General features: G+C 72.0%; 92 protein-coding genes, 4 pseudogenes and 1 riboswitch. Of the genes and pseudogenes, 72 read left to right on the plus strand and 24 right to left on the minus strand.

Annotation, left to right across the window (positions count from 1 at the left end; translation table 11 throughout):
• Positions 1 to 91 (minus strand): annotated as a pseudogene (locus AB0I16_RS24000) (bifunctional methylenetetrahydrofolate dehydrogenase/methenyltetrahydrofolate cyclohydrolase); the annotation flags it as partial.
• A 102-nt stretch (positions 92 to 193) separates the two neighbouring features.
• Between AB0I16_RS24000 and rsmD the strand changes: the two are divergent.
• The 7 genes from rsmD (at position 194) to mutM (ending at position 5339) form a co-directional block, all read left to right on the plus strand.
• The gene (rsmD, locus tag AB0I16_RS24005) at positions 194 to 787 is read left to right on the plus strand and encodes a 16S rRNA (guanine(966)-N(2))-methyltransferase RsmD (RefSeq protein ID WP_363251570.1); all 594 of its coding nucleotides are present in this window, start codon (positions 194 to 196) and stop codon (positions 785 to 787) included.
• 26 nt (positions 788 to 813) lie between these two features.
• A complete protein-coding gene (coaD, locus tag AB0I16_RS24010; protein ID WP_363251658.1) occupies positions 814 to 1293 on the plus strand; it encodes a pantetheine-phosphate adenylyltransferase in 480 nt (159 codons plus the stop codon).
• Between the two features lie 111 nt (positions 1294 to 1404).
• Positions 1405 to 2541, plus strand: coding sequence for a cell division initiation protein (locus AB0I16_RS24015; protein ID WP_363251571.1), 1137 nt, complete (start codon positions 1405 to 1407; stop codon positions 2539 to 2541).
• A gap of 115 nt (positions 2542 to 2656) precedes the next feature.
• Positions 2657 to 3358: a DUF177 domain-containing protein gene (locus tag AB0I16_RS24020; protein ID WP_363251572.1), complete on the plus strand. Its 702-nt coding sequence runs from the start codon at positions 2657 to 2659 to the stop codon at positions 3356 to 3358.
• Positions 3359 to 3360: 2 nt separating this feature from the next.
• The gene (rpmF, locus tag AB0I16_RS24025; protein WP_003965982.1) at positions 3361 to 3534 is read left to right on the plus strand and encodes a 50S ribosomal protein L32; all 174 of its coding nucleotides are present in this window, start codon (positions 3361 to 3363) and stop codon (positions 3532 to 3534) included.
• Between the two features lie 7 nt (positions 3535 to 3541).
• Positions 3542 to 4366 carry a ribonuclease III gene (rnc, locus tag AB0I16_RS24030; protein ID WP_363251574.1) on the plus strand — a complete coding sequence of 275 codons (825 nt, stop codon included), beginning with the start codon at positions 3542 to 3544 and terminating at the stop codon, positions 4364 to 4366.
• A 112-nt stretch (positions 4367 to 4478) separates the two neighbouring features.
• Positions 4479 to 5339, plus strand: coding sequence for a bifunctional DNA-formamidopyrimidine glycosylase/DNA-(apurinic or apyrimidinic site) lyase (gene mutM, locus AB0I16_RS24035; protein WP_363251575.1), 861 nt, complete (start codon positions 4479 to 4481; stop codon positions 5337 to 5339).
• On the opposite strand, the gene AB0I16_RS24040 is transcribed toward mutM, so the two are convergent.
• Together AB0I16_RS24040 and AB0I16_RS24045 are read right to left on the minus strand one after the other, a co-directional pair.
• A complete protein-coding gene (locus AB0I16_RS24040) occupies positions 5312 to 5695 on the minus strand; it encodes a helix-turn-helix domain-containing protein (protein ID WP_363251576.1) in 384 nt (127 codons plus the stop codon). The two genes, mutM and AB0I16_RS24040, sit on opposite strands and share 28 nt — an antisense overlap.
• Before the next feature lie 117 nt (positions 5696 to 5812).
• Positions 5813 to 6694 carry a CAP domain-containing protein gene (locus AB0I16_RS24045; protein WP_363251578.1) on the minus strand — a complete coding sequence of 294 codons (882 nt, stop codon included), beginning with the start codon at positions 6692 to 6694 and terminating at the stop codon, positions 5813 to 5815.
• A gap of 129 nt (positions 6695 to 6823) precedes the next feature.
• Here AB0I16_RS24045 and AB0I16_RS24050 point away from each other — a divergent pair, with 129 nt between their 5' ends.
• The 4 genes from AB0I16_RS24050 to AB0I16_RS24065 all read left to right on the plus strand — a co-directional run bounded on the left by AB0I16_RS24050 (position 6824) and on the right by AB0I16_RS24065 (position 13139).
• Positions 6824 to 7105, plus strand: a complete 282-nt coding sequence (locus tag AB0I16_RS24050; RefSeq protein WP_363251580.1) for an acylphosphatase — start codon at positions 6824 to 6826, stop codon at positions 7103 to 7105.
• 403 nt (positions 7106 to 7508) lie between these two features.
• A complete protein-coding gene (locus tag AB0I16_RS24055; RefSeq protein WP_030787543.1) occupies positions 7509 to 7712 on the plus strand; it encodes a hypothetical protein in 204 nt (67 codons plus the stop codon).
• A 232-nt stretch (positions 7713 to 7944) separates the two neighbouring features.
• Positions 7945 to 11496, plus strand: coding sequence for a chromosome segregation protein SMC (gene smc, locus AB0I16_RS24060; protein ID WP_363251581.1), 3552 nt, complete (start codon positions 7945 to 7947; stop codon positions 11494 to 11496).
• A gap of 218 nt (positions 11497 to 11714) precedes the next feature.
• Positions 11715 to 13139, plus strand: a complete 1425-nt coding sequence (locus AB0I16_RS24065; protein ID WP_363251582.1) for a sugar porter family MFS transporter — start codon at positions 11715 to 11717, stop codon at positions 13137 to 13139.
• A gap of 52 nt (positions 13140 to 13191) precedes the next feature.
• Here the strand turns inward: AB0I16_RS24065 and AB0I16_RS24070 are convergent, their stop codons facing one another.
• Together AB0I16_RS24070 and AB0I16_RS24075 are read right to left on the minus strand one after the other, a co-directional pair.
• A complete protein-coding gene (locus tag AB0I16_RS24070; protein ID WP_363251583.1) occupies positions 13192 to 14175 on the minus strand; it encodes an LLM class flavin-dependent oxidoreductase in 984 nt (327 codons plus the stop codon).
• Between the two features lie 178 nt (positions 14176 to 14353).
• Positions 14354 to 15811: a cytosine permease gene (locus AB0I16_RS24075; protein WP_363251585.1), complete on the minus strand. Its 1458-nt coding sequence runs from the start codon at positions 15809 to 15811 to the stop codon at positions 14354 to 14356.
• Positions 15812 to 16008: 197 nt separating this feature from the next.
• Here AB0I16_RS24075 and ftsY point away from each other — a divergent pair, with 197 nt between their 5' ends.
• Positions 16009 to 17229 (plus strand): signal recognition particle-docking protein FtsY, encoded by a 1221-nt coding sequence (gene ftsY, locus AB0I16_RS24080; protein WP_363251586.1) that lies wholly within the window; start codon positions 16009 to 16011, stop codon positions 17227 to 17229.
• A 236-nt stretch (positions 17230 to 17465) separates the two neighbouring features.
• Here the strand turns inward: ftsY and AB0I16_RS24085 are convergent, their stop codons facing one another.
• Positions 17466 to 18128, minus strand: coding sequence for a bifunctional DNA primase/polymerase (locus AB0I16_RS24085; RefSeq protein WP_363251587.1), 663 nt, complete (start codon positions 18126 to 18128; stop codon positions 17466 to 17468).
• 432 nt (positions 18129 to 18560) lie between these two features.
• Between AB0I16_RS24085 and AB0I16_RS24090 the strand changes: the two genes are divergently transcribed.
• From AB0I16_RS24090 to ftsH, 6 genes are all read left to right on the plus strand, one after another.
• Positions 18561 to 20033: a hypothetical protein gene (locus tag AB0I16_RS24090; protein ID WP_363251588.1), complete on the plus strand. Its 1473-nt coding sequence runs from the start codon at positions 18561 to 18563 to the stop codon at positions 20031 to 20033.
• 304 nt (positions 20034 to 20337) lie between these two features.
• Positions 20338 to 21717 (plus strand): ammonium transporter, encoded by a 1380-nt coding sequence (locus AB0I16_RS24095; RefSeq protein WP_363251589.1) that lies wholly within the window; start codon positions 20338 to 20340, stop codon positions 21715 to 21717.
• Positions 21714 to 22052, plus strand: coding sequence for a P-II family nitrogen regulator (locus AB0I16_RS24100; RefSeq protein ID WP_062779349.1), 339 nt, complete (start codon positions 21714 to 21716; stop codon positions 22050 to 22052). The genes AB0I16_RS24095 and AB0I16_RS24100 overlap by 4 nt, the downstream gene beginning before the upstream one ends.
• A 52-nt stretch (positions 22053 to 22104) precedes the next feature.
• Complete coding sequence (locus AB0I16_RS24105) at positions 22105 to 24576, plus strand: [protein-PII] uridylyltransferase (protein ID WP_363251590.1); 2472 nt, start codon at positions 22105 to 22107, stop codon at positions 24574 to 24576.
• A gap of 156 nt (positions 24577 to 24732) precedes the next feature.
• Positions 24733 to 26286, plus strand: coding sequence for a signal recognition particle protein (ffh, locus tag AB0I16_RS24110; protein ID WP_363251591.1), 1554 nt, complete (start codon positions 24733 to 24735; stop codon positions 26284 to 26286).
• 137 nt (positions 26287 to 26423) lie between these two features.
• On the plus strand, positions 26424 to 28358 hold the full coding sequence (gene ftsH / locus AB0I16_RS24115; protein ID WP_363251592.1) for an ATP-dependent zinc metalloprotease FtsH: 1935 nt from the start codon (positions 26424 to 26426) through the stop codon (positions 28356 to 28358).
• Positions 28359 to 28394: 36 nt separating this feature from the next.
• Here the strand turns inward: ftsH and AB0I16_RS24120 are convergent, their stop codons facing one another.
• A complete protein-coding gene (locus AB0I16_RS24120) occupies positions 28395 to 29282 on the minus strand; it encodes an SAM-dependent methyltransferase (RefSeq protein ID WP_363251593.1) in 888 nt (295 codons plus the stop codon).
• A 513-nt stretch (positions 29283 to 29795) separates the two neighbouring features.
• Here AB0I16_RS24120 and AB0I16_RS24125 point away from each other — a divergent pair.
• The 17 genes from AB0I16_RS24125 to AB0I16_RS24205 all read left to right on the plus strand — a co-directional run bounded on the left by AB0I16_RS24125 (position 29796) and on the right by AB0I16_RS24205 (position 42777).
• Positions 29796 to 30428, plus strand: coding sequence for a hypothetical protein (locus tag AB0I16_RS24125; RefSeq protein WP_363251594.1), 633 nt, complete (start codon positions 29796 to 29798; stop codon positions 30426 to 30428).
• Between the two features lie 189 nt (positions 30429 to 30617).
• Entirely contained in the window at positions 30618 to 31064 is a 447-nt protein-coding gene (gene rpsP, locus AB0I16_RS24130) for a 30S ribosomal protein S16 (protein WP_363251595.1), read from the plus strand.
• Positions 31065 to 31066: 2 nt separating this feature from the next.
• Complete coding sequence (locus tag AB0I16_RS24135; RefSeq protein ID WP_014176063.1) at positions 31067 to 31306, plus strand: RNA-binding protein; 240 nt, start codon at positions 31067 to 31069, stop codon at positions 31304 to 31306.
• Between the two features lie 92 nt (positions 31307 to 31398).
• Positions 31399 to 31971: a ribosome maturation factor RimM gene (gene rimM, locus AB0I16_RS24140; RefSeq protein WP_363251597.1), complete on the plus strand. Its 573-nt coding sequence runs from the start codon at positions 31399 to 31401 to the stop codon at positions 31969 to 31971.
• On the plus strand, positions 31971 to 32792 hold the full coding sequence (gene trmD / locus AB0I16_RS24145; RefSeq protein ID WP_363251599.1) for a tRNA (guanosine(37)-N1)-methyltransferase TrmD: 822 nt from the start codon (positions 31971 to 31973) through the stop codon (positions 32790 to 32792). Before rimM ends, trmD begins: the two co-directional genes overlap by 1 nt.
• 131 nt (positions 32793 to 32923) lie before the next feature.
• Positions 32924 to 33274 (plus strand): 50S ribosomal protein L19, encoded by a 351-nt coding sequence (gene rplS, locus AB0I16_RS24150; RefSeq protein WP_062783686.1) that lies wholly within the window; start codon positions 32924 to 32926, stop codon positions 33272 to 33274.
• 45 nt (positions 33275 to 33319) lie between these two features.
• Positions 33320 to 34036, plus strand: coding sequence for a signal peptidase I (gene lepB / locus AB0I16_RS24155; RefSeq protein ID WP_363251600.1), 717 nt, complete (start codon positions 33320 to 33322; stop codon positions 34034 to 34036).
• The gene (lepB, locus tag AB0I16_RS24160; RefSeq protein WP_363251601.1) at positions 34029 to 35114 is read left to right on the plus strand and encodes a signal peptidase I; all 1086 of its coding nucleotides are present in this window, start codon (positions 34029 to 34031) and stop codon (positions 35112 to 35114) included. The genes lepB (AB0I16_RS24155) and lepB (AB0I16_RS24160) overlap by 8 nt, the downstream gene beginning before the upstream one ends.
• Entirely contained in the window at positions 34999 to 35961 is a 963-nt protein-coding gene (gene lepB, locus AB0I16_RS24165; protein ID WP_363251602.1) for a signal peptidase I, read from the plus strand. The genes lepB (AB0I16_RS24160) and lepB (AB0I16_RS24165) overlap by 116 nt, the downstream gene beginning before the upstream one ends.
• 81 nt (positions 35962 to 36042) lie before the next feature.
• Positions 36043 to 36792 (plus strand): signal peptidase I, encoded by a 750-nt coding sequence (gene lepB / locus AB0I16_RS24170; RefSeq protein WP_363251603.1) that lies wholly within the window; start codon positions 36043 to 36045, stop codon positions 36790 to 36792.
• Positions 36782 to 37291 (plus strand): NUDIX hydrolase, encoded by a 510-nt coding sequence (locus AB0I16_RS24175; protein WP_363251604.1) that lies wholly within the window; start codon positions 36782 to 36784, stop codon positions 37289 to 37291. Before lepB (AB0I16_RS24170) ends, AB0I16_RS24175 begins: the two co-directional genes overlap by 11 nt.
• 55 nt (positions 37292 to 37346) lie before the next feature.
• Entirely contained in the window at positions 37347 to 37655 is a 309-nt protein-coding gene (locus tag AB0I16_RS24180; RefSeq protein WP_003965949.1) for a DUF2469 domain-containing protein, read from the plus strand.
• A gap of 86 nt (positions 37656 to 37741) precedes the next feature.
• On the plus strand, positions 37742 to 38149 hold the full coding sequence (locus AB0I16_RS24185) for a YraN family protein (protein ID WP_363251605.1): 408 nt from the start codon (positions 37742 to 37744) through the stop codon (positions 38147 to 38149).
• Positions 38149 to 39768, plus strand: coding sequence for a YifB family Mg chelatase-like AAA ATPase (locus tag AB0I16_RS24190; RefSeq protein ID WP_363251606.1), 1620 nt, complete (start codon positions 38149 to 38151; stop codon positions 39766 to 39768). Before AB0I16_RS24185 ends, AB0I16_RS24190 begins: the two co-directional genes overlap by 1 nt.
• On the plus strand, positions 39765 to 40925 hold the full coding sequence (dprA, locus tag AB0I16_RS24195; protein ID WP_363251607.1) for a DNA-processing protein DprA: 1161 nt from the start codon (positions 39765 to 39767) through the stop codon (positions 40923 to 40925). Before AB0I16_RS24190 ends, dprA begins: the two co-directional genes overlap by 4 nt.
• 345 nt (positions 40926 to 41270) lie before the next feature.
• Positions 41271 to 42113 (plus strand): RNA polymerase sigma factor WhiG, encoded by an 843-nt coding sequence (gene whiG / locus AB0I16_RS24200; protein ID WP_363251608.1) that lies wholly within the window; start codon positions 41271 to 41273, stop codon positions 42111 to 42113.
• Between the two features lie 106 nt (positions 42114 to 42219).
• On the plus strand, positions 42220 to 42777 hold the full coding sequence (locus tag AB0I16_RS24205; RefSeq protein WP_363251659.1) for a helix-turn-helix domain-containing protein: 558 nt from the start codon (positions 42220 to 42222) through the stop codon (positions 42775 to 42777).
• Positions 42778 to 42929: 152 nt separating this feature from the next.
• Here the strand turns inward: AB0I16_RS24205 and AB0I16_RS24210 are convergent, their stop codons facing one another.
• Entirely contained in the window at positions 42930 to 43478 is a 549-nt protein-coding gene (locus AB0I16_RS24210; protein WP_363251609.1) for a M23 family metallopeptidase, read from the minus strand.
• A gap of 389 nt (positions 43479 to 43867) precedes the next feature.
• On the opposite strand from AB0I16_RS24210, the gene rpsB reads away from it, so the two are divergent.
• From rpsB to AB0I16_RS24260, 10 genes are all read left to right on the plus strand, one after another.
• Complete coding sequence (gene rpsB, locus AB0I16_RS24215) at positions 43868 to 44782, plus strand: 30S ribosomal protein S2 (protein WP_363251610.1); 915 nt, start codon at positions 43868 to 43870, stop codon at positions 44780 to 44782.
• Between the two features lie 101 nt (positions 44783 to 44883).
• Entirely contained in the window at positions 44884 to 45720 is an 837-nt protein-coding gene (gene tsf, locus AB0I16_RS24220) for a translation elongation factor Ts (RefSeq protein WP_363251611.1), read from the plus strand.
• Positions 45721 to 45923: 203 nt separating this feature from the next.
• Positions 45924 to 46688, plus strand: coding sequence for a UMP kinase (gene pyrH, locus AB0I16_RS24225; RefSeq protein WP_363251612.1), 765 nt, complete (start codon positions 45924 to 45926; stop codon positions 46686 to 46688).
• Between the two features lie 156 nt (positions 46689 to 46844).
• Positions 46845 to 47402, plus strand: coding sequence for a ribosome recycling factor (gene frr / locus AB0I16_RS24230; protein ID WP_363251613.1), 558 nt, complete (start codon positions 46845 to 46847; stop codon positions 47400 to 47402).
• A gap of 51 nt (positions 47403 to 47453) precedes the next feature.
• Entirely contained in the window at positions 47454 to 48566 is a 1113-nt protein-coding gene (locus AB0I16_RS24235) for a phosphatidate cytidylyltransferase (protein WP_363251614.1), read from the plus strand.
• A 95-nt stretch (positions 48567 to 48661) separates the two neighbouring features.
• Complete coding sequence (gene rlmN, locus AB0I16_RS24240) at positions 48662 to 49768, plus strand: 23S rRNA (adenine(2503)-C(2))-methyltransferase RlmN (RefSeq protein WP_363251615.1); 1107 nt, start codon at positions 48662 to 48664, stop codon at positions 49766 to 49768.
• Between the two features lie 34 nt (positions 49769 to 49802).
• Positions 49803 to 49919: riboswitch (TPP riboswitch) on the plus strand.
• A 122-nt stretch (positions 49920 to 50041) separates the two neighbouring features.
• The gene (locus AB0I16_RS24245; RefSeq protein ID WP_363251660.1) at positions 50042 to 51118 is read left to right on the plus strand and encodes a thiamine ABC transporter substrate-binding protein; all 1077 of its coding nucleotides are present in this window, start codon (positions 50042 to 50044) and stop codon (positions 51116 to 51118) included.
• Between the two features lie 74 nt (positions 51119 to 51192).
• Positions 51193 to 52803, plus strand: coding sequence for an iron ABC transporter permease (locus tag AB0I16_RS24250; RefSeq protein ID WP_363251661.1), 1611 nt, complete (start codon positions 51193 to 51195; stop codon positions 52801 to 52803).
• Positions 52803 to 53831: an ABC transporter ATP-binding protein gene (locus AB0I16_RS24255; protein ID WP_363251616.1), complete on the plus strand. Its 1029-nt coding sequence runs from the start codon at positions 52803 to 52805 to the stop codon at positions 53829 to 53831. Before AB0I16_RS24250 ends, AB0I16_RS24255 begins: the two co-directional genes overlap by 1 nt.
• Before the next feature lie 92 nt (positions 53832 to 53923).
• Positions 53924 to 54727 (plus strand): maleylpyruvate isomerase family mycothiol-dependent enzyme, encoded by an 804-nt coding sequence (locus AB0I16_RS24260; RefSeq protein WP_363251617.1) that lies wholly within the window; start codon positions 53924 to 53926, stop codon positions 54725 to 54727.
• Positions 54728 to 54764: 37 nt separating this feature from the next.
• On the opposite strand, the gene AB0I16_RS24265 is transcribed toward AB0I16_RS24260, so the two are convergent.
• From AB0I16_RS24265 to AB0I16_RS24290, 6 genes and pseudogenes are all read right to left on the minus strand, one after another.
• Positions 54765 to 55916, minus strand: coding sequence for a Rossmann fold nucleotide-binding protein (locus AB0I16_RS24265; protein WP_363251619.1), 1152 nt, complete (start codon positions 55914 to 55916; stop codon positions 54765 to 54767).
• Positions 55917 to 55954: 38 nt separating this feature from the next.
• Entirely contained in the window at positions 55955 to 56359 is a 405-nt protein-coding gene (locus tag AB0I16_RS24270; RefSeq protein ID WP_363251620.1) for a VOC family protein, read from the minus strand.
• A gap of 121 nt (positions 56360 to 56480) precedes the next feature.
• Positions 56481 to 57650 carry a hypothetical protein gene (locus AB0I16_RS24275; protein WP_363251621.1) on the minus strand — a complete coding sequence of 390 codons (1170 nt, stop codon included), beginning with the start codon at positions 57648 to 57650 and terminating at the stop codon, positions 56481 to 56483.
• A 1037-nt stretch (positions 57651 to 58687) separates the two neighbouring features.
• Positions 58688 to 59359, minus strand: a pseudogene (locus AB0I16_RS24280) (ATP-binding cassette domain-containing protein); the annotation flags it as partial.
• Positions 59360 to 59637: 278 nt separating this feature from the next.
• A complete protein-coding gene (locus tag AB0I16_RS24285; protein WP_363251622.1) occupies positions 59638 to 61017 on the minus strand; it encodes an aspartate aminotransferase family protein in 1380 nt (459 codons plus the stop codon).
• Positions 61002 to 61550 (minus strand): Lrp/AsnC family transcriptional regulator, encoded by a 549-nt coding sequence (locus tag AB0I16_RS24290; protein ID WP_363251623.1) that lies wholly within the window; start codon positions 61548 to 61550, stop codon positions 61002 to 61004. The genes AB0I16_RS24285 and AB0I16_RS24290 overlap by 16 nt, the downstream gene beginning before the upstream one ends.
• A 163-nt stretch (positions 61551 to 61713) precedes the next feature.
• Here AB0I16_RS24290 and AB0I16_RS24295 point away from each other — a divergent pair, with 163 nt between their 5' ends.
• From AB0I16_RS24295 to AB0I16_RS24310, 4 genes are all read left to right on the plus strand, one after another.
• Positions 61714 to 63153, plus strand: coding sequence for a gamma-aminobutyraldehyde dehydrogenase (locus AB0I16_RS24295; protein ID WP_363251624.1), 1440 nt, complete (start codon positions 61714 to 61716; stop codon positions 63151 to 63153).
• Between the two features lie 220 nt (positions 63154 to 63373).
• Complete coding sequence (locus tag AB0I16_RS24300) at positions 63374 to 63541, plus strand: hypothetical protein (protein WP_363251664.1); 168 nt, start codon at positions 63374 to 63376, stop codon at positions 63539 to 63541.
• Positions 63542 to 63591: 50 nt separating this feature from the next.
• The gene (locus tag AB0I16_RS24305) at positions 63592 to 66000 is read left to right on the plus strand and encodes an MXAN_6230/SCO0854 family RING domain-containing protein (RefSeq protein WP_363251662.1); all 2409 of its coding nucleotides are present in this window, start codon (positions 63592 to 63594) and stop codon (positions 65998 to 66000) included.
• Positions 66001 to 66082: 82 nt separating this feature from the next.
• Complete coding sequence (locus AB0I16_RS24310) at positions 66083 to 67273, plus strand: spermidine/putrescine ABC transporter substrate-binding protein (RefSeq protein ID WP_363251625.1); 1191 nt, start codon at positions 66083 to 66085, stop codon at positions 67271 to 67273.
• A 15-nt stretch (positions 67274 to 67288) separates the two neighbouring features.
• Here the strand turns inward: AB0I16_RS24310 and AB0I16_RS24315 are convergent, their stop codons facing one another.
• The 4 genes from AB0I16_RS24315 to AB0I16_RS24330 all read right to left on the minus strand — a co-directional run bounded on the left by AB0I16_RS24315 (position 67289) and on the right by AB0I16_RS24330 (position 71269).
• Positions 67289 to 68491: a serine hydrolase domain-containing protein gene (locus AB0I16_RS24315; protein ID WP_363251627.1), complete on the minus strand. Its 1203-nt coding sequence runs from the start codon at positions 68489 to 68491 to the stop codon at positions 67289 to 67291.
• Between the two features lie 104 nt (positions 68492 to 68595).
• Positions 68596 to 69489 carry a DUF72 domain-containing protein gene (locus tag AB0I16_RS24320; protein WP_363251628.1) on the minus strand — a complete coding sequence of 298 codons (894 nt, stop codon included), beginning with the start codon at positions 69487 to 69489 and terminating at the stop codon, positions 68596 to 68598.
• 22 nt (positions 69490 to 69511) lie between these two features.
• Positions 69512 to 70192 (minus strand): glycerophosphodiester phosphodiesterase, encoded by a 681-nt coding sequence (locus tag AB0I16_RS24325; protein ID WP_363251629.1) that lies wholly within the window; start codon positions 70190 to 70192, stop codon positions 69512 to 69514.
• Between the two features lie 21 nt (positions 70193 to 70213).
• Positions 70214 to 71269 carry an adenosine deaminase gene (locus AB0I16_RS24330; protein WP_363251663.1) on the minus strand — a complete coding sequence of 352 codons (1056 nt, stop codon included), beginning with the start codon at positions 71267 to 71269 and terminating at the stop codon, positions 70214 to 70216.
• A 419-nt stretch (positions 71270 to 71688) separates the two neighbouring features.
• On the opposite strand from AB0I16_RS24330, the gene AB0I16_RS24335 reads away from it, so the two are divergent.
• Positions 71689 to 72222: a DUF4190 domain-containing protein gene (locus AB0I16_RS24335; protein ID WP_363251631.1), complete on the plus strand. Its 534-nt coding sequence runs from the start codon at positions 71689 to 71691 to the stop codon at positions 72220 to 72222.
• 37 nt (positions 72223 to 72259) lie between these two features.
• Here the strand turns inward: AB0I16_RS24335 and AB0I16_RS24340 are convergent, their stop codons facing one another.
• Entirely contained in the window at positions 72260 to 72835 is a 576-nt protein-coding gene (locus tag AB0I16_RS24340; protein ID WP_363251632.1) for an NADAR family protein, read from the minus strand.
• Between the two features lie 207 nt (positions 72836 to 73042).
• On the opposite strand from AB0I16_RS24340, the gene AB0I16_RS24345 reads away from it, so the two are divergent.
• The 8 genes and pseudogenes from AB0I16_RS24345 to AB0I16_RS24380 all read left to right on the plus strand — a co-directional run.
• Positions 73043 to 74545 (plus strand): gamma-aminobutyraldehyde dehydrogenase, encoded by a 1503-nt coding sequence (locus AB0I16_RS24345; protein ID WP_363251633.1) that lies wholly within the window; start codon positions 73043 to 73045, stop codon positions 74543 to 74545.
• 66 nt (positions 74546 to 74611) lie between these two features.
• Positions 74612 to 75862 carry a spermidine/putrescine ABC transporter substrate-binding protein gene (locus AB0I16_RS24350; RefSeq protein WP_363251634.1) on the plus strand — a complete coding sequence of 417 codons (1251 nt, stop codon included), beginning with the start codon at positions 74612 to 74614 and terminating at the stop codon, positions 75860 to 75862.
• A 120-nt stretch (positions 75863 to 75982) separates the two neighbouring features.
• On the plus strand, positions 75983 to 77161 hold the full coding sequence (locus AB0I16_RS24355) for an ABC transporter ATP-binding protein (protein WP_363251635.1): 1179 nt from the start codon (positions 75983 to 75985) through the stop codon (positions 77159 to 77161).
• Entirely contained in the window at positions 77158 to 78093 is a 936-nt protein-coding gene (locus AB0I16_RS24360; protein ID WP_363251636.1) for an ABC transporter permease, read from the plus strand. Before AB0I16_RS24355 ends, AB0I16_RS24360 begins: the two co-directional genes overlap by 4 nt.
• A complete protein-coding gene (locus AB0I16_RS24365) occupies positions 78093 to 78896 on the plus strand; it encodes an ABC transporter permease (RefSeq protein ID WP_363251637.1) in 804 nt (267 codons plus the stop codon). The genes AB0I16_RS24360 and AB0I16_RS24365 overlap by 1 nt, the downstream gene beginning before the upstream one ends.
• Positions 78897 to 78943: 47 nt before the next feature.
• Complete coding sequence (locus tag AB0I16_RS24370) at positions 78944 to 80362, plus strand: FAD-dependent oxidoreductase (protein ID WP_363251638.1); 1419 nt, start codon at positions 78944 to 78946, stop codon at positions 80360 to 80362.
• A 102-nt stretch (positions 80363 to 80464) separates the two neighbouring features.
• Positions 80465 to 80956, plus strand: a complete 492-nt coding sequence (locus tag AB0I16_RS24375; RefSeq protein ID WP_363251639.1) for a hypothetical protein — start codon at positions 80465 to 80467, stop codon at positions 80954 to 80956.
• A gap of 295 nt (positions 80957 to 81251) precedes the next feature.
• Positions 81252 to 82250, plus strand: a pseudogene (locus tag AB0I16_RS24380) (chitinase); the annotation flags it as partial.
• Here AB0I16_RS24380 and AB0I16_RS24385 read toward each other — a convergent pair.
• Both AB0I16_RS24385 and gabT read right to left on the minus strand, forming a co-directional pair.
• Positions 82238 to 83119 (minus strand): phosphatase PAP2 family protein, encoded by an 882-nt coding sequence (locus AB0I16_RS24385; protein ID WP_363251640.1) that lies wholly within the window; start codon positions 83117 to 83119, stop codon positions 82238 to 82240. The pseudogene AB0I16_RS24380 and the gene AB0I16_RS24385 sit on opposite strands and share 13 nt — an antisense overlap.
• A 260-nt stretch (positions 83120 to 83379) precedes the next feature.
• Positions 83380 to 84714: a 4-aminobutyrate--2-oxoglutarate transaminase gene (gene gabT / locus AB0I16_RS24390; RefSeq protein ID WP_363251641.1), complete on the minus strand. Its 1335-nt coding sequence runs from the start codon at positions 84712 to 84714 to the stop codon at positions 83380 to 83382.
• Between the two features lie 343 nt (positions 84715 to 85057).
• Between gabT and AB0I16_RS24395 the strand changes: the two genes are divergently transcribed.
• The 10 genes from AB0I16_RS24395 to AB0I16_RS24440 all read left to right on the plus strand — a co-directional run bounded on the left by AB0I16_RS24395 (position 85058) and on the right by AB0I16_RS24440 (position 100735).
• Positions 85058 to 87433, plus strand: a complete 2376-nt coding sequence (locus AB0I16_RS24395) for an ATP/GTP-binding protein (RefSeq protein ID WP_363251642.1) — start codon at positions 85058 to 85060, stop codon at positions 87431 to 87433.
• Between the two features lie 148 nt (positions 87434 to 87581).
• Positions 87582 to 89288 (plus strand): PucR family transcriptional regulator, encoded by a 1707-nt coding sequence (locus AB0I16_RS24400; protein WP_363251643.1) that lies wholly within the window; start codon positions 87582 to 87584, stop codon positions 89286 to 89288.
• 213 nt (positions 89289 to 89501) lie between these two features.
• A complete protein-coding gene (locus AB0I16_RS24405; protein ID WP_363251644.1) occupies positions 89502 to 90947 on the plus strand; it encodes an aldehyde dehydrogenase family protein in 1446 nt (481 codons plus the stop codon).
• 341 nt (positions 90948 to 91288) lie between these two features.
• Positions 91289 to 93226, plus strand: coding sequence for an acyl-CoA dehydrogenase family protein (locus AB0I16_RS24410; protein WP_363251645.1), 1938 nt, complete (start codon positions 91289 to 91291; stop codon positions 93224 to 93226).
• A 94-nt stretch (positions 93227 to 93320) separates the two neighbouring features.
• Entirely contained in the window at positions 93321 to 94580 is a 1260-nt protein-coding gene (gene dxr, locus AB0I16_RS24415; protein WP_363251647.1) for a 1-deoxy-D-xylulose-5-phosphate reductoisomerase, read from the plus strand.
• Complete coding sequence (locus AB0I16_RS24420; protein WP_363251648.1) at positions 94577 to 95878, plus strand: site-2 protease family protein; 1302 nt, start codon at positions 94577 to 94579, stop codon at positions 95876 to 95878. Before dxr ends, AB0I16_RS24420 begins: the two co-directional genes overlap by 4 nt.
• 209 nt (positions 95879 to 96087) lie before the next feature.
• The gene (gene ispG / locus AB0I16_RS24425; RefSeq protein ID WP_076684255.1) at positions 96088 to 97245 is read left to right on the plus strand and encodes a flavodoxin-dependent (E)-4-hydroxy-3-methylbut-2-enyl-diphosphate synthase; all 1158 of its coding nucleotides are present in this window, start codon (positions 96088 to 96090) and stop codon (positions 97243 to 97245) included.
• Between the two features lie 261 nt (positions 97246 to 97506).
• On the plus strand, positions 97507 to 98355 hold the full coding sequence (locus tag AB0I16_RS24430) for a GNAT family N-acetyltransferase (RefSeq protein ID WP_363251649.1): 849 nt from the start codon (positions 97507 to 97509) through the stop codon (positions 98353 to 98355).
• 51 nt (positions 98356 to 98406) lie between these two features.
• The gene (locus AB0I16_RS24435) at positions 98407 to 98949 is read left to right on the plus strand and encodes a GNAT family N-acetyltransferase (RefSeq protein WP_363251650.1); all 543 of its coding nucleotides are present in this window, start codon (positions 98407 to 98409) and stop codon (positions 98947 to 98949) included.
• A 91-nt stretch (positions 98950 to 99040) separates the two neighbouring features.
• On the plus strand, positions 99041 to 100735 hold the full coding sequence (locus AB0I16_RS24440; protein WP_363251651.1) for a proline--tRNA ligase: 1695 nt from the start codon (positions 99041 to 99043) through the stop codon (positions 100733 to 100735).
• A gap of 74 nt (positions 100736 to 100809) precedes the next feature.
• Here the strand turns inward: AB0I16_RS24440 and AB0I16_RS24445 are convergent, their stop codons facing one another.
• The 3 genes from AB0I16_RS24445 to AB0I16_RS24455 are packed head-to-tail and all read right to left on the minus strand — an operon-like array spanning position 100810 to position 102792.
• The gene (locus AB0I16_RS24445) at positions 100810 to 101709 is read right to left on the minus strand and encodes an aminoglycoside phosphotransferase family protein (RefSeq protein ID WP_363251652.1); all 900 of its coding nucleotides are present in this window, start codon (positions 101707 to 101709) and stop codon (positions 100810 to 100812) included.
• A gap of 28 nt (positions 101710 to 101737) precedes the next feature.
• Positions 101738 to 102235 (minus strand): ferritin-like domain-containing protein, encoded by a 498-nt coding sequence (locus AB0I16_RS24450; RefSeq protein ID WP_363251653.1) that lies wholly within the window; start codon positions 102233 to 102235, stop codon positions 101738 to 101740.
• Positions 102232 to 102792, minus strand: coding sequence for a hypothetical protein (locus AB0I16_RS24455; RefSeq protein WP_363251654.1), 561 nt, complete (start codon positions 102790 to 102792; stop codon positions 102232 to 102234). The genes AB0I16_RS24450 and AB0I16_RS24455 overlap by 4 nt, the downstream gene beginning before the upstream one ends.
• 218 nt (positions 102793 to 103010) lie before the next feature.
• Here AB0I16_RS24455 and rimP point away from each other — a divergent pair, with 218 nt between their 5' ends.
• From rimP to AB0I16_RS24475, 4 genes and pseudogenes are all read left to right on the plus strand, one after another.
• The gene (gene rimP / locus AB0I16_RS24460) at positions 103011 to 103508 is read left to right on the plus strand and encodes a ribosome maturation factor RimP (RefSeq protein ID WP_363251656.1); all 498 of its coding nucleotides are present in this window, start codon (positions 103011 to 103013) and stop codon (positions 103506 to 103508) included.
• Positions 103509 to 103510: 2 nt separating this feature from the next.
• Complete coding sequence (gene nusA / locus AB0I16_RS24465) at positions 103511 to 104500, plus strand: transcription termination factor NusA (RefSeq protein WP_062782815.1); 990 nt, start codon at positions 103511 to 103513, stop codon at positions 104498 to 104500.
• Positions 104501 to 104656: 156 nt separating this feature from the next.
• The gene (locus AB0I16_RS24470; RefSeq protein ID WP_076684251.1) at positions 104657 to 104947 is read left to right on the plus strand and encodes a YlxR family protein; all 291 of its coding nucleotides are present in this window, start codon (positions 104657 to 104659) and stop codon (positions 104945 to 104947) included.
• Positions 104948 to 105092: 145 nt separating this feature from the next.
• Positions 105093 to 105818 (plus strand): annotated as a pseudogene (locus tag AB0I16_RS24475) (translation initiation factor IF-2 N-terminal domain-containing protein); the annotation flags it as partial.
• Between the last annotated feature and the right edge of the window lie 62 nt (positions 105819 to 105880).

Genomic DNA, 105880 nt, shown 5'->3' on the forward strand with positions numbered 1-105880 from the left:
GTTCGCGCTGGATGGAGGCGATCCCCACCTGCGCGCAGTCGCGGTGCTTGCCCGCGACGTACTTCTGGCTGCCCGGGTCGTCGCCGACCACCGGGGGCGCGGCAGGGGGCCTCGGCAGGGGGCGGCGCCCGCCCACGCCATATCGTGGAGGGACCACGGCCCAGCAGGCCACAGCCGAGCCAGAAGGACTCAGATGACCCGCGTGATCGCCGGTACGGCCGGCGGACGCCGCCTCGCCGTACCGCCGGGGAACGGCACCCGCCCCACGTCCGACCGTGCGCGCGAGGGCCTCTTCTCCACCTGGCAGGCGCTCCAGGGCACGCTCGACGGCACCCGCGTGCTCGATCTGTACGCGGGCTCGGGAGCCGTCGGCCTCGAAGCCCTGTCCCGGGGCTCCGCGCACACGCTGCTGGTCGAGGCGGACGCGAGGGCGGCCCGCACGATCCGGGAGAACGTGAAGGCGGTCGGTCTGCCCGGCGCCGAGGTAAGAGCGGGCAAAGCCGCCCAGATCATCCGGCAGGGGCGGCCCACCACCCCGTATGACCTGGTCTTCCTCGATCCGCCGTATGCGGTCGGCGATGACGATCTTCGGGAGATACTGCTCACACTCCGCTCGGAGGGGTGGCTCACGGACGCAGCGCTCGTCACCGTTGAACGCAGTACAAGAGGCGGTGAATTCGGCTGGCCGGAGGGTTTCGAACCCCTCAGGTCCCGTCGCTACGGCGAAGGGACGTTTTGGTACGGTCGCGCCGCCTCTACGTGCGACGACTCAGAGATCGCGCCATGACCGGACCGGAGAGCGAGGGACTCACGTTGCGCCGCGCCGTCTGTCCGGGGTCGTTCGACCCCATCACCAATGGACACCTCGACATCATCGCCCGCGCCTCCAAGCTGTACGACGTCGTGCACGTGGCGGTGATGATCAACCAGTCGAAGAAGGGCCTGTTCGGGATCGAGGAGCGGATAGAACTGATCCGCCAGGTCACGGCCGACTTCGGCAACGTCGAGGTGGAGTCCTTCCACGGCCTCCTCGTCGACTTCTGCAAGCAGCGCGACATCCCGGCCATCGTCAAGGGCCTGCGCGCGGTCAGCGACTTCGACTACGAACTCCAGATGGCCCAGATGAACAACGGCCTCTCGGGCGTCGAGACCCTGTTCGTCCCGACCAACCCCACCTACAGCTTCCTCTCCTCCTCGCTGGTCAAGGAGGTCGCGGCCTGGGGCGGCGACGTCGCGCACCTGCTGCCCCCGGTGGTCCACGAGGCCCTGGTCGCACGCCTGGGCGAGAAGTGACGCCCGAGCCCGCGCGCTGACCCTTCGCCACCCGGTGTCGGGCGGGCGACCACTGGCCTTACAGTCGTCCCGTCCGTCTCCCAACCAGCTGTAGAGAGTGGCGAGCACACGGTGGACGTGCAGAAGAAGATCGACGAGATCGTCCGGGCGGTCGGCAGCGCCCGGTCCATGCCCATGTCGGCCTCGTGCGTGGTCAACCGCGCCGATCTGCTCTCGATGCTCGAAGAGGTGCGCCAGGCCCTGCCGGGCTCCCTCGCCCAGGCCCAGGAGCTGATCGGCGGGCGCGAGCAGCTCGTCGAGCAGGCCCGCCAGGAGGCCGAGCGCATCATCGAGGGCGCGCACGCCGAGCGCGGCTCGCTGATCTCCGACACCGAGGTCGCCCGCCGCTCCCAGGGCGAGGCCGAGCGCATCCTCGCCGAGGCGCGCCAGGCCGCCGAGGACGTCCGCGCCGAGGCCGACGACTACGTGGACAGCAAGCTCGCCAACTTCGAGGTCGTCCTCACCAAGACCCTCGGCTCCGTCGGCCGCGGCCGCGAGAAGCTCCTCGGCACCGGACCCGGCCTCGACGAGAACGGGTACGAGGACGAGGACGCCCCCGAGCGCAGCCACGACCCCGAGACCCTGCGCCGCAACGCCGACGCGTACGTCGACGCCAAGCTCGGCGCCTTCGAGGCGGTCCTCGCCAAGACCCTGGAGGCGGTCGGCCGCGGCCGCCAGACCCTGCACGGCCGGGCCCCCGCCGACGAGCTGGGCGCCCTCGGCGAGGGGACGGGGCCCCAGGGCCACACCACCGACGCCGAGTACCTCGCCGACCTCGCGGCGACTGCGGACGCGCCCGCGCGGCAGCAGGCCCCCGCGCCCCGGCAGCCCTCGGCACCGCAGCCGCCCCAGGCCCCGCCGGCCCCGCCGGCCCCGCCGCAGGAGCCGTACGCGCAGCCGCAGCAGCAGCCGGACCCGTACGGGTACCAGCACCAGGACCCGTACGCGTACCAGCAGCAGCCCTACGGCCAGCAGGACCCGTACGCGTACCAGCACCAGGACCAGCACCAGGGCCTGCATCAGCAGCACCAGTACGGCTACCCGCAGCAGTCCTACGAGCAGTCCTACGACCAGCACCAGCAGCCACACCAGCCCCACCAGCCCCACCAGCCCCAGTACGAGGCCGCGGGGACGCTGGAGGAGACCAGTCTCTTCGACACGACCATGATCAGCGCCGAGCAGCTCCGCCAGTACGAGCAGGGGCGCTAGCGAGGCCGTTCCGACCGGATTGGGCCGAGAGCGAAAGGTCAAGTATCCTGGCTCTTCGGTCGCGCATACGTCCGCGACTCGGGCTGCCCACACAAGCGGCGAATGAGCCGCAGCAGTGCGACGGCCCCCCTTCGAACTCCCGGATCCGAAAGCAGGAGAAGCCCTGAGCACGCGCCTCGACCACCGCAACCCACTCGTGTTCGACACGCACGAACTGGGTCGGCGTCCTGGTGCCATGCAGCGGGTGACCCGCGAGGTCGAAGCGCCCGGTCCGCCCGGCGTCTTCGGCATCGAAGGGGTCATCGGGGTGCCGCAGGGCGCCCCGGTCCAGCTGGACGTCCGTCTCGAATCGGTCATGGAAGGGGTGCTTGTCACAGGCACCGCCCGTGCATCGGCCGAGGGGGAGTGCGTAAGGTGTCTGGAGCCGCTTGAGCTGGAGCTCGCAGCGGACTTCCAGGAGATGTTCTCGTACCCTGACGCCGACGACCGGGGCCGCGCAGCGGAACCGGCCGACGACGCCGAGGACGATGAGGACAGGCTCTTTCTCGAGGACGGCATGTTCGACCTCGAACCCGTGCTGCGTGACGCGGTAGTGCTCGCACTGCCGATGCAGCCGGTGTGCCAGGACGACTGCCCGGGTCTGTGCTCCCAGTGCGGAGTGCGGCTCGCGGACGACCCGGACCACCACCATGACGCCGTCGACATTCGTTGGGCGGCACTGCAGGGACTCGCCGGCACCATCCAGGACGGCGAGAAGGACGAGATGAGCGGCGACGCGCCTCGATCAGCGCACGTCGACGAGAAGCAGGAGAAGTAGCCGTGGCTGTTCCGAAGCGGAAGATGTCGCGCAGCAACACGCGCCACCGCCGGTCGCAGTGGAAGGCTGCGGTCCCCACCTTGGTTTCGTGTGAGCGTTGCCAGGAGCCCAAGCTGCAGCACATCGCGTGCCCGAGCTGCGGCACCTACAACAAGCGCCAGGTCCTCGAGGTCTGAGCGGCTGGTGAGAGGCACCGTGTCTAGCCCCAAGAAGGCGGAAGACGCCAGGAAACTGGCGGAGACAACGGCCTCGTCCCACACGCTTCTGGAAGGGCGGCTCGGGTACAAGCTCGAGTCCGCCCTTCTGGTGCGTGCGCTGACCCACCGTTCGTACGCGTACGAGAACGGCGGCCTGCCGACGAACGAGCGTCTGGAGTTCCTCGGGGACTCCGTGCTCGGTCTCGTCGTCACGGACACGCTGTACCGCACCCACCCCGACCTGCCCGAAGGCCAGCTGGCCAAGTTGCGGGCCGCGGTGGTCAACTCGCGTGCGCTTGCGGAGGTCGGCCGCGGCCTCGAACTCGGCTCCTTCATCCGGCTCGGCCGGGGCGAAGAGGGCACGGGAGGCCGGGACAAGGCATCCATCCTCGCCGACACCCTCGAAGCGGTGATCGGCGCGGTCTATCTGGACCAGGGCCTGGACGCGGCGGGTGAGCTGGTGCACCGGCTCTTCGACCCGCTGATCGAGAAGTCCTCGAACCTGGGAGCGGGCCTGGACTGGAAGACCAGTCTCCAGGAGCTCACCGCGACGGAGAGCCTCGGCGTGCCCGAGTACCTCGTCACGGAGAGCGGACCCGACCACGAGAAGACCTTTACTGCTGCCGCCCGCGTCGGAGGCGTCTCGTACGGCACCGGCACCGGCCGCAGCAAGAAGGAAGCGGAGCAGCAGGCCGCCGAGTCCGCGTGGCGCGCGATTCGCGCGGCTGCGGATGAGCGCGTGAAGGCGGCGGAGGCTGCCACTGCCGCCACCGCGAAGGTCGACGGGGGCGCCGAAGCCCCGTCGGCCTGAGCGCCGCTTCGCCGCTTGGTGCCGGCCGCCCTGTTGGGTGGTCGGCACCAAGTCTTTTCGCCGCTTCGCGGCGGGTTTCTCACCCACCCCCCCGTTACTCCGGAGTGTTCACGTGCCCGAGCTGCCCGAAGTCGAAGTCGTCCGGCGCGGTCTTGAGCGCTGGGTCAGCGGGCGCGTCGTCGGTGATGTGCAGGTCATGCACCCGCGTGCCGTGCGGCGGCACGTCGCGGGGGGTGAGGACTTCGGGTCCCGGCTGACGGGACACCGCGTCGGGCTCGCCCAGCGGCGCGGCAAGTACCTGTGGCTGCCGCTCGCCGACTCCGCCCAGTCGGTCCTCGCGCACCTCGGGATGAGCGGTCAGCTCCTGGTGCAGCCGCATGACGCCCCGGACGAGAAGCACCTGCGCATCCGCGTGCGGTTCGCCGACGACCAGGGCACCGAGCTGCGCTTCGTCGACCAGCGGACCTTCGGCGGGCTCTCGCTGCACGACAACACCCCCGACGGGCTGCCCGACGTCATCGCGCACATCGCGCGCGACCCCCTCGACCCCGCCTTCGACGACGACGCCTTCCACCTCGCGCTGCGCCGCCGCCGTACGACGATCAAGCGGGCGCTGCTCGACCAGTCGCTGATCAGCGGCGTCGGCAACATCTACGCCGACGAGGCCCTGTGGCGCGCGCGTCTGCACTACGAGCGCCCCACCGCCACCCTCACACGCCCGCGCACGGCGGAACTCCTCGGCCACGTGCGGGACGTGATGAACGCGGCCCTCGCCGTCGGCGGCACCAGCTTCGACAGCCTCTACGTCAACGTGAACGGCGAGTCCGGCTACTTCGAGCGCTCCCTCGACGCCTACGGCCGCGAGGAGATGCCCTGCCGCCGCTGCGGCACGGCGATCCGCCGCCGCCCCTGGATGAACCGCTCCAGCTACTTCTGCCCGCGCTGTCAGCGGCCGCCGCGCGTGGCGTCGTAACGCTCCTGTGCCTCCAGGACGTCGTTCTGGCTGCCCTCGACGAAGTGGATCAGTGCGAGCAGGCGCTCGGCGACCTGCCGGCCGAGCGCTGTGAGTTCGTAGTCCACGCGTGGCGGGTTGGTCGGCTGCGCGTCACGCCGCACCAGGCCGTCGCGCTCCAGCGCCTGCAGGGTCTGGGAGAGCATCTTCTCGCTCACGCCGTCGACGCGCCGGCGCAGTTCGTTGAAGCGGAACGTGCCGTCGTGCAGCGCCCCGAGCGTGAGAGCTCCCCAGCGCCCCGTGACGTGCTCCAGCGTGCTCCGGGACGGGCACTGCCGGGAGAACACGTCGAAGGCCATGTCCGTGGAATCCACCATGCGGACACGGTACTCCTGGTGAGCGCTCGCCGAGAGGTGGCGCTCACCGAGAGATAGCGCTGACCAGGAGACGGCTCACGGAGGCCGTGGGAGCGGGCCGGGAGACGGAACGGCTGGTCAGAAGCCGAAGTCCTGCGTCCACCACGGACCGCCGGGTGCGAAGTGCACGCCCACGCCCAGGGTCTTGTAGTCGCAGTTCAGTATGTTGGCGCGGTGGCCCGAGCTGTTCATCCAGGCGTCCATCACGGACCGGGCGTTCGCCTGGCCGCGGGCGATGTTCTCGCCGCCGAGGTCGGTTATGCCGGCCTTCTCCGCCCGGTCCCACGGCGTCGCGCCGTCCGGGTCGGTGTGGTCGAAGAAGTCGCGCTCCGCCATGTCCGAGCTGAACTCCCCGGCCAGCGAGGCGAGCCCGCTGTCCGCGGTCACGGGACGGCACCCCGCCTTGGCCCGCTCTTCGTTGACCAGCGTCAGGACGGCGGCCTCCGCCGCGCTCTCGGCGGTCGGTGAGGGCGCGCTCTTCCGGGGCGCCTCCGGCTCGCGCTCCGGCGTACGGGACGGGCTCGGCGCCGTCTTCTTGTCCGCGTCGGGCTTCGGAGCCCGCGTCGAGGGCTTCTCGGACACCGTCTTCGACGGCTGGGGCGAGGCCTTGGAAGGAGTGGGCGACGGCGCCTGCGCGCGCCCGGAGCCACGGCTCGGCGCCGGCTCCCCGCGCTCGACCCCGGCACCGGAGCCGCCCTGGGTGTCGACCTCGGCGGGAGCGGTCGCGGCGCGGACCTGGCCGGACCCGGTCTCGTCGCCGAGCCGGAAGCCGTCACCGCCCGGCAGCACGCCCGTGCCGACCGCCACGGCGCCCATGGCGACGGCGGCGGAGACGCCGAGCAGACCCGTCCGCACCGGGGCGGAGGCCCGGCTCCCGCGGCGGTGGCGCGTCGTCCTGCCCGGATGGTTATCGGGGGTGGCGGCGGCCCGCACACCGCCTGAGCGTCGGTGGCGTCCCATCTCCTGGCCTTTCGTTCCCGCGGTCAACGTGACTCACCCATACGGGTGAGGCTCATCGAGTCGGGACTGTACGCGATGACGGATGGGGACGAAGTGCTCCCGGAGCAATTGGCCGGTTAGCGTGCAGCCATGAACGATGACGTACGACTCGTGGCGTGGGTGCGCGGACGGGTGCAGGCCGTGGGATTCCGCTGGTTCACCCGTGCCAAGGCGCTGGAGATCGGCGGCCTGTGTGGTTTTGCCCTCAATCTGGAGGACGGCCGCGTGCAGGTGGTCGCCGAGGGGCCGCGCGAGGGGTGCCAGGAGTTGCTCGACTGGCTCCGGGAGGGCGACACACCCGGGCGGGTCGACGGCGTCACGGAGATGTGGGACACACCACGTGGCATATACGAGACCTTCGCCATCCGCTGACCCGGGCTCGGGCCGACCCGTCCTCAGGGGTCCCGAGGAGCGCCCCGCCGGGTGTCCCGGGCGGCTGCCCGAGGCAGAAAGAGCCTGGTGGTTGCCAAGAAGCCCCTTGCGGTGGCAGGCTCCGCGAGTAAGGATGATCTCCACGCCCCCAGGGCCCCGCAGGAGAAGCAGCGCCGTCCGTTCCGAGACCGCGCGCCCCCGGGACGCCCGCCGGTACGGGGCGTGATCGTGTTGACCGTCAAACTTTTTGGTGAGACTCTGGAAGCCCCGCGCACCTTAGCTGTTTGGCATGTGAGAACGGCCCGGCAAGACCCGCAGAACAACCAGTGCCAAGCACCGCGGGTGCGATTCCCTCACGACCCACACCGCTTCGGTCGGTCACCAGTGTGGAGGACCATCCATCATGGCAAAGGCGCTTCTCGGTTACGTCGGCGGCAGCGACCCGCGACTTCTCGCTGAGATGCGAAGGCTCCAGCAGCGTGTACAAGACCTGGAATCCGAGCTCGTACGGATTCAGCAGGAGAACGACGCTCTCGCGGCTGCCGCTTCTCACGAATCTCTCATGGAGAGCATCGACGTACCCCAGGCGGAGCCTGCGCTCACCTGACCCCAAATTGAGCACGCTCACACAGGGCCTTCGCGGATGAAGGAAGGCGCCCGGTAAGCATGTGGTCAGGCCGGCCTGTCAGCCGCCTGCTTCCAGATCTGCAAGGGACGCTTCGGCGTCCCTTCTTTCTTGCCCCAAGAAGCTCGTCCCCCCGTACGCCGCCTTCGTTACCGTCTGATGTGCCCTGCACCTTCATCGGTGAAACGGTCGGCGAAAGGTAGAGTCCGACGGCGTGCATCTCAAGGCCCTGACCCTGCGTGGCTTCAAGTCGTTCGCGTCGGCGACGACACTGAAGTTCGAGCCGGGCATCACCTGCGTCGTCGGACCCAACGGCTCCGGCAAGTCCAACGTCGTGGACGCGCTGAGCTGGGTCATGGGCGAGCAGGGCGCCAAGTCGCTGCGCGGCGGCAAGATGGAGGACGTCATCTTCGCCGGCACCACCGGGCGGCCCCCGCTCGGCCGCGCCGAGGTCTCTCTCACCATCGACAACTCCGACGGCGCGCTGCCCATCGAGTACGCCGAGGTCACCATCACGCGGATCATGTTCCGCAACGGCGGCAGCGAGTACCAGATCAACGGCGACACCTGCCGCCTCCTCGACATCCAGGAACTCCTCTCCGACTCCGGCATCGGCCGCGAGATGCACGTCATCGTCGGCCAGGGGCAGCTCGACGGCGTCCTGCACGCCGACCCCATGGGCCGCAGGGCCTTCATCGAGGAGGCCGCGGGCGTCCTCAAGCACCGCAAGCGCAAGGAGAAGGCCCTGCGCAAGCTCGACGCGATGAAGGCCAACCTCGCGCGCGTGCAGGACCTCACCGACGAACTGCGGCGCCAGCTCAAGCCCCTCGGCCGCCAGGCGGCCGTGGCCCGCCGCGCCGCCGTCATCCAGGCCGACCTGCGCGACGCCCGCCTGCGCCTGCTCGCCGACGACCTGGTGAAGCTGCGCCGGGCCCTGAACGCGGAGATCGCCGACGAAGCCGCTCTCAAGGAGCGCAAGGACAGCGCCGAGGCCGAGCTGAAGGCGGCCCTCCAGCGCGAGGCACGCCTTGAGGAGGAGGTGCGGCGCCTCACCCCGCGCCTGCGGCGGGCCCAGCAGACCTGGTACGAGCTGTCGCAGCTCGCCGAGCGCGTACGCGGCACCGTTTCGCTGGCCGACGCCCGGGTCAGGAGCGCCACCGCGGCGCCCCCGGAGGAGCGGCGCGGCCGTGACCCCGAGGACATGGAGCGCGAGGCCGCCCGCATCCGCGAGCAGGAGGCCGAGCTGACGGCGGCCCTCGAAGCCGCCGAGCACGCCCTCGACGACACGGTGGCCCACCGGGCCGACCTCGAACAGCGCCTCGCGGTCGAGGAGCGCAGGCTCAAGGACGTGGCGCGGGCCATCGCCGACCGCAGGGAGGGCCTCGCCCGGCTCGGCGGACAGGTCAACGCGGCGCGTTCACGGGCCGCATCGGCGCAGGCCGAGATCGACCGCCTCGCCGAGGCGCGCGACGCGGCGGCCGAGCGCGCGGTCACCGCCCAGGAGGAGTACGAGCAGCTCAAGGCCGAGGTCGACGGCCTCGACGCGGACGACGCGCAGCTCGGGGAACGGCACGACGCGGCCCGGCGGGACCTCGCGGGGGCCGAGGCCGCCCTCACCGCGGCACGGGAGGCGGTGACCGCGGCCGAGCGCAAGCGGGCCGCCGTCGCCGCCCGGCACGAGGCGCTCGCGCTCGGCCTGCGGCGCAAGGACGGCACCGGGGCCCTGCTCTCGGCCAGGGACCAGCTCACCGGAGTGCTCGGCCAGGCCGCCGAGCTGCTGAGCGTCACGCCCGGCCACGAGGTGCAGGTCGCCGCGGCTCTCGGCGTGGCGGCCGACGCCCTCGCCGTGAGCGGTCCCGGCACCGCCGCCGACGCCATCCGGCTGCTGCGGAAGCAGGACGCGGGGCGCGCGGCGCTGCTGCTCGGGGGCGCGCCGGACGGTGTGCGCCAGGAGCGGCGCGAGGGCCCGCCCCACGTCGCCGACCTCGTACGCGGGCCGGAGGAGCTGCTGCCGGCCGTGCGGCGGCTGCTGCGCGGGATGGTCGCCGTGGGCACCCTGGAGGACGCGGAGGACCTCGTCCACGCCCACCCCGAGCTGACCGCCGTCACCGCGGAGGGCGACCTGCTCGGGGCGCACTTCGCGCACGGCGGTTCCGCGGGGGCGCCGAGCCTGCTCGAAGTGCAGGCGTCGGTGGACGAGGCCGCCGCCGAGCTGGAACGGCTCGCCGTGCGGTGCGAGGAGCTGGCCGAGGCCCAGCGCGGCGCGGCCGTGCGGCGCGAGGAAGCCGCCGCCCTCGTCGAGGAGCTGGGGGAGCGGCGCAGGGCCGCCGACCGTGAGAAGTCGTCCTTCGCCCAGCGGCTCGGGGCGCTCGCCGGGCAGGCGCGGGGCGCGGCGGGTGAGGCCGAGCGCAGCGCTGCGGCGGCGGCCAGGGCGCAGGAGGCGCTCGACCGGGCCGTGGCGGAGGCCGAGGAGCTTGCCGAGCGGCTGGCCGTCGCCGAGGAGGCACCGGCCGACGAGGAGCCCGACACCTCCGTACGCGACCGCCTGGCCGCCGACGGCGCGAACGCCCGGCAGACCGAGATGGAGGCCCGGCTCCAGGCCCGTACGCACGAGGAGCGGGTGAAGGGCCTGGCGGGGCGCGCCGACTCCCTGGACCGGGCCGCGCGCGCCGAACGCGAGGCACGCGCGCGTGCCGAGCGGCGCAAGGCACGGCTGCGCCACGAGGCCGCCGTGGCGGCGGCCGTCGCCGCCGGCGGGCGGCAGCTCCTCGCGCACGTCGAGGTCTCCCTGCTCAGGGCCGAGCAGGAACGTACCGCCGCCGAGCGCGCCAAGGAGGTGCGGGAGCGGGAGCTGGTCGCCGAGCGCAACCAGGGGCGCGATCTCAAGGCCGAGCTGGACAAGCTGACTGATTCAGTTCACCGCGGCGAGGTACTAGGTGCTGAGAAGCGGCTGCGGATCGAGCAGCTGGAGACCAGGGCACTGGAGGAACTCGGTGTGGAACCGGCGGGGCTCGTCGCCGACTACGGCCCGGACCAGCCCGTGCCGCCCTCGCCCGCCGCCGAGGGCGAGGAGCTGCCGGAGGACCCCGAGCACCCGCGCAACAGGCCGGTGCCCTTCGTCCGTGCCGAGCAGGAGAAGCGGCTCACGTCAGCCGAACGGGCGTATCAGCAGCTCGGAAAAGTGAACCCGCTGGCCCTTGAGGAGTTCGCGGCACTGGAGGAACGGCACAAGTTCCTCAGCGAGCAGCTCGAAGACCTGAAGAAGACGAGGGCCGACCTCCTCCAAGTGATCAAGGAGGTCGACGTACGCGTCGAGCAGGTCTTCACCGAGGCCTACCGGGACACGGCCAGGGAGTTCGAGGGTGTCTTCTCGCGGCTCTTCCCCGGCGGCGAGGGGCGGCTGGTCCTGACCGACCCCGACAACATGCTCACCACGGGCGTGGACGTCGAGGCGCGGCCCCCGGGCAAGAAGGTGAAGCGGCTCTCGCTCCTGTCGGGCGGCGAACGGTCGCTCACGGCCGTGGCGCTGCTCGTGTCGATCTTCAAGGCGCGGCCGAGCCCGTTCTACGTGATGGACGAGGTCGAGGCGGCGCTCGACGACACCAACCTCCAGCGGCTGATCCGCATCATGCAGGAGCTGCAGGAGGCCTCGCAGCTCATCGTGATCACGCACCAGAAGCGCACGATGGAGATCGCGGACGCCCTGTACGGCGTCTCGATGCAGGGCGACGGCGTCTCCAAGGTGATCAGCCAGCGGCTCCGCTAGCAGGCCCGGGACACCGGCACCTGACTTCAAGACTTGAATACACTCCCTCTCAAGTTGCCTGCAAATTCACAACAGCCGCCCTATTGACTTCGTAACTTGAAGGCATAGTCTCTGCAACGTTGCTTTTACCTTCAGGTGGTGGGCGGCGTGAAGTTGTGCGCCACTTGAATGACTCGCCCCCACCCCCGGCAGCGCTGCCGGTGGCCCGAGGAGTACACGTGACCAGCACATCGCAGGCGCCCCAGTCCGGAGCCAGAGAGGCCCACCCGGACCATCTCGGCCATGTCATCTTCATTACGGCGGCAGCCGCGATGGGTGGCTTCCTCTTCGGCTACGACAGCTCGGTGATCAACGGCGCGACCGTCGCCATCCAGCACCGCTTCGACGTCGACGCCGACACGCTCGGCTGGATCATCGCCACCGCGCTCCTCGGCTGCGCCGTGGGCGCCGCCGTCGCCGGACGCATCGCCGACCGGATCGGCCGCATCCGCTGCATGCAGATCGCCGCGGTGCTCTTCGCGGCGAGCGCCGTGGGCTCGGCCCTGCCCTTCGCCGCCTGGGACCTCACGATGTGGCGCCTCATCGGCGGCATCGGCATCGGCATGGCCTCGGTGATCGGCCCGGCCTACATCGCCGAGGTCGCGCCGCCCGCCTACCGCGGCCGGCTCGCCTCGTTCCAGCAGGCCGCCATCGTCATCGGCATCGCGGTCTCGCAGCTGGTCAACTGGGGCATCCTGAACATGGCCGACGGCGACCAGCGCGGCAAGCTGGCGGGCCTTGAGGCCTGGCAGTGGATGCTCGGCGTCATGGTCATCCCGGCGCTCCTCTACGGGCTGCTGTCCTTCATCATCCCGGAGTCCCCGCGCTTCCTGATCTCCGCGGGCCGGCACACCGAGGCCAAGAAGGTGCTCGGCGAGGTCGAGGGCACCACCATCGACCTGGACGAGCGCGTCGACGAGATCGAGCGCGGCCTGCACAGGGAGCACAAGCCGTCCTTCAAGGACCTGCTCGGCAAGGTCGGCTTCCTGCCGATCGTCTGGATCGGCATCGGGCTCTCGGTCTTCCAGCAGCTCGTCGGCATCAACGTGATCTTCTACTACTCGAACCAGCTGTGGCAGTCGATCGGCAAGGACCCCTCCAGCTCGTTCCTGTACTCGTTCGAGACGTCGATCGTGAACATCATCGGCACGGTCATCGCGATGATCTTCGTCGACCGCATCGGCCGCAAGCCCCTCGCCATCATCGGCTCCGCGGGCATGGCGGCCGCCCTGTTCACCATGGCGTGGGCCTTCTCGTACAAGACCGGCTCTGGTGACACGGTCTCGCTGCCCAACGCGCAGGGCCTGACCGCGATCATCGCCGCCAATGCCTTCGTGCTCTTCTTCGCCCTGTCCTGGGGCGTGGTCGTCTGGGTGCTGCTCGGCGAGATCTTCCCGAACCGCATCCGCGCCGCCGCGCTCGGCGTGGCCGCCTCCGCCCAGTGGCTCGCCAACTTCGCGATCACCAAGACCTTCCCGAGCATGTCCGAGTGGTCCCTGACCGGCTCGTACATCATCTACGGCGCCTTCGCCGCGATCTCGATCCCCTTCGTCATGAAGTTCGTCAAGGAGACGAAGGGCAAGGCCCTGGAGGAGATGGGCTAAACCCCGCTGCCCCCTCCTCTTCAGGAAGCTGCCCCGGCCGAAGGACGCGTGCTCACTTGTCCTTCAGCCGGGGCAGTACGTTTTCGCAGAAGTGGTGCAGACTGCGCCAGCCCTCGTCGACGGGCATCCCGCCGGAGAGCGGATGCAGGACGAGGCTGCCGGTGTCGCCCTTCGCGTACGTCACGCACTCCTCGGGCGTGAGCACCCGGTACACGCCCTCCGCGCGCAGCTCCTCGACCGTCGTGGCCGCCGACCGCACCGCCGAGCGGATCTCCCCCGTCTGCCAGGAGGCGTAGGTGCGGGCCTCGTGCAGGAAGTGCTCGCCGTGCTCCGCCCAGGTCCGCTCGGGGTCGTCGGCGATGTGCAGCAGCGGGGTCTCGGCGGCGGGCATCATCGTCCAGCCCTCGGTGCCGTGCTCCGCGAGCTGCTCGGTGTAGTACGCCTCCAGGTCCGGGAGGTGGGCGCTGGGGAAGAACGGCAGACCGAGCCGGGCCGCGCGCCGTGCCGCGGCCTTCGACGAGCCGCCGACGAGGAGCTGGGGGTGCGGCTGCGTCAGGGGGCGCGGGGTGACGCGGACCGTGCGGCCGCGGAAGGTGAAGGGGTCGCCGGTCCAGGCCTTGAGCAGCGTTTCCAGCAGCTCGTCCTGGAGCTTGCCGCGCCGCGTGTAGTCGACGCCGGCCTGCTCGTACTCCTCGGGCCGGTAGCCGATGCCCGCCACGGTGACCAGGCGGCCGCCGCTCAGCAGGTCGAGTACGGCGATGTCCTCGGCGAGCCGCAGCGGGTCGTGCAGCGGGCCGATGATCGCGGAGACCGTCACGGAGATCCGCCGGGTGGCCCCGAACACCGCTCCCGCGAAGGTGAAGGGGGAGGGCAGCCAGTTGTTCTCGGTGCCGTGGTGCTCCTCGGTCTGAATGGTGGTGATGCCGCGGTCGTCCGCGTAGGCGGACATCTCCAGGGCGGTCTTGTAGCGGTCACTCAGCGCGGCGGGTGTGGCCGCGGGGTCGACGAGGTTGAAGCGTACGACTGTGACGGGCATGGGAACGTCCCCCTTCACCGTGCGTGGGCGGCGAAGGGGGACGCTAGTTGACGTCACATCAGTTGGGTAGCCTCGTGGGGAAGTTGGCGCGGATCAGGCGCCTCCGCGAGGGCCGGGCGGGCGCCCTCGGACCCGGGCGAGTGCCCCCTCGGGTCCGGGCGGGCGCCCAGCGGCCGGGTCAGGCGGAGATCAGCTCGGTCTCGCCGTCGCCCTTGTCGCCGGGCGCCGCCGCGTCCTTCTCCACCAGCGGCGTCTTCGGCAGGACCGCGTACAGCACCGCCGAGACGACGATCGTGGCGAGCCAGCCGAGGCCGTGGCGGCCGATCCAGGAGGTGGCGAGCGGGCCGCTGAACCAGTCGACCTTGGTGAAGAGCAGCCCCACCACGAGCGCCAGCGCCCACGCGGTCATGGCCTGCCAGGCGAAGCCCGCCTTGTACCAGTAGGCGCTGGTGCGCCCGGTGTCCATCAGGGCCTCGCCGTCGTACGTCCCGCGGCGCGGCATGTCGACGCCGAAGACGCCGATCCAGGCCGAGAACGCGACCGCGAGCAGGGTGAGGAAGGAGATGAACGAACCCATGAAGCTCGTCGCCACGTTCATCAGGATGTAGCCGAAGATCAGGCTGATGACCGCGTTCACACTGACGGCCCACGCGCGCGGGACCTTGATGCCGAGCGTCATGGCGGTGAAGCCCGCGGAGTACATCGACATCGAGTTGATCAGGAGCATGCCGAGCAGCGCCATGATCAGGTACGGCACCGCGATCCAGGTCGGGAGCAGCGAGCCGAGGAAGGAGACCGGGTCCGCCGCGGTGGAGAGCTTCGGCGCGGAGACCGCCATGACGGCGCCCATCAGGACCATCGGCACGACGACGATGCCGGCGCCGCCGACGGCGTGGCCGACCAGCGGCTTGTTCGAGGCCGTGCGCGGCAGGTAGCGGGTGAAGTCCGGGCCCGTCGGGACCCAGCTGATGCCGCCCGCGGCGATCGTGCCGACGCCGGCGACCATCATCGCGGTGGAGCCCGCGGGCTTGTCGAAGACGGCGGACCAGTCGGTCTCGGCGAGGAGGTAGACCAGCACGAGCACGCTGAAGGCGCCGAAGGCGTACGTCGACCACGTGCTGCAGATGTGCAGGATCTTCCTGCCGAGGCCGCTGATCAGGAACGTGCAGGTGACGAAGGCCACCAGCGTCACGACCGTCAGCCAGGTGGTGGACTCGACGCCGAAGCAGATGTTCAGGACGGTGATGATCGCGTACGCGCCCGTGACCGCGTTGATCGTCTCCCAGCCCCAGCGGGCGACCCAGATCAGCGCGCCGGGGAAGAGGTTGCCGCGCTGGCCGAAGACGGCGCGGGAGAGCGTCATGCCCGGTGAGCCGCCGCGCTTGCCCGCGATGGAGATCAGCCCGACCAGGCCGTAGCTCAGCAGGGGCGAGACGAGCGCGACGACGAGGACCTGCCAGAAGTTCAGGCCGTTGGAGACGATCAGGCCCGCGCCCATGGTGAGCAGCAGGACGCTGATGTTGGCCGCCACCCAGGTGGGGAACAGTTCGCGGGTCCGGCCCGTGCGCTCGGCGTCGGGGACCGGCTCAAGGCCGCGTGTCTCGAGGGCGCCTTCGGATTCGGCGGTGGTGCTCATGGGGGTGGGTCCGTGCCTCTCGCTCGGCTCGCAACGTCGCGATCCGTCGGTGGGGGTGATCGCGATGGACTCTACGCGCGTTGATGCGGCAGCTCCATCGTACTTTAGTCCGAGTAGTACCTTCAAACGGCTTATGTTCTTTGGAGGAAGACACAATCTGGGCCCCGGCGGTACCCATGGCCGATACTGGACGGGTTATGGAAATCGTCATCCTTGCTGTAGTCATCGCCGTGGTCGTGATCGGCGCGCTCGGCGGGCTCGTGGTCGGCAGCCGCAAGAAGAAGCGGCTGCCCCCGAAGGCCCCGTCGAGCACGCCCACCATCACCGCCCCTCCCGCCGAACCCAAGGTCGGCGACGAGGCCGAGACGCCGCGCGACGAAACGCGCCGAACGATCGAGGAGGTGAAGCTCCCGCTCGTCGAGCCGACGGCCTCGGCCCCGGTCGTCGACGAGGCGGTCGTCACCGAGCCGGCCGCGCCGGAGATCGAGACCCCCGAGCCGACCGCGGGACGACTGGTCCGACTGCGCACCCGGCTCTCCCGCTCGCAGAACGCGCTCGGCAAGGGGCTGCTCACGCTGCTGTCCCGCGAGCACCTGGACGAGGACACCTGGGAGGAGATCGAGGACACGCTGCTGACCGCCGACGTCGGCGTGGCGCCCACGCAGGAGCTCGTGGAGCGGCTGCGCGAGCGCGTCAGGGTCCTCGGCACCCGTACGCCCGAGGAGCTGCGCACGCTGCTGCGCGAGGAGCTGCTCACCCTCGTCGGCACGGACCTCGACCGTGCCGTGAAGACCGAGTCGGGCCTGGAGACGCCCGGCATCGTGATGGTCGTCGGGGTCAACGGCACCGGCAAGACCACCACCACGGGCAAGCTCGCGCGCGTCCTCGTCGCCGACGGCCGCTCCGTCGTCCTCGGCGCCGCCGACACCTTCCGCGCCGCCGCCGCCGACCAGCTCCAGACCTGGGGCGAGCGCGTCGGCGCCCGTACGGTGCGGGGCCCCGAGGGCGGCGACCCCGCCTCGATCGCGTTCGACGCGGTCAAGGAGGGCATCGCGGAGGGCGCGGACGTCGTCCTCATCGACACCGCGGGCCGGCTGCACACCAAGACGGGCCTCATGGACGAGCTCGGCAAGGTCAAGCGCGTCGTCGAGAAGCATGCGCCGCTCGACGAGGTCCTGCTCGTCCTGGACGCCACGACCGGCCAGAACGGCCTGGTGCAGGCGCGGGTCTTCGCCGAGGTCGTCAACATCACGGGCATCGTCCTGACCAAGCTGGACGGCACCGCCCGTGGCGGCATCGTCGTCGCCGTCCAGCGCGAACTGGGCGTCCCGGTCAAGCTCATCGGCCTGGGCGAGGGCGCGGACGACCTGGCGCCGTTCGAGCCCGAGGCGTTCGTGGACGCGCTGATCGGCGACTGAGGGCCTGCGTCACGACCCCGGCCGGGCGCGCGACGCCCGGCACGGGGTGCGGGGTACCCCCCGTCAAGGACACAGCCTCCCGCGTCTCGTACGCCTCGTACGCCTCCCGCGTCCGTAGGGCGCGCGCGAAGAAGGGCCCCCTCGCATGGTGCAGATGCGAGGGGGCCCTCGTGTGTGTGCCGGGCCGCGCGGGTCGGCCCCGGGGAGCCGCGGGCCCGCCCCGGGGAGCGGTGGGCCTACCCGGGGGAGCGGTGCACCACGTACGCCAGGGTGCCGAGGACGACGCGGGCCTGCGGCGGTTCCGTCGCCGAGTCCAGGGCGGGGGAGCGCAGCCAGCGCACCGGGCCGAGGCCGCCGCGGTCGGACGGGGGCGCCGTGATGTGCTCGCCGGGGCCCAGGCCGTGCAGGTCGAGCCCGGCGTCGTCCCAGCCCATGCGGTAGAGCAGCCTGGGGAGTTCGGCCGCGGCGCCCGGGGCGACGAAGAACTGCGCGCGGCCCTCGGGCGTGACGGCCACGGGCCCGAGCGGCAGGCCCATGCGCTCCAGGCGGACCAGCGCGCGCCGCCCCGCGGACTCCGCCACTTCGAGGACGTCGAAGGCCCGGCCCACGGGCAGCAGCACGGCGGCTCCGGGGAACTCGGCCCAGGCCGCGGCCGCTTCGTCCAGCGTGGCCCCGGCGGGGACCGCCCGCGCGAAGCCGAGGGGGTGGGCGCCGGGTGCGGCGCAGGCGGGGGTGCCGCAGGAGCAGACGCCGTCCAGGGCGCGGGCGCCGGGGACCACGTCCCAGCCCCACAGGCCCGTGTACTCCGCCACCACCGTGCAGTCCGACGTGCGGCCGCGCCGCCGTGCTCCTGCCCGGGGCCTGTCGGTCCCCCGGGTGCCGCCGATCGTGAAGCCCATGCCCCCTCCAACGGGTCGAGCGTGCCACGGTTACGTATAGGAATCGGATCGTGACGCTGCGCTCTATAGGCGGCGCTCGAAGGATTCAGGGGTGGTGTGCACGGCGGCACGCGCCCCGGCGCACTCCGCTCCACCAACTTTCGGCCGCCCTCTGTCAAGTGAATCGCTTGTAGCGGCCGGGGAGTTCATTCGAAGGGGTGGCGAATGGTGGCGTTTCCGCGACTGCCCTCGCCGGAGGCGTGATCGTGGGATTACTGTCGGTACACGGCCCTTGAGGTCCGAGCGCCCGTGGGTATGCCGGAGGCAAGTCGGCTTCCTGTTCGACGGGTGACATTCTCCGGACGGGCCGCCGTGACAGGCGGCATTCTGTTAGGGCTTGGCGTGACAGTGCGTGGACGGCGCGCAGGTGTCTCAAGGGATGGGGGCGTTCCAGTGGGCGGCAGTGGCGGAAGCGGTGCGAACGCTGAGAAGCGCCCCAACGAGATGCTCACGTCCTGGTTCGTGCGCAGCGGCTGGTCGAAGGGCGAGCTGGCCCGCCAAGTGAACCGCAGGGCGCGGCAGTTGGGTGCCCACCACATCTCCACCGACACGTCCCGCGTGCGCCGCTGGCTGGACGGCGAGAATCCCCGCGAGCCCATTCCGCGCATCCTGTCCGAGCTGTTCTCCGAGCGCTTCGGCTGCGTCGTCGCCGTCGAGGACCTGGGGCTGCGCGCCACCCACCGCACGCCCGCCTCCTCCGGCGTCGACCTGCCCTGGACCGGACCGCAGACCGTCGCGCTGATGAGCGAGTTCTCGCGCAGCGACCTGATGCTCGCCCGCCGCGGCTTCCTCGGCGCCTCGCTCGTGCTCTCCGCGGGCCCGGCCCTGATCGAGCCCATGCAGCGCTGGCTCGTGCCCTCGCCCTCGGCACCGCAGGAGGAGCCGGAGCCCGTCGCCTCGCGCCGCCCGGCCAGGCTCTCCAAGCCGGAGCTGGACCTCCTGGAGTCCACCACGGTGATGTTCCGCCAGTGGGACGCCCAGTGCGGCGGCGGGCTGCGGCGCAAGGCCGTGGTCGGGCAGCTCCACGAGGTGACGGACCTGCTGCAGGAGCCCCAGTCCGGCGCCACCGCCAAGCGCCTGTTCAAGGTCGCGGGCGAGCTGGCCGAGCTGGCGGGTTGGATGAGCTATGACGTGGGGCTCCAGCCCACCGCCCAGAAGTACTTCGTCCTGGCCCTGCACGCCGCGAAGGAGGCGGGCGAGAAGGCCCTCGGGTCGTACATCCTCTCCAGCATGAGCCGCCAGATGATCCACCTCGGCCGGCCCGACGACGCGCTGGAACTGATCCACCTCGCGCAGTACGGCAGCCGGGACTGCGCCGGACCGCGCACCCAGGCCATGCTGTACGCGATGGAGGCACGGGCGTACGCCAGCATGGGCCAGCCCGGCAAGTGCAAGCGGGCCGTGCGCATGGCCGAGGACACCTTCGCCGACGCGGAGGACTTCGGCGAGCCCGAGCCGGACTGGATCCGCTTCTTCTCCGAGGCCGAGCTGAACGGGGAGAACGCCCACTCCTTCCGCGACCTGGCCTATGTGGCGGGCCGCAGCCCGGCCTACGCCTCACTGGCCGAGCCCGTCATGGACCGCGCCGTGGAGCTCTTCGAGAAGGACCAGGAGCACCAGCGTTCGTACGCCCTGAACCTCATCGGCAAGGCCACCGTCCACCTGCTCCAGCGCGAGCCCGAGCAGAGCACGGTCCTCGCCGGCCGGGCCCTGGACATCGCCAAGAAGGTCCGCTCCGAGCGGGTCAACACCCGGCTGCGCAAGACCGTCGACACCGCCGTGCGGGACTTCGGCGACGTCGCCGAAGTCGTGGAGATCACGGAGCGGCTGGCCATCGAGATGCCGGAGACCGCGGAGGCGGTCTGAGGACCGGCGAGACCGCTCCGGCCGCGGCGGGACCATCCCTCACAGCCCGACTCGGCTCCCCCATGCCAGGTCAGCCGGGTGGCCGCCGCGGCCGGTCCTCGCGTTCCGCGCAGGGTATGCGGGCGTACCCCGCCCGACCCGGCAGTTCATGGCCGCGTAACACGCACGACCTCTTCGTCACCGCGGTGAAACACCGGGGGGCGCCCGTCGAAACCGCGCCGCGCCAGTGTTCTGGGGCACGACAGGCCACGCCCCACCCCACGGGTCTCGCCGCACCGCCGCATACGACGACGAGGAGACGCCGATGCCCCCAGGCATCACGATCGCCGCAGACGCCCCCGAGCTGTCCGCCGCGAACACCGGGTTCATGCTCATCTGTTCCGCCCTGGTGATGCTCATGACCCCGGGCCTCGCCTTCTTCTACGGAGGCATGGTCCGCGTCAAGAGCACCCTGAACATGCTGATGATGAGCTTCATCAGCCTCGGCATCGTCACCGTCCTGTGGGTCCTCTACGGCTTCTCCGTCGCCTTCGGCACCGACCACGGCGGCCTCATCGGCTGGGACGGCGGCTACGTGGGCCTCAGCGGCATCGGCGTCGACCAGCTCTGGGACGGCTACACCATCCCGGTGTACGTCTTCGCCGTCTTCCAGCTGATGTTCGCCGTCATCACGCCCGCCCTGATCAGCGGCGCCCTCGCGGACCGCGTGAAGTTCACGGCCTGGGCGCTCTTCGTCGTCCTGTGGGCCACGATCGTGTACTTCCCCGTCGCGCACTGGGTGTGGGGCGCCGGCGGCTGGGCCTTCGAACTCGGCGTCATCGACTTCGCGGGCGGCACGGCCGTGCACATCAACGCCGGAGCCGCGGCGCTCGGCGTCATCCTGGTCATCGGCAAGCGCGTCGGCTTCAAGAAGGACCCGATGCGGCCCCACTCGCTGCCGCTGGTGATGCTCGGCGCGGCCCTGCTCTGGTTCGGCTGGTTCGGCTTCAACGCCGGGTCGTGGCTGGGCAACGACGACGGCGTCGGCGCGCTCATGTTCCTCAACACGCAGGTCGCCACCGCCGCCGCCATGCTCGCCTGGCTCATCTACGAGAAGATCCGCCACGGAGCCTTCACCACGCTCGGCGCGGCATCGGGCGCGGTCGCGGGACTCGTCGCCATCACCCCGTCCGGCGGCTCCTGCTCCCCGCTCGGCGCCATCGCCATCGGCGCCATCGCCGGTCTGCTCTGCGCCATGGCGGTCGGCCTGAAGTTCCGGTTCGGCTACGACGACTCCCTCGACGTCATCGGCGTCCACCTCGTCGGCGGTGTCGTCGGCTCCGTCCTCGTCGGCTTCTTCGCCACCGGTGGCGGCCAGTCCGACGCCACGGGCCTCTTCTACGGAGACCACTCCCTCACCCAGCTGTGGAAGCAGCTCGCGGGCGTCGGAGCGGTCCTCGCCTACTCCCTGGTCGCCTCCGCGGTCCTCGCCCTCCTGATCGACAGGACCATCGGGATGCGGGTCGGCGAGGATGTCGAGGTCGCGGGCATCGACCAGGTCGAACACGCCGAGACGGCATACGACTTCAGCGGCGCCGGCGGCGGCACCGCCCCGCGCACGGCGGCGGCACCCGCCCCGGCCACGGACACGCCCCAGGCACAGGCACAGGCACAGGCACAGCGGAACAAGAAGGTGGACGCATGAAGCTCATCACCGCGGTCGTCAAGCCGCACCGGCTCGACGAGATCAAAGAGGCGCTCCAGGCCTTCGGCGTCCACGGCCTGACCGTCACCGAGGCCAGCGGATACGGCCGCCAGCGCGGGCACACCGAGGTCTACCGGGGCGCCGAGTACACGGTGGACCTCGTGCCGAAGATCCGTATCGAGGTGCTCGTCGAGGACGACGACGCCGAACAGCTCATCGAAGTCGTGGTCAAGGCCGCCCGTACCGGCAAGATCGGAGACGGCAAGGTCTGGTGCGTCCCCGTCGACACGGCCGTCCGGGTGCGCACCGGCGAGCGCGGACCCGACGCGCTCTGACCGGCCGCACACCACGAAGCGGAACCGAGCGGGACTGGACAGGAGCTGCCGGGTGAGGGGCATGGACGTCACGACAGAAGCGGAAGAACCCGGACCCGGCGGCTACGCGGCGGCCCGGCTGCGGCTCCTCCACGAGGAGTCGCGGTCCGGGCCGCCGCGCCGTTCCGCCCTCTCCGGCCTCACCGACGACTGGCTCGCCGGGCTCTTCCGGGCCGGGGGCGGCAGGGACGGCGTCCCCCGGGGCACCGCGCTCGTCGCGGTCGGCGGCTACGGGCGCGGCGAACTCTCCCCGCGCAGCGACCTCGACCTGCTCCTGCTGCACGACGGCAGCGCCGACGCCGGGCGGGTGGCCGCCCTCGCCGACCGCCTCTGGTACCCCGTGTGGGACCTCGGCATCGCCCTCGACCACTCCGTGCGCACGCCGTCCGAGGCGCGCGGGACCGCCGCCGACGACCTCAAGGCCCACCTCGGGCTGCTCGACGCGCGGCACATCGCGGGCGACGCCGTACTGACCACCGGGCTGCGGGCCGCCGTCTTCGCCGACTGGCGCAACCAGGCCCCCAAGCGGCTGCCCGAGCTGCGGGAGCTGTGCGAGGAGCGGGCCGAGCGCCACGGCGAGCTGGGCCATCTGCTCGAACCCGACCTCAAGGAGGCCAGGGGCGGGCTGCGGGACCTCACCGCGCTGCGCGCCGTCGCCGCCTCCTGGCTCGCCGACGCCCCGCGCGAGGGCCTCGCCGACGCCCGGCGGCGGCTCCTCGACGTCCGCGACGCCCTGCACCTCGCCACCGGCCGGGCCACCGACCGGCTCGCCCTCCAGGAGCAGGACCAGGTCGCCGCCGGACTCGGCCTGCTGGACGCCGACGCGCTCCTGCGCCAGGTGTACGAGGCGGCCCGCGTCGTCTCCTACGCCGGTGACGTCACCTGGCGCGAGGTCGGCCGCGTGCTGCGCGCCAGGGCCGTGCGGCCACGGCTGCGCGCCGTCCTCGGCGGTGGCCGGGCCGCCGCCGAGCGGTCGCCGCTGGCCGAGGGCGTCGTGGAACAGGACAGGGAGGCCGTGCTCGCCCGCGCCGCGCGGCCCGAACGCGATCCCGTCCTGCCGCTGCGGGCCGCCGCTGCCGCCGCCCAGGCCGGGCTGCCGCTGTCCCGGCACGCCGTACGCCGCCTCGCCGCCACGGCGCGGCCCCTGCCCGCGCCGTGGCCCGCGGAGGCGCGTGAACAGCTCGTGACGCTCCTCGGCGCGGGGCGGCCGACCGTACAGGTGTGGGAGGCGCTGGAGGCCGAGGGGTTCATCACCCGGCTGCTCCCCGACTGGGAGCGCGTGCGGTGCAGGCCGCAGCGCAACGCCGTCCACACCTGGACGGTCGACCGGCACCTCGTGGAGACGGCGGTACGGGCCGCCGGTCTCACCCGGCGGGTCGGCCGGCCCGACCTGCTTCTCGTGGCGGCTCTGCTGCACGACATCGGCAAGGGCTGGCCGGGGGACCACTGTGTGGCGGGGGAGACCATCGCGAAGGACGCCGCGGCCAGGTTCGGCTTCGACGGCGCCGACACGGCGGTCCTCGCCCGTCTCGTCCGCCACCACCTGCTGCTCGTCGAGACGGCGACGCGGCGCGACCTCGACGATCCGGCGACGGTACGGGGCGTCGCCGACGCCGTCGGGACCGCGGGGACCCTTGAGCTGCTGCACGCGCTGACGGAGGCGGACGCCCTGGCCACCGGGCCCGCCGCCTGGTCCGCGTGGCGCGGCGCGCTCGTCGCCGACCTGGTGAAGCGGGTGGACGCGGTGCTCTCGGGCGACGGGCCCGACGGTACGCCGGCGGACGGGGCCGCGCCCTCGACCGCGCCCTCGACCGCGCCCTCGGCCGAGCCCTCCGCCGAGCAGGAGCGGCTCGCCGTGGAGGCGCACCGCACGGGCGGCCCGGTGCTCGCGCTGCGGCCCGCCGACGACGAGGCGCTCGGCGTGGAGCTCGTGGTGGCCGTGCCCGAGCGGCCGGGGGTGCTGCCCGCCGTGGCCGGGGTGCTAGCGCTGCACCGGCTCGCGGTGCGGACGGCGGAGCTGCGCGAGGTGGCGCTGCCGTCCGGCATCGACACCTCCGTCCTGCTGCTGAGCTGGCGGGTCGCCGCGGAGTACGGGTCCTTGCCGCAGGCGTCGCGGCTCCGGGCCGATCTGGTGCGCGCCCTCGAAGGATCGCTCGACATCGAGAGCCGCCTCGCGGAACGGGACGCCGCCTACCCCCGCCGCCGCGGCACGGTCGCGCCGCCGCCCCGCGTCACGGTGGCCCCGGCCGCCTCCCGTCTCGCCACGGTCATCGAGGTCAGGGCCCAGGACGCGCCCGGCCTGCTGCACCGCATCGGGCGGGCCCTTGAGGACGCGGGGGTGCGGGTGCGCAGCGCCCACGTCTCGACGCTGGGGGCGAACGCGGTCGACGCCTTCTACGTGACGGGGCTCGACGGGCTGCCGCTGGCGGGGGAGGGCGCGGCGGGGGTCGCGCGGGGCGTGGAGGGGGTTCTGCGGGGCACGTGACCCCTGAGAGGACCGGCCGCCGGGGCAAGAGCCGCCCAGCGCCCCGGGCACCGACCGGCGACCGATACCCTGGAAGGCGACCTGTCAGCCCTCCCCTCAGCTCTGGACACCGCCGGAGCGCGGGGCGCCCCTTCGACCCGAGGATTCGCGACCGCCGTGTTCGATACTCTCTCCGACCGCCTCGCAGCGACATTCAAGAACCTCCGGGGCAAGGGCCGCCTGTCCGAGGCGGACATCGACGCCACGGCGCGCGAGATCCGCATCGCCCTCCTTGAGGCGGACGTGGCCCTGCCCGTCGTCCGCGCCTTCATCAAGCAGATCAAGGAGCGCGCGGCCGGCGCCGAGGTCTCCCAGGCCCTCAACCCCGCCCAGCAGGTCATCAAGATCGTCAACGAGGAGCTCGTCGGCATCCTCGGCGGCGAGACGCGGCGCCTGCGGTTCGCGAAGACCGGCCCGACGGTCATCATGCTCGCGGGCCTCCAGGGCGCCGGCAAGACGACCCTCGCGGGCAAGCTCGGCCTCTGGCTGAAGGGCCAGGGCCACAGCCCGCTCCTGGTCGCCTGCGACCTTCAGCGCCCCAACGCCGTCAACCAGCTCAGCGTCGTCGCCGAGCGCGCCGGCGTCGGCGTGTACGCCCCGGAGCCGGGCAACGGCGTCGGTGACCCGGTGCGGGTCGCCGAGGACTCCGTCGAGTTCGCCAAGACCAAGCAGTACGACGTGGTCATCGTCGACACCGCGGGCCGCCTCGGCATCGACCAGGAGCTGATGCGGCAGGCCGCGGACATCCGTGACGCGGTCCGCCCCGACGAGGTCCTCTTCGTCGTCGACGCCATGATCGGCCAGGACGCGGTCAACACGGCCGAGGCGTTCCGCGACGGCGTCGGCTTCGACGGCGTGGTGCTCTCCAAGCTGGACGGCGACGCGCGCGGTGGTGCCGCCCTGTCGATCGCGCAGGTCACGGGCCGCCAGATCATGTTCGCCTCCAACGGCGAGAAGCTGGACGACTTCGACGCGTTCCACCCGGACCGCATGGCGTCCCGCATCCTCGGCATGGGCGACATGCTCACGCTCATCGAGAAGGCCGAGCAGACCTTCTCCCAGCAAGAGGCCGAGAAGATGGCCTCCAAGCTGGCGAGCAGCAAGGGCAAGGACTTCACGCTCGACGACTTCCTGGCCCAGATGGAGCAGGTCAGGAAGATGGGCAGCATCAGCAAGCTGCTCGGGATGATGCCCGGCATGGGGCAGATCAAGGACCAGATCGCCAACCTCGACGAGCGCGACGTCGACCGCACCGCCGCCATCATCAAGTCGATGACGCCCGCGGAGCGCCACGAGCCGACCATCATCAACGGCTCCCGGCGCGCCCGTATCGCCAAGGGTTCCGGCGTCGAGGTCAGCGCCGTGAAGAACCTCGTCGAGCGGTTCTTCGAGGCGCGCAAGATGATGTCCCGCATGGCCCAGGGCGGCGGCATGCCGGGCATGCCCGGGATGCCGGGCATGGGCGGTGGCGCCGGCAAGCAGAAGAAGAAGCAGAAGCAGGCCAAGGGCAAGCGGAAGTCGGGCAACCCGATGAAGCGCAAGCAGGAGGAGCAGGAGGCCGCGGCGCGCCGCGAGGCCGCGGGCCAGGCGGGCGCCGCGCTCGGCCTGCCGGGCGCCCCGGCGGGCAAGGACTTCGAGCTGCCGGACGAGTTCAAGAAGTTCATGGGCTGACCGCGCGTCCGCGTCGTTCCAGGGCGCTCCCCGGTTCCGGGGGGCGCCCCCCGAGGTTCCCGGGCCTTGCCGCGCGCCCGCCGAGCAGAGTCCCCGCCAAGAGTGCTGACGTGCTGTTTGTGTCGTAACGTCCGGATATGAGCAACCCCGTGCCGCCGGACCGGGCGCCCGACAAGCCGTGGCGCTCCGAGGGCGCGCCCTCACCCGAGCCGGCGCCGCCGAAGCGGAGGATGCCGGGCGGCTGGGGCGGCCTCGTCCTGACGGCCCTGATCGTCTACCTCATCGCCAACATCGTGCTGAGCTTCTTCAGCGACGGCGACGAGCCGACCATCTCGTACACGGAGTTCAGCAAGCAGGTCGACGCCGGCAACGTCACGAAGATCTACTCCAAGGGCGACGCGATCCAGGGCCAGCTCAAGAAGGAGCAGGACAAGCCGGGCGACGCCAAGGGCACGTACACCAAGTTCACCACCCAGCGGCCGGCCTTCGCCGACGACAAGCTCTGGGACGACCTGACCGAGCACGGCGTCACCGTCACCGCCGAGCCCGTGGTGCGGGAGCGCAGCTTCCTCTCGAACCTGCTGATCTCCCTCGCCCCCATGCTGCTGCTCGTCCTCCTGTGGATCTTCATCGCGCGGCGTATGAGCGCGGGCATGGGCGGCGGAGGCGGCATGCTCGGGCGCAAGACCCCGCCCAAGCCGGTCGAGATCGAGCCCGGCGCCAAGCGGACGACCTTCGAGGACGTCGCGGGCATCGACGAGGTCGAGGGCGAGCTGAACGACGTCGTCGACTTCCTCAAGCACCCGGACGACTACCGTGCCATGGGCGCCAAGATGCCGCGGGGCGTACTGCTCGCCGGGCCGCCGGGTACGGGAAAGACGCTCCTCGCCCGTGCCGTCGCGGGCGAGGCGGGCGTGCCGTTCTTCTCGGCGTCCGCGTCGGAGTTCATCGAGATGATCGTGGGTGTGGGTGCCTCACGCGTGCGTGAACTCTTCTCCGAGGCCCGCAAGGTCGCGCCGTCGATCATCTTCATCGACGAGATCGACACGATCGGCCGCGCGCGGGGCGGTGGCGGTGCCATGGGCGGTCACGACGAACGCGAGCAGACCCTGAACCAGATCCTCACCGAGATGGACGGCTTCTCGGGAGCCGAGGGCGTCATCGTGCTCGCCGCCACCAACCGCGCCGACGTCCTCGACCCCGCGCTCACCCGCCCCGGCAGGTTCGACCGCGTCGTCAACGTCTCACCCCCCGACCGCGGGGGACGCGAGGCCATCCTCCGCATCCATACGAGGGCCATCCCGCTGGCCGACGACGTCGACCTCGCCCAGGTCGCCCGTACGACCCCCGGCATGACCGGCGCCGAGCTGGCCAACCTCGCCAACGAGGCCGCCCTCATCGCGGTCAAGCGCAAGCAGCGCGCGGTCACGCAGTCCGACCTCTCCGAAGCCATGGAGAAGGTGCAGCTCGGCGCGGAGCGGCCGCTGGTCATGCCGGAGGAGGAGCGCAGACGCACGGCGTACCACGAGAGCGGCCACGCCCTGCTCGGCATGCTGCAGCCCGGCGCCGACCCGGTCCGCAAGATCACGATCGTCCCGCGCGGGCGCGCGCTGGGCGTCACGCTGTCCACCCCCGACTCCGACAAGTACGCGTACACGGAGGAGTACCTCCGTGGTCGCATCATCGGTGCCCTCGGGGGCATGGCCGCCGAACACGTCGTCTACGGAGTCGTCACCACGGGTGCCGAGAACGACCTGGAGCAGGTCAGCGCCATCGCCCGCGGCATGGTCGGCCGCTGGGGCATGAGCGGGCGCGTGGGCCGCCTCTCCGCGCTCCCGGGCGACGCCCAGCAGGCGTACGGGCTCGCGGCCGCCCCGGAGACCCTGGACACGATCGACGCGGAGATGCGGCGGATCGTCGACGAGTGCTACGAGAACGCCTGCCGCCAGCTGCGCGACCACCGCGACAGGCTCGACGCGCTGGCCGCGGCACTGCTGGAGAACGAGACCCTGGAGGAGGCGGACGCCTACCGGGTCGCGGGGATCACGAGGGTGACCAAGGGCGGTGCCTAGGACCCGTATGCCGTACTGCCGCCCGTAGTCGCGCGGTCAGGACCCGGGGCGTCCGGGTGCCCGGGCGATCAGGTACCGGAAGACGTTCGACATCCACACGGTCCCGTCGCTCCTGCGGTGCGGGTGCAGGGCCTCCGTCAGCTCCTTGTCGACCTGCACCTGGTCCGTGGCGCCCACCGCCGCGTCGAACAGACCGGTCGAGAGCAGCCCGCGGACCGCGCTGTCGACGTCCGCGTAGCCGAAGGGGCACGCGACCCGACCCGAACCGTCCGGCTTGAGCCCCGCCCGCTGGGCGACCTCCTCCAGGTCGTCCCTGAGCGCCGGGCGCCAGCTGCCCGCACCGCGCATCGGGTCGGCGAGCTTGGCCGCCACCCGCAGGACGCCGGAGGTCGCGCAGCGCTCCGGCGGGCCCCAGCCGACGAGCACCACGGCCGCGCCGCGCACCGCCAGCGGAGCCGCCCCCTCCAAGAGGGTGGACAGCCCTTCGGAGTCACCCGCCAGGCACCCGATCGGGTGAAACGCGGTAATGAGGTCGTACGCCGGCGCCGCCGGGTCCGCCGCGTCCGCGGGACCGCCCTCGACGAGGGTCGCCCCGGCACGCGCGCGTGCCCCCGGTTTCGCGTCCGCCGCGGCGTCCGGCAGCAGCCGGGTCCGCGCGAGGGCCAGTCGCTCGGGCGCCGACGCCTCGACGCCGGTGACCGTGGCGCCCCGTGCCGCGGCCATCAAGAGGGCGAGCCCGGAGCCGCAGCCGAGGCCGAGCAGCCGGGTCCCCCGGCCCACTTCGAGCCGTTCGTACACCGCTTCATAGAGCGGGACCAGCATCCGTTCCTGAATCTCCGCCCAGTCACGCGCGCGTGCGCACAGGTCCACACGGGGCGCTGGGCCCGCGTGGGGGAGGTGCGACTGCGCGAGTGTTGGTGTCATCGAAAGCGCCCCAATCCGCTGAGAGTCATGGCCGTCCGGTGGCCAACGGTTCGTCCGCCCCCGTGCAGTGCGCCCGCACTCCCCCCGTATGCCAGAGAACTCCGCATCGGTCCCGGCGTCCAGTGGTTGTCGGGGACTGCTTGTGTGCCCCCTTCGTGCGCCCCCCGGAGGGCGATGTTCCGCGCCGGCGCCGGGAGTTGACCGGCGGGGGTGAGCCCGTGGACGCCGGGGCGGTGCCCGGGGCGGACGGGGCACCGGGTAACGTCGCGGTCGTGGCCGCTCCTTCCGAGCAGGGCCCCTTCCGGTGGCGAGGCGCCCGTCCCGGCCCAGCAGCCCCGCCGGGCACCCCGGGCCCCGGCGCGAGGAATCGCTCTACGCGCCGGGGCGTACGCGCCACTACGTACCGGCTTGGTGCGAGCTGTGAGGCTTCTCCGCAGATCAGCGCACCCGCCCTCGTCCGGACGCATCAACGGCAACTGACGGGTACGTGCAAATTATTTGAGATGCCCCGGAATGGAACCCCCGGGGCACCCGGCTCGTTGTCACGACGTGAGCACGACACCACCTGTTCTCGCCGCAGAGCTGGCACAGGCGTGGGCCGACATTCAGCGGCACCACCCCGAGCTGCCCGACCTTGCCGCGCCCGAATCCCTGATCGGAGAGTCGTCGTCCGCCTGCGGCGCCGAACTCTCCTTCGAGCGACTGCTCCATGAGGCAGTCCATGGCATCGCCGCATCGCGCGGCGTACGCGACACTTCACGAGCCGGCCGCTATCACAACCGCAGATTCCTCGCGATCGCCGAGGAGCTGGGCCTCGACCATCCGGAGGAGCCGCACCCGAGCAGCGGCTTCTCCCTGGTCACGCTGAATCCCGAGGCCCGCAAGCGGTATCGCCCGACGATGGAGCGCCTCCAGCGTGCCCTGAAGGCGCACACCGCGGCGACGACCGCGGACACGGCGCGCAGCTTCCGCGGGCCCGCCGCCCGGCACGGTTCCTCGGGGGGAGGCGTGCGCGTGAAGGCCGTCTGCGACTGCGGCCGCAATGTGCGCGTGGTCCCCTCCGTGCTCGCCCAGGCACCCATCGTGTGCGGCGGCTGCGGCAAGCCGTTCCGCATCCCGGAAGCGGTCGGCGCGGGCGTCGGCTGAGCTGGTCAGGGGCGCCCGGACCGGGTGTGGGCGCCCCGCCGACGTATGGCACAATGGCTAGCTGTACTCGACAGTCGCACAGGACCCCTCTCTCCTCCGGCTGACGCGTCCATCGGGCACTCGAGTACCGCAACCCCACGCGGCATCACGTTGTGCCCACCCACGTCAAGACCAGGAGACACCACTCCCGTGGCAGTCAAGATCAAGCTGAAGCGTCTGGGCAAGATCCGTTCGCCTCACTACCGCATCGTCGTCGCCGACTCCCGTACCCGCCGTGACGGCCGGGCCATCGAGGAGATCGGTCTGTACCACCCGGTGCAGAACCCCTCGCGCATCGAGGTCGACTCGGAGCGCGCCCAGTACTGGCTCTCCGTCGGCGCCCAGCCGACCGAGCCGGTCATGGCCATCCTGAAGCTCACCGGCGACTGGCAGAAGCACAAGGGCCTGCCCGCCCCGGAGCCGCTGAAGGTCGCCGAGCCCAAGGACAAGCGCGCTGCGTTCGAGGCCTTCACCAAGGGTCTTGAGGGCGACGACGCCAAGGGCGAGGCCATCACCCAGAAGGCCAAGAAGTCGGACAAGAAGGCGGACGAGGCTGACACTGCCTCGTCGGCGTCCGCCGAGTCCACCGAGGCCTGAGCATGCTCGAGGAGGCTCTCGAGCACCTCGTGAAGGGCATCGTGGACAACCCCGACGACGTGCAGGTCGCCTCGCGCAACCTGCGTCGCGGGCGCGTTCTCGAGGTCCGGGTCCACCCCGACGACCTCGGCAAGGTGATCGGCCGCAACGGCCGCACCGCGCGCGCTCTGCGCACCGTCGTGGGCGCCATCGGTGGCCGCGGTGTCCGCGTCGACCTCGTCGACGTGGACCAGGTTCGCTGAACCGGGTTCGCAGAACCACAGCAGCACCGGCTCGGGCCGGGGAGGGCTTCAGGGCCTTCCCCGGCCCGTAGTCGTGGATGAGGAGAAACGCAGTGCAGTTGGTAGTCGCCCGTATCGGCCGTGCCCACGGCATCAAGGGTGAGGTCACCGTCGAGGTCCGCACCGACGAGCCGGAGCTGCGGCTCGGCCCCGGCGCCGTGCTCGCCACCGACCCCGCCGCCACGGGGCCGCTGACCATCGAGAGCGGCAGGGTGCACAGCGGCCGCCTCCTGCTGCGCTTCGAGGGCGTGCGCGACCGCAGCGGCGCCGAGGCCCTGCGCAACACCCTCCTGATCGCCGAGGTCGACCCGGAGGAACTCCCGGAGGACCCCGACGAGTACTACGACCACCAGCTGATGGACCTGGACGTGGTCACCGCGGACGGCACCGAGGTCGGCCGCATCACGGAGATCTCGCACCTGCCCTCGCAGGACCTGTTCATCGTGGAGCGCCCCGACGGCAGCGAGGTCATGATCCCCTTCGTCGAGGAGATCGTCACCGAGATCGACCTCGAAGAGCAGCGCGCGGTCATCGACCCGCCGCCCGGCCTCATCGACGACCGCGCGGAGACCGCCTCCGCCAGGGACGCCGCCGAGGAAGCGGCCGCCCAGGAGGGCGGCGCCTGATGCGGCTCGACGTCGTCACGATCTTCCCCGAGTACCTGGAACCCCTGAACGTCTCCCTCGTCGGCAAGGCACGCGCGCGTGGCCGGCTCGACGTGAACGTGCACGACCTCAGGGAGTGGACGTACGACCGCCACAACACGGTCGACGACACCCCCTACGGCGGCGGCCCCGGCATGGTCATGAAGACCGACCCCTGGGGCGCCGCCCTCGACGACGTGCTCGCCGAGGGGTACGAGGCGGGGGCCCACGGCCCCGTCCTCGTCGTCCCCACGCCGAGCGGCCGCCGCTTCACCCAGGAGCTGGCCGTCGAACTCTCCGAGCGCCCCTGGCTCGTCTTCACACCGGCGCGCTACGAAGGCATCGACCGCCGCGTCATGGACGAGTACGCGACCCGGATGCCCGTCTACGAGGTGTCCATCGGCGACTACGTCCTCGCGGGCGGGGAAGCCGCCGTCCTGGTCGTCACCGAGGCGGTGGCCCGGCTCCTGCCCGGCGTCCTCGGCAACGCCGAATCCCACCGGGACGACTCCTTCGCGCCCGGCGCCATGGCCAACCTCCTCGAAGGGCCCGTCTACACCAAGCCCCCCGAGTGGCGCGGGCACGGCATCCCCGAGGTCCTGCTCAGCGGCCACCACGGCAAGATCGCGCGCTGGCGCAGGGACGAGGCGCTGCGCCGCACCACCCGCAACAGACCCGACCTCATCGAGCGCTGCGACCCCGCGGCCTTCGACAAGAAGGACCGCGAGATGCTCTCGATCCTGGGGTGGCGACCGGGGCCCGACGGCCGATTTGGGCGAGACCCGGAAGCCGTGGAAGAATAGGCCGCTGCTGTACGTCCAGCGTGCGCCCCTGCCACAGGGGGAATGACGCCCGCCCGACGCGATCAGCTACCGAATCCTCATCACCACGTACCGCTGATGACCTGTGGCATCAGTGAAGAAAGCAGACGATCATGGCTAACCTGCTCGACTCCGTCGACAGCGCGTCGCTGCGCAGCGACATCCCGGCCTTCCGCCCGGGTGACACCGTCAACGTCCACGTCCGCGTCATCGAGGGCAACCGCTCCCGTGTGCAGCAGTTCAAGGGCGTAGTCATCCGTCGCCAGGGTGCCGGCGTGCGCGAGACCTTCACGGTCCGCAAGGTCTCCTTCTCCGTCGGCGTCGAGCGCACCTTCCCGGTGCACACGCCGATCGTCGAGAAGATCGAGCTCGTGACCCGTGGCGACGTGCGCCGCGCCAAGCTGTACTACCTCCGTGAGCTGCGCGGCAAGGCCGCGAAGATCAAGGAGAAGCGCGACAACTGAGCTTTCGCGCGGGTCCACGGCGGGGCCGGATAGCATCTGGCCCCGATGGACAGCGAAGCACAGCACACGGAGCGCGACCGCTCCTCCACACCCTCCGGTTCCGGAGACGTCCCCGACGTCACCGAAGTGCCCGAGGAGACGGAGGAGCGGTCGCGCTCCGTTTTCTCGTCCCTGCTCTCCCGGCTGCCGGGCGGCGGGTACACCGCGACCTTCCTGCTGTGCGTGGGGGCGCTGCTCCTCGTCAGCGCCTTCGTGGTGCAGCCCTTCCAGATCCCGAGCGGTTCCATGGAACCCGCGTTCCGGGCCGGGGACCGGGTACTCGTCAACAAGTTGGCGTACCGTTTCGGGTCCGAGCCGCGGCGCGGCGATGTGGTCGTCTTCAACGGCAGCGGGTACTTCGGTGACGCCGACTACATCAAGCGGGTCGTGGGCGTGGGGGGAGACCGGGTGGTCTGCGAGCGGGGGAGGATCGAGGTGAACGGCGAGCCCGTCGACGAGCCCTTCCTCTACCCGGGGGACGCCCCCTCGCAGGTGCCCTTCGACGTCGTGGTGCCCGAGGGCACCCTGTTCCTGCTCGGCGACCACCGCAGCGACTCCAGCGACTCCCGTGACCACCTGGGGCAGCCCGGCGGCGGCATGGTCCCGGTCTCCGAGGTCATCGGCAGGGCCGACTGGATCGCCTGGCCGATCGGCCACTGGACCTCCCTGGAGCGTCCCGACAGCTACGCGCGCGTGCCGGCACCCGGCGGCGCGCATGGGTAACCGCGGCCGGACGCGCGCCGCGGGGCACGCGGCCGACACCCGGTTGCCCACGGGCTCCCGGCCGACCAGCGGTCCCGCGCTGCCGGGCCGTGCCGACCGCCGCAAGCTCGCCAAGAAGGTCAAACGGCGCCGGCGGCGCTCCGCGATCAGGGAGATACCCCTCCTCATAGGCGTGGCCCTGCTCATCGCCCTCGTCCTGAAGACGTTCCTGGTGCAGGCCTTCGTGATCCCCTCCGGCTCCATGGAGCAGACGATCCGCATCGGTGACCGGGTCCTCGTCGACAAGCTCACCCCCTGGTTCGGCTCGAAGCCCGGGCGCGGAGACGTCGTCGTCTTCAAGGACCCCGGCAACTGGCTCGAAGAGGAACAGGGCAAGAAGAAGGACGACCCCGTGGTCGTCAAGCAGGTCAAGGAAGGCCTGACCCAGATCGGGCTGCTGCCCTCCGACAGCGAGCGCGACCTGATCAAACGGGTGATCGGTGTCGGCGGCGACACCGTGCGGTGCTGCGACGAGAACGACAAGGTCACCGTCAACGGCGTACCGCTCGACGAGCCCTACATCCACCCCGGCGACAAGCCCTCGGCCTTCGAGTTCCGGGTGAAGGTCCCCGAAGGCCGCCTCTTCATGATGGGCGACCACCGCAGCGACTCCGCCGACTCCCGCTTCCACCGCACCGAGGAGTTCAGCGGCACGATCTCGGAGGACGAGGTCGTCGGGCGCGCCCTCGTCATCGCCTGGCCCTTCGGCCACTGGCGCCGGCTGGAGGCGCCGGAGACGTACGCGTCCGTGCCCGACGCGCGTGCGGCATCGGACGTCGCCACAGGGGCGTCGCATAGGGTGGCCCACGGCGATCCATACGGATTGATCCGGCTCCCGACCCCTGCGGAACTCCCGCTCGTTATGGGAGTGGTGGGCCTGCGCCGCATCCGGGGCAGGCGGCGGCACGGACTGAGGAGTGGATGTGGGGGATTTGGCGGTCGGCGCACGATCCGGACACGAGGGGCCCGAGGAGCGGCCGGGAGGATCAGACGAGCCGGGCGTCGAAGGCGTCGCGGACGGTGCGCCCCCCGGGGATGACGCCGGGGACGGCGGGAGCGCGGACGGCGAGCGGGCCGCCGCGAGGCCGAAGAAGCCGCGGTCCTTCTGGAAGGAACTGCCGCTCCTCATCGGCATCGCCCTCGTCCTGGCGCTGGTGATCAAGTCCTTCCTGGTCCAGGCGTTCTCCATCCCGTCGGACTCGATGCAGAACACGCTGCAGCAGGGCGACCGCGTCCTCGTCGACAAGCTGACGCCGTGGTTCGGCTCCGAGCCCGAGCGCGGCGAGGTCATCGTCTTCAGGGACCCGGGCCACTGGCTGGACGGCGAGCCGACCCCCGATCCGAACGCGATCCAGCGGGTCCTCGGCTGGGTGGGCCTGATGCCGTCCGCCGACGAGAAGGACCTCATCAAGCGCGTCATCGGCGTCGCCGGCGACACGGTGGAGTGCAAGGGCACAGGACCGGTGAAGGTCAACGGCAAGGCGCTGAACGAGCCCTACGTCTTCGCGGGCAACACCCCGTGCAGCGCCGACGACCAGGGCGGTCAGTTCAAGGTCACCGTTCCGCAGGGCAAGGTCTGGGTCATGGGCGACCACCGGCAGAACTCGCTGGACTCCCGCTACCACCAGAACCAGCCCGGCGGCGGCGCCGTCCCCGTGGACAACGTCGTGGGCCGCGCCATCGTGATCGCCTGGCCGCCCACCCGCTGGTCGACGCTGCCCAAGCCGGACACCTTCGACCAGCCGGGCATCAACGCCCTGTCGAGCGCCGCTCCCGGCGCCCTCGGCCTCGCGGGCGCGGTGCCGATCGTGCTGTGGCGCCGGCGGCGTCTCACGGTCGCCGCCGGGCGGGCCGCGAGGGTTTCTGGCGGGGGTACCGCCGGGTAGGGTGCCGTCCCAGATCGTCGATCTTCCGCCGTCCGTGGTGCACGGGTGACGGGGTCGCGCCCGAGACGGGAGAGCACTGGGATGAGCGGAACACGTCGTACGGCCGAGGGCCACGGACGGCTGGGCAGCGTGCTGTCGGGCGTCGCCGTGGCCCTCGGCTGTGTGCTGTTCCTCGGCGGGTTCGTCTGGGGCGCGGTCCTGTACCAGCCGTATACGGTGCCCACCGGGTCGATGACGCCGACGATCGGCGCGGGCGACCGGGTGCTGGCCCAGCGCGTCGACGGCGACGAGGTGCGCCGCGGTGACGTGGTCGTCTTCAAGCAGTCGACCTGGGGCGACCTGCCGATGGTCAAGCGCGTGGTCGGCGTGGGCGGCGACAGGATCGCCTGCTGCCATGACGGCAGGCTGACCGTCAACGGCAAGGAGATCGCAGAACCGTATCTGCCCGACGGCTCGGGCGCCGCGGCCACGGGCATCCCCGCCACGACGGTCCCCGAGGGGCGCCTGTTCCTGCTCGGCGACGAGCGCAGCGGCTCCCTGGACTCCACCGTGCACCTGAGCGACGGGGAGAACGGCACGGTGCCGCGCGGCGCGGTGCAGGGCCGGGTCGACGCGGTGGCCTGGCCCCTGGACAAGTTCGGCATGCTGGAGCGGCCCGAGGGCTTCGCGGACATGCCGGGCGGTCTCTCCGAGCCCGGACCGCTGCGCCTGATGGTGATCGCGGTCGTGGTGGGCATAATGCTCGTGCTCGGCGGGGCGGCGTACGGCCCCGTGGCCAAGAGGGTGGGGCGCGGGCGGCCCCGGGCCGTGGAGGCTGCTCGTGCCGCCTGAGGCTCCTGGGGCGGACCGGCCGCTGCGCAGGGTGGCACGGGTGGTGGTGCTCGACCCGGAGGACCGCATCCTGCTGCTGCACGGCCACGAGCCGGGGGACCCCGCCGACGACTGGTGGTTCACGCCGGGCGGCGGCCTGGAGGGCGGCGAGACGCGGGAAGAGGCCGCGCTGCGTGAGCTGCGCGAGGAGACGGGCATCACCGAGGTCGAGCTCGGGCCCGTGCTGTGGCGACGGGTCTGCTCCTTCCCCTTCGCCGGGCGGCGCTGGGACCAGGACGAGTGGTACTACCTGGCCCGCACCGCGCAGACGGCGATCGCCGCCGAGGGCCTGACGGAACTGGAGCGCCGCAGCGTCACCGGAGCACGTTGGTGGACGTGCCGGGAACTGACCGAGGGTCATGAGACGGTGTATCCGACCAGACTCGCCGAGCTGTTGCGCAGACTGCTCGACGAAGGGCCCCCTGAGCGGCCCGAGACCCTCGCCACGGAAATCGTGTAGGGGCTCTCGGGGCTGACGCACAATGGGGCGACGCACGGCTGAAGGGGAACATGCCATGAGCGCCGAGGACCTCGAGAAGTACGAGACCGAGATGGAGCTGAAGCTCTACCGGGAGTACCGCGATGTCGTCGGTCTGTTCAAATACGTGATCGAGACCGAGCGGCGCTTCTACCTCACCAATGACTACGAGATGCAGGTGCATTCGGTCCAGGGCGAGGTGTTCTTCGAGGTGTCCATGGCGGATGCCTGGGTGTGGGACATGTATAGACCGGCCCGTTTCGTGAAGCAGGTACGCGTCCTGACGTTCAAGGACGTGAATATCGAGGAGCTCAACAAGAGCGATCTTGAGCTGCCCGGGGGCTGAGCCGGACCCGAGTCGCTCGCGCGGGTGACGGAGTTGTCCACAACCGGCGAGTAGCGCACCAAGATCCAACGGGCGCGGCCGGAAGCGTGACCGTGTGTGTCGGAGGTGGTGCCGACATGAACGCACGAGGAGCACTCGGCAAGTACGGCGAAGAACTGGCCGCCCGGCGGCTGGTCGCATCGGGGATGACGGTCCTGGCGCGCAACTGGCGCGCGGGCAGGTCCGGCGAGATCGACATCGTGGCCCTGGACGGTGACGCCCTCGTCGTCTGCGAGGTCAAGACGCGCCGGGCCGGGCTGGCCGGCTCCGCGCCGTTCGAGCATCCGATGGCGGCCGTGGGCCCGGACAAGGCGGAGCGGCTCCGGCGGCTGGCCGAGCGCTGGATCGAGGAGCGCGGCGGCCCACCGCCGGGCGGCGTCCGCATCGACCTCGTCGGCATCCTGCTTCCGCGCCGCGGCGCCCCCGTGGTCGAGCACGCGCGCGGGGTGGCGTGATGGGCTTCGCGCGTACGTGTTCCGTGGCACTGGTGGGCGTCGAAGGCGTCGTGGTGGAGGTGCAGGCCGGTCTGGAGCCGGGCGTGGCGGCGTTCACGCTGGTGGGCCTGCCGGACAAGAGCCTGACCGAGAGCCGTGACCGCGTCAGGGCCGCCGTCGTCAACTCGGGCGGCGAGTGGCCGCAGAAGAAGCTCACCGTGGGGCTGAGCCCGGCCTCCGTGCCGAAGGGCGGCAGCGGCTTCGACCTGGCTGTCGCCTGCGCCGTCCTCGGCGCGGCCGAGCGGATCGATCCCCGGGTGCTCGCCGACATCGTGATGATCGGCGAGCTGGGGCTCGACGGACGGGTGCGGCCCGTGCGGGGAGTCCTGCCGGCCGTCCTCGCGGCGGCGGACGCGGGCTATGAGCAGGTCGTCGTCCCGGAGTGCACCGCCGCGGAGGCGTCGCTGGTGCCGGGCGTCTCGGTGCTCGGTGTGCGCAGCCTGCGCCAGCTCGTCGCGGTGCTCACGGACGAGCCGGTGCCGCACGAGGAGCCGGAGGAGCCGGGCCGACCCGACCTGATGCTCGCGGGGCTCAGCGTGCCCGGCACCGGAGCGGGCACGGGTCTGGGCGGCGCACCGGACGACGCCCACGCGCTCGACCTGGCGGACGTCGTGGGCCAGGCGGCGGCGAGGACCGCCATCGAGGTGGCCGCCGCGGGGGCGCACCACCTCTTTCTGCAGGGCCCGCCGGGCGCGGGGAAGACGATGCTCGCGGAGCGGCTGCCGGCGATCCTGCCGCCGCTGAGCCGAGAGGACTCCCTGGAGGTGACGGCCGTCCACTCGGTGGCCGGCATGCTGCCGCCGGGCAGGCCGATGCTGGACGTCGCGCCGTACTGCGCGCCCCACCACTCCGCGACAATGCAGTCCCTGGTGGGCGGCGGCAAGGGACTCGCGCGGCCGGGCGCGGTGTCGTTGGCACACCGTGGGGTGCTCTTTCTGGACGAGGCCCCGGAGTTCAGCAGCCAGGCCCTCGACTCCCTGCGCCAGCCCCTCGAATCGGGGCACGTGGTCATCGCCCGCAGCGCGGGCGTGGTGCGGCTGCCCGCGAAGTTCCTGATGGTGCTCGCCGCCAACCCCTGTCCCTGCGGCCGGCACACCTTGCTCGGCGACGGCTGCGACTGCCCCGCCTCCGTCATCCGGCGCTATCAGGCCCGGCTCTCGGGCCCGCTGCTCGACCGGGTCGACCTGAAGGTGGAGGTGGAGCCCGTCACCCGGTCCGAACTCGCCGGGTACGCCACGCGCGGTGAGTCCACCCGCACCGTCGCCGACCGGGTGCGTGCCGCACGCGAGCGCGCGATGGCCCGGCTGTCCGGCACCGGCTGGCGGACCAACAGCGAAGTCCCCGGACACGCCCTGCGGACCCGGTGGCCCGCCGTCCCCGGCGCGCTGGACGCGGCGGAGCTGGACCTGGAGCGTGGGTTCCTCACCGCCCGCGGCCTCGACCGCGTCCTCCGGGTGGCGTGGACGGTCGCCGACCTCGCGGGGCACGACCGGCCCTGCGCCCAGGACGTCGCCCTCGCACTGCAACTGCGCACGGGCATCGCACGCGGCGTCCCGACAGCGATCGGGGCGGCGCGGTGACCGCGACGGGCCCGCCGACCGACGAGGAGCGCCTGGCCAGGGCCGCACTGACACGCGTGCTCGAACCCGGCGACACCGTGGGCGGCCGGTGGCTGCGCGAGCACGGCCCCGTCGATGTGCTGCGCAGCCTCCGGGAGGACGAACCGCTGCCCGGGGTGAGCGCCCGGCGGTGGGAAGGGCTGCGGTCACGGGCCGCCGAGCCGCGGCCGGAGCGGGACCTGTCGGTGGCGCGGGACGTCGGGGCACGGTTCGTGTGCCCGGGGGACACCGAGTGGCCGTCGCCGCTGGACGACCTCGGTGACGGGCGGCCGGTCGGGCTCTGGGTGCGGGGGAGGCCGTCCCTGCGGATATGGGCCCTGCGGTCGGTGGCCGTCGTCGGCTCACGGGCCTGCACGGAGTACGGCGCGCACATGGCCGCCGTCCTCGGGGCCGGGCTGGCCGAGCGCGGCTGGATCGTGGTCTCCGGCGGAGCGTACGGGGTGGACGGCGCCGCTCACCGCGGGGCGCTCGGCGCGGGCGGGGCCACCGTGGCCGTGCTGGCCTGCGGCGTGGACAGGCCCTATCCACGCGGCCACGCCCAGCTGATCGAGCGGATCGCGGAACAGGGCCTGGTCGTCGGCGAGTTGCCGCCGGGCGACCATCCGACCCCCAACCGCTTCATCCTGCGGAACAGAGTGATCGCCGCCCTGACCAGGGGGACGGTCGTGGTCGAGGCCGCGTACCGCAGCGGGGCACTCGCCACGGCCCGCTCCGCGCAGGAGTTGGGGCGCTTCACCATGGGGGTCCCCGGGCCCGTGACCAGCGGACTCTCCGGCGGCGTGCACGAGCTGCTGCGGGGAAGCGGCGTGCTCGTGACCGACGCCGCGGAAGTCGTCGAGCTGGTCGGTGACATGGGTGAGCTGGCGCCGGAGCGGCGCGGGCCCGTGCTGCCGCGCGATCTGCTCGACCCCGGGGCGGCGCGCGTCCTGGCGGCCCTGCCTGCCCGGGGGCGTGCGACGGCACGCGACCTCGCGGTCGGCGGGGGCACCACCGAGGACGACGCCGTAGGGCGCCTGTACGAACTTCAGTCGATGGGGTTCGTCGAACGACACGGCGACGGCTGGCAGTTGACACGCCAGGCGCACCGGGCCGTGTTCCCCGGCGGAGGTGAATCGTGACCCAGCGTGTTCCGCCGGACGGATGACACTCGACGCCCCTTGCGAAATGGCGGAGTTGGCGCGCCGGTGCCGTGACGCAGTGCGACGGAGGGGACACATTCGAGGTCCCAGCGGAACGTATCTGCGCACCCTTGAGCCCTCATCCTTCGCGCACTGCGACGCTTCAGTCACGCTACGCTCACGAGCATTCCGACGCGGACAGGCAACCAGACGGACAACCTCATTCACTTCTCGGACACTTCCCACCGCAGTGGCGCGAGCGGCACCGGCGATGTCACCGCTCCGCGCGAACAGACCGACCGACGCGACCTCACCGGTTCACGGCAGAACGGCTCAAGGCGAAGAATGCCCCAGCACACCTCAGGGTCCGACCGGGCAGCGGTTCCCCCCGCCGCCCGTAGCGGCGAGCGGGAGCGGCCCCCCGCCCCCTCGTCGCTGGACGAGTTGTGGCGCTCGTACAAGGCGACGGGCGACGGGCGATTGCGGGAGCAGCTGATCCTGCACTACTCACCGCTGGTCAAGTACGTCGCGGGCCGGGTCAGCGTGGGACTGCCGCCCAATGTGGAGCAGGCCGACTTCGTCTCGTCCGGGGTCTTCGGGCTGATCGACGCGATCGAGAAGTTCGACATCGAGCGGTCGATCAAGTTCGAGACGTACGCGATCACGCGCATCCGCGGGGCGATGATCGACGAGCTGCGGGCGCTCGACTGGATCCCGCGGTCCGTACGGCAGAAGGCCCGCAACGTCGAGCGTGCCTACGCCACCCTGGAGGCGCAGCTCAGGCGGACGCCCTCGGAGAGCGAGGTCGCCGCCGAGATGAGCATCGCCGTGGAGGAACTCCACGGCATTTTCAGCCAGTTGTCACTGGCGAACGTGGTGGCCCTTGAGGAACTGCTGCACGTCGGCGGCGACGGCGGCGACCGCCTCAGCCTGATGGACACGCTGGAGGACCACGCCGCCGACAACCCCGTCGAGGTCGCCGAGGACCGGGAGCTGCGCCGCCTCCTGGCGCGGGCGATCAACACGCTGCCGGAGCGCGAGAAGACCGTCGTGACGCTGTACTACTACGAAGGACTCACGCTCGCCGAGATCGGCAACGTCCTCGGGGTGACCGAGAGCCGCGTCAGCCAGATCCACACGAAGTCGGTGCTCCAGCTGCGGGCGAAGCTGGCGAGTTTCGGGCGCTGAGCGCGCTGAATCGGTCCTGCCCGAGGCGCCCGGCCGGGGGACGCGACTCCCGTGCGCGGCGCCTCGTCCGTAAGGTGGAGCCGTGCCAAGGATTCGAGCGGCCTCAGTGGCCGAGCACCGGTCGATGCAGCGCGGGGCCCTGCTGGACGCCGCGCGGTCCCTGCTGTCCGAGGGCGGTACGGAGGCGTTGACCTTCCCCGCTCTCGCCGAGCGCACCGGGCTCGCCCGGTCGTCCGTGTACGAGTACTTCCGGTCGCGGGCAGCCGTGGTCGAAGAGCTCTGCGAGGTCGACTTCCCCGTCTGGGCGGCCGAGGTCTCGGCGGCGATGCGGGGCGCGGATTCCGCCGAGGGCAAGGTCGAGGCGTACGTCAGGCAGCAGCTCGCCCTGGTGGGCGACCGGCGCCACCGCGCGGTCGTGGCCATCTCCGCGAGCGAGCTCGACGCCGGGGCCAGGGAGAAGATCCGGGCCGCGCACGGCGGGCTCGTCGCGATGATCGTCGAGGCGCTCGAAGCCCTCGGGCACGAGCAGCCGCGGCTGGCCGCGATGCTGCTCCAGGGCGTGGTGGACGCGGCGGTGCGGCGGATCGAGCTCGGCGCGGCGGAGGACCCCGCCGCCATCACCGAAGCGGCGGTCTCCATGGCCCTGCGGGGCGTGCGGGGCTGAGGCCTCGCGGCGTCCGGGCTCTGCGGGGGCCTGGCGTCGGCTGCGGCTCTGTGGCTCTGCGGCTCTGCGGGGCCGGGATCGGGGCTCGGCGTCGGCTGCGGCTCTGTGGGGCGGGGCCTCGCGGACCCCGTGGTTCGGCGGCGGGAGGCTTCTCAGCGCATGGGCGCCCCCTTGAGCGGCAGGAGCCGCGACGGGCCGCGGCCGAGGAGCCAGGGCGGCAGCAGGGTCAGCGGGTCCAGGTAGGCATCGGCTCTGCGGAGGCCCCAGTGGAGGCAGCTCGTGGGGCAGTGGCCCGCGGGGGGTGCCAGGGTGCCGATCTGCTCGCCCGCGGAGACCTCGGCGCCCTTCTTCACGGTCGGCCGCACCGGTTCGTACGTGGTGCGCAGCGGGGGGTCACCGGTGCCGTCCAGTTCCACGGAGACCACCCCTCGGCCCGCGACCTGCCCCGCGAAGGAGACCCGGCCGGGGGCCACCGCCCGCACCGGGCTGCCCGGGGGCGCGGCGAGGTCGACTCCGCGGTGGCCCGCGCCGTAGTCCGTCGCCGGGGGGTCCCAGGCACGCAGCACCGTGGGGCGGGTGCCGACCGGCCAGGCCGTGGCCGTACGCGGGGGCGGTGGTGCGGGGGAGGGCGCGGGTGCGGGCAGGTGCGGGGCGGTCGCCAGCAGGGCGGCCACCGTGGTCAGCAGGAGTTCCAGACGCATGGCGGAACCGTCCCGCGTTTCGGCGTACCGCGGGGATCATGGTCCGGATCGGTGGACGACCGCCGCGTTGTGCACAACTCCGTCACCCGTCCGAAGACGACGCCGAGCCTGCGGTGGACGCCCGTCCCGTCGGTCCGTCCGGTCGCCCTGCGCCCACCGGACCCCCGCCGACCTGGTCAAGAGCAGTGGCGTCACAGGGTGCCCCGCGGGTCCCGTACACTTCTTGTGGCGATCCGGGTCACCGGGTCGACTTCGCACGCCCCGACATCGAGTCCTCATCGGCCGGTGTCAGCGCCCCTCGGTCCCTAGCGGCAAGGCGCACAGCGGGCGTCAGGCGCGAGTGCCGTCCGGCACACGCGGCACAACCGAGAATCTCAAGGAGAACGGCCATGGCCGTCGTCACGATGCGGGAGCTGCTGGAAAGCGGCGTCCACTTCGGTCACCAGACCCGTCGCTGGAACCCGAAGATGAAGCGCTTCATCTTCACCGAGCGCAACGGCATCTACATCATCGACCTGCTCCAGTCGCTGTCGTACATCGACCGCGCCTACGAGTTCGTCAAGGAGACCGTGGCCCACGGCGGCACGGTCATGTTCGTCGGCACGAAGAAGCAGGCGCAGGAGGCCATCGCGGAGCAGGCCACCCGCGTCGGCATGCCCTACGTCAACCAGCGCTGGCTGGGCGGCATGCTCACCAACTTCTCGACCGTCTACAAGCGTCTGCAGCGCCTCAAGGAGCTTGAGCAGATCGACTTCGAGGACGTCGCCGCCTCCGGTCTCACCAAGAAGGAGCTTCTCGTGCTCTCGCGCGAGAAGGCCAAGCTGGAGAAGACCCTCGGTGGTATCCGCGAGATGCAGAAGGTGCCCAGCGCCGTCTGGATCGTGGACACCAAGAAGGAGCACATCGCGGTCGGCGAGGCCCGGAAGCTCAACATCCCGGTCGTCGCCATCCTCGACACCAACTGCGACCCCGACGAGGTCGACTACAAGATCCCCGGCAACGATGACGCGATCCGTTCCGTCACCCTGCTCACCCGCGTGATCGCCGACGCCGTCGCCGAGGGCCTCATCGCCCGTTCCGGCGTCGCCACCGGTGACTCGAAGCCGGGCGAGAAGGCCGCCGGCGAGCCGCTCGCCGAGTGGGAGCGCGACCTGCTTGAGGGCGAGAAGAAGGCCGACGACGCCGAGGCCCCCAAGGCCGAGGACAAGCCGGCCGAGGCCGCCGCCGAGGCGCCGGCCGCCGAGGCCCCCGCCGCCGAGGCCCCCGCCGCCGAGGCCCCGGCCGCGGACGCCGAGCAGGCCTGACCGCACAGGTTCGGTAGTTGACGGCGGGGGCCCGATCGGCCCCCGCCGTTCACCCGTACACCTTCGTAGATCTTTCAGACTCCGAGAGAGAAATTTCGATCATGGCGAACTACACCGCCGCTGACGTCAAGAAGCTCCGCGAGCTCACCGGCGCCGGCATGATGGACTGCAAGAAGGCGCTCGACGAGGCCGAGGGCAACGTCGACAAGGCCGTCGAGGCGCTCCGCATCAAGGGCCAGAAGGGCGTCGCCAAGCGCGAGGGCCGCTCCGCCGAGAACGGCGCCGTGGTCTCCCTCATCGCCGACGACAACACCTCCGGTGTCATCGTCGAGCTGAAGTGCGAGACGGACTTCGTCGCCAAGGGCGAGAAGTTCCAGGCCGTGGCGAACAACCTCGCCGCCCACATCGCCAAGACGTCCCCGGCCGACCTCGACGCGCTGCTCGCGTCCGAGATCGAGGCCGGCAAGACCGTCCAGGCGTACGTCGACGAGGCCAACGCCAACCTCGGCGAGAAGATCGTCCTGGACCGCTTCGCGCAGTTCTCGGGCTCCTACGTCACCGCGTACATGCACCGCACGATGCCCGACCTGCCCCCGCAGATCGGTGTCCTCGTCGAGCTGGACAAGGCCGACGCCGACGTCGCCAAGGGTGTCGCGCAGCACATCGCCGCCTTCGCGCCGAAGTACCTCTCCCGTGAGGACGTCCCGGCCGAGGTCGTCGAGACCGAGCGCCGCGTCGCCGAGGAGACCACCCGCGCCGAGGGCAAGCCCGAGGCCGCCCTCCCGAAGATCGTCGAGGGTCGCGTCAACGGCTTCTTCAAGGAGGCCACCCTCCTCGGCCAGCCGTACGCGCTGGACAACAAGAAGTCGGTCGAGAAGGTTCTCGCCGAGGCCGGTGTCACCCTGAAGCGCTTCTCGCGCATCAAGGTCGGCATCTGAGTCCGTACCGCGATCGACGGTAGACCCCGCTAGGGTCGACAGCGGTCGCCCGCGCGCGAGGATCTCCGCACAGGGGATACTCGGACGCGACGCAGGACCGCAGGATCTGACGAGGAGGCCACTGCCGAGCATGGGATGCGAACGACACCCCGCCGGCAGTGGCCTTCTTCGCATGTGTGTCAAGTAAGAGAAGCGAGATCACCATGACCACCAAGGCCGACTCCAAGAGTGACGACGACGGCAAAGTAGCCGGACGCTTTCTGCTGAAGCTCTCCGGTGAGGCGTTCGCCGGTGGTGGCGGCCTCGGGGTCGACCCCGACGTGGTGCACGCCATCGCCCGGGAGATCGCGGCCGTGGTCCGCGACGGAGCCCAGATCGCCGTCGTCATCGGCGGCGGCAACTTCTTCCGCGGCGCCGAACTGCAGCAGCGCGGCATGGACCGCGCCCGCTCCGACTACATGGGCATGCTCGGCACGGTCATGAACTGCCTCGCCCTCCAGGACTTCCTGGAGAAGGAGGGCATCGACTGCCGCGTCCAGACCGCCATCACCATGGGGCAGGTCGCGGAGCCGTACATCCCGCTGCGCGCCGTGCGCCACCTGGAGAAGGGCCGTGTGGTCATCTTCGGCGCGGGCATGGGCATGCCGTACTTCTCCACCGACACCACCGCCGCCCAGCGCGCCCTGGAGATCGACGCCGAGGCGCTGCTCATGGGCAAGAACGGCGTGGACGGCGTCTACGACTCCGACCCGAAGTCCAACCCCGACGCGGTGAAGTTCGACGCGCTCGGCTACGGCGAGGTCATCACCCGCGACCTCAAGGTCGCCGACATGACCGCGATCACGCTGTGCCGGGACAACAAGCTGCCCATCCTGGTCTTCGAGCTGCTCTCCGCGGGCAATATCGCCCGGGCCGTCAAGGGTGAGAAGATCGGCACACTCGTGGGCGATCAGGGAAGCCGAGCCTGACCCCAGGGACCTGGACCAGCCTCAAGGAACGTCACGCAGACGCCCCTTGAGGGGATGGACAAAGCCCTGCCGGTCGGACACCGTGCAGGAAAGACACGCGACGCAGCCGGCCGCCCCGTGCCGGCCGGGCCTACTCAAGACACGCAGGAGCAAGTGGTGATCGAAGAGACCCTCCTCGAGGCCGAGGAGAAGATGGAGAAGGCTGTCGTGGTCGCCAAGGAGGACTTCGCCGCGATCCGCACCGGCCGTGCGCACCCGGCGATGTTCAACAAGATCGTGGCCGACTACTACGGCGCGCTGACGCCGATCAACCAGCTGGCCTCGTTCTCGGTGCCCGAGCCGCGGATGGCCGTGGTGACCCCGTTCGACAAGAGCGCGCTGCGCAACATCGAACAGGCGATCCGCGACTCCGACCTCGGCGTCAACCCGAGCAACGACGGCAGCATCATCCGGGTGACGTTCCCCGAGCTCACCCAGGACCGCCGCAAGGAGTTCATCAAGGTCGCCAAGACCAAGGCCGAGGACTCCAAGATCTCGATCCGGTCGATCCGCCGCAAGGCCAAGGAGGCCTTCGACAAGGCGATCAAGGACGGCGACGTCGGCGAGGACGAGGGGCGCCGCGCCGAGAAGGAGCTCGACGACACCACCGCGAAGTACGTCGCTCAGGTGGACGAGCTGCTCAAGCACAAGGAAGCCGAGCTGCTTGAGGTCTGAGGCTCTGGTCCGAGGAACCCCGAGGAACCCCGAAAACTAGGAAACCGATCCGTGAACGACTCTTCCTGGGGGGCGCCGCCCGGAACCGCGTACTGGGGGACGCCCGGCCAGGGACCCGGTCAGGGCGCGCCCCCGGCAGGTCCCGCGTACGATGCGCAGGACGCGCTGCTTCCGTCCGAGACGCGGCCCATGCCCATCGTGCCCGACGTTCCCGTGAGCGGCTCCGTCCGGGACGACGACCGGGGCGCCACTCGGACGGGCGGCCTCCCGTTCCGTCCCGAGCCTCCGCAGGAGCCCATGCCCAGCGCACCGCAGCCCGTCCCGGCGGCTCCGCAGCCCCCGCAGAAGAAGAGCGCGGGCCGCGACCTCGGGGCGGCCATAGGAGTCGGCGTGGGGCTCGGCGCGGTGATCGTCGCGTCGCTGTTCGTGGTGAAGGCCGTCTTCATCGGCGTCATAGTGGTCGCCGTCGTCGTCGGCCTCTGGGAGCTCACCTCGCGGCTCCAGGAGCGCAAGGGCATCAAGGCGCCGCTGGTGCCGCTCGCGGTGGGCGGCGCCGCGATGGTCGTCGCCGGGTACGTCCGGGGCACCGAGGGCGCGTGGGTGGCGATGTCGCTCACCGCGCTCGCGGTGCTCGTCTGGCGCATGATCGAGCCCCCCGAGGGCTACCTCAAGGACGTCACGGCGGGCGTGTTCGCCGCGTTCTACGTCCCTTTCCTCGCGACGTTCGTGGCGCTGATGCTCACGGCGGACGACGGCCCGCAGCGGGTGCTCACGTTCCTGCTCCTGACCGTGGTCAGCGACACCGGGGCGTACGCGATCGGCTGGCGCTTCGGCAAGCACAAGCTCGCGCCCCGCATCAGCCCCGGCAAGACCCGCGAGGGCCTGGTCGGAGCGGTCACGTTCGCGATGGCCGCGGGGGCGCTGTGCATGGAGTTCCTGATCGACGGCGGGGCGTGGTGGCAGGGGCTGCTGATCGGCCTCGCGGTCGCGGCGAGCGCGACGCTGGGCGACCTCGGCGAGTCGATGATCAAGCGGGACCTCGGGATCAAGGACATGGGCACGCTGCTGCCGGGCCACGGCGGCATCATGGACCGCCTCGACTCCCTCCTCCCGACGGCACCGGTGGTCTGGCTGCTGCTGGTGGTCTTCGTGGGGTCGGGCTGATGTCGTAACTGTCTGACCTGCGCAAACGTGCGAAGGGGTCCGTTGTCCACAGGGCGGCGGGCCCCTCGTCGCATGTCTGCGACACTGGAAGGACCATGCCTAAGCCCGGAGAACTCACTTTCGTCGCGCCCCGCGGTGCCAAGAAGCCGCCGCGACATCTCGCCGACCTCACGCCCGCCGAGCGCAAGGAAGCCGTCGCCGCCACCGGCGAGAAGCCGTTCCGCGCCAAGCAGCTCTCGCAGCACTACTTCGCGCGGTACGCCCACGACCCCGCCGAGTGGACGGACATCCCCGCCGGTGCGCGCGAGAAGCTCCGGGAAGCGCTGCTGCCCGACCTGATGTCCGTCGTGCGGCACATCAGCTGCGACGACGACACCACCCGCAAGACGCTCTGGCGGCTCTTCGACGGGACGCTGGTGGAGTCGGTGCTCATGCGGTACCCGGACCGGGTGACCATGTGCATCAGCTCCCAGGCCGGCTGCGGCATGAACTGCCCGTTCTGCGCCACCGGACAGGCCGGCCTCGACCGGAACCTGTCGACGGGCGAGATCGTGCACCAGATCGTGGACGGCATGCGCGCCCTGCGGGACGGCGAGATCCCCGGCGGCCCCGCGCGGCTGTCCAACATCGTCTTCATGGGCATGGGCGAGCCGCTGGCCAACTACAACCGCGTGACCGGCGCCATCCGCCGCCTCACTGACCCGGAGCCGGACGGCCTCGGTCTGTCGCAGCGCGGCATCACGGTGTCGACGGTGGGCCTCGTGCCCGCGATCCACCGGTTCTCCGACGAGGGCTTCAAGTGCCGCCTCGCCATCTCGCTGCACGCCCCGGACGACGAGCTGCGCGACACCCTCGTGCCGGTCAACACGCGCTGGCAGGTGCGCGAGGTGCTCGACGCCGGCTGGGAGTACGCGGCCAAGTCGGGCCGCCGCCTCTCCATCGAGTACGCGCTCATCCGCGACATCAACGACCAGGCGTGGCGCGGTGACCGTCTCGGCCGGCTGCTCAGGGGCAAGCCGGTGCACGTGAACCTCATCCCGCTGAACCCGACGCCGGGCTCCAAGTGGACGGCCTCGCGGCCCGAGGACGAGAAGGCGTTCGTGGAGGCCATCGCCGCCCATGGTGTGCCGGTGACGATCCGGGACACCCGGGGCCAGGAGATCGACGGGGCGTGCGGTCAGCTCGCCGCCGCCGAGAGGTAGTCTGGCGGTCGTACGGGTCCGTACACACATCTGCATATTCCGACAGGGGAGCGCCACAGCGCTGAGAGTGCGGCACCTCGGACAGGTGGGCCGCAGACCCTCTGAACCTCGCCCAGGTCATTCTGGGTAGGAAGTTCGGGCATTACTCAAGCTGTAGCGCCCTGCCCGCGTGCCACCGGCCCGCGGGCAGGGCCGCGTCTCTTCCTGGACCCCCAGGAGGACCTTTCAGTGAGCACCACCAGCAGTAGCCGCCTTAGCAGCAGCAACAGCGGCATCACCAGGAACGTCGTGGTCACCGCCGTCGCCGTGGGGCTGGGGCTCTGCACGCTCTCCGCGTGCGGCTCCGACAGCGGTTCCGGCAAGGCCGACTCCAAGAAGGTCACGCTCGTCACGCACGACTCCTTCAACGTCTCCAAGGACGTACTGAAGGACTTCGAGAAGCGCTCCGGCTATCGCGTCACCGTCCTCAAGGACGGCGACGCGGGTGCCGCCGTGAACAAGGCGATCCTCTCCAAGGACAACCCCCAGGGCGACGTCTTCTTCGGCGTCGACAACACCCTCCTGTCCCGGGCGCTCGACAACGGCCTCTTCCAGCCGTACGAGGTCAAGGGCGCCGACGGCATCGACGCGCGGTACCGGGTCGACGGGGGCAAGCACCGGGTGACGCCCGTCGACAGCGGCGACATCTGCGTCAACTACGACAAGAAGTACTTCGCCGACAAGAAGCTGGCGCCGCCGAAGTCCTTCGACGACCTGGTCAAGCCCGCCTACAGGAACCTCCTGGTCACCGAGAACGCCTCGACGTCCTCGCCCGGCCTCGGCTTCCTGCTCGGCACCGCCGCGCAGTACGGCGACAAGGGGTGGGAAGGCTACTGGAAGAAGCTCAAGGCCAACGGCGTCAAGGTCGTCGACGGCTGGGAGCAGGCCTACAACGAGGAGTTCTCCGGGTCCGCCGGCGGCAAGAAGGCCAAGGGCGACCGGCCGCTCGTCGTCTCCTACGCCTCCTCCCCGCCCGTCGAGGTGCTCTACGCGAAGCCGCAGCCCGAGGAGGCGCCGACCGGCGTCGCCACCGGCACCTGCTTCCGCCAGGTCGAGTACGCGGGCCTGCTCGGCAACGCGGGCAACCCCAAGGGCGGCAAGGCGCTCCTCGACTTCCTCGCGGGCAAGGAGTTCCAGGAGGACATGCCGTTGCAGATGTTCGTGAATCCGGTGGTCAAGGGCACGAAGCTGCCCGCGCTCTTCACGGAGCACGGCGTGACGGTCGACGCGCCGCAGACCATGGACCCGAAGAAGATCGCCGACAACCGCGAGCCGTGGATCAAGTCGTGGACCTCGCTCGTACTGAAGTAACCGAAGGCACGGCGGCGGCCACGTCACGGTCCCGCGCGCAGGCGCGCAGGGGGAGCGCGGCGCGGCTCGGCCTGATGGCCCTGCCCGTCGCGTTCTTCGCGCTCTTCTTCGCCTACCCGGTCACCGCGATCGTCGCGCGCGGGCTGCACATCGACGGTGTCTGGCGGTTCGGGCGGATCGCGGAGGTGCTCGGGCAGTCCGACATCCGGCACGTGCTGTGGTTCACCACCTGGCAGGCGCTCGCGTCGACCGCGCTCACGCTGCTGATCGCGCTCCCCGGCGCGTATGTGTTCGCGCGCTTCGACTTCCCCGGCAAGCAGGTGCTGCGGGCCGTCGTCACCGTGCCGTTCGTGCTGCCCACGGTGGTCGTCGGGACGGCGTTCCTCGCGCTGATCGGGCGGGGCGGGCTCTTCGACGAGCTGTGGGGCGTGCGGCTCGACACCACCGTGTGGGCGATCCTCCTCGCGCACGTCTTCTTCAACTACGCGGTCGTCGTCCGCACCGTCGGCGGGCTCTGGTCCCAGCTCGACCCGCGGCAGGAGGAGGCCGCGCGGATGCTCGGCGCCTCACGCGCGACCGCCTGGCGGACGGTGACGCTGCCCGCCCTCGGGCCCGCCGTCGCGGCGGCGGCGCTGATGGTCTTCCTCTTCACCTTCACCTCCTTCGGCGTCGTGCAGATCCTCGGCGGGCCCGCGTACTCGACGCTGGAGGTGGAGATCTACCGGCAGACCGCACAACTGCTCGATCTCCCCACGGCCGCCGTCCTGACCCTCGTGCAGTTCGCGGCGGTCGGGCTGATCCTCGGCGTCCACGCGTGGACGGTGCGGCGGCGCGAGAGCGCGCTGAAGCTCGTGGACGCCGCCACCGTCGCGCGCCGCCCGCGCGGGGCGGGCCAGTGGACGCTGCTCGGCCTGGTCATGGCCACGGTCGCGGTGCTGATCCTGCTGCCGCTCGGGGTGCTGATCCAGCGTTCCCTCGCCGGGCCCGACGGCTTCGGGCTCGCCTACTACCGCGAGCTGACCTCGGCGGACGGCGGCGCCTTCCTCGTACCGCCGATCGAGGCGATCGGGAACTCGCTCCAGTACGCGCTCGTGGCCACGGCCATCGCCGTGGTCATCGGGGGACTCGCCGCCGCCGCACTCACCCGGCGTGCCGGCCGTCTCGTACGCGGGTTCGACGCGCTGCTCATGCTGCCGCTCGGCGTCTCGGCGGTGACCGTCGGCTTCGGGTTCCTGATCACGCTCGACGAACCGCCGCTCGACCTGCGGGCCAGCTGGATACTGGTGCCGCTCGCCCAGGCGCTGGTGGGCGTGCCGTTCGTCGTACGCACCATGCTGCCCGTCCTGCGCGCGGTGGACGGACGGCTGCGCGAGGCGGCGGCCGTGCTCGGCGCCTCTCCGCTGCGGGTGTGGCGGGAGGTCGACCTGCCCATGGTGCGGCGCGCGCTGCTGATCGCCGCGGGGTTCGCCTTCGCGGTGTCGCTCGGCGAGTTCGGGGCGACGGTGTTCATCGCGCGGCCCGACAACCCGACGCTGCCCGTCGCCGTGGCGCGGCTGCTCGGCCGTGCCGGTGACCTCAACTACGGGCAGGCGATGGCACTCTCCACGATCCTCATGGTGGTGTGCGCGGTGTCCCTGCTGCTTCTCGAACGCCTTCGGGCCGACCGCACCACGGGAGAGTTCTGATGACGACGCCCCTGCTGAGCCTGCGGGAGGCGACGGTCCGCTTCGGGGCGCGGGCCGCGCTCGACGCCGTCGACCTGGAGGTCGCCGAGCACGAGATCGTGTGCGTACTCGGCCCCAGTGGCAGCGGCAAGTCGACGCTGCTGCGGGCGGTCGCCGGGCTCCAGGGGCTCGACGCCGGGTGGATCGAGCTCGACGGACGTGACCAGCGCGGGGTGCCCGCGCACAAGCGGGGCGTGGGCCTGATGTTCCAGGACCACCAGCTCTTCCCGCAGCGCGACGTGGCGGGCAACGTCGCCTTCGGCCTCCGTATGCGCGGCGCGTCGCGGGGCGAACAGGCCGACCGGGTGGCCGAACTGCTGGAACTCGTCGGGCTGCCGCAGGCGCAGCGGCGCGCGGTGGCCTCGCTGTCCGGCGGCGAGCAGCAGCGGGTCGCGCTGGCCCGCGCCCTCGCGCCGCGGCCCCGGCTCCTCATGCTCGACGAGCCGCTCGGACAGCTGGACCGCTCGCTGCGGGAGCGCCTGGTCGTGGAGTTGCGGGAGCTCTTCGATGAGCTGGGCACGACGGTGCTCGCCGTCACGCACGACCAGGGCGAGGCCTTCGCGCTGGCCGACCGCGTGGTCGTCATGCGGGACGGGCGGATCGCCCAGTCCGGCACGCCCCTTGAGGTGTGGCAGCACCCGGCCGACGAGTTCGTGGCCCGCTTCCTCGGCTTCGACAACGTCACCGAGGCGACGGTCTCCGGCGGGGACGCCGAGACGGTGTGGGGCAGGGTCCCGGTCCCGCGGGGCACGCCGGCCGGCCGGTGCCGCATCCTCGTGCGCCCCGCGGGCGTACGGCTCGTGCCCGTCGACGAGGGCCTGCCCTGCGAGGTGACGGCACGGACCTTCCGCGGCACCCATGTCGCCGTCCACCTCCAGCCGAAGGAGGGGCCGCGCCTGGAGGCGGCGTGCCCGCTGCGGGAGGCGCCGGAGGTGGGGGAGCGGGTGGAGGTCGCGTTCGACGCGGAGGACGTCGTCGTCCTGGGGTGAGTGCCGGCCCGGCAGGGCGGAGGTGGAGACTCCGCTCCGGCGCGCCGAAAACCTGGATGCCACTGGACGTGGCTCGCTCTAAAGTTCGAGCCATGACGACCCCGATGCCACTGAGTCACGACCGCTACTGCGACGAAGTCGCCCGCCAGACAGACCTTTTGAGGGCCACGCTGAACGGTGCCGACCTCTCCGCCACAGTGCCGACCTGCCCCGACTGGACGCTCGCGCAGCTCGCGCGGCACTCGGGCGGCGCGCTGCGCTGGAGCGAGCGGCTGGTCACCACCCGCGCCAAGGAGAACATTCCCCACGAGGACGTGCCCGAGGGCGGCGGGCCCGAGGGCGACGACCCGGCCGCGCTCGACGCCTGGCTGGCCGAGGCCGCCGCGATCACCACGAAGTCGTTCCGCGACGCGGGCGCCGACGCCTCCGCGTGGTCGTGGACCGGCGACCACACCGCCGGGTTCTGGGCGCGGCGTATGACGCACGAGCTGGCGATCCACCGCGCGGACGCCGCGATCGCCGTGGGCGTCGCCTACGAGGTGGCGCCGGACATCGCCGCCGACGCGATCGACGAGTGGCTGGACATCGTGCGGTTCATCCAGCGCTTCGTCCCGGACGACAGCGCGGCCGAGCTCAAGGGCGCCGGGCGCGGCTCCATACACCTGCACGCGACCGACGCCCCCGAGGGCCTCGACGCCGAGTGGCTCATCGAGTTCGGGGACGACGGCTTCACCTGGCGCCGCGGCCATGCCAAGGCCGCGGTAGCGCTCCGCGGACCGCTCACCGAGGTGCTGCTCGCCTTCTACCGGCGGCGGCCGGTGGACGGCGGACAGGTCGAGGTCGTCGGGGACCGCGAGCTGCTCGACTTCTGGCTGGAGCGCGCGACGTTCGGCTGAGCACCGCGCGGCCACGAAGCCGTCGTCCGCGCCGGTCCTACGCGGGCTCGGCGCGGCCGGAGAGCAGCGAGGCGAGCGCGCCCGGCGCCTCCTCCACCGTGCCGACCAGCGCGATACGGGACTCCATCGGCCTCTCGCGGGCCAGTGACCGCAGCAGGGGCCAGACCGGGAGGTGCTCCGTCCAGTGCGCCCGGTCGACCAGGACCATCGGGGTGGGCTCGCCGCGCGACTCGTAGTAGTTCGGGGTGGCGTTGTCGAAGACCTCCTGCACCGTGCCCGCGGCGCCCGGCAGGAAGACCACACCCGCGTTCGAACGGGCGAGGAGACCGTCCTCGCGGGTGGCGTTGGCGAAGTACTTGCCCAGGTGGGAGGCGAAGGCGTTCGGCGGCTCGTGGCCGTAGAACCAGGTGGGGATGCCGACCGACATGCCGCCGGCCGGCCAAAGCCCGCGGACCGCGAAGGCCGCGCGCGCCCACTCCGTCACCGACGGCGTGAACGACGGCGCCTTGGCGAGGAGTTCGAGCGCCTCGTCCAGCATGGCGTCGTCGAAGACGGCCGCGTACGCGCCGAGGTTCGCCGCCTCCATCGCGCCGGGGCCGCCGCCCGTCGCCACCGTGAACCCCGCGCGGGCCAGCGAGCGGCCGAGCCGCGCCGCGCCCGCGTAGGCGTCCGTGCCGCGTTCCATCGCGTGGCCGCCCATCACGCCCACCACCCGCGCGTCGGCGAGCAGTTCGTCCAGGGCGTCGGAGATGGAGTCGTCGTGTATGGCGCGGAGCATCGACGACAGGACGTCCCCGTCGGCCTTGGTGCGCTGGAACCACTCGTAGGCGTGGGCGTCCGGGGTCGCCTCGTACCCCCCGTCGGTCAGGCCCGCGAACAGGTCGTCGGGGGAGTAGAGCAGGCCACGGTAGGGGTTGAACGGCAGCCCGGGGACCGGCGGGAAGACCAGCGCGCCCGAGGCCCGGACCTTCGCCGCCGCCTCCTCGTCCATCGGGCAGCCGAGGAAGACGGCGTCCGTGACGTCCGCGGCGATCAGCGCGGCGGTGCGCTCCGTCAGGTCGACGGCCTGGACGCGGCTCCCGGCGAGCGCCCCGCGTGCGCAGACCTCGTCGAACTCGACGAGGGTCTCGATCTCGCGGTCGTCGCCGGGTTGCCGCGTGACGGATGCGTGTTCGGAAGTCGGCTGCATCCGCCCATGCTAAGCAGCACCACTCGGGGCGGAACGGGTCAGCCCTGCACCTCGGAGGGGTCCATCCACATGATCTCCCAGGTGTGCCCGTCCAGGTCGTCGTAGGCACGGCCGTACATCGTGCCGTAGTCCTGGACCCTGCCCGCCGTGCCGCCCGCGGCGATCGCCTTGTCCACGATCTCGTCGACCTTCTCGCGGCTCTCGGCGCTCAGACAGAGCAGTGTCTCGCTGGTCTTCGTGGAGTCCGCGATCTCCTTCTGCGTGAAGTCCGCGTACCGCTGCTTGCTCAGCATCATCGCGATGATCGTGTCGCTGATGACGACGCACGCGCAGTCGTCCGTGGAGAACTGCGGGTTGATGGTGTACCCGAGGTCCGTGAAGAACTTCTTCGACGCGGCGACATCGTTCACGGCGAGGTTCACGAAGATCATCTGCTGGTACATGAGCGTCTCTCCCGGTAAGTGTGTGTGCTGTACGAAGACTTGGACGTCCGTTCGGCACAGAACTTATCGCTCGGCGCATATCTTTTTCGTACGAGTTCTCGGCGCGCTCCCGCCCGCGTGCTCAGCGGGTCAGCGGCAGCGCGGCCAGCTCCGCGACGGCCCACGTCAGAGGGGCGAACAGGGCGGTGAGCGCGGCCGCGCGGAGCGCCGCGGAGCCGCGCAGCGCCGTGGCGGGCGCGCCGAACCGCAGCAGCGTCTGCGTGGTCCGCGTACGGGACTGCCGGGTCTCGACGGCCGCCGTGGCGAGGGTCAGCACGGCGCACCCCGTGACGAGCAGCGCGCCGAGCGCCGTGAGCGGCCCGACGCCGGTGCGCGGCTCCGCGTACAGGACGACCGAGGCGTACGCGCCCGACGCCACCGCGCACAGCACGCCGAGCGGACGCCCGATGCGGCGCGCCTCCTCCTGCAGGACGCGCCCCGCGAGCAGCCGCACCGCGCCGGGCCTCGCGGCCTGGAGCAGCCGGCCGCAGAGGTAGGTGAGGCCGGGCCCGGCGAGTGCGAGGCCGAGCGCGGTCAGCGCCCAGCCGCCGAGGACGCCCGCCGGATTGCCCGCGGCGCCCCCGGGGAGCCGGAAGCCGGAGCCGCCGGGGGAGCGGCCCGCGTACGTCTCCACAGCGAGGCCCGCGGCCAGTACGGCGATGCCCCACGGCAGGCCGCCGGGCGGCGGGGCGGGGGTGTCCGACGGCTCGTCGGCCCGCGCGTCCTCGCTGGTGGCGCTCCCCTTGGCGGGGCGCGGGCGCAGCGCGAGGGCGGTCACGGCCGACGCGGTGACGGGGACGACGGTGAGCAGGGTCAGGACGGCGCCGAGCGGCAGCGGCAGCTTGGCGGCGAGGAGTCCCGCGGCGGCGCCGTCGAAGGGCAGCCCCGACAGGTCGCCGCGCAGGTGCAGGAAGACGAGCAGCGCCACCATGGAGCCGAGCGCGCAGGCCACGGCCGTAGAGATGGCGGCGAGCACCGTCAGGCGGGCGGGACCGAGCCCGGCCCGGGAGAGGCCGGCCCGCGGCTTGGTGCCCGGGTCGGTACGGGCCACGGCGACGGCGAAGTAGACGGACGCCGTGACGGGTGCGACGCACCAGGCGAGGCGCGCGAAGGCGCCGGCGCCCGGGTGTTCCATGGCGTACGCCAGGGTGCAGAGCAGCAGGAAGCCGGTACCGGCGGACGCGGTGGCCACGAACAGCCGCCGCAACTGGACGAGCGGGCGCGCGCGGCGGCCTAGACGGAGAGCGAGCACGTGGCCCGGCCTTCCCTGCCGGCGGCGGTGCTGTTCTGGGCCTGGGCCTGGGCCTGGACCTGTGCCGGGGCCTGTGCCGGGGCCGGGGCAGGCGTCGAGGCTGGGCCCGTTGTGCCTGCCTGGGTGCTCCTGGTTTCGCCGACGCCGGTGGGGCCGGTGGGGCCGCCGGTACTGGCGCTGACTGCGGCGTCGGCGCTGCCGGGGGCCCTAGGAGCCTCTGGGGCCTCTGGAACCTCTGGGGCCTCCGGGGCTTGGCGGGGCTTGCGGGTCCCCGGGGCTGTGGGAGCCTCGGCGGTGTCGGGAGTGTCTGGGGCCTCAGAGGCGGCGGGAGCTTCGGGACTCGCGGGAGTTGCGGGAGTACCTGAGCCTGGGGCTTCGCCGCCTTCCGGGCTGTCGGTGGCTTCGAGGACTTCGGGGGCTTCGGGGGGTGCAGCGGCTACGGGGGCCTCGGCGGGCTCCGAGGCCGGGGGGGCCTCCGAGGCCGCGGGGGCCTCCGGGGGTGCGGGGGCCTCCGGTGTCACTTCGGCCGCTGTGGTCTCAGAGGCCTTCGGGAAGGCGGAGGACGGCAGGGCCTTGGCGGCCTCTGGCGTCACGTCAGCTCCCGACGTCGTCGCAGGGACTCCCGAGCTCTCGGCGTCGTCCGACCTCGCGGCGGCCTCTACGGCTGTGGCGGTCGCAGGGTTCTTGGCGGCCTCCACTGCTGTGGCGGTCGCAGGATTTTCGGCGGCCTCAACGGCTGCGACGGCTGCAAAATTCTGGGCGGCCTCTACGGTTTTGGCGGTCGCAAAATTCTGGGCGGCCTCTACGGCTGTGACGGCTGCAGGGTTCTCGGCGGCCTCAACGGCTTTGACGGCTTCAGGTTTCTCGGCGCGCTGAGGGGCGTGGACGGCCGCAGAGGCCTCGCCAGCCTCAGAGACCTTGCTGGCCGCAGCGACCTCGCCAGCCTCGCCGGCCGAAGCCTCCGCGGCCCCCGAGGCCGTGGAGGCCCCGGCAGCCTCTGGGGTCGGGACGCTCCCGCGTCCGTGTCCGCAGGCCCCCACGCGCCGCCCGTCCAGCAGTGTCACGGTGCGGTCGGCGAGGGGGGTCGCCTCCGTGTCGTGCGTGGTCAGGACGACCGTGATGCCGTGCGAGCGGGCCGCGGTGGTCAGGGTCCGGAGGACATGCGTGCGGTCGGCGTGGTGGAGCGGCGCCGTGGGCTCGTCGGCGAAGATCACGGACGGCGCGGTGATCAGCGCGCGGGCGACGGCGACACGCTGGCGCTCCGCCTGGCGGAGGGCGTGCGGCCGCTTCCTGGCGCACTTGCCGATGTCGAGGCGGTCGAGCCACTCCTGGGCCGCGGCCTTGGCCTCCCGGTGGGGCGCGCCGCGCAGCATCAGCGGCAGCGCGACGTTCTCCCAGGCGGTGAGTTCGGGGACGAGCTGGGGCGTCGACTCGATCCAGCCGAAGCGCTCGCGCCGCAGCCGCTCACGCGCGCGTGAGCGCATCGAGTGGAGGGGGCCGCCGTCGAACCAGACCTCGCCCTCCTGGGGCCGCAGCCGACCCGACAGAACATGCAGCAGAGTCGTTTTTCCACTGCCGCGCGGGCCGTTGACGACGAGGATCTCTCCCTCGCCGACACCGAGCGAGACGTCGGTGAGGGCAGGGGAGCCGTTGTGTGTGACGTGCAGTGCGCGTGCCCACAGCACGTCGCTGTCCGGCGGGGCCACCATGGCGTACACCTCGGTTCAGATCAGCTCGACTCCCACGCACGGGGGGAACGAAGGCGGGGCCGATCGGTCACTGGGCACGCTAGGTATTCGGGCGGACCTGCCCGGAAACGACGCGGCCCGGGGGCACCCGTTCTCACTCGAACGGGTGCCCCCGGGGCCGATGCGGATCACTCCATCGCGGGATTTTCACGGCACGTGACGCACGGGACGCACGGGACGCACGTGATGCGCGGTGACGGAGCCCGTGCGCCGGCGTCAGAGCCGGGCGCGCCCCCGCGTCAGAGCTTGGTCCACGCCTCGCTGAGGACCTGCCGCAGGACGCCCTCGATCTCGTCGAACGTGTCCTGGTTCGAGATCAGCGGCGGCGCGAGCTGGACGACCGGGTCGCCGCGGTCGTCGGCACGGCAGTACAGGCCGTTCTCGAAGAGTGCCTTGGAGAGGAACCCGTACAGGACGCGCTCGGTCTCCTCGTCGTTGAAGGTCTCCTTGGTGTCCTTGTCCTTCACCAGCTCGATGCCGTAGAAGAAGCCGTTGCCGCGGACGTCGCCGACGATCGGCAGGTCCAGGAGCTTGCGCAGGGTCTGGTAGAACGCGTCCTCGTTGTCGAGGACGTGCTGGTTCAGGCCCTCCTTCTCGAAGATGTCGAGGTTGGCGATGCCGACCGCGGCCGACACGGGGTGGCCGCCGAAGGTGTAGCCGTGCAGGAAGGTGTTGTCGCCCTGGTAGAACGGCTCGGCGATCTTGTCCGAGACGATGCACGCGCCGATCGGGGAGTAGCCCGAGGTCATGCCCTTGGCGCAGGTGATCATGTCCGGGACGTAGCCGAACTTGTCGCAGGCGAACATCGTGCCGAGGCGGCCGAAGGCGCAGATGACCTCGTCGGAGACGAGCAGCACGTCGTACTTGTCGCAGATCTCGCGCACGCGCTGGAAGTAGCCGGGCGGGGGCGGGAAGCAGCCGCCCGCGTTCTGCACCGGCTCCAGGAAGACGGCGGCGACGGTCTCCGGGCCCTCGAAGAGGATCTCCTGCTCGATCTGGTCGGCGGCCCAGCGGCCGAAGGCCTCGGGGTCGTCGCCGTGGATCGGGGCGCGGTAGATGTTGGTGTTCGGCACCTTGTGCGCGCCGGGGACCAGCGGCTCGAAGGGGGCCTTGAGGGCCGGCAGGCCGGTGATGGACAGGGCGCCCTGCGGGGTGCCGTGGTAGGCGACCGCGCGGGATATGACCTTGTACTTCGTGTGGTTGCCGGTGAGCTTGTGGTACTGCTTGGCCAGCTTCCACGCGGTCTCGACGGCCTCGCCGCCACCGGTGGTGAAGAAGACCTTGTTGAGGTCGCCCGGCGCGTAGTCGGCGAGGCGCTCGGCCAGCTCGACGGCCTTCGGGTGGGCGTAGCTCCACACGGGGAAGAAGGCCAGCTCCTGCGCCTGCTTGTAGGCGGTCTCGGCGAGCTCGTGACGGCCGTGGCCCGCGTTGACGACGAAGAGGCCGGAGAGGCCGTCCAGGTACTTCTTGCCCTTGTCGTCGTAGATGTAGGTGCCCTCGCCACGCACGATGGTGGGAACGGGCGCGTTCTCGTACGACGACATGCGGGTGAAGTGCATCCACAGGTGGTCGTAGGCGGTCTGGCTGAGGTCCTTGCTCACGGCTATCGGGTTCCCCACATATAGGTCTGCTTCTTGAGCTTGAGGTAGACGAAGCTCTCGGTGGAGCGCACGCCGGGGAGGGCGCGGATGCGCTTGTTGATGACTTCCAGGAGGTGGTCGTCGTCCTCGCAGACGATCTCCACCAGGAGGTCGTACGAGCCCGCGGTCATCACCACGTACTCGGCTTCCGGCATGGCGGTCAGCGCGTCCGCGACGGGATCGAGGTCGCCCTCGACCGTGATGCCGACCATCGCCTGCCTGCGGAAGCCCACGGTGAGCGGGTCCGTGACGGCGACGATCTGCATCACGCCCTGATCGAGCAGCTTCTGGACGCGCTGGCGCACGGCCGCCTCGGAGAGGCCCACGGCCTTGCCGATGGCGGCGTACGGGCGGCGTCCGTCCTCCTGGAGCTGTTCGATGATCGCCAGAGACACGGCGTCCACGGGAGGGGTGCCGTTCCCACCGGTGCTGCCGCCCGGGTTTCCGGTGCGGGAGCCGCGGGGGCTGCTGCTGGGGTCTGCGCTGCGACTGGCCACACCCTCACTCTGCACGACGTCTCGTCACTTCCGCAAGGTCGAACCGATGAAATTCGTTGTCTTGGCCTCTTGGAGTCACGGAATCCGCAGTTCTGGCGCGCTGGGTATGTTGAAAGCGTCGGTGCAGCGACTAGTGTGGATGTCTCATCCACTGGACATCTGACTTGGAGGGCCGGAAGTGACCACCGAGCTGCGCCGTCTGCGCAACTACATCAACGGAGAATTCCGGGACGCGGCCGACGGACGGACCACCGAGGTGATCAATCCGGCGACCGGCGAGGCGTACGCGACCGCGCCGCTGTCGGGCCAGGCCGACGTGGACGCCGCCATGAAGGCCGCGGCCGACGCGTTCCCCGCGTGGCGCGACCTGACGCCCGCGGAGCGGCAGAAGGCCCTGCTCAAGATCGCCGACGCGTTCGAGGAGCGGGCCGAGGAACTCATCGCGGCCGAGGTCGAGAACACGGGCAAGCCGACCGGGCTCACGCGGTCCGAGGAGATCCCGCCCATGGTCGACCAGATCCGCTTCTTCGCGGGCGCGGCCCGGATGCTGGAGGGCCGCGCGGCCGGCGAGTACATGGAGGGCCTGACCTCCATCGTCCGCCGTGAGCCGGTCGGCGTCTGCGCGCAGGTCGCCCCCTGGAACTACCCGATGATGATGGGCGTGTGGAAGTTCGCCCCGGCGCTCGCCGCGGGCAACACCGTCGTCCTGAAGCCCTCGGACACGACGCCCGCGTCGACCGTCCTGATGGCCGAGATCATCGGCTCCATCGTGCCGCCCGGCGTCTTCAACGTCGTCACGGGCGACCGCGACACCGGCCGCCTGATGGTCGAGCACAAGACCCCGGCCATGGCCTCCATCACCGGCTCCGTGCGCGCGGGCATGCAGGTCGCCGAGACCGCGGCCAAGGACCTCAAGCGGGTCCACCTGGAGCTCGGCGGCAAGGCGCCCGTCGTGGTCTTCGAGGACACCGACATCGCCAAGGCCGTCGAGGACATCTCGATGGCCGGGTACTTCAACGCCGGCCAGGACTGCACGGCCGCCACGCGCGTGCTCGTGCAGGAGTCCATCCACGACGAGTTCGTGACGGCGCTCGCCAAGGCCGCCGCCGACACGAAGACCGGCATGCCGGACGACGAGGACGTGCTCTACGGCCCGCTCAACAACGCCAACCAGCTGAAGCAGGTCTCCGGCTTCATCGACCGGCTGCCCGCGCACGCGCGCGTGGAGGCCGGTGGCCGGCGGGTCGGCGAAAAGGGCTACTTCTACGCCCCGACCGTCGTCTCCGGCCTCAAGCAGGACGACGAGATCATCCAGAACGAGGTCTTCGGCCCCGTCATCACCGTGCAGTCCTTCACGGACGAGGCGCAGGCCGTGGAGTACGCGAACGGCGTCGAGTACGCGCTCGCCTCCTCCGTCTGGACCAAGGACCACGCGCGCGCGATGCGCATGTCCAAGGTCCTCGACTTCGGCTGCGTCTGGATCAACACGCACATCCCCCTCGTGGCCGAGATGCCGCACGGCGGCTTCAAGAAGTCCGGCTACGGCAAGGACCTCTCGGCGTACGGCTTCGACGACTACACGCGCATCAAGCACGTGATGACGTCCATCGAGGGCTAGCCGCCTCGCGCGGCGCGGCGTCGTCTTCGCGGTTCCCCGCGCCCCTGGCGGGCGCACCCGCGGCGCCTTAATCCGGGTGACCACCGGGCCGCCCCCGCGTACCGTTGCGTACGCGGGGGCGGCTCCGCGGTGTGCTTCCTTCTTCCTTCTTATGCGAAAAGAGCCGTAGCGCACCCACTTCCCGCCCCCGCTTCTCTCCGCGCCACGGGGGTGGGACCAGATGGTGACGTCGACGGCCGACGGGCTCGCGGGGCTGCTGCTGCGCCGGCGCCAGAGCGTGTACGTCCCCGAGGGCGAGGGGCGGTCCGCCGTGACGGACGCGGGCGTCGTCGTCCTCGAAGCCGAACTCGCCGACCGCGGACATCTGCTGACCGCCCCGCTGCGCTGACCGCGCTGACCGCGCTGTCCGCCGACGGCCTCGCGGCGACCGGCCGCGGGCTGCTCGCCGACGTCGACGCCCTCATGGGCTCCGACCGGCGCCACGCCCCGCTGTTCGCGCGGTTCCCCGCCGAGACCGCGTACGAGGCGGCGTACGGCCGCTACACCTCCGTCGTCGTCGAGCACCTCGCCGCCCAGCCGCACCAGCCCTGCATGAACTGCGCGCGCACCACGGCACGCGTGCGTGCGCTCAGGCCCTGCGCCCACCTGGTGTGCGACGACTGCCGCGGCGAGAAGAAGGACATCTGGGGCTGCTGCGACGCGTGCTGCGAGTGGTACGCCTGCCCGATCTGCGAGAAGCGCTACGAGACCGAGGGGCCCACCGACCCCTGGATCGACACCGGGGCGGGCCGCGGCGGTGACGGCGGCGACGTCCTGCGTCCCCTGCGCCTCGGCGCGCCCGGCGACGCCGCGGCCGAACTCGCCGCGCTGCTCGCCCGCCGTACGCCGCTGGACCCGCGGGACCACGACGACCTCGTCCTGCTCCTCGGCACCGTGCGCCCCGCCGACGCCGCCGACTGGCTCCCCGCCGAGATCCCGCTGCGCGAGAGCAAGGCGCTCGCACTCGCCCCGCTGCTCGACGACGCGGCCACCCGGCCGCTGGTCGCGCGGTACGCGGACACCGCCACGGACGTGCTGCGCCTCCTCGTCGTACGCTCCGGGGGCGACCCCGACCTGCTCGGCATCCCGCGCCTGCGCGGCCTTCCGCGTCCCGTGCGCCGCGAACTCCTCGCGCTGCTCGACGGGTTCGACTTCCGGCGCCTCGCGGAGGACATGGCACGCCACCCGCGCGCGTGGAAGCGCGCAGGTGAAATCCTGCACCCCTTCGAGCAGGCGGGCCGCCACGCGCGCGTGGCCCTCGCCTTCGCCGTGCTGCGGGGGACACGGCTCGACGACTCCCGCCTCGGCGGCACGCTGCTCGCCGAAGCGGCGCGGCACGCCTGCGTCCGGCTCGTGGGCGACCGGCTGCGCGTCGTCACCTGGCAGAGCCGCGTCGAGGAGGCGCTCGGCCGCTGGGACACCACGGCCGCGGCGGGGCTGCTCGGCGAGCGCCCCGGCGAACTCCTGCGCCGCCTCGACCTGCTCCTCGCCCGCTCCGGTGCCACGACCCTGCCCGAGCCGGTCGGCGACGCGCTCGCCCGCGCCCTGCCGCGCGCCGCCCCCGGGCCCCTGCTCGGCGCGTACGGCCGGCTCAAGATCCGCTCCGTGCCGGGGCACCGCCGCGTCTTCTTCCCCCGCGGGCGGGTGACCAAGGCGTACGCGGTCGACGACCACCGGCCGCCACTGCCCTCCCGCGTCGCGAGCCGCGCCGGTGAGCTGATCGCGGCGGAGGCCGTGCGACGCCTGGCCGAGCGGGACGGCGGGCGGTACGACGTGGCCGTCCTGGACGCCTCGCTCGCCGACCTGCCCGTACCGTTCGCCGAGCGGGCCTCCGCCGCCTCGCTGGTCGCTGTGCCGCGCGGCAGCTCGCTGCCCATGCCCGCGGACGGCGAGACCGTGCGGCTCTTCCTGCACTGGCTCCAGCCCAGGGGTACCCGCGTCGACCTCGACCTGTCCGTCGCGCTCTACGACGACCTGTGGCGGTTCATCGGCCTCTGCGACTACACGCACCTGGAGTACGCCGGCGGCGCCGCCCGGCACTCCGGCGACCTCACGTCGGCGCCCGCCCCGCACGGCGCCACCGAGTACCTGGACCTCGACCTGCCGCGGCTCGCGGCCACCGGGGTGCGGTTCGCCGTACCGGCCGTCATCTCGTACAACGACGTGCCCTTCGACGAACTGCCGGACGCCTTCGCGGGGTTCATGGCCGTGCGGGGCGAGAAGCGGGTCCGCTACGACCCGCGGACGATCCGCCAGCGCTTCGACCTCGCGGGCAACGCGCGGCTGCGCGTGCCGATGGTCGTCGACCTGCGCACGCGCCGCGCCTGGTGGGCGGACGTCACGCTCGCCACGTCCGAGGGCAACCACGACGTGTGGCGCCACCGCAGGCGGCTCGCCCACGTCGGCCACGACCTGCTCGACGTCTTCCAGCCGGGCGGCCGGGCCACCCTCTGGGACCTCGCCTGCTGGACGGCGGCGGCCCGCACCGACGGGGACGTGTTCGTCCGCGGCCGCGGCCACGTCCTGTGGGGCTACCGCCGCGCCGCCGACGAGCCCCGCGCTGACTTCGCCCTGCGCGTCCGCGACGCCTGGGAGCCGGACGCCCTGCGCGCCGAACCGGAGCTGACGGGCCGCCGGGCGCTCCTCGCCCTCCTGCACGGCGAGCTGCCCGAGGCGGCGACGGCGGCTTCCGGCACGGTGTACCGCCTCTACCCGGGCCCGGTCGACGCCGCGCCGCTGGAGCGGGTCACCGCGGGGGACCTGGCGGCCCGGCTGGAACCGGCACCGGGCCGTACGGCGGCGGGGTGATCGACAGGGTGTCGGCCCAGGCACGCCGGGCTCGACGCAGCGTCCATTGTCCGGCGGGGGCGCGAAGGCGCATGCTGCCGGGGTGCCAGCGAACCCCACAGCCTCCTCCGTCTCCCGCCGGTCCCTGCTGCGAGCCCTGGGCGGTGCCACGGCCTTCGGCACGCTCGCGGGGTGCGGTGTGCCCGCCGCCTACATCGCACCGGACGAACGGTCGGCGGACGACCGCTCCGCCGAGGACAGGAAGCTGACGTTCGCGAACTGGCCGCTGTACATCGACACCGACGACGACGACACCTCACGGCGCCCCTCACTGGCGGCCTTCGAGAAGCGGACCGGCATCGACGTCCGCTACACGGAGGAGATCAACGACAACGACGAGTTCTTCGGCAAGATCAGCCCGTCCCTGATGAACCACCAGGAGACCGGCCGCGACCTCATCGTCATCAGCGACTGGATGTGCGCGCGCTTCGTGCGTCTGGGCTGGGTCCAGGAGATGGACAGGGCGCACCAGCCCAACGTGACCAGGTATCTGGACCCGCTCCTGCGGTCCCCGCACTTCGACCGGGGGCGGAAGCACACCGTGCCCTGGCAGTCGGGCATCACCGGCATCGCGTACAACAAGCGGAAGGTCGGCCGCGAGATCAAGCAGGTCGCCGACCTGTGGGCCGATGACCTCAAGGGCAAGGTCACGCTCCTCTCCGGCCTCGACGAGGCGTTCGCGCTCCTCCTCCAGGGGGACGGCGTCGACATCCGCACGTGGACGGCGGACGACTTCCACCGGATGTGCGACAGGGTCGAGAGGCTGGTGGACAGCCACCACATCCGCCGCTTCACCGGCAACGACTACATCAAGGACCTCTCCGGCGGCGACGTCCTGGCCTGCCAGGCCTACAGCGGCGACGTCATCCAGCTCCAGGCGGACGACCCCGACATCGAGTTCGTCGTCCCCGAGGAGGGTGCCGAACTGTGGGCCGAGTCCCTGATGATCCCCAACCTGGCCCGCCACAAGCGCAACGCCGAGAAGCTCGTCGACCACTACTACGAGCCCGAGGTGGCGGCGGAACTCGCGGCCTGGGTCAACTACGTCTGCCCGGTCCCCGCCGCCCGCGACGTCCTCGCCTCCGCCAAGGACGGGGAACGCGCCGCCCTCGCCGAGGACCCCCTGATCTTCCCGGACGACGCGATGCGCGCACGCCTCGCCATCGCGCGCGACATCACGTCCGAGGAACGCCCGGAGTTCGCGAAGCGGTGGAACGCGCTGGCGGGGCTGTAGACGGCACGGTGGGGCTCAGCCGAGTGCCGCCCTCGCGACGCGTTCCGCGACCGGGTTCATGCCCTGGCCCTTCGCGTCCGTCGCGTTGACGGAGTAGACGAGGGTGCGGGAGCCGTTCTCGGTGGCGGCGATCATGTTCACGTAGCCGTGGCGGGCGCCCGTCTTCAGCCAGACGTCCCGGCCGCCGACCTCCATGTGCTGGAGTCCCGCCCCGAAGGTGGGCTCGGGAGCGCCCGGTGCCAGGCGGGGCAACGTGAACATCTCCTTGAGCTGCGGCCGCGGCACCACCGAGCCGTCGAACAGCTCCCGCGTGAACGTCTCCAGATCCGCCGTGGAGGAGATCATGTCGCCCGCCGCGAAGCGGTCGAACTGGTTCCACTCCGTCACGTCGACGAGGCGCGTGGTGCCGTCGGCCCGCTTCACCGCCTGGTAGCCGCGGTTGTGCGGGCCACGGATGCGGGGATCGGTGCCGGGGAAGTACGTGTCGTCCATGTCCAGGGGTCCGAAGATCCGCTGGGCCGCCTGATGGGCGTACGAGTCACCCGTGACGCGCTCGATCAGCAGGCCGAGGACGGTGTAGCCGATGTTGCGGTAGTGCTGCTCGTCGCCGGGAGCGTGCTCGGGGCCCTTGGCGATGGCCGAGGCGACGACGGTCCGCGGGTCCAGCGTGTCGTAGCGGTGGGCGAACTCGTCGTCGAAGCCGTCGCCCGACTTGAGGCCGCTGGTGTAGTTGAGCAGCGTACGGACGGGGATGGGGTCGAATTCCTTGTCACTCCCGCTGCCCTCGTCCTCGAACAGCTCCGGCATGTAGCGCTGGAGCGGGGCGTCGAGGTCGAGGCTGCTGCCCTCGGCGGCCAGTCGCAGCGCCACGGCCGCGGTCACGATCTTGGTGATGGAGCCGGCGCGGAACCGGCCGTGCGGGTCGGCCTTGCGGTGCGTGACCAGGTCGTGCACGCCGGAGCTGCCGCGCCAGGTCCCGTCCGCGCCGCCGACCCGCACCAGCGCGGCGGTCGCGTCGGGGTTCGGCAGGGACTCGATCGCCCGGCGCAGGGCCTTGCGGTCGAGTCCCTGCCGGGTGGTGCCGGCCGGGTCCGCCGCCTGGGACACCGCCGCCGTGGCGGGCGGGGCCGGGGGCCGCGCGAACGCGGGGACGGCCGCGGCCGCGGTCAGGCCGAGGACGAGGGCGGCGGCGGTGGCGGCGCGGGCGGCGAGCTGCACGGTGACTCCAGGATCGGTTCGCGGGTCGGTCCTCCCATCCTGTTGATCACGCGGACGCCGTGGATCGTCGACGCGGAGGAGGCGTCCCCCGTATCGGCTGGGGGTCAACTCGCCGCCGCGTCCGGGGCGTTGGCAGGGGTCTCCCCTAGGGGTCGGCAGCCGAGGAGCCGGGTCATGGACTCCGCCGCGCGGACCGCCGCGTCAGCGCAGCAGTTGTTGAAGAGGACGTGCAGCTCGTCCGCCCGCTCGGACATCGTCCGTATACGGGGGAGCCACTCGGCCAGTTCCGCGTCCGTGTAGGTGTGGCGGAACTTGTCCTCCTTGGAGCCGTTGCCCCAGGCCGGGCTGCGGCCGTGGAAGCGGATCACCGCGAGGCGGTCCGCGGTGACCGGCGCCACCGGAGGCATCGAACGCGGCAGCCCCTGGGCCGTGTCCACCGCCACCGCGGACATGCCGAGGTCCGTCAGGAGGGCGGTGGTGCGCGGCTCCCGGTCCTCGCGCCACCAGCCCGGGTGGCGGAACTCCACGGCCACCGGCCGGCCCGCGGCACGCTTCGCGCACTCGGCCAGTGTGCGCTCGGCCCGTGGCCCCGGGGCGAACCACGGCGGGTACTGGAAGAGGAGGGTGCCGAGCCGGCCCGCGTCCCGCAGGGGCGCGAGGGCGTCGTCGAAGCGCTGCCATACGGCGTCGAGCAGTCCGGGACCCGCCGGCTGGTCGCGCAGGTCGGCGGGGAGCGCGGCCGGGCGGGTCGGGTGGCCGGTGAGGAGCGAGAAGGCCTTGACGTCGAAGCGGAAGCCGTCCGGTGTGCGCTCCGCCCAGGATCGGCAGGTGCCTTCGCTGGGCAACGCGTAGTAAGTGGAGTCGACTTCGACGAGCGGGAAGCTGCCCGCGTAGTGACGCAGGCGGCCCTCCGCGTCCTTCAGGCCCCGCGGATACCAGCCACTGGCCAGCAGCGCGCGGTCCGTCCACGAACAGGTCCCCACCAGTATCTCGCTCATCCGGTACGGGTACCCCGATGTGTCACGGCGTGCGCAGTGACACCAGGACATCGATGCGGTTGGTGGTGATGGCGTCGACGCCCGCGTCGACCAGACGGCGCATCGAGCGGCGCGTGTCCGGGGTCCAGGCGGAGACGAGGTAGCCCTGGCGGCGCACCTCGGAGGCGAGTTCGCGGTCGACGAGCGGGAAGCGGTAGTTGAGCCAGCGCGGCTTCACCGCGTCGAGCAGGACGCGGCGCGGCGGGGCGAGCGTCGTCCAGGTCAGCGCGATCTCCGCGGCCGGGTCGGCGTCCCGCACGGCGAGCATCGTGTCGCCGCCCGCGCAGTAGTACACCCGCTCGGCCGCCCCGCACTCCGCGACGACCCCGACGACCGTGCGCACCGCCTCGCCCGTCGCGCCCGGCAGGTCGATCATGACGCGGTGCCCCTCCGTGGCGGCGAGGGCCGCGGCGAGCGTCGGCACGCCGCCCTCGGTGAGGCCGTCGAGTTCGGCGGCGGACAGCACCGAGAGCGGGCGCTCGCACCCCCACAGGCGCTTGAGCGTGGGGTCGTGCAGCAGGACGGGCACGCCGTCACTGCTCAGACGGACGTCGATCTCCACCACGTCCGCGCCCTTCCCGAGGGCGGAACGCAGGGACGGGAGGGTGTTCTCGCGGACGTGGTAGGGATCGCCTCGGTGGGCCACAGCAGTCACGGTGCGCATGGGCCCATTGTGCTGCCGTGCTCAGCCGGCGAGCCACGTCTCCGTGTACGTGTCGATCTCGGCGGCGATCCTGGCCTTGCCCGCCGGGTCGAGGAAGGACGCCTCCACGGCGTTCTTCGCCAGGGCGGCGATGCCGCGCTCGTCGAGGCCGAGAAGGCGGGCGGCGACCGCGTACTCGTTGTTGAGGTCGGTGCCGAACATCGGCGGGTCGTCGGAGTTGACCGTCACCGTCACCCCGGCCGCGACGAACTCCTTGAGCGGGTGCTCGTCGAGGGTGTGGACCGCGCGGGTCGCGATGTTCGAGGTCGGGCAGACCTCCAGCGGGATGCCGTGCTCGGCGAGGTGGGCGAGGAGCTTCGGGTCCTGGGCCGCGGTGGTGCCGTGGCCGATGCGCTCGGCGCCCAGGTGGTTCAGGGCGTCCCACACGGTCTCCGGGCCCGTGGTCTCGCCCGCGTGCGGCACCGAGTGCAGGCCCGCCGCGATCGCCTGGTCGAAGTAGGGCTTGAACTGCGGGCGCGGCACGCCGATCTCGGGCCCGCCGAGGCCGAAGGAGACCAGGCCCTCGGGGCGCAGCCCGTCCGTGACGGCGAGCCGCAGCGTCTCCTCGGCGGCGGCGAGCCCGGCCTCGCCCGGGATGTCGAAGCACCAGCGCAGTACGGTGCCGAACTCCTTCTCGGCGGCGAGGCGGGCGTCCTCGATGGCGTCCATGAAGGCGCGGTCGCCGATGCCGCGGCGGACGGAGGAGTATGGGGTGAGGGTCAGCTCGGCGTAGCGGACGTTCTGCCGGGCCATGTCGCGCGCCACCTCGTAGGTGAGCAGCCGTACGTCGTCCGGGGTGCGGATCAGGTCCACCACGGAGAGGTAGACCTGGATGAAGTGGGCGAAGTCCGTGAACGTGAAGTAGTCGACGAGCGCCTCGGGGTCGGTCGGCACGGCCGAGTCGGCGTGCCGGGCGGCGAGCTCGGAGACGATGCGGGGGGATGCCGAGCCGACGTGGTGCACGTGCAGTTCCGCCTTGGGCAGCCCTGCGATGAAGGCGTGGGTGTCCCGCGTGGGCGAGGGCGCGGGCGCGGGCATGGCGGCGGACGCCGGTGCGGGCGCTTCCGCGGGCCGCCGGGTCGCCTTCTTCGCCGCGGCTGCGGGCTGCTGGTCGGTCACGGGTTCCTCCCCAGGAACGGGCTTGATCGGCTGATCGGTGGGTCCCGGTCATCGTAGGCCGCGGGGCCTCGCGGCGAAGCGAGGGCCGTAGCATGACGGAACGTACGAAAGAGGGAGCCGTCATCATGTCCGCCATGCCCGAGGACGGTGCGGGGGCGCCGGGGGAGCGGGACCCGTGGGCTCCGCCGCCGGAGGACGCAGCGCCGCCTGAGCGGGGGGCCCGGCAGCCGGCGGCGCCCGTGCCACCGGGGCAGTGGGCGGGGCCGGTGCCCGGAGCGGTGCCGGGGCCTGTGCCGCCACCGGCCGCGGGCAATCCCTTCGTGGCGCCCGGGGAGCCGGTGCCGCCGCCTCCCCTCTCACCGGAGGGGCCGGGACACCTGCCCACGCCCTACGGGTACGGGGGCTTCGCCGGTCATCCGGGGCAGCAGGGGATCACGGGCGGGCCCGGGTACGCCGGGTACGGGCACCCGGGGTACGGGTACCCCGCGTACGGCTATCCGGGGCAGCACGTGCCCGGCGGGCCCGCGGGATACGGGTGGCCCGCCATGCCGATGGCGCCCGCGAACGGCATGGGCGTCACCGGGCTCACCCTCGGCGTCATCTCGGCGGTGGGCTTCTGCCTGTGGCCGCTGGCCATCGTCCTCGGCATCCTCGCGGTGATCTTCGGGGCGGTGGGCCGCGGCAAGGCGAAGCGCGGCGAGGCGACGAACGGCGGCCAGGCCCTGGCCGGGATCATCTGCGGGGCGGTCGGCGTCGTGCTGGGGGCGGCCCTGCTGGTCCTCCTGATCGTGGTACCGGACGACGCCCTCGACGCGGGGGCGGCGGGGGTGCGCGACGGGACGAGTCACGCCGTGGGGTTCGCGATCGCCTAGGCCGCTTCCCCCGCCGGGAGCGCAGGGAGGGCTTGGCTCAGGCCGCCCCGGGGCGTCCCGCCGGAGCCCTGGCTTCCATCAGCGCGAAGCCGAGGAGGTTGGGCCCCCGCCACTGAGCGGGGTCGGCCACGCGGGGGTCGTCGGCCGCCAGGCCCACGCCCCAGACCCGGTCGACAGGGCTCGCCTCCACCAGCACCCGCCGGCCCGTGCCCCGCAGGAACTTTCCCAGCGCCGGGTCCGACGCGAACTTGTGGACGCTGCCCTCGACCACGACCGCGAACCGCTCCCTGGCCCATATCGCCTCGTCGAAGCCCCGCACGAGCCGTCCCGCCTTCTTCGCCTCCGCGGGGGTCCGCGCCGCGAGGACGGCCCGCTCCGCCTCCGCGTCCCCGAAGAGGCGGGCCTTGGCCGCCATCATCCAGTGCTCCGCCGTCGCGTACGAGACGCCGTCCACCGTGAAGGGCGACGGCCACCACTGGCTGAGGCAGCCGCGCCCGAGCGTGCCGTCCCGGTGCGGGGTGTGCCCCCAGAAGTGCAGGTACTTCACCGGTTCCCCCGCCCGGACCGCGGCGAGCAGTGCCTCCACCGAGCGGACCGAGTCGATCTCCGTCATGCACGCGAGTCTGGCACGCACCACTGACACTCCGTCCTGGGTTTTTCAGGAGGACTCGACACCTGGTCGACAGATTCCGTCGCGTAACCAAAAGGCAACAACGGAATCACTTGTTGAGCATTGACCGCTCTGTCAGGATCGGCACTCAAATCGATCTGGAGCTACGCCGGGCCCCGTGGAACGGGGCGTACGGCGGAGGAGAGCGGCATGCACAACTTCCAGGCGCAGGACCACTTCGCGGATGGCGCCCAGTACATCGCCGGGCGCCTGACCAGGGGGACGTCGGGGCGCACTCACGCCGTCGTGGACCCCGCCACGGGCGATGACGTGTTCTCGTACGAACTCGCCGGAAGAGCCGACGTGGACGCCGCCGTGGCCGCCGCGGCCGAGGCGTTCCCCGGCTGGTCGGGGGCCACCCCCGGTGAGCGCTCCGACGCCATGCACCGCTTCGCGGGCGTGCTCGCCGAGCGCGCCGAGGAGTTCGCCAGGGCCGAGTCGTTGCAGTGCGGCAAGCCGATCAAGCTGAGCCGGGAGTTCGACGTCCCGGGGACCGTCGACAACGCCGCCTTCTTCGCGGGCGCCGCCCGCCATCTGCAGGGCCAGTCGGCCGGTGAGTACTCCGGAGACCACACCTCGTACGTACGCCGTGAGCCCATCGGCGTCGTCGGCTCCATCGCCCCCTGGAACTACCCCCTCCAGATGGCCGCCTGGAAGGTGCTCCCGGCGATCGCGGCCGGCAACACCATCGTGCTGAAGCCCGCCGAGCTGACCCCGTTCACCTCGCTGCTCTTCGCGCGGGCCGCCACCGACGCCGGTATCCCCGACGGTGTCGTCAACATCGTCTCCGGCGCGGGCAAGGACGCCGGTGAGCACCTGGTCGGGCATCCGGACGTCGCCATGACCTCGTTCACCGGGTCCACCGGCGTCGGCAAGCGCGTCGCCGAGATCGCCACCGCCACGGTCAAGCGGCTCCACCTGGAGCTGGGCGGCAAGGCCCCCTTCGTGGTCTTCGACGACGCCGACCTCGAAGCCGCCGTCCACGGCGCGGTCGCCGGCGCGCTCATCAACACCGGGCAGGACTGCACGGCCGCCACGCGCGCGTACGTGCAGAGGCCGCTCTACGAAGCCTTCGTCCAGGGCGTCGCCGATCTCATGGAGAGCGTGCGGCTCGGCGACCCGTTCGACCCGGCGACCGACCTGGGGCCGCTCATCTCGCACGCGCACCGCGACCGCGTCGCCGGTTTCGTCGACCGGGCCCGCTCCTCCGCGCGCGTGGTGACCGGCGGCGAGGCACCGAAGCACCCGGGCGCCTTCTACAAGCCCACGCTCATCGCCGACGCCGCGCAGGACAGCGAGGTCGTGCAGGCGGAGATCTTCGGGCCCGTCCTGGTGGTCCTGCCCTTCGACAGCGACGACGAGGGCATCCGGCTCGCCAACGACACCCCCTACGGGCTCGCCGCCTCCGCGTGGAGCCGCGACGTGTTCCGCGCCAACCGCGCCACCCGCGAGATCAAGGCCGGCTGCGTCTGGGTCAACGACCACATCCCGATCCTCAGCGAGATGCCCCACGGCGGCTACAAGGCATCCGGTTACGGCAAGGACATGTCCGCCTACTCCTTCGAGGAGTACACGCAGGTCAAGCACGTGATGTTCGACAACACCGCGGTGGTCCGCAAGGACTGGCACCGCACGATCTTCGGGGACCGATAGCCCACGGGCCACCGCCACAGGCCGCGCGACCGGCGGCCGCCTTCCTCCCGAAAGGGCAACCCGCGTATGGAGCAGTACGAGCCGACCGACCTCTCCCCGGCCCAACTGGCCGCCATGCACCGCAGCCTGCGCAACGGCAGGGGCTCCCTGACCCGCCGTTCCCTGCTGCGCGCCGCCACCGGCGGCGCGCTCGCCGTCGGCGGGCTCGGCACCCTCAGCGCCTGCGGCATCCCCGCGGCGGGCAAGGGGCAGGGCGAGGTGTCGTCCGAGGACCACTCGGCCCAGGAGAAGCGGATCTCCTTCTCCAACTGGACCGAGTACATGGACGTCGACGAGAAGGACGAGAACCGGCGGCCCACCCTGGAGGCGTTCACGAGACGCACCGGGATCACGGTCAAGTACACCGAGGACATCAACGACAACGTCGAGTTCTTCGGCAAGATCAAGCCGCAGCTCGCCGCCGGCCAGGAGACCGGCCGCGACCTCATCTGCGTCACGGACTGGCTCGCCGCCCGGCTCATCCGCTTCGGATGGGTGCAGAAGCTGGACCCCGCCAACCTGCCGCACGCCTACACCCGTCTCTCCGCCCAGTTCAGGAACCCCGACTGGGACCCGGGCCGGTCGTACTCGTATCCCTGGACCGGCATCTCCACCGTCATCGCGTACAACAAGAAGGCGACCGGCGGGAAGAAGATCACCTCGGTGTCGCAGCTCCTCGACGACCCGAAGCTGAGGGGGCGCGTCGGGTTCCTCTCCGAGATGCGCGACAGCGTCGGCATGACGCTCATCGACATGGGCAAGGACCCCGCGGACTTCACCGACGACGACTTCGACGCCGCCGTCGCCCGCCTCCAGAAGGCCGTCGACAAGAAGCAGATCCGCCGCTTCACCGGCAACGACTACACCTCGGACCTCGACAAGGGCGACATCGCCGCCTGCCTGGGCTGGGCCGGCGACATCGTGCAGCTCCAGGCCGACAACCCCGACGTCGGCTTCCACATCCCGGAGCAGGGCTACATCACGTCCACGGACAACCTCCTCGTCCCGAACAAGTCCCGCCACAAGAGGAACGCCGAGCGGCTCATCGACTACTACTACGAGCCGGAGCCCGCGGCCCGCCTCGCGGCCTACATCAACTACGTGTGCCCGGTCGACGGGGTACGGGACGCGCTCGCGAAGATCGACGAGGATGCCGCGGCCAATCCGCTGATCATCCCCGACGCGGAGATGAAGGCGAGGTCCCGGGCGTTCCGGTCGCTCACGCCGAAGGAAGAGACCGCGTACGAGGAGAAGTTCGCGAAGCTGACCGGCGCGTGACGCTTCGGCGGACGAGGCCGTATTCCGACTGCCGGTCCGCCGTGGCCGGTCGCGCAGTTCCCCGCGCCCCTGAACGACACGGGACGCCTCCGCCCCCTCCACTCCTTCCTGGACGACACCATGACCTCTGCTCAAGAAACCGGCGGCGACGTCCGCCTCACCGGGATCAGCAAGACCTACGGCTCCTTCACCGCCGTGCACCCGCTCGACCTGACCGTGCCGCAGGGCTCGTTCTTCGCGCTGCTCGGGGCGTCCGGATGCGGGAAGACCACCACGCTCCGCATGATCGCCGGCCTGGAGGAGCCCAGCTCGGGGACGGTGTGCCTGGGGGACCAGGACGTCACGGCGCTGCCCCCGTACAAGCGGCCCGTGAACACCGTCTTCCAGTCGTACGCGCTCTTCCCCCACCTGGACATCTTCGAGAACGTCGCCTTCGGCCTGCGCCGCCGCGGCATCAAGTCCGTGAAGAACCAGGTCGGCGACATGCTCGACCTCGTCCAGCTCGGCGAGCAGGCCCGCAAGAAGCCGCACCAGCTCTCCGGCGGCCAGCAGCAGCGCGTCGCCGTCGCCCGCGCGCTCATCAACCACCCCAAGGTGCTCCTCCTCGACGAGCCGCTCGGCGCCCTCGACCTGAAGCTGCGCCGCCAGATGCAGCTCGAACTCAAGCGCATCCAGACCGAGGTCGGCATCACCTTCGTGCACGTCACGCACGACCAGGAGGAGGCCATGACGATGGCCGACACCGTGGCCGTGATGAACGGCGGCCGGGTCGAGCAGCTCGGCGCCCCCGCCGACCTCTACGAGAACCCGCGCACCACGTTCGTCGCCAACTTCCTCGGCACCTCCAACTTCATCGAGGCCGACGTCGACGCGAGGAGCGGCGACGACGTGGTCGTCAAGGCGGGCGACTGCGGACTGACCCTGCCCCTCGCCCGATGTACGGGCCCCACCGCGACCGGCGGCAAGGTCCTGGTCGGCGTGCGCCCCGAGAAGATCTCCCTCACCCACGCCGACGACGCCGGGCAGATCCCGGAAGGCCGCAACCGCATCACGGGGCGCATAGCCGACAGCAGCTTCATCGGCGTGTCCACGCAGTACGTCGTGCACAGCCCCGTCTGCCCGTCCTTCGAGGTGTACGCGCAGAACGTCGAGCGCGACACCCGCCTCGTGCCCGGCGCCGAGGTCGTCCTGCACTGGAACCCCGCGCACACCTTCGGGCTCGACGCCGCCCAGTCCCTGCTTGCCGGGACAACGGGCTCGGCGGGCGTCGAGAAGGCCGAGGAGGACGCCTCCGCATGACGACCGTGACCGACGCACCACCGCCGACGGCCCCCGCTCCGCAGGAGCTGTCCGCCCGGAAGCCGCGCAGGCGCGGACGGCTGGTCCCCTACTGGCTGCTGCTCCCCGGCATCCTCTGGCTGCTCGTCTTCTTCGCGCTGCCGCTCGTCTACCAGGCGTCGACCTCCGTGCAGACCGGCTCCCTCGAAGAGGGCTTCAAGGTCACCTGGCACTTCGCGACCTACTGGGACGCGGCTGCCGACTACTGGCCGCAGTTCCTGCGCTCGGTGCTCTACGCCGGCGCCGCCACCGTCCTGTGCCTGCTGCTCGGCTACCCGCTGGCCTACCTCATCGCGTTCCGCGCGGGCCGCTGGCGCAACGTCATCCTCGTACTCGTCATCGCGCCGTTCTTCACCAGCTTCCTGATCCGCACACTGGCCTGGAAGACGATCCTCGCGGACGGCGGGCCCGTCGTCGGCGCCCTCAACTCCCTGCACGTCCTCGACGTCACCAGCTGGCTGGGCGTCACGGCGGGCGACCGGGTCCTCGCCACCCCGCTCGCCGTGATCTGCGGACTCACCTACAACTTCCTGCCGTTCATGATCCTGCCGCTCTACACCTCCCTGGAGCGCATCGACGGGCGGCTGCACGAGGCCGCGGGCGACCTCTACGCCAAGCCGTCCACGACGTTCCGCAAGGTGACGTTCCCGCTCTCCCTGCCGGGCGTCGTCTCCGGCACGCTGCTCACCTTCATCCCGGCGGCGGGCGACTACGTCAACGCGGACCTGCTCGGCTCGACCGACACCCGCATGGTCGGAAACGTCATCCAGACGCAGTTCCTGCGCGTCCTGGACTACCCGACGGCCGCCGCGCTCTCCTTCATCCTCATGGCCGCCATCCTCTTCATGGTGACCTTCTACATCCGCAAGTCGGGGACGGAGGACCTCGTCTGATGGCCGCGTTCTTCCGCTGGCTGCGCCGCAATCTCGTCGTCGTCGCCGGCCTCTTCACGCTCGGCTACCTGCTGCTGCCGAACGTCGTCGTCACCGTCTTCTCCTTCAACAGACCGAAAGGGCGCTTCAACTACTCCTGGCAGGAGTTCTCGCTCGACGCCTGGAAGGACCCGTGCGGCGTCGCCGACATGTGCGGCTCGCTCTCACTGAGCCTGCAGATCGCCACCTGGGCGACGATCGGCGCGACCGTGCTCGGCACGATGATCGCCTTCGCCCTCGTGCGCTACCGCTTCCGCGCGCGCGGCGCCATCAACTCGCTGATCTTCCTGCCGATGGCGATGCCCGAGGTCGTCATGGCCGCCTCGCTGCTCACCCTGTTCCTCAACATGGGCGCGCAGCTGGGCTTCCGGACCGTCCTCATCGCCCACATCATGTTCTGCCTCAGCTTCGTGGTGACCGCCGTCAAGGCGCGCGTCATGTCGATGGACCCCCGCCTGGAACAGGCCGCGCAGGACCTCTACGCCGGTCCCGTGCAGACCTTCCTGCGGGTCACGCTGCCGATCGCCGCGCCCGGCATCGCGGCGGGCGCGCTGCTCGCCTTCGCGCTCTCCTTCGACGACTTCATCATCACGAACTTCAACGCGGGCTCGACCGTGACGTTCCCCATGTTCGTCTGGGGCTCGGCACAGCGCGGCACGCCCGTGCAGATCAATGTGATCGGTACGGCGATGTTCCTCATCGCCGTTCTCCTGGTGCTCGCCGGAATGCTCGTCGGCAGGCGCCGCAACAAACAGGCGAAATAGCGCACCGCCGCTATCCCGCCCTCACCGTTACCGAAGGAGTGGAAATCATGGCCCCTGGCGCCATGAACCGCTGGACCACCTCACTCGCCGACGCCAAGCCGGTCGCCTACTGGCTCGACGACCCCGGCAGGCCGGCCCCCGAGCCCGCCCTCACCGGCGACGCACGCTGCGACCTCCTCGTCGTCGGCGGCGGCTACAGCGGCCTGTGGACCGCGCTCATCGCCAAGGAGCGCGACCCGCACCGCGAGGTCGTCCTCGTCGAGGGCCGCGAGGCGGGCTGGGCCGCCTCGGGCCGCAACGGCGGCTTCTGCGCCGCCTCCCTCACGCACGGCCTCGGCAACGGCCTCGCCCGCTGGCCCGGCGAGATCGCGAAGCTGGAGGAGCTGGGCGCGCGCAACCTCGACGAGATCGAGGCGGCCGTCAAGCGGTACTCCATCGACTGCGACTTCGAGCGCACCGGCGAGATCGACGTCGCCACCGAACCGCACCAGATGGCCGAACTCCGCGAGCTGTACGAGGAGATGGCCGCCCGCGGCCTGGCCGGCGGCGCCGAACTGCTCGACGCGGACGCCCTGCGCGAGCACATCGACTCGCCGACCTTCCTCGGCGGCCTCTGGGACCGCGAGGGCGTCGCCATGCTGCACCCGGCGAAGCTGGCGTGGGGCCTGAAGCGGGCCTGCCTGGAGAAGGGCGTACGCGTCCACGAGCACACGCCCGCCCTGGAGCTGGCCCCGGCGGGCGCCGGGATGGCCGTCCGCACGCCGTACGGCAGGGTCTTCGCCCGCCAGGTCGCGCTCGCCACGAACGTCTTCCCCTCGCTGGTCAAGCGCCTGCGCTCGTACACGGTGCCCGTCTACGACTACGCCCTGATGACCGAGCCCCTGACCGACGGTCGGCTCGCCGCGATCGGCTGGAAGAACCGCCAGGGCCTCGGCGACAGCGCCAACCAGTTCCACTACTTCCGGCTCACCGCCGACAACCGGGTCCTGTGGGGCGGTTACGACGCGATCTACCCGTTCGGCGGCAAGGTGCGCGCCGAGTACGACGACCGCCCCGAGACGTACGCGAAGCTCGCCGGGCACTTCTTCACCTGCTTCCCGCAGCTGGAGGGGGTCCGCTTCACGCACGCGTGGGGCGGCGCGATCGACACGTGCTCGCGCTTCTCGGCCTTCTTCGGCACCGCCCACAAGGGGCGCGTGGCGTACGCGGCCGGGTACACGGGCCTCGGCGTCGGCGCGACCCGGTTCGGCGCCGACGTGATGCTGGACCTGCTCTCCGGTGAGCGCACGGAGCGTACGGAGCTGGAAATGGTGCGGACGAAGCCGCTGCCGTTCCCGCCGGAGCCGTTCGCCTGGACGGGCGTGGCGCTCACGAAGTGGTCACTGGCCCGCTCCGACGCCAACGGCGGCAGGCGGAACCTCTGGCTGAAAACGATGGACAAGCTGGGGCTCGGCTTCGACAGCTGAAGTTCCCTGTCGAAACCCGCGTAATGCCCGGCCCCCGGGCCTCCTCTCACCTGTGACACGTCCCGCGGACGCGGGACGTACGCACGGAGAGGGAGGTCCAGCATGACCGGCACGGGTGACTCGGGTGGCACGGGTGGCACGGGTGGCACCGGGGGCTCGCGGGGGAGGTCGGCGGTCGAGTGGCTCGTGTCCGCGGCGCCCGATCCGGACGCCTGCCGCTGGGAGTGGGAGCGCAGCCCCCTCGGCGTCACGCTCCTGCCCGCGGGCAGGATCTGGGACGTGCTCATCGTCCCCGGCGGCCTCGGGCGCGCCACGCTCGACGTGCTGACCCGCTGCCACGACCGCCCCGGCCCGGTGCTCGCCGACCACGGTGACGCGCGCGTCGGCTTCTTCGTGCCGCCGGGCACCGCCGCCCACTGGGTCGCCACGGGCGTACGCGGTGTCGGCCTCGGCACCTGGATCGTCGTGCCCCGTCCTGGCCGGGCCGCGGGCGGCGTGCGCTGGCTGGTGCCGCCGGACGGCTCGGGCACGCTCACGGACCCGGCGCGTCTCGAACTCGCGATGCACGAGGCGGCGGCACGGGGAGCCACGTGAGCGCCCGGGAGTGCCGGAGGTCTTGACACCGGCATTGGTCTGGACCAAGTTGGGCGGGCGCGCATCCACCACCCGAGCACCTCCACCCCACGCCCCGGAGGCAGAAGTGGACCGTCCCCCGTCGCGTTCTCCCCAGCGTTCCCCCCAGCGTTCCCCCCTGCGCGGCCTGCGAAGAGCCGCCGTGGCCTCGGCCCTCGCCTGCGCGCTCACCGCGTCCGGCCTGCTCGCCGCCGGAGCCACGGCGGCTCCCGCGGCCGAGCCCCCCGCGCGGGCGGAGGCCGGGGCCGACCACACCCTCGTCGGCTATCTGCACACCAGCTTCGCCAACGGCTCCGGCTACACCCGCCTCGCGGACACCCCCGACAGCTGGGACATCATCGACCTCGCCTTCGGTGAGCCGACCACCGCGACCTCGGGCGACATCCGCTTCGACCTCTGTCCGAAGACCGAGTGCCCGAACGTGGAGACGAAGGCCGAGTTCAAGGCTGCCGTGAAGGCGAAGCAGGCCGCGGGCAAGAAGGTCCTCATCTCCATCGGCGGCCAGAACGGCCAGGTGCAGCTGAAGACGGCGCAGGCCCGCGACACCTTCGTCTCCTCCGTCTCGGCCATCATCGACGAGTACGGGCTCGACGGCCTGGACATCGACTTCGAGGGCCACTCGCTCTCGCTGAACGCCGACGACACCGACTTCAAGAACCCGAAGACCCCGGTCATCGTGAACCTGATCTCGGCGCTGAAGACGCTCAAGGCCAAGTACGGCTCCGGCTTCACGCTCACGATGGCCCCGGAGACCTTCTTCGTGCAGCTCGGCCACCAGTTCTACGGAACCGGCAAGTGGGGCGGCCAGGACCCGCGCGCCGGCGCGTACCTCCCGGTCATCCACGCCCTGCGCGACGACCTCACGCTGCTCCACGTCCAGGACTACAACTCCGGGCCGATCATGGGTCTGGACGGCCAGTACCACTTCATGGGCGGCGCGGACTTCCACATCGCGATGACCGACATGCTGCTGACGGGCTTCCCCGTGGCGGGCGACAAGAACAACGTCTTCCCGGCGCTGCCCGCGCGCAAGGTGGCGATCGGCATGCCCGCCTCGGTCCACGCGGGCAACGGCCACGTCTCCACGGCCGAGGTCAACAAGGCCCTGAACTGCCTGACCAAGGGCACGGACTGCGGCACGTACAAGACCCACGGCACCTGGCCGGACCTGCGGGGCCTGATGACCTGGTCGATCAACTGGGACCGCTTCAACGGCCAGGAGTTCTCCAGGAACTTCGACGCCTACTTCGGCTGAGCCGCGTCCCCGGACGAGCCCCCGGACGGGGGCGGGGGTGTCCCGTACCGGGCGGTCACCCCCAGCAGGACCCGGAGCAGCATCGCGAAGAGCAGCCAGCTCGCCACGACGTCCAGCGGCCAGTGGTAGCCGCGCCGCACGAGGCCGAAGCCGACCCCCAGGTTCAGCGCGGCGCAGCCGACGAGCAGTGCGCGGCGGCCGTGCGCGCCGCGCAGCAGGGGGAGCAGGAGCAGGGCCGCCGCTCCGTAGGCGACCGCGGCCGTGGCCGTGTGCCCCGAGGGGTAGTAGCCGTCGCCCGCCATGCCCGGCGGCCCCGGGCGGGCGACGGCCGCCTTGAGCGGGACGACGAGCAGCGGCACGAGGGCCATGGCGACGGCCGCGGCCACCGGCGGCAGCCACCAGCGGTGTGCCCCGGCCCGACGGCCGCGCCAGGCCACGTACGCGATGACCGCGGCGAGCACCGGCACGGCGACCGCGAGGTTGCCGAGGTCGGCGAGTGCTTCCGCGGCGCGGTCGGGGAAGCGGCTGCCCGCCAGGGCCCGCCCGGCCCGCTCGTCGGCGCGGCGCAGCGGTCCGCCGGCGGCGACCTGCCAGGTGACGAGCGCGAACAGCAGGGCGCACAGGGGCAGGGAGAGAGGAAAGGGGAGGAGGGGAGGCCGCCCCGGAACAGGGGGGGTGGTTCCGGGGCGGCCGAAAGGATCGGGTCGCCGCGCGCCCCGGGGGGTGTGGGGCGGGCGGCCATCCGATCGGTGAGGAGTTCCGGAGCAGAACGCTCCGGGTGTGTGCGCGGTGGCACGACCCGGGCGGAACCGGGGAGGCTCCGCCCTGGTGTCACCCGCGGTCTCCCGCGGGCGGGGTGCTTCTCTCATCTGCAGAAACCGTACGGCAGGCGATGGCGGCCCGACAGGCACATCGGCATAGAGCCATGGGGCCCGCACACCTTCTTCACACGCCCCGACGGCGGCCTGTCGCCACGGTGTCATCGGCGGAGTCCTCCAGGAACGGTGTCCGTACACGTCAGGGGGTGTGCGAGGGGGCGCAGGGGACCGGTTCGGCGGCGTCGGCGCGGGCCCGTGGGCATGCGCGAGGCCCGTACGGGCGTGCGTACGGGCCTCGTGGGACGGCTGGATCAGACGCGGGCGAAGGCGCCCTCGATGATGTCCAGGCCCTCGTTCAGGAGGTCGTCGCCGATGACCAGCGGCGGCAGGAAGCGCAGGACGTTGCCGTACGTGCCGCAGGTCAGGACGAGCAGGCCCTCGGCGTGGCAGGCCTTCGCCAGGGCGGCGGTCGCCTCCGGGTTCGGCTCCTTGGTCGCGCGGTCCTTGACCAGCTCGATGGCGATCATCGCGCCACGGCCCCGGACGTCGCCGATGACGTCGAACTTCTCGGCCATCGCGGTCAGCCGGGCCTTCATCGTCGACTCGATCGCCTTCGCCCTGGCGTTGAGGTCGAGCTCCTTCATGGTCTCGATGGCGCCGAGCGCACCGGCGCAGGCGACCGGGTTGCCGCCGTAGGTGCCGCCGAGGCCGCCGGAGTGCGCGGCGTCCATGATCTCGGCGCGGCCCGTGACGGCGGCGAGCGGCAGGCCGCCCGCGATGCCCTTGGCCGTGGTGATCAGGTCCGGGACGATGCCCTCGTCCTCGCAGGCGAACCACTGGCCGGTGCGGCAGAAGCCGGACTGGATCTCGTCGGCGACGAAGACGATGCCGTTGTCGTCGGCGAACTTCACGATCTCCGGCAGGAAGCCCTTGGCGGGCTCGATGAAGCCGCCCTCGCCGAGCACCGGCTCGATGATGATCGCGGCGACGTTCTCGGCGCCGACCTGCTTGCTGATCTGGTCGATGGCCTGCTTGGCGGCCTCTGGGCCGGCGTTCTCGGCACCGGTCGGCCAGCGGTAGCCGTAGGCGACGGGGACGCGGTAGACCTCGGGGGCGAACGGGCCGAAGCCGTGCTTGTACGGCATGTTCTTGGCGGTCAGCGCCATCGTGAGGTTCGTGCGGCCGTGGTAGCCGTGGTCGAAGACGACGACGGCCTGGCGCCTGGTGTACGCACGGGCGATCTTGACGGCGTTCTCGACGGCCTCGGCACCGGAGTTGAACAGCGCCGACTTCTTCTCGTGGTCGCCCGGCGTCAGCTCGGCGAGCGCCTCGGCGACGGCCACGTACCCCTCGTACGGCGTGACCATGAAACAGGTGTGCGTGAAGTCGGCGAGCTGGGCGGAGGCCCGGCGGACCACGGCCTCGGCGGAGGCGCCCACGGACGTCACGGCGATGCCGGAGCCGAAGTCGATCAGACGGTTGCCGTCGACGTCCTCGATGATGCCGCCGCCCGCGCGGGCGGTGAAGACGGGCAGCACGGAGCCCACGCCGCCGGCGACCACGGCGGTACGGCGGGCCTGCAGCTCCTGCGACTTCGGGCCGGGGATGGCGGTGACGACGCGACGCTCCTGCGGGATCTCGCTCATGCGGGGCTCCTGGTTCTGGGGGGTTGGACGGCTGCCGCCGGCGGCTGATCCGGTTTTCGCCTGGTCCCACGGGGTTTCCGGTCCCACGCGGGGTTCTGGTCCACGCGGGGTCCTCCGGTCCCACGCGGGGTTCTCACGGGGGTTTCTTCGCAGATTAGGGGCGGTGCGCGGAGTCGGTCATGCTCCATCGGGGTGGGATTGTGCCGGGCCGTTGTCCGACTTGGACACATACCGCTGGACGGGGGTCCGCACGGACCGGGCGCGTAACGGTGAACTCCCCCCTGACGGGCACTAGATTGAGCCCGGATCGACGAGCGGACCGGCAGGTCAGGGGGCAAGGGCCATGGACACCGAGGGCACTCACGGGGCACGCGACCGGCAGCGGGCCGCACCGGTGCCGCTCCCACCGCCACCCGCCGTCCCCACCGCCCCGCCACCGCCGAGGCAGCCGCCCGGAGCCGGGCGCTCCGCCACCGTGGCGGAGTGGCTCGCCGACCCGCGCCCCACGACGTCGCCGGGCGTCTGGCGCAAGGGCCACCGGCCCCCGGAGCCCGTGCCGGACACCGAGCGCGGCGACCGGCGGCGCATCGTGGGACTGGTGATCTCCACCCTGCTCGGCCTGCTCTTCTGGTCGGTGTGGCAGCAGGGCGCCGTCCCCTACCAGTGGGTCCCGCTGAGGCTCTTCACGCCGGGGGAGTGGTACTGGACGGGCAGCATGCGGCCCAAGCAGTGGCAGGGCGAGGAAGCCAAGATCGTCTACCACGGCGTCGTCTTCGGCATCCTCGTCTACACCGTCGGGCGTCTCGGCGCCTGGCCCGACGCGATCCGCCACTACGTGATGCGGCGCCCGCAGCCGTCCCGCGCCGTGCTCGCCTCCCTCGGGGCCGTCGGCGCCCTGCTCCTCATCTGGCCGAGCGCCCTCGGCCTCGACTGGCGCCCGCTGCCCGTCGCCGACCCCGTCTTCTCGCTGGTCGCCCTCGTCGCCGGTCTCGACGTCTTCGCCTCGCCCGTGATCATCGACCTCCTGTACGCGGTCATGACCATCGCCGTGCTGTGGCCCTTCGCCCGCATCGGCGGCTGGTGGCAGGCGGTGCGCGACGGCAGGTCCCCGGCCGGCCGGCGGCCCGCGCCGCCCCCGCCCCGCCCCGCCGACGCCCCCGCCCACTGGCCCGAGCTGCGCGCGGCGGGCCACGACAAGGCCGCCGACCTGCTCTCCGCCGAGCTGCTCAGCGGGCGCATGAACGACGTCGACTGCGCCCGCGTGAGCCACGCCTGGCGCACGGCCGCCGCCGACCCGGCCGGGCTCGCCGGCTTCGTCGACACGGTCGCCCGCAACGGCGCCGCCGCCTGGACGCACCCCTCGGGCCAGCGCGACCTGCCCGTGCGCACCGCCACGCACGACCTCCTCGTGGGCCAGGTCAGGATCGGCCGGTTCGCGGCGGACGAGCGCAATCCGTACGCGGTGCGCAACGCCCACGCCGCCCTCGATCCGGCCGTGCTCGGCACCTCACTGCTCGCCGTCGGCCCGCCCGGCGCGGGCAAGACCAGCAGGCTCATGCGGCCCGTCGCCGAGTCGCTCGCCCTCGGGGCGCTCACGGGCCGGTGCGCGGTCGTCGCCGTCTGCGCCGCCGGCACCGACCTCGGCGGCGACGACTCCTACGACGTGGTGGTGAGGCCCGGCGACCCCACGTCCGTGCACGACATCGACCTGTACGCGGACTGCGCCGACGCCGACGAGGCCGCCGCCTTCCTCGCCGAGGGCCTGGTCGGCGACCTCGACACCGTCGGCACCCAGCGCGCCGCCACCGCCCTCGCCCAGCTCATCGGCCCCTACCGCGCCCTGCACGGCCGCTTCCCCTCCGTCCCCGTGCTGCGCGAACTCCTCGAAGGCGACCCGGCGGGACTCGCCGCACTCCAGGCGGGCCTCGCCGCGGGCGAGCACTCCGCCATGCGCCGCGAACTGGACGCCCGTATCCGCCAGTCCCACACCCCGGGCGACCCGGGGCCCGCCCTCGCCGACCGCCTCGCCCTGCTCGACAGGCCCGTCTTCGCCGACTTCTTCGACCCCGGCGGCGAGGGGCACCCCTTCTCGATGCGGGCCGTCGTCCACCACCCGCTCCGGGTCCGCGTCGACCTGCCCGAGCACGGCCACGAAGAGGCGTCACGGCTGCTCGCGCGGCTGCTCCTCGCCCAGTTCGCGTACGTCGTGCGCGGGCGCCCCCAGCGGCCGCACTTCGCCTGCCTGGTCCTCGACGACGCCGCCCGCACCATCACCGCGGAGAGCGTGCGCGCCATCCAGCGGCTGCGGTCCCTGAACGCGGGCGTCGTGCTCGGCCTGCGCACCGTCGGCGAGGTGCCCGAGCCGCTCCAGGGACCGCTGTACGCGGCGGTCGGCTGCCGCATGGCGTTCTCCGGGGTGACGACCTGGGACGGACGGCGGTTCACCGAGGCGTGGGGCACCGAGTGGATCGAGACCAAGGAGGTCGCCCAGCACACGGTCTTCGCCGACCAGCCGATGACCCGGGCCCTGCACGCGCTGCGCAAGCTGGTCACCGGCAAGGCCGTGACGACCGACGCCGTCACCGTCCGCAAGGTCGAGCGCGAACGCTGGTCCGCCTCCGACCTCGCCCACGCCCTGCCCCCCGGCCACGCCGTGCTCTCGCTCACCACCGTCGACGGCGAGCACGCACCGCCACTCCTCGTCGACCTGCGGGGGTAGTTCCGGACAACACAGGACGGCATGTCCGGCGGGGCGAACCGATACGCGGACCGGCGGTGCCTCCGTACCGTACGGTGAGGCAGAATCGACACAGGTCGTTCATACGGACCGGCCAAAAGATCCACACTGCCGCAGACGTGAAGGTCCCATGCCGCCCACGCTCGCCTCGCTCGTCCACCACTCCGCGCTCAAGCTGACCGTGCGCGCCGGCGAGGAGCGCCTGGACACCCCCGTGCGCTGGGCGCACGCCAGCGAGCTCGCCGACCCCGTGCCCTACATGGAGGGCGGCGAACTGCTCCTGATCACGGCGCTCAAACTGGACGCCGAGGACCCCGCGGCCATGCGGCGCTATGTGCGGCGGCTCGCCGGAGCCGGCGTCGTCGGCCTCGGCTTCGCCGTCGGCGTGCACTACCCCGGCATCCCCAAGGCCCTGCTCGACGCCGCCACCGAGGCGGACCTGCCGCTCATCGAGGTGCCGCGCCGCACGCCGTTCCTCGCCATCAGCAAGGCCGTGTCCGCCGCCATCGCCGCCGAGCAGTACAAGGCGGTCACCGCGGGCTTCGCCGCCCAGCGAGAACTGACCAAGCAGGCGCTGAGCGACGGCCCCGAAGGACTGCTGCTCGCCCTCGCCGGACAGGTCGACGGCTGGGCCGCGCTGTACGACGCCGCGGGCGCCGTCGTCGCCACCGCACCGGAGTGGGCCTCCCGCAGGGCCGCCCGCCTCACCGCCGACGTCGAACGCCTCCGCGAGCGGCCGGCCCCCGCCAGCTCGGTCGTCGGGGGCACCGAGGACCGCGTGGAGCTGCACTCGCTCGGCACCGGGCGCAGACCGCGCGCCGCGCTCGCCGTCGGCACGGCGTCCACCCTCGGCACCGCCGAGCGGTACGCGGTGCACTCCGCCATCGCCCTGCTCACCCTGACCACGGAACGCTCCCGGTCGCTGCACGCCGCCGAGCAGCGGATCGGCGCGGCCGTGCTGCGGATGCTGCTCGCGGGGGAGCCCGACCACGCGCGCACGGTCGCGGGGGACCTCTACGGCGGCCTGCTCGACGCGCCCTTCCGTCTCGTCGTCGCCGACGTGGCGTCCGCTTCGGCCGCGCGGGTGCGGGCGGGCGCCGGCAGCGGTGCCGGGGCCCGGGGCGGCGAGGCCGCGCAGGACGCCGCCGCGCCCGGCGAGGCCGCCGCTCGCCCGGTGCCGGCCGACGCCTCGTCCGCGGGCGGCGACCCCCTCGCCGCGCTCGTCGACGTCGTCGAGACCGCGGCCGCCCGCTCCGGCGAGGCCCTGCTCGTCGTCCCGTACGGGGAGCGGATCGTGCTGCTCACCGTGGACGGCGGCGCGGGCGCGCGGGCCTGCGCGGAGTACGCGGCGGCGCTGGAGGCCGGGCGCCGCACGGGGCGCGAGGCCGCGGCCTCCGGTGAGGAGGCCGAGCTGGTCATGGGGCTCTCCGCGCCCGCCGGGCCGATCGCCGCGGCCACCGCGTACAAGCAGGCCGAACAGGCGCTGTCCGTCGCGCGGCGCAGGGGCCGCGCCCTGGTCGAGCACGAGGAACTGGCCGCGGGCTCGGTCCTGCCGCTGCTCGCGGACGACGCCGTGCGGGCCTTCGCCGACGGCCTCCTGCGCGCCCTGCACGACCACGACGCGACCGGCCGCGGCGACCTCGTCGCCTCGCTGCGGGCCTGGCTCTCCCGGCACGGCCAATGGGACGCGGCGGCGGCCGACCTCGGCGTCCACCGGCACACGCTGCGGTACCGCATGCGCAGGGTCGAGGAGATCCTGGGCCGCTCCCTGGACGACCCGGACGTCCGCATGGAGCTCTGGCTCAGCCTGAAGGCGACGTCCATGCCGCAGGACTGAGGCCGTGCGCCGGCTCCCGCGGGGGAGACCCCGCGGCCGGGCAGCCGGGCGGGCGGGAAAGCCATGGAGCCATGGCCGCGAGCGGCAGGCAGTACAAAGCGGCGCAAGGCCGCCGGCCGGCACTCCGCGTAGGACAAACACCAGGTGAGACCGCTGCCCCTACGGTGAGGGACGTACCCCACGACTCACCTCCGCGGAAGGGCCGGGAATCACATGACTTCCATCCACGCCTTCTGGCTCGCCGGTCGCCAGACCACCGGCGAGACCACGCTCGACGTCCACTCGCCCTGGGACGGACGGCTCGTCGCCCGGGCCGCCGTCCCGACCGACGCCCAGGTCGAGGAGGCCGTGGCCGCCGCGTACGCCGTGCGCGACGAGTTCGCCGCGACCCCGGCCCACGTCCGCGCCGCCGCGCTGGACCACGTGAGCCGCGGGCTGGCCGAGCGTACGGAGGAGATCGCCCAGCTCATCTCCGCCGAGAACGGCAAGCCCATCAAGTGGGCCCGCGGCGAGGTCGGCCGCGCGGTCTCCGTCTTCCGGTTCGCCGCGGAAGAGGCCCGCCGCTTCAACGGCGGCGAGGCCCAGCGCCTGGACACCGACGCGGGCGGCCAGGGCCGGCTCGCCCTGACCCGCCGCTTCCCCAAGGGCGTCGTCCTCGGCATCGCGCCGTTCAACTTCCCGCTGAACCTCTGCGCGCACAAGATCGCCCCGGCCATCGCCGTCGGCGCGCCGATCATCCTGAAGCCCGCGCCCGCGACCCCGCTCTCCGGCCTGATCCTCGGCGAACTGCTCGCCGAGACCGAGCTGCCCGCCGGCTCCTGGTCCATCCTGCCGGTGGCCAACGACAAGATGCCCGCCCTGGTCCAGGACGAGCGCATGCCCGTGATCTCCTTCACCGGTTCCGACAAGGTCGGCTACGCGATCATGGACTCGGTGCCGCGCAAGCACTGCACCCTGGAGCTGGGCGGAAACGGCGCCGCGGTCGTCCTCGGCGACTTCTCCTCCGACGAGGACCTGGACTGGGCCGCCTCGCGCATCGCGACCTTCTCCAACTACCAGGGCGGCCAGTCCTGCATCTCGGTGCAGCGCGTCATCGCCGACGCCTCCGTGTACGACGGGCTCGTCGCGCGCGTCGTCAAGGCCGTCGAGGCCCAGGTCACCGGCGACCCCTCCGACCCGGCGACCGAGGTCGGCCCGCTGGTCAACGAGGACGCCGCCCAGCGCGTGGAGTCCTGGGTCGACGAGGCGGTCGCGGCGGGCGCCAAGCTGCTGACCGGCGGCAAGCGCGACGGCGCCACGTACGCGCCGACCGTGCTCGCCGACGTGCCTGCCGATGTGACGATCGCCTGCGAGGAGGTCTTCGGGCCCGTCCTCACCCTGAAGAAGGTGGACGGCGAGGCGGAGGCGTTCGCCGCCGTCAACGACTCCAAGTACGGCCTCCAGGCGGGCGTCTTCACGCACGACCTGCAGACCGCCTTCCGCGCCCACCGCGCCCTGGAGGTCGGCGGCGTCGTCATCGGCGACGCCCCCTCCTACCGCGCCGACCAGATGCCGTACGGCGGCGTGAAGCAGTCCGGCGTGGGCCGCGAGGGCGTCCGCTTCGCGATGGACGACTACACCTACGAGCGCGTCATGGTCCTCACGGGCCTCGCGCTGTAACACCCCGCGAGACCGGCGGCCGGAGCCCACTGTGCGGGGGCTCCGGCCGTTGCCGTGCGCCCGGCTCGCCCCGGCAGCCGGACCGCGCACGAGCAGGCGTGCGACACCGCCGCCGCTGCCCCTGAGGGAGCCGACCCGCCGCCTCCCGGACCTGCGCGGGGGCGGCGGAGGCTGCGCGAGGACTGGTGGGACCGGGACGAATCGGGTAACAACGATCCAGTAGCACCAGTCAGTAACCGTGACCGCGGGTGCCCGCCCGCGGCCTCAGTCGGCAACCGTACGGGCCGACGCCGGGCCGGCCGGCCCGGTGGGGCCCCACTCCGCGGCGAGGTGAGCTCCTCATGTCCGCACCATCCGCAAAGCCGTCCGTGAGCGAACGCGAGGCCCGGCAGGTCGCCGAGGCAGCCCGCGAGCAGGACTGGCGCAAGCCCAGCTTCGCCAAGGAACTCTTCCTCGGCCGCTTCAGGCTCGACCTGATCCACCCGCACCCGACGCCGCCCGACGAGGACGCACGCCGCGGCGAGGAGTTCCTCGCCAGGCTCCGCGACTTCTGCGAGACGAAGATCGACGCGGCCCGCATCGAGCGCGAGGCGCAGATCCCCGACGAGGTCATCAAGGGCCTCAAGGAGCTCGGCGCCCTCGGCATGAAGATCGACACGGAGTACGGCGGGCTCGGCCTCACCCAGGTCTACTACAACAAGGCCCTCGCGCTCGTCGGCTCCGCGAGCCCCGCGATCGGCGCGCTGCTCTCCGCGCATCAGTCGATCGGCGTACCGCAGCCGCTGAAGATCTTCGGCACCCAGGAACAGAAGGACGTCTTCCTGCCGCGCTGCGCCCGTACGGACATCACGGCGTTCCTCCTCACCGAGCCGGACGTCGGCTCCGACCCGGCGCGGCTCGCCACCACGGCCGTGCCCGACGGCGATCACTACGTACTCGACGGCGTGAAGCTGTGGACCACCAACGGCGTCGTCGCCGACCTGCTCGTCGTCATGGCGCGCGTGCCGAGGTCAGACGGCCACAAGGGCGGCATCACGGCCTTCGTCGTGGAGGCGGCCTCCGAGGGCGTCACCGTCGAGAACCGCAACGCCTTCATGGGCCTGCGCGGCCTGGAGAACGGCGTGACCCGCTTCCACCGGGTGCGCGTCCCCGCCGCCCACCGCATCGGCCCCGAGGGCGCGGGCCTGAAGATCGCCCTCACCACCCTCAACACCGGCCGGCTCTCGCTGCCCGCCATGTGCGTCGGCGCGGGCAAGTGGTGTCTGAAGATCGCCCGCGAGTGGTCGGGCGCCCGTGAGCAGTGGGGTAAGCCCGTGGCGTTCCACGAGGCCGTCGGCGCGAAGATCTCCTTCATCGCGGCGACGACCTTCGCGCTCGAAGCGGTGCTCGACCTCTCCTCGCAGATGGCCGACGAGGACCGCAACGACATCCGCATCGAGGCCGCCCTCGCCAAGCTGTACGGCTCCGAGATGGCCTGCCTGATGGCCGACGAGCTGGTCCAGATCCGCGGCGGCCGCGGCTTCGAGACCGCCGCGTCCCTCGCCGCCCGCGGGGAGCGCGCGGTCCCCGCCGAGCAGATCCTGCGCGACCTGCGCATCAACCGCATCTTCGAGGGCTCCACGGAGATCATGCACCTGCTGATCGCCCGCGAGGCCGTCGACGCCCACCTCAAGGTCGCCGGCGACCTCATCGACCCCGACAAGACACTCTCCGACAAGGCCAGGGCGGGCGCGCGGGCCGGCGGCTTCTACGCCCGCTGGCTGCCGAAACTGGTGACCGGGCCCGGCCGGCTCCCGAACGCGTACGCGGAGTTCCACCCCGAGGGCCACGTGGACCTCTCCGGCCACCTGCGCTACGTGGAACGCGGCGCCCGCAAGCTGGCCCGCTCCACCTTCTACGCCATGTCCCGCTGGCAGGGGAAGATGGAGACCAAGCAGGGCTTCCTCGGCCGCGTCGTCGACATCGGCGCGGAACTGTTCGCCATGAGCGCGGCCTGCGTGCGCGCCGATCTCCTGCGCACCACCGAGGACCACGGCCGCGAGGCGTACCAGCTCGCCGACGCCTTCTGCCGGCAGTCCCGCATCCGCGTCGAGGAACTCTTCGCCCGGCTGTGGACCAACACCGACGACCTGGACCGCAAGGTGGTCAAGGGCGTCCTGTCCGGGACCTACACCTGGCTCGAAGCGGGCGTCATCGACCCCTCGGGGGACGGCCCGTGGATCGCGGAGGCCGCGTTCGGCCCCTCGAAACGGGACAACGTCCACCGTCCGATCCACTGAACACCCCCCGCGAACGGCCCCCGTCAAGCGCCACGCGGGCCACATCGGGGCCCGCGGGGTCCTGACGGAGACGGCTTGCGGCCACAATGGGGGGATGAGCGACAGCCCATCCCCCCTCGCGGACCCGCATCTCGTCTTCGACCCGGTCTCCGGCGAAGACCCCCGGGACATCGTCATCCTCGGCTCCACGGGATCGATCGGCACCCAGGCCATCGACCTCGTGCTGCGCAACCCCGACCGCTTCCGCGTCACCGCGCTGTCGGCGGCCGGCGGCCGGGTCGGCCTCCTCGCCGAGCAGGCACGCCGGCTGCGGGTGCGGACCGTCGCGGTCGCCCGCGAGGACGCCGTGCCCGCGCTGCGCGAAGCGCTCCGCGGACAGTACGAGGCGGGGGAGCCGCTCCCCGAGATCCTGGCCGGACCGGACGCCGCCACGCAGCTCGCCGCCTCCGACTGCCACACGGTCCTCAACGGCATCACCGGCTCCATCGGCCTCGCGCCGACGCTGGCCGCCCTGGAGGCGGGCCGCACCCTCGCGCTCGCCAACAAGGAATCCCTGATCGTCGGCGGGCCCCTGGTCAAGGCGGTCGCCGAGCCCGGCCAGATCATCCCGGTCGACTCCGAGCACGCGGCCCTCTTCCAGGCGCTGGCCGCGGGCACCCGGGCCGACGTACGAAGACTCGTCGTCACCGCCTCCGGCGGCCCCTTCCGGGGACGTACGAAGGCCGACCTCGCGAACGTCACGCCCGCGGACGCGCTCGCGCACCCCACCTGGGCCATGGGCCCGGTCATCACCGTCAACTCCGCGACGCTGGTCAACAAGGGCCTGGAGGTCATCGAGGCGCACCTCCTCTACGACATCCCCTTCGACCGCATCGAGGTCGTCGTCCACCCCCAGTCCTACGTCCACTCCATGGTGGAGTTCACCGACGGCTCCACCCTCGCCCAGGCCACCCCGCCCGACATGGGCGGCCCCATCGCCATCGGCATCGGCTGGCCCGAGCGGGTGCCGGACGCGGCCCCCGCCTTCGACTGGACGAAGGCGTCGAGCTGGGAGTTCCACCCCCTGGACAACGACGCGTTCCCGTCGGTCGGGCTCGCCCGGCACGTCGGGGAACTCGCGGGCACGGCCCCCGCGGTGTTCAATGCCGCCAACGAGGAGTGCGTCGACGCCTTCCTGAAGGGCGAGCTGCCCTTCAACGGCATCATGGAGACGGTGACGAGGACCGTGGAGGAACACGTGCCCGCCGCCCGGGGAACTGCCCTGACCGTCGCGGACGTCCTCGATGCGGAGACCTGGGCGCGTGCCCGGGCGCGCGAACTGGCGGCGAGGACGACGGCGGAGGCCCGTGCATGACGACACTGATGATGATCCTCGGGATAGTCGTCTTCGTGATCGGGCTGCTCTTCTCGATCGCCTGGCACGAGCTGGGGCACCTGTCGACCGCCAAAATGTTCGGCATCCGGGTCCCGCAGTACATGGTCGGCTTCGGTCCGACCCTCTTCTCCAGGAAGAAGGGCGAGACCGAGTACGGCATCAAGGCCATCCCCCTCGGCGGCTACATCCGCATGATCGGAATGTTCCCGCCCGGCCCCGACGGCCGCATAGAGGCACGGTCGACGTCCCCCTGGCGCGGCATGATCGAGGACGCGCGCTCGGCGGCCTTCGAGGAGCTGAGGCCGGGCGACGAGAGCCGCCTGTTCTACACGCGCAAGCCGTGGAAGCGCGTGATCGTGATGTTCGCGGGCCCCTTCATGAACCTGATCCTCGCCGTGGTGATCTTCCTCGGCGTGATGATGACGTTCGGCATCAGCTCGCAGACCACCCAGGTCGGCAAGGTCTCCGACTGCGTCATCCAGCAGAGCGAGAACCGCTCCAAGTGCGAGAAGGGCGACAAGGCGGCCCCCGCCAAGGCCGCGGGCCTCAGGGCGGGCGACAAGATCGTCGCCTTCCAGGGGCAGCCCGTCGACGACTGGTCCACGCTCCAGGAGGAGATCCGCGAGACCATCGGGCCGGCCACGATCACCGTCGAGCGCGACGGCAAGGACGTGGACCTGCACGCGAACCTCATCCGCAACCAGGTCACCAAGACCGACGGCGACGGCGCCTACGTCGAGGGCAAGTACGTCTACGCCGGCTTCCTCGGCTTCACCCCCGCCACCGGCATCGTCCAGCAGTCCTTCGGCGACTCCGTGCACCGCATGGGCGACATGATGGAGAACGGCGTCGAGTCGATCATCGCCCTGCCCTCCAAGATCCCCGACCTGTGGAACGCGGCCTTCGGCGAGGGCGAGCGCAAGCAGGACTCCCCGATGGGCGTGGTGGGCGCGGCCCGCGTCGGCGGCGAGGTGTTCACCCTGGACATCCCGCCGGAGAACCAGGTCGCGATGATGCTGTTCCTGGTGGCCGGCTTCAACCTCTCGCTGTTCCTGTTCAACATGCTGCCGCTGCTCCCGCTCGACGGCGGCCACATCGCGGGCGCCCTGTGGGAGTCGCTGCGCCGCAACGCGGCGAAGGTCCTGCGCCGCCCCGACCCGGGCCCCTTCGACGTGGCGAAGCTGATGCCGGTCGCCTACGTGGTGGCGGGGATCTTCATCTGCTTCACGATCCTGGTGCTCATCGCGGACGTGGTGAACCCGGTGCGCATCTCCTGACGCCCCGTGCGCCCCGGACCCCGCCGAGGGGTCCGGGGCCACGGGGTTACGAGGAGTTTGCGGCGGCCCGGCACTTCATGTGACGGGACGTTCACGATGGGGTGGACTCGCCGACGGGGTGTGCCCGTGCCGCGCGGGGTGCCGTAATCTCGAAGCCTGGAGCCCGCCGATCTCGGGACCTTGATCCACACCTTGGGGATGCACGCCAGATGACTGCCGTTTCTCTCGGAATCCCGTCCGTTCCGACCAAGCTCGCCGACCGAAGGGTCAGCCGCAAGATCCAGGTGGGCTCGGTGGCCGTGGGCGGGGACGCCCCGGTGTCGGTGCAGTCGATGACGACGACGCGGACGTCGGACATCGGCGCGACGCTGCAGCAGATCGCGGAGCTGACGGCCTCGGGCTGTCAGATCGTGCGGGTGGCGTGTCCGACGCAGGACGACGCGGACGCGCTGGCGACGATCGCGAGGAAGTCGCAGATCCCGGTGATCGCGGACATCCACTTCCAGCCGAAGTACGTGTTCGCGGCGATCGACGCGGGCTGTGCGGCGGTCCGGGTGAACCCGGGCAACATCAAGCAGTTCGACGACAAGGTCAAGGAGATCGCGCGGGCGGCGAAGGACGCGGGCACGCCGATCCGGATCGGCGTCAACGCGGGCTCCCTGGACGCGCGCCTCCTCAAGAAGTACGGCAAGGCGACCCCCGAGGCGCTGGTGGAGTCCGCGCTCTGGGAGGCCTCGCTCTTCGAGGAGCACGACTTCCGGGACATCAAGATCTCGGTGAAGCACAACGACCCGGTCGTCATGGTGAACGCCTACCGCCAGCTGGCGGCGGCGTGCGACTACCCCCTCCACCTGGGCGTGACGGAGGCGGGCCCCGCCTTCCAGGGCACGATCAAGTCGGCGGTCGCCTTCGGCGCGCTGCTGAGCGAGGGCATCGGCGACACCATCCGCGTCTCGCTCTCCGCGCCGCCGGCGGAGGAGATCAAGGTCGGCATCCAGATCCTGGAGTCGCTGAACCTGCGCCAGCGCCGCCTGGAGATCGTCTCCTGCCCCTCCTGCGGCCGGGCCCAGGTGGACGTCTACAAGCTGGCCGAGGAGGTCACGGCGGGCCTTGAGGGCATGGAGGTCCCGCTGCGCGTGGCGGTCATGGGCTGCGTGGTGAACGGCCCCGGCGAGGCCCGCGAGGCCGACCTCGGCGTCGCGTCGGGCAACGGCAAGGGGCAGATCTTCGTGAAGGGCGAGGTCATCAAGACCGTCCCGGAGTCGAAGATCGTGGAGACCCTCATCGACGAGGCGATGAAGATCGCCGAGCAGATGGAGAAGGACGGCGTGGCCTCGGGCGAGCCCACCATCTCCGTGGCGGGCTGACCCCGCCCCCCGTCCCGCGGTGCCCCGGCAGCCACTGAGCCGCCGGGGCACAGTTGTGCTTACGCGGGGCGTGAGGGGGCACTCGTGCGGCTGTGCGGCACCGCACGCCGGCCCCGGCACCGGACACGCCGGACGAACGGGCGGGTGCGCGGGCCGGGCCCCCGGACCCGGACCCCGCACGGACAAAAGGCACCCCCCGCACGAGGCGCCCCCGCCAGGTACAGTGCGGAGACAGCAAAACCGTAGATGAGGCCCCCGCACGTGTTGACTCAGACCACCACCCGGGTCCTCGAACCGAGTGACCTCGACGCCGCGCTCGCCGTGCTCGACCGGGAGCCGGTCGCGAACGCCTTCGTGACCGCCCGCGTCCAGGTGGCGGGCCTCGACCCCTGGCGCCTCGGCGGCGAGATGTGGGGCTGGTACGAGGACGGCATGCTGGCGTCCCTCTGCTACGCGGGGGCGAACCTCGTGCCGATCTGCGCCACCCCGCGAGCCGTACGAGGGTTCGCCGACCGCGCCCGCAGAGCGGGCCGCCGCTGCTCGTCGATCGTGGGCCCCGCGGCGGCCACGGCCCAGCTGTGGCGGCTCCTCGAACCCTCCTGGGGCCCCGCCCGCGAGGTCCGTGCCCAGCAGCCGCTGATGGTCACCGACCGGCTGCCGGACGACATCGTCCCCGACCCGTACGTCCGCCGCGTCCGCAAGGACGAGATGGAGACGATCATGCCGGCGTGCGTGGCGATGTTCACCGAGGAGGTCGGCGTCTCGCCGCTGGCCGGCGACGGCGGCCTGCTCTACCAGGCGCGCGTCGCCGAGCTGGTCGGCGCCGGCCGGTCCTTCGCCCGCCTCGACCAGGACGGCAAGGTCGTCTTCAAGGCGGAGATCGGCGCCGCCACCTCCCGGGCCTGCCAGGTGCAGGGCGTCTGGGTGGCCCCCGAGTACCGCGGCAGGGGCCTCGCCGCGCCCGGCATGGCCGCCGTCCTGCGGTACGCGCTGGCCGACGTGGCCCCCGTCGTCAGCCTCTACGTGAACGACTTCAACACCGCGGCCAGGGCCGCGTACCGCCGCGTCGGCTTCAAGGAAGTCGGCGCCTTCATGAGCGTCCTCTTCTGAGCCGGCGAGCGCCCTGTTCAGAAGCGCGGCACCGCCCAGTAGGGTCGCTCCATGACTGACGACGTCGTGATCGGTCCCGTCGACCTCGCCGCGCGGGTGGACGAGGCCCTGCGCGTCCAGGCCCAGGCCTTCGGCCTGAGCGACGACGAGGTGGCCGTACGCAGGCAGATCGTGCTGCGCCACCTGACGTACACCGGCGCCCGCTCGTTCGCCGCGACCACCCCCGACGACCGCCTCGTCGGCTTCGTCTACGGCATGCCCAACAGCCGCGGCCACTGGTGGTCGACGGTCGTCGAGCCGTACCTGCGCGGCCAGGGCATCGACGACTGGCTGGACGACTCGTTCGTCATCACCGAGCTGCACGTCCACCCCGGCCACCAGAACCGCGGCATCGGCCGCGCGCTGATCACCACCATCACGGAAGGCGTCGCCGAGCCCCGCTCGATCCTCTCCGCGATCGACGTCGAGAGCCCCGCCCGCGGCCTCTACCGCTCCCTGGGGTACGTCGACCTCGCGCGCCGCGTCCTCTTCCCCAGCGCCCCCATGCCGTACGCCGTGATGGGCGCCCCGCTGCCCCTGCCGAGGCGTTCCTGAGCCGGCCGGCGAGGACAATCGATTTCCGCCCGCGCCCGCGCCCCGGCTAACCTCCTGAACACCCACCCTCACGTAGCAGGAGACAACAATCATGGCCCAGGTCCAGCGCATGTCCCGGTTGATGGTCAAGACACTGCGCGACGACCCGGCGGACGCCGAGACGCTCAACCACAAGCTGCTCGTCCGGGCCGGCTACGTCCGCCGCACCGCCGCCGGCATCTGGACCTGGCTGCCCCTCGGCAAGAAGGTCTACGAGAACATCGCCCGCGTCGTGCGCGAGGAGATGGACGCCATCGGCGGCCAGGAGGTGCTGCTCCCCGCGCTCCTGCCCAAGGAGCCCTACGAGGAGTCCGGCCGCTACGAGGAGTACGGCGACCTGCTCTTCCGCCTCAAGGACCGCAAGGGCGCCGACTACCTCCTCGGCCCCACCCACGAGGAGATCTTCACCCAGGTCGTCAAGGACCAGTGCTCGTCCTACAAGGACCTGCCGGTGATCCTCTACCAGATCCAGACGAAGTACCGCGACGAGGCCCGCCCGCGCGCCGGCGTGCTGCGCGGCCGCGAGTTCCAGATGAAGGACTCGTACTCCTTCGACACCACGGACGAGGGCCTCGCCGAGGCGTACGCGCTGCACCGCGCGGCCTACCAGAGGATCTTCGAGCGCCTCGGCCTCGACTACCGCATCGTCTCCGCGATCTCCGGTGCCATGGGCGGCTCGGCCTCCGAGGAGTTCCTGGCCCCCGCCCCGGCCGGCGAGGACACCTTCGCGGACTGCCCCGCGTGCGACTACGCCGCCAACACCGAGGCCGTGACCTTCCCGCTCGCCCCGGTCGACGGCTCGGCGCACGGCCCCGTCGAGGAGCTGGACACCCCCGACACCCCGACCATCGAGACGCTCGCCGAGCACCTCGGCGTCCCGGCCTCCGCGACCCTGAAGAACCTGCTCGTCAAGGTCGACGGCGAGATCGTGGCCGTCGGCGTCCCCGGCGACCGCGAGGTCGACCTCGGCAAGCTCGGCGAGCACCTGGCCCCGGCCGTGGTCGAGCTGGTCACCGCCGAGGACTTCGAGGGCCGCGACGACCTCGTGCGCGGATACGTCGGGCCGCAGGGCCTGGAGAAGGTCCGCTACATCGCCGACCCGCGCGTCGCCCCCGGCACGGCCTGGATCACGGGCGCCAACAAGCAGGACAAGCACGCGAAGAACGTCGTCTGCGGCCGCGACTTCGAGGTCGACCAGTACCTCGACGTCGTCGTGGTCGAGCAGGGCGACCCGTGCCCCGCCTGCGGCACCGGCCTCCGCCTCGACCGTGCCATCGAGATCGGCCACATCTTCCAGCTCGGCCGCAAGTACGCCGACACCTTCCAGCTCGACGTCCTCGGCAAGGAGGGCAAGCCGGTCCGCGTCACCATGGGCTCGTACGGCATCGGCGTCTCCCGCGCGGTGGCGGCGCTCGCCGAGCAGACCGCCGACGACAAGGGCCTGTGCTGGCCCAAGGAGGTGGCCCCCGCCGACGTCCACCTGGTCGCCGCGGGCAAGGCGCTCCAGACGGAGCTGGCCCTCGACGTCGCCGGGAAGCTGGGGGCCGCGGGCGTCCGCGTCCTGGTGGACGACCGGGCCGGGGTCTCCCCGGGCGTGAAGTTCACCGACGCGGAGCTGATCGGCGTCCCGCAGATCCTCGTCGCGGGCCGCCGCTCCGCCGAAGGCGTCCTCGAACTCAAGGACCGCCGCACGGGCGAGCGCGAGGAGCTCACGGTCGACGAGGCGATCGCCCGCCTCACGGCCTGACACACCGAACGCGTGAGGGCGCCCCCCGGTGACGGGAGGCGCCCTCACACGTACGCCGCGCCCGGCCGGGCCCGCTACAGCCAGCCCGCGAACTCCAGGAGCAGCTCCGCGTCCTGCCCGCGGCCCACCCGCAGCGCACGGACCCCGGACTCCACCGCCCGGAACAGCGTCCACCCCCGCAGCCGCTCCTGGTCCACCTCAAGGGACTCGGCCAGCTTCTTCACCCGCCGCCGCGTGATCGACGCCCCGGACGGCGAGGCGATCAGATCCTCCACCCGGTCGCGCACGAGCCGCGCCAGGTCGAAGGCGGGCTCACCGACCACCGGGTCGGGCCCCACGGCGAGCCACGGCACCCGGTCCCCGGCGAGGACCTTGCTCTGCCGGAAGGTGCCGTGCAGCAGCCGCGCCTCCGGCTCCGCGGCCAGCAGCTCGTCCCGCGCGGTGAGCGCCGCGTCGACCAGCGGCAGGACGTCCGCCTCCGCGTCGGCGGTGCCCCGCATGGCCTCGGCCTGCCGCCCCGTCCGCTCGGCGACCGTCTCGAAGCGGTGACCCGCGGGCGGCGCGACCCACAGCCGCCGCAGCGTCCCCGCGGCCTCCAGGAGCGCCTTGGCCTCGGGCAGCGTCCGCACGGAGACGTCACGGTGCAGCCGCTCGATGAGCAGCGCCCCGTCCGCGCACTCGGGGTCGAGGAGCCTCGCGGCGCCGAGCCCGCCCCAGCTCGCCAGGGCCGCCCGCTCGCTCTCGGGCCGCGACCTGGGCGGCACCAGCTTGAGCACGGCCGGGGTGCCGTCCGCCCGTCGCACCATCAGGACGAGGCTGCTGCGCCCGCCGGGTACGTGGACGCGCTCGACGGTCAACTCGCGTGCGGCCACGGCCCGGTCCGCGGCCCCGGGCAGCCTCTCCAGCCAGTCGTCGCCGTCCCGCGCCGTCTCGCCGAGTGCGGTGACCAGACGCTGCGGCGGTTCGAAAGCCATGCGCGAGTCGTTTCCTTCCACAGAGGGGCTACGCCTTGGGCGTCGCCGGAGCCGATGAGCCGCCGTCCGTGGACCGCTCGGCCAGCCCAGGGAAGGCTACGCTCCCGCCGCGCCACCGCGCCGCCCGGACCGCCGCCTCCCGCAGCGCCTCGGCGGCGGTGCTCCGCAGGGCGCCGGACGAGGCGCGTACGAGATCGGAGTAGACCCCGGCGACCCGGTCCTCCAGCTCGACGGCGAGCTTCTCGGCCGCCGCGGCGTCCGGTACGGGGAACGGCAGCGCGTAGGCCGCGTCGGCCGGCCGCGGCTCGCCGCCCCTGTCGCGCACGGCACGCTGCAGGGCGTCCCGCCGCGCGCGGTGCGCGTCGTACCCCGTACGCGCCTGAGACCTGCGCTTGTCGCCGATCCGGCCGCCGACGACCCCGTACCCGTACACCGCCGCGTGCTCGGCGCCCAGGGCGGCCTGTACGGCCTTCAGCTCGTCGTCCTCCGCCTGCGCGGGCTTCGGCCCGTCCTGTGTGCCGCTCACTTGTCGCCCTCCGTCAGCAGATACGCGTGGGCCGCTCCGGCGGCGGCGACCGAGGCGAGCAGCCTCGCCTGTTCGTCCGACGCGTCGAGCAGGGCCTTGCCCCGCCGGTCGGCCAGCGCCCGCTCGGCCTCGGCGAGGGCGCGCACCGCGTCCCGCGGGTCCTCGGGGACCTCGGGGGCCGAGGGCGAGGGGCCCGCGGCCCCGGGGGCGGTCGCGGTGGACGACGGGGAGGCGGAGGGAGCCGCGGTGCGGCCGTCGCGGAAGGCCTCCACGTGCCGCAGCACCTCGGCGCGCAGGGGTTCGAGGCGCGCGGTGAGGGAGGGGTGCGCGGCGAGCACGGCGTCGTAGCGCCCGAGCAGCTCGGTGCTCTCCCCGGCCGCCCGCGCGCGCAGGCGGCGTACGGCGGACGAGCGCTCGGCGGCCTCCGGGGACGTGGTGTCCGAACAGCCCGTGACCAGCGCCGCCGAGGCGACACCTGCGGCCCCGGTGAGCAGAGTTCTTCGGCGCGGGCCCGGTCGGGGCCGGAAAGCGGTGGGATACGACGGCACGGCAGACATCCTCGGCAAGGAAGGCCATAAGGCGCGAGCGAGAAGAAAGGAAGTGGGCGCGGGCCCGGTGATCACCGTACCTTCGGCCGGTCTCCGTACACGCGAGCGGCTCGGGGCGAAGCGTCGCGCGCTCCCGGCCTGGCGGTAACACCGCTCGGGACCGGATACCCTTTGACCAGACACGCGACGATCCCCACAACAGCACACGCGGCCGAGGAGTCACCCGGATGAGCACCACCCAGAGCGAGAGGCTGCGGCAACTACTGGAACCGCTCGTCACCTCGCAGGAACTGGATCTCGAAGAGATCGAAGTGGCCTCCGTCGGACGCAAGCGGGTGCTGAGAGTCGTCATCGACTCCGACGACGGCGTGGACCTGGACCAGATCGCGGAAGTGAGCCGCCTGCTCTCCGCGAAGCTCGACGAGACCGACGCGATGGGCGAGGGGGAGTACGACCTCGAAGTCGGTTCCCCCGGCGCCGAGCGTGCGCTGACCGAGCGCCGCCACTACATGCGCGCGGTGGACCGACTGGTCAAGTTCCGGCTGACCGAGGGCGGCGAGCTGACCGCCCGCATCCTCACCGTGGACGACGAGGGCGTGGACCTGGAGGTACCGGGTGTGAAGGGGCGCAAGCCCACCGCCCGCAGGATCGCCTTCGCCGAGATCGAGGCGGCGCGTGTGCAGGTCGAGTTCAACCGCAAGGACAAGAAGGAAGAGGAGGCGTAGCCGTGGACATCGACATGAGTGCCCTGCGGGGTCTGGTCCGGGAGAAGGAGATCTCCTTCGACCTCCTCGTCGGAGCGATCGAGTCGGCCCTCCTCATCGCCTACCACCGCACCGAGGGCAGCTTCCGCCGCGCACGCGTGAAGCTGGACCGCGAGACCGGCCACGTGACGGTGTGGGCGACGGAGGACCCGGCGGACCTCGAAGAGGGCCAGGAGCCCAAGGAGTTCGACGACACCCCCTCCGACTTCGGCCGCATCGCCGCGACGACCGCCAAGCAGGTCATCCTGCAGCGCCTGCGCGACGCCGAGGACGACGCGACGCTCGGCGAGTACGCCGGACGCGAGGGCGACATCGTCACCGGCGTGGTCCAGCAGGGCCGCGACCCGAAGAACGTCCTGGTCGACATCGGCAAGCTGGAGGCCATCCTGCCGGTGCAGGAGCAGGTCCCCGGCGAGGAGTACCCGCACGGGCTGCGCCTGCGCAGCTACGTCGTCCGGGTCGCCAAGGGCGTCCGCGGCCCGTCCGTGACGCTGTCGCGCACCCACCCGAACCTGGTGAAGAAGCTCTTCGCGCTGGAGGTGCCCGAGATCGCCGACGGTTCCGTCGAGATCTCGGCCATCGCCCGTGAGGCGGGCCACCGCACCAAGATCGCCGTGCGGTCGACCCGCTCGGGGCTGAACGCGAAGGGCGCCTGCATCGGCCCGATGGGCAGCCGTGTGCGCAACGTCATGGCCGAGCTCAACGGCGAGAAGATCGACATCGTCGACTGGTCGGACGACCCGGCGGACATGGTCGCCCACGCGCTCTCCCCGGCCCGCGTCAGCAAGGTCGAGATCGTCGACCTCGGCGCGCGCTCGGCCCGGGTCACCGTGCCGGACTACCAGCTCTCGCTGGCCATCGGCAAGGAAGGGCAGAACGCCCGTCTGGCCGCGCGGCTCACGGGCTGGCGCATCGACATCAGGCCGGACACCGAGCAGCCCGCCGACCAGTAGCGCGACCCTTCCCGCGGCTGTCTCCGGAGGTGTTCCGGGGGCGGCCGCGGGAATAATCCCGAGCGATCACCGCTGGGAACACGACAGTATGTGGCGAGTAGCCGTTCGATTTTTGCCCCAAAGGGGTGAGGTCGGTACGGGGAGGTAGACTTAAGCGTGTCTGGCCGGACGCATACCCGCGCACGCCCTGAGCGCACCTGTGTGGGGTGCCGGGAGCGAGCGGCCCAGAGCGAGCTTCTGCGCATCGCGGAGAGAGAGGGCGCCTGCGTCCCCGATCCGAGCGGTACGCTGCCCGGCCGGGGTGCCTATGTGCACCCCGCCCTGGTCTGTCTGGATCTGGCGGTCCGCCGCCGGGCGTTTCCCCGGGCCTTTCGTGTCCGGGGGCCGCTCGACACCGAGGCGTTGCGCCGCGCGGTCGAGGCAGTTGCCCAGCAGGCAACACCGTAAGGAAGGTCGCACGGAACCCCGTGCGGCCCTGGTACCCCGCGAGTTGGAAGTAGGTCGAGATTGCGATGAGCACTCGATGAGCACGCGATGAGTACGCCCATGAAGTAGCGACGGTCCGGCGTAACCCGGACCTAAAAGGAGCGAAGTGGCTAAGGTCCGGGTATACGAACTCGCCAAGGAGTTCGGAGTGGAGAGCAAGGTCGTCATGGCCAAGCTCCAAGATCTCGGTGAATTCGTACGTTCGGCGTCCTCGACGATCGAGGCGCCCGTGGTACGCAAACTGACTGACGCATTCCAGGGCGGCGGCAACGGCAAGTCCGCCGCCAAGCCCGGCGCGCCGCGCAAGCAGGCCGCCCCCAAGCCGGCGTCCCCGTCGGCACCCTCTCCCGCGCAGGCCGCCCGTCCGGGTCCGGCCGCGCCGAAGCCGCCGGCGCCCAAGCCCGCCGCGGCCGAGAAGCCCGCGGCCTCTCCGGCGACCCCGGGCCCGCGCCCGACGCCGGGTCCGAAGCCGCCGGCCCCCAAGCCCGCGCCGGCCTCGCCGGCTCCGGCCGCCCCGGAGTTCACCGCTCCGCCGGCCGCGCCCGCCGCCCCCGCGGCGCCGCAGGCCCCCCGTCCGGGCGCTCGCCCGGGTGCCCCGAAGCCCGGTGGCCGTCCGGCCCCCGGTCAGCAGGGTGGTCAGGGCCAGGGCGGTCGCGACCGCAACGACCGCGGTGACCGTCAGGGTGCCCCGCGCCCCGGCGGCCAGGGCGCCCCGCGTCCCGGCGGTGCCCGTCCCTCGGGTCCGCGTCCGGGCAACAACCCCTTCACCTCCGGCGGCTCCACCGGCATGGCGCGCCCGCAGGCGCCCCGTCCCGGCGGTGCCCCGCGCCCCCCCGGTCCGTCAGCGCGCCCACGAACGGCTGGACGCACATCATCAGGGCCATGACGGCCAGG

This window comes from Streptomyces sp. NPDC050703, from assembly GCF_040654435.1.
Taxonomy (GTDB): domain Bacteria; phylum Actinomycetota; class Actinomycetes; order Streptomycetales; family Streptomycetaceae; genus Streptomyces.

Bases quoted from the DNA above. Each gene is read 5' to 3' on its own strand.
- rsmD (WP_363251570.1), top strand. From the start codon at position 194: ATGACCCGCGTGATCGCCGGTACGGCCGGCGGACGCCGCCTCGCCGTA.
- AB0I16_RS24040 (WP_363251576.1), bottom strand. From the start codon at position 5,695: ATGGTGGATTCCACGGACATGGCCTTCGACGTGTTCTCCCGGCAGTGC.
- AB0I16_RS24045 (WP_363251578.1), bottom strand. From the start codon at position 6,694: ATGGGACGCCACCGACGCTCAGGCGGTGTGCGGGCCGCCGCCACCCCC.
- AB0I16_RS24050 (WP_363251580.1), top strand. From the start codon at position 6,824: ATGAACGATGACGTACGACTCGTGGCGTGGGTGCGCGGACGGGTGCAG.
- AB0I16_RS24055 (WP_030787543.1), top strand. From the start codon at position 7,509: ATGGCAAAGGCGCTTCTCGGTTACGTCGGCGGCAGCGACCCGCGACTT.
- AB0I16_RS24070 (WP_363251583.1), bottom strand. From the start codon at position 14,175: ATGCCCGTCACAGTCGTACGCTTCAACCTCGTCGACCCCGCGGCCACA.
- AB0I16_RS24075 (WP_363251585.1), bottom strand. From the start codon at position 15,811: ATGAGCACCACCGCCGAATCCGAAGGCGCCCTCGAGACACGCGGCCTT.
- ftsY (WP_363251586.1), top strand. From the start codon at position 16,009: ATGGAAATCGTCATCCTTGCTGTAGTCATCGCCGTGGTCGTGATCGGC.
- AB0I16_RS24085 (WP_363251587.1), bottom strand. From the start codon at position 18,128: ATGGGCTTCACGATCGGCGGCACCCGGGGGACCGACAGGCCCCGGGCA.
- AB0I16_RS24095 (WP_363251589.1), top strand. From the start codon at position 20,338: ATGCCCCCAGGCATCACGATCGCCGCAGACGCCCCCGAGCTGTCCGCC.
- AB0I16_RS24100 (WP_062779349.1), top strand. From the start codon at position 21,714: ATGAAGCTCATCACCGCGGTCGTCAAGCCGCACCGGCTCGACGAGATC.
- ftsH (WP_363251592.1), top strand. From the start codon at position 26,424: ATGAGCAACCCCGTGCCGCCGGACCGGGCGCCCGACAAGCCGTGGCGC.
- AB0I16_RS24120 (WP_363251593.1), bottom strand. From the start codon at position 29,282: ATGACACCAACACTCGCGCAGTCGCACCTCCCCCACGCGGGCCCAGCG.
- AB0I16_RS24125 (WP_363251594.1), top strand. From the start codon at position 29,796: ATGGAACCCCCGGGGCACCCGGCTCGTTGTCACGACGTGAGCACGACA.
- AB0I16_RS24135 (WP_014176063.1), top strand. From the start codon at position 31,067: ATGCTCGAGGAGGCTCTCGAGCACCTCGTGAAGGGCATCGTGGACAAC.
- trmD (WP_363251599.1), top strand. From the start codon at position 31,971: ATGCGGCTCGACGTCGTCACGATCTTCCCCGAGTACCTGGAACCCCTG.
- rplS (WP_062783686.1), top strand. From the start codon at position 32,924: ATGGCTAACCTGCTCGACTCCGTCGACAGCGCGTCGCTGCGCAGCGAC.
- lepB (WP_363251600.1), top strand. From the start codon at position 33,320: ATGGACAGCGAAGCACAGCACACGGAGCGCGACCGCTCCTCCACACCC.
- lepB (WP_363251601.1), top strand. From the start codon at position 34,029: ATGGGTAACCGCGGCCGGACGCGCGCCGCGGGGCACGCGGCCGACACC.
- lepB (WP_363251603.1), top strand. From the start codon at position 36,043: ATGAGCGGAACACGTCGTACGGCCGAGGGCCACGGACGGCTGGGCAGC.
- AB0I16_RS24180 (WP_003965949.1), top strand. From the start codon at position 37,347: ATGAGCGCCGAGGACCTCGAGAAGTACGAGACCGAGATGGAGCTGAAG.
- AB0I16_RS24190 (WP_363251606.1), top strand. From the start codon at position 38,149: ATGGGCTTCGCGCGTACGTGTTCCGTGGCACTGGTGGGCGTCGAAGGC.
- whiG (WP_363251608.1), top strand. From the start codon at position 41,271: ATGCCCCAGCACACCTCAGGGTCCGACCGGGCAGCGGTTCCCCCCGCC.
- AB0I16_RS24210 (WP_363251609.1), bottom strand. From the start codon at position 43,478: ATGCGTCTGGAACTCCTGCTGACCACGGTGGCCGCCCTGCTGGCGACC.
- rpsB (WP_363251610.1), top strand. From the start codon at position 43,868: ATGGCCGTCGTCACGATGCGGGAGCTGCTGGAAAGCGGCGTCCACTTC.
- tsf (WP_363251611.1), top strand. From the start codon at position 44,884: ATGGCGAACTACACCGCCGCTGACGTCAAGAAGCTCCGCGAGCTCACC.
- pyrH (WP_363251612.1), top strand. From the start codon at position 45,924: ATGACCACCAAGGCCGACTCCAAGAGTGACGACGACGGCAAAGTAGCC.
- rlmN (WP_363251615.1), top strand. From the start codon at position 48,662: ATGCCTAAGCCCGGAGAACTCACTTTCGTCGCGCCCCGCGGTGCCAAG.
- AB0I16_RS24250 (WP_363251661.1), top strand. From the start codon at position 51,193: ATGGCCCTGCCCGTCGCGTTCTTCGCGCTCTTCTTCGCCTACCCGGTC.
- AB0I16_RS24255 (WP_363251616.1), top strand. From the start codon at position 52,803: ATGACGACGCCCCTGCTGAGCCTGCGGGAGGCGACGGTCCGCTTCGGG.
- AB0I16_RS24260 (WP_363251617.1), top strand. From the start codon at position 53,924: ATGACGACCCCGATGCCACTGAGTCACGACCGCTACTGCGACGAAGTC.
- AB0I16_RS24265 (WP_363251619.1), bottom strand. From the start codon at position 55,916: ATGCAGCCGACTTCCGAACACGCATCCGTCACGCGGCAACCCGGCGAC.
- AB0I16_RS24270 (WP_363251620.1), bottom strand. From the start codon at position 56,359: ATGTACCAGCAGATGATCTTCGTGAACCTCGCCGTGAACGATGTCGCC.
- AB0I16_RS24300 (WP_363251664.1), top strand. From the start codon at position 63,374: ATGGTGACGTCGACGGCCGACGGGCTCGCGGGGCTGCTGCTGCGCCGG.
- AB0I16_RS24320 (WP_363251628.1), bottom strand. From the start codon at position 69,489: ATGAGCGAGATACTGGTGGGGACCTGTTCGTGGACGGACCGCGCGCTG.
- AB0I16_RS24325 (WP_363251629.1), bottom strand. From the start codon at position 70,192: ATGCGCACCGTGACTGCTGTGGCCCACCGAGGCGATCCCTACCACGTC.
- AB0I16_RS24330 (WP_363251663.1), bottom strand. From the start codon at position 71,269: ATGCCCGCGCCCGCGCCCTCGCCCACGCGGGACACCCACGCCTTCATC.
- AB0I16_RS24340 (WP_363251632.1), bottom strand. From the start codon at position 72,835: ATGACGGAGATCGACTCGGTCCGCTCGGTGGAGGCACTGCTCGCCGCG.
- AB0I16_RS24345 (WP_363251633.1), top strand. From the start codon at position 73,043: ATGCACAACTTCCAGGCGCAGGACCACTTCGCGGATGGCGCCCAGTAC.
- AB0I16_RS24350 (WP_363251634.1), top strand. From the start codon at position 74,612: ATGGAGCAGTACGAGCCGACCGACCTCTCCCCGGCCCAACTGGCCGCC.
- AB0I16_RS24355 (WP_363251635.1), top strand. From the start codon at position 75,983: ATGACCTCTGCTCAAGAAACCGGCGGCGACGTCCGCCTCACCGGGATC.
- AB0I16_RS24360 (WP_363251636.1), top strand. From the start codon at position 77,158: ATGACGACCGTGACCGACGCACCACCGCCGACGGCCCCCGCTCCGCAG.
- AB0I16_RS24365 (WP_363251637.1), top strand. From the start codon at position 78,093: ATGGCCGCGTTCTTCCGCTGGCTGCGCCGCAATCTCGTCGTCGTCGCC.
- AB0I16_RS24370 (WP_363251638.1), top strand. From the start codon at position 78,944: ATGGCCCCTGGCGCCATGAACCGCTGGACCACCTCACTCGCCGACGCC.
- AB0I16_RS24375 (WP_363251639.1), top strand. From the start codon at position 80,465: ATGACCGGCACGGGTGACTCGGGTGGCACGGGTGGCACGGGTGGCACC.
- AB0I16_RS24385 (WP_363251640.1), bottom strand. From the start codon at position 83,119: ATGAGAGAAGCACCCCGCCCGCGGGAGACCGCGGGTGACACCAGGGCG.
- gabT (WP_363251641.1), bottom strand. From the start codon at position 84,714: ATGAGCGAGATCCCGCAGGAGCGTCGCGTCGTCACCGCCATCCCCGGC.
- AB0I16_RS24395 (WP_363251642.1), top strand. From the start codon at position 85,058: ATGGACACCGAGGGCACTCACGGGGCACGCGACCGGCAGCGGGCCGCA.
- AB0I16_RS24400 (WP_363251643.1), top strand. From the start codon at position 87,582: ATGCCGCCCACGCTCGCCTCGCTCGTCCACCACTCCGCGCTCAAGCTG.
- AB0I16_RS24405 (WP_363251644.1), top strand. From the start codon at position 89,502: ATGACTTCCATCCACGCCTTCTGGCTCGCCGGTCGCCAGACCACCGGC.
- AB0I16_RS24410 (WP_363251645.1), top strand. From the start codon at position 91,289: ATGTCCGCACCATCCGCAAAGCCGTCCGTGAGCGAACGCGAGGCCCGG.
- dxr (WP_363251647.1), top strand. From the start codon at position 93,321: ATGAGCGACAGCCCATCCCCCCTCGCGGACCCGCATCTCGTCTTCGAC.
- AB0I16_RS24420 (WP_363251648.1), top strand. From the start codon at position 94,577: ATGACGACACTGATGATGATCCTCGGGATAGTCGTCTTCGTGATCGGG.
- ispG (WP_076684255.1), top strand. From the start codon at position 96,088: ATGACTGCCGTTTCTCTCGGAATCCCGTCCGTTCCGACCAAGCTCGCC.
- AB0I16_RS24435 (WP_363251650.1), top strand. From the start codon at position 98,407: ATGACTGACGACGTCGTGATCGGTCCCGTCGACCTCGCCGCGCGGGTG.
- AB0I16_RS24440 (WP_363251651.1), top strand. From the start codon at position 99,041: ATGGCCCAGGTCCAGCGCATGTCCCGGTTGATGGTCAAGACACTGCGC.
- AB0I16_RS24445 (WP_363251652.1), bottom strand. From the start codon at position 101,709: ATGGCTTTCGAACCGCCGCAGCGTCTGGTCACCGCACTCGGCGAGACG.
- AB0I16_RS24455 (WP_363251654.1), bottom strand. From the start codon at position 102,792: ATGTCTGCCGTGCCGTCGTATCCCACCGCTTTCCGGCCCCGACCGGGC.
- rimP (WP_363251656.1), top strand. From the start codon at position 103,011: ATGAGCACCACCCAGAGCGAGAGGCTGCGGCAACTACTGGAACCGCTC.